The organism is Bacillus sp. TL12, assembly GCF_022625245.1.
Classification (GTDB): domain Bacteria; phylum Bacillota; class Bacilli; order Bacillales; family Bacillaceae_G; genus Bacillus_A.
Genome location: NZ_JAJJBY010000017.1, coordinates 1 through 103,209, shown reverse-complemented (window position 1 = coordinate 103,209; position 103,209 = coordinate 1). Strand labels below are relative to the sequence as shown.

Below are 103,209 nucleotides of genomic sequence, written 5' to 3'. Positions count from 1 at the left end.
CATTTTTGCGGAAGTAGTTCAGTGGTAGAATACAACCTTGCCAAGGTTGGGGTCGCGGGTTCGAATCCCGTCTTCCGCTTTTTTACTTCGGGGCCTTAGCTCAGCTGGGAGAGCGCCTGCCTTGCACGCAGGAGGTCAGCGGTTCGATCCCGCTAGGCTCCATTATAAATTAGAAAAAACCTTACATCAAAAGATGTAAGGTTTTTTGTTTATCCTGCTTAATAAGGACAAGTTTCCATTCATTTCGTTTACAATAGAAAGATAGAGTAAAATATAGGCTTCGAATTAAAGCGTGTTTGGATACGGGGAATGGGGGGATGAGTGTTGAAAATTGTTATTGCATCTGATTCATATAAAGAAAGCTTACGAGCGATAGAAGTATGTAAGGCTATTGAAAAGGGATTTACTAAAATTTTTCCTGAAGCTGAGTATGTAAAAGTCCCAATCGGAGACGGAGGAGAAGGTACTGTCCAGTCCCTTGTTGATGCTACGGGTGGAAAGATTATTTCACTTTATGTAACAGGCCCACTTGGAGGGCTTGTAGAGGGATTTTACGGCATTTCGAAGGATGAAAGAACGGCTTTTATTGAAATGGCAGCAGCATCTGGATTACATCATGTTCCAGTTAACAAGCGAAATCCTCTCATCACAACAACAAAAGGAACAGGAGAGCTTATATTAGATGCGCTGGATAAAGGCGTACAGCACATCATTTTAGGGCTTGGAGGAAGTGCTACGAACGATGGGGGTACTGGCATGCTTTCTGCCCTAGGTGTAAAGTTTTTAAAGAAAGATGGACAAGTAATAGAACCTGTCGGTGGAAATTTACATTCAATTGATTCTTTAGATTTAGTGAAATTGGATTCTCGTTTAGCACATGTAAAAATAGAAGCAGCGTGTGATGTAGATAATCCTTTAACAGGACAAAAAGGAGCATCTTTTGTATTTGCAAAGCAAAAGGGTGCTAGTGGAGAAATGATTGTACAGTTAGATGATAACTTAAAGCATTATGCTCATTTATTAAAACAGCAGTTACATATTGATGTAGAAAAGATTTCAGGTGCAGGAGCAGCGGGGGGATTAGGTGCAGCAGTTGTTGCTGTACTACAAGGGGAATTAAGAAAAGGAATTGAAATTGTATTGGATTATACAAATTTTGATGAACATATAAAAGAAGCCGATCTTGTCCTTACCGGTGAAGGAAGAATAGATGTACAAACAGCTTATGGAAAAGCTCCAGTTGGGGTTGCTAGGCGTGCGAAGCAATTTCATATACCTGTTATAGCTATTGGAGGTTCTGTACTATCTAACCACATTTTAGTGTATAAAGAAGGAATAGATGCTGTGTTTAGTGCCACATCAAGTCCAATGACACTAGAAGAAGCTTATATAGTAGCAAAGGAAAATATTGAAATAACCGCACGAAATATCGCATCTGTATGGAAACTAGCATCAGAAAAACGTCTCTAATATAGGAGGCGTTTTTTTATTTTCAATTATTTATGAATACATGTGCAATGAGGTTTCTGTAGAAAAGGTTCATTTTATACATGAAATTTCTTTAGGATATAGATTTCTACGTAGATATGGGTGAATAGAGTGTATATACATACAAAAAAATGTCGAGTTGAGTCAGACTATATAAAAGATTTAAAATATTTAGTGAAGGCATAAAAGGGGGAGACTATCTATGAAGAAAGAAATTTCAATCGTTGGAGTTCCAATGGACTTAGGACAAATGCGTCGCGGGGTTGATATGGGACCAAGTGCAATTCGTTATGCGGGAGTAATTGAAAGAATTCAAAATATTGGGTATGACGTAGAAGATATCGGAGACCTATGTATTGAAAGAGAACAGGAGATAGATGAAGATACAAAATTAAGAAACCTTACACAAGTTGCAAATGTTTGTGATGAACTAGCAAGTAAGGTTGATCATATTATAGAAAAAGGTCGTTTTCCACTGGTACTAGGTGGAGACCATAGTATTGCTATTGGGACACTTGCAGGAGTGGCAAAGCACTATAAAAATTTAGGAGTTATTTGGTACGACGCACATGGAGATTTAAATACGGAAGAGACATCGCCGTCTGGTAACATTCACGGCATGTCACTTGCAGCGAGCTTAGGATATGGACATCCTTCACTCGTTAATTTATATGAAGAGTATCCAAAGATTAAAAAGGAAAACGTTGTTATTATCGGTGCACGTGCATTGGATGAAGGTGAAAAAGATTTCATTCGTAATGAAGGAATTAAAGTATTTACAATGCATGAAATTGATCGTATGGGTATGACTGCTATTATGGAAGAAACAATTGCTTATTTATCTCATACAGATGGTGTTCATTTATCATTAGATTTAGATGGACTTGATCCACATGATGCGCCAGGAGTTGGCACACCTGTAACTGGTGGGCTATCGTATCGTGAAAGCCATTTAGCGATGGAAATGTTAGCAGAGGCTGATATTATTACATCTGCTGAGTTTGTTGAAGTAAATCCAATTCTAGATGAGAAAAATAGAACGGCAACAACGGCGGTAGCTTTAATGGGTTCTTTATTCGGTGAAAAACTAAAGTAAATGTAAGAAAAGCAGCTGAGATGCTGCTTTTTTTATTTTAAAATGAGAGTATAATAGTGAGTTATATTATACCGTTCTGCAAAAAAAGTTCGACATCTTACCAATTTCCACCAAGGCGGTAATGTCGTTTGTAATTGTCGTTTCTTTCATGTATGGTATAATTAACTAGTTGTTGTAAATACATACAGATAGAGCAGAATAATAATATTTCAATATATGGATAAAATTGCTCATAAGTAGGAGGAAGGGTTAGCATGCCTTTTGGAGATATGAACCTTTTGAAATATCTCAGTACGATATTAGACATCGCCGTTGTGTGGTTTGTTATATATAAGCTAATTCTTGTAATCCGAGGCACAAAAGCTGTTCAACTTTTGAAAGGGATTACAGTTATTATTATCGTTCGTATATTAAGTTATTTATTTGAGTTGCATACATTGCAGTGGCTCACAGACCAAGCTTTGACATGGGGATTTTTAGCCGTAATTATTATTTTCCAACCAGAGCTTAGACGAGCGCTTGAACAATTGGGAAGAGGAAGCTTGTTCTCCCGTGCAATTGGTCAGGAAGAAGAAGAATATGAAATCGTTGCGAATGCAGTGGCAAAGGCAACCGAATATATGGGTAAAAGACGTATTGGTGCGCTTATTACGTTATCTAGAGAAACTGGAATGGGAGATTATGTGGAAACTGGAATTCCTTTAAATGCGAATGTCTCATCAGAACTTCTTATTAATATCTTTATTCCAAATACGCCACTTCATGATGGAGCAGTTATTATGCAAGGAAATACGATTAAAGCAGCAGCTTGTTACTTGCCATTATCGGAAAGCCCGTTCATATCAAAAGAATTAGGAACGCGCCACCGGGCTGCGATGGGAGTTAGTGAAGTCACTGATAGCATTACAGTAGTTGTATCAGAAGAAACAGGCCAAATTTCTTTAACTAAAAATGGAGAATTACATCGTAATTTAAAAGTCGAACAGCTGAAAGAAATGCTTTTAGCAGAGTTTAGTGGAAATGTGAAAACAACTTCTTCATCTTTATGGAATTGGAATTGGAGGAGAAAGCGTCATGGATAAGTTAATGGAGAACCACTGGTTTTTAAAAGGAATTTCATTACTATTGGCGTTCATGCTTTACATGTCAACGAATTTGTCAGACAAAAATACAACAGGGAATAAGAATACATCACCGTTTCCAACAGGTGATATAACTGAAACAGTGTCTAACATTGTAGTAGCAGTAAACTACGATGAAGATAAATATATTGTAAACGGCATCCCCAAGTATGTAAAAGTGAAATTGGAAGGACCCAAAAACGTGATTACTGCAGCAAGATCACAACGCGAGTTTGGTGTATCTTTAGATTTACGTGGGTACTCTACTGGAACATATGATGTTCCTTTAAAATATACCGGGATGGAAAACAATTTAAAAGCAACCGTTCAACCAGAGAAAGTTAAAGTTACGATTCAAAATAAGGTGAAAAAATCATTTCCTGTGGAAGTGAAGTATTCAAATGAGAATCAAATGCCGGGTGGTAGTATGGGGGCTAATCCAACTATTAAACCAGGGACTGTTGAAGTTACCGGTACAGAAGAGGAACTAGCAAAAGTTGCGCTTGTCAGGGCGTATATTGATTTGAAGGGGATAACAAAAACAGTCACAAAGACAGCTGAAATTGTATTGTATGATGAGGACGGACGGAAGTTAGACTTACAAGCAACACCGTCTAAAGTAAATGTTACAATCCCAGTTTCAAATTCAACTGCGACAAATAATATTGAGAAAACAGTTCCATTAACTTATGTGAAAAAAGGAAATGTACCGGAAGGGCTAGCTGTTACAAATATCAGTATCGAGCCAAATGAGGTGACAATAGCGGGTCCCAAAGATGTTTTGGATAATATAAAGTCCTTGGAGGGCGTCGAAGTAGATCTTAGTAAAATTACGGAGTCTACAACATTCGATGCCTCTGTTTTATTACCGAAAGGTGTAACAAATGTAAGTCCCAGCCATGTCAAGGTTTCTGTCGAAGTGCAAAAGCAAAAAAGTACAAAGCATAAGACAATCGACGGCATTTCTATACAAAAAAATGGACTATCAGATGAATTCACTTTACAACTACTTTCTCCGCAAAATGGAAAGATAAGCGTTGATATTTCAGGGGAAGCAAGTATAGTAGATGAAATAACAGCAGCACAAATAACAGCGGCAATTAATCTACAAAATATATCTCCTGGTACGCATGATATTCCAATTCAGGTTAGTGGTCCTAATGGTATTTCAATAGAAGCAAAACAAAAAAATGCGAAGGTAACTCTTGTTAAGAAAGAAAAACCAGATCAAGAAGTACAAGGTAAGCCAGAGCAACCAGATTCACCAAAAGATAATGAGACTGAAACAGAAAAACCAAAAGAAGAGGATCAAAACAAAGAACCTGAAAAAGAGAATGAAGAAAAACAAGAGGAAACTCAAAAACAAAAAGAGCAAGAAAAAGGAGCGAATAGCAATGGGTAAATATTTCGGTACAGATGGTGTGCGCGGTGTCGCGAATGAGGAATTGACGCCTGAATTAGCGTTTAAAATTGGACGTTTTGGAGGATATGTATTAACAAAAGATACAGATCGTCCAAAAGTTATTATCGGTCGTGACACACGTGTGTCTGGTCATATGTTAGAAGGTGCGTTAGTAGCAGGTCTATTATCAACTGGAGCTGAAGTTATGCGCCTTGGCGTTATTTCAACTCCTGGAGTTGCTTATTTAACAAAAGCACTAGATGCACAAGCAGGTGTTATGATTTCAGCATCTCATAACCCAGTACAAGATAACGGAATTAAATTCTTCGGTTCAGATGGATTTAAACTAACTGATGAGCAAGAAGCAGAAATTGAGGCTTTATTAGATAAAGCAGTAGATGAATTACCACGTCCAACAGGAACAGAACTTGGACAAGTGAACGATTACTTTGAAGGTGGACAAAAATACTTACAATACATTAAACAAACTGTAGAAGAAGATTTCTCAGGCTTACATATTGCTTTAGATTGTGCACATGGGGCAACGTCTTCTTTAGCACCATATTTATTTGCAGATTTAGAAGCTGATATTTCTACAATGGGAACTTCACCAAACGGCATGAACATTAATGATGGTGTTGGTTCTACGCATCCAGAAGGCCTAGCAGAACTAGTAAAAGAAAAAGGTGCAGATATTGGACTTGCATTCGATGGCGATGGAGACCGTTTAATTGCAGTAGATGAAAAAGGAAACATCGTTGATGGCGATCAAATTATGTATATTTGTGCAAAGTACATGAAAGAAACTGGTCAGCTAAAACATAACACAGTTGTTTCAACAGTTATGAGTAACTTAGGTTTCTATAAAGCGCTTGAAGCAAACGGTATTACAAGTAATAAAACAGCAGTTGGTGATCGCTACGTAATGGAAGAAATGAAACGCGGTGGTTATAACCTTGGTGGTGAACAATCTGGTCATATTATCTTACTTGATTACATTACAACTGGAGATGGAATGTTAAGTGCACTTCAGCTTGTAAACATTATGAAAATGACGAAAAAACCATTGTCTGAGCTTGCAAGTGAAATGACAAAGTTCCCACAATTATTAGTGAACGTTCGTGTAACAGACAAAAAATTAGCATTAGAAAATGAAAAAATTAAAGAAATCATCCGTGTGGTAGAAGAAGAAATGAACGGAGATGGTCGTATCCTTGTTCGTCCTTCTGGAACAGAACCACTTATTCGTGTAATGGCAGAAGCACCAACACAAGAGATTTGTGACGGATATGTACATCGTATTGTAGAAGTTGTGAAAGCTGAAGTTGGCGCTGAATAATTCGTTGATTCTATACAAAAAAGGAGCACAAAGAGTGCTCCTTTTTCATATGTTTTATAGATAATGAAAAATTTTCATTGACGGTTTATGTTGTTTGTTATAAGATTGTCTTGTTCTTTTTCTCAAAGTAAATATGTAAATTATAAAAGCGCCAGAACTACAAGTTGTGTAGTTGACGAGGAGGAGTTTTATCGAGATTTCGGCGGATGACTCCCGGTTGTTCATCACAACCGAAGGCTTTTACTTAAATCACTAAGGTGACTTGGTGGACAAAGGTAAAAGTGTGATGAGAGAAAAGGAACGGATGAATACTAGCTGTATAAGAAGTATACGGACTTAAACCCAATCGAGAGGAAGGTGAAAGCCGTTACAGACTTACAGGGCTAGCAATATGTAATCCGTTTTTTATATATAAATAATGGGATCGGACTATGTCGTTACATGTTCGCAGAGCAATGTAAGCATTTGTAACGGCGACTAAACATGTGTGGAATCGTAGGATTTATTGGAGAGCAGGATGCAAAGGAAATTTTATTAAAAGGTTTAGAAAAGCTAGAGTACCGTGGATATGATTCAGCGGGTATTGCAGTACAAGCAGAGAACGGTGTTGTTGTATACAAAGAAAAAGGCCGTATTGCAAAACTTCGTGAAATCGTAGATGGGGACGTAACAGCAAGCGTGGGAATCGGTCACACACGCTGGGCTACACACGGTGTTCCAAGTACAGTAAACGCACATCCGCATCAAAGTACATCAAAGCGCTTTACGCTCGTTCATAATGGTGTAATTGAAAACTATGAACTAGTGAAAAAAGAATATCTTCAAGATGTAACGTTTGTAAGTGAAACAGATACAGAAGTTATCGTGCAGCTTATGGAACAGCAAGTAAGCACAGGATTAAGTGTAGAAGATGCATTCCGTCAAACGTTATCGATTTTACATGGTTCTTATGCGATAGGATTACTTGATGCTGAAAATCCAAACATGATTTATGTTGCTAAAAACAAAAGCCCGCTATTAGTAGGTGTTGGTGACAACTTTAATGTTGTTGCGAGCGACGCAATGGCGATGTTACAGGTTACAGATCAATTTATCGAGTTAATGGATAAAGAAATGGTAATCGTAACACAAGAAAGTATTACAATTAAAAACTTACAAGGTGAAACGATTGAGCGTGCACCGTTTACAGCGGAATTAGATGCAAGTGATATTGAAAAAGGAACATATCCTCATTTCATGCTAAAAGAAATTGATGAGCAACCACTTGTAATCCGTAATATCATTCAAAAATATCAAAATGAAAATGGCGAAATTGAATTAAATGAAGACATTCGTAATGCGATTTTAGATAGCGATCGTATTTATATTATTGCATGTGGAACAAGTTATCATGCAGGGCTTGTTGGAAAGCAATTCATTGAGAAATTTGCAAAAGTACCTGTAGAAGTACATGTAGCAAGTGAATTCTCTTACAATATGCCATTATTAACAGAAAGACCATTCTTCATTTACATTTCACAAAGTGGTGAAACTGCAGATAGCCGTGCAGTACTTGTACAAACAAATGAAATGGGTCATAAAGCATTAACAATTACAAACGTACCAGGTTCTACGCTTTCTCGTGAAGCAGATTATACATTACCTTTATATGCAGGACCAGAAATTGCAGTTGCTTCTACGAAAGCTTACACAGCTCAGCTTGCAGTGCTTTCAATTTTAGCAGCTGACATTGCAAAAGCTAAAGGTGAAGTTCTTGATTTCGACTTAACACACGAATTAGGTCTTGTAGCGAATGCAATGGAAGTGCTTTGTGATCAAAAGGAAGAAATGGATGCACTAGCAAAACAATTTTTAGCAACAACTCGCAACTGCTTCTTCATCGGACGTAGCGTAGACTTCTTCGTAGGATTAGAAGGGGCGTTAAAATTAAAAGAAATCTCTTACATCCAAGCAGAAGGATTTGCTGGTGGAGAATTAAAACACGGTACAATCGCGTTAATTGAACAAGGTACACCAGTTATCGCACTTGCTACACAAGAGCACGTAAACCTTGGAATTCGCGGTAACGTGAAAGAAGTAGTAGCACGCGGAGCAAACCCATGTATCATCTCAATGAAGGGCTTAGAAATGGAAGGTGACAGCTTCGTACTACCAGCTGTACACGAAGCATTAGCACCGCTTGTAGCAGTTATTCCATTACAACTTATCTCGTACTACGCAGCGCTTCACCGTGAGTGTGATGTTGATAAGCCTCGTAACTTAGCTAAGTCTGTTACGGTTGAGTAGGAAATTAAGCAATTTATAATCTTTGTGTTAAATGACAATAAAGTTGTTTAATTTACAATAAAGTCGTTTAAAAACAAATAAAGTTGTTTAAAATTTGAACGTTTAACATCCGTTCGCTTATAATTAAAATAAGCGAACGGATGTTTTTTATTTTTGGAGGGAAATGATGGTCAACACTAAACAGAGGGTAGCAAAGCGACGCAAGGCTTTAAATGAAATTCAAAATCTAATAGATAATGCATCTAACCTATTAATTATTCACTACTCATGTGAAAGTTTTTATGACATAAAAGATGGACGAACACCTAGAATTACATCTATTGCAGTTCGTTTTTTTAATACTGGACAAACTGAAACATTTTCTATTCATAAAGTTGCTGAAAAGAAAGGGTTTTTAACAGAGATAGAAAGTCATTATGACGAGTTAGAAAAAGTTATGCTAGGTGAATTTTATAGATTTGTAAAGGCACATCAGAGCTTTAATTGGGTTCATTGGAATATGCGTGACATTAACTATGGATTTCAAGCAATAGAGCATAGATTTAGTGTGTTGGGAGGAAAGCCAACTGTTATCCCTGATTCACAGAAATTTGATTTAGCCCGAAAATTAGTGGATATTTATGCTGATTATGCGGATCATCCAAGACTTGAAAAATTAATTGAATTAAATAAAATCACTAAAAAAGATTTTATGGGTGGAGCAGAAGAAGCAAAAGCTTTTGATGAGCAGAAATATGTTGAGCTACATCGTTCAACTCTTAGAAAAGTGGACGTTTTTCACTCAATACTTGAGAGAGTTATTGATAAAAGTCTTAAAACAAAAAGTAATTGGCGACATATTTATGGTTTAACTCCTCAAGGTGTATTTGAAACTATTAAAGATCATTGGTTATTTGCTTTAATTTCTATAATTATTGGTGCTGCATTATCAACTTGGTTCGGTAAACTCTTTTAGATACCTTAGTATAGAGGAGGAAAAAGAATGTCTAAACGCCAAACAGGTTGGACAGAAGCAAAGATAGCTCGTTATGCAAAAGAAGGGCGTGGGCAGGGAGAATTATCATCGTATAAGCCTTGGTTAATTATTCAAGATGTTCCATCAAGTGGCCGTGTCCATCGTGTAATGGGGTGGAAAACAGAGAGAGAACATCACTTTTTATCTGATATGGAATTTAATTATTTTTGTTTATGTGACTGGGCAGAGAATGTAATAGATATTCGAGAACAGTTTCCATTGGATAGAGAAATTACATTGAAAATTGCTGATAAGTTAAATGTTAAGCATCCTGTAGATAAGCAAATACCTATTGTTATGACAACTGATTTCTTTTTAACTGTTCGAGATGACAAAGGTACTTCATATAAAGCGCGGACAATAAAAGCCAGTAACGACCTAAACAACAACAGAATTATTGAAAAATTCGAAATAGAAATAGCGTATTGGGAAGAGCAAGGCATTGAATGGGGGATTGTAACAGAGCTAGAATACCCTAATGCTCTTCTCAGCAATTTAAAGTTCTTACATCAAAGCTATGAAGTTGATAATGATGAGCTAGCTTTGTTTTTGTCTGAGTGGGAGAATTTTGAGGGGAAATTATTATCTAATTTAAAATTATTCGATGCTAAATACAATTTTGAAGATGGAACTGGGATTTCATTATTTAAACATGCACTAGCAAAGCGATTACTTAAAATCGATATGAATAAACCAATTGTTGGATTCCAAGAAGATGTGAAAAACATAGAGATTTTAAAACAACGTGATGATACTGCGAGGTGGGCATAATGTATTTTTATGTAAATGAAATTCTCCAAGACCAAAGTGCAGAAAATAAATATCGTATTTTGTGGATTGATCCTGATAGTGTGATTTTATATGTAATAGAGTTAGAGAATCCAAAAGCTTTTCCAGAGAAAAAGCTTATTTCAGAATTAAAGGAAGCCATTATTGTCGGCGATTGGATAAAAGTAAAAGGTGATGCATTTATACAACATGTTTCAAAGGATTATGAAACGAAACATTATGAAGCAAGAGATACGGCTTGGGAAATAATAAAAACTGTTGTTGAAAATGAGCCAAATGTTTATGAAAAATTATTTCGTACAAAGTTAATACGTGAAGTGTGTGTGAACCATAATATCTCGTACCCAGCTATTCGTAAATATTTATATAAATATTGGTCTAGAGGTAAAACAATAGATGCTCTTTTACCGGATTATAAAAATTCTGGTGCTAGAGGGAAAGAACGTTCATCTAATGAGAAAAAGCGAGGTCGCCCTTCTAAATATGGGATTGAAGGCATTAATGTAGATGAAGAAACAAAGAAGATATTTAGAGTAGCATTAGAAAAGTATTATTTGACATCTAAACAAAACAAAATGACGGATGCGTATAAATATATGATTAAAGAGTTTTACGCTAAGGATATTTACTATGAAAATGGTGTGGAGAGAATTATTTTAGAAGATGAAGATATGATTCCTTCAATACGTCAATTTCGTTATTGGTATCAAAAAGAATATAACGCTCCTGAAGTATTGAAAGCTCGAAAAGGTGAAAAGCGATTTAATAAAGATCATCGAGCAGTGTTAAGTACATCGCTGTCAGAGGTATTTGGACCAGGTTCACGCTACCAAGTTGACGCAACAATTGCAGATGTTTATTTAGTTTCGGAAGTAAATCGTAATTGGATTATAGGGCGTCCTGTGGTGTATTTAGTAATGGATGTTTTTAGTAGAATGGCTGTAGGCATGTATGTTGGTTTAGAAGGTCCTTCATGGGCAGGAGCAATGATGGCTTTAACAAATGTAGTAGCTAATAAAAAAGCTTATTGTGCAGAGTATGAGATTGAAATAAATGAAGATGATTGGCCCTGTTGTCATCTACCAGAAATTTTGTTAGCAGATAAAGGTGAGCTTGAAGGATACAATGTTGAACGACTGGTAAAAGCGTTTAATTTACATGTTGAAAACGCGGCCTCCTACCGAGCAGATTGGAAAGGAATCGTTGAGAAGCAATTTGATTTAATCCAGAAGAAAGTAAAACCAATGTTACCAGGCTATATTGATGTGGATTTCCAAGAACGTGGTGCAAAGGATTATCGTCTGGACGCTAAATTGACATTGAGAGAGTTTACACAAATTCTGATTAAACAAATTCTACAGTACAATACAAAGCATTATTTAAAGTCTTATGTGAGAGATAAAGATTTAGTTGCAGACGATGTTCAGGCGATTCCTCTTAAATTATGGAATTGGGGTATTCAAAATCGTACAGGGAAACTCAGGGTATTTCCAGAAGAACTTGTGAAATTGCAACTGCTACCTAGAGGGATTGCTACAGTAAATCATAAGGGAATTCAGTTTAAAGGTATTTCATATAGCTGTGATAAAGCTTTAAAAGATGTTTGGTTCGAAAATGCTCGAATGAGAGGGTCGTGGAAAGTTGAGTTAGCATATGATCCTCGAAATATGAGTCATGTTTATGTAGTGGATGATTCTTTAGGTTATTTTGAAGAATGCTATATGCTAGATGTTTCGAAACGATATGAAGGATTAAGCTTGGATGAAATCACATACTGGCGACAAGACGAAAAACAATTGGAGAAGGAACAAAATCATCAGCAACTACAAGAAGATATTGATTATATAGCAGATGTGGAAGCTATTATAAAGCAAGCTGAAAAAGCGAAACAATCACAGCAAGATACATCGTTGAGTAAAGCTGAACAAGTGGGGGCAATACGAGCGAATCGTAAAGAGGAAAAAGAACGACAAAGAAAAATAGAATCGAAGCCAATCATTGAAAAAGAAACACAGACGACAGGGGTAATCCAGTTTCCTCAAACTGTTGCTGACACAGATTTCAAACGACCTAATGTACGAGAGTTTTTGAAGCGTAGAAAGGAAGATAAAGATGAATGAACCAGTAAACTTCCGCAATATTACGCAGGCTGTCTATGTTGAGCAAGAGGTAGTAGATTTTCGTGGCAATCCCTTAATTGAAGCTTTGCCACCAATTCTTTCACCAGAAGAAGCTTATGAAAAAATGAGCTATTATCCAGCTTTTGATGCAATTGAAGCATCATTACCGACACATGTACGCTATCATGCTATACCAAGAATTAATCGATTTTTTCAACCAGTTATGCAACACCTTGATTTAGAACAAAGATTTTCAAGATTATTACGTCATGGCTATGTTAGTCGGAATCCTAGACTACCAGATTATAATCGTGCTTTAAATGGTACTCAAGATATTCGCTCAACGGCTTCTAGTATGACATTGATGGGATTCTCAGGTATCGGTAAGACTACTGCCATAGAACGTATTTTATCACTTTATCCGCAAGTGATTTTACATGAATATCCTTTGAATTTAATGCAAGTTGTCTGGCTTAAGTTAAATTGTCCACATGACGGTTCACTAAAATCGCTATGTTTAGATTTCTTTTTAAAAATGGATCAGTTACTTGGTACCAATTATTATGAGAAGTTTGGAAGTCGTAGGAATTCAATTAGCTCGATGGTAACGAGAATGGGCCAAATAGCGAGGTTGCATTGTATAGGGGCAATTGTCATTGATGAAATTCAACATCTATTAGCGACGAGAGATAATAATTCAGAGAAGATGATGAACTTCTTTGTGACACTTGTAAATGAAGTTGGTGTACCTATTATGATGATTGGTACGATGCGTGCAAAAGCAGTCTTACAGCAGGATTTCTGCCAAGCTCGTCGTGGTAGTGGTCAAGGCGACATGGTTTGGCAACAGATGAAAAAGGATGATGATTGGAATTTACTCATCGAAAGTCTTTGGGAGTATCAATGGATTAAGTACCATACACCACTAACAGAAGAATTAAATCAAGCCCTATATGATGAAAGCCAAGGTATTGTTGATATAGCCGTTAAATTATTTGCATTAGCCCAAGGTAGAGCCATTGAAACAGGTGTTGAGCAATTTACACCAACAGCTATTAAGCAAGTTGCTAAAGATGATTTGAAGCTTGTTCAGCCAATGCTAAAAGCATTAAGAGATGGTAGGACATCAGAGTTAGAAAAATATGCAGATATTATGCCGATGGATATTGAAGAATATCTCGTATTACGACAGTCAAAAATTGATTTACGTGCAACGATTCAGAGGAAAAAGGAACTCCAGTCTCAAAAACGTCAAGAGAAAAGCATAACAAGTGTAGAAACAATCATGAATTCTTTAATTGCTTTAGGTATAGATGTGGAAGTTGCTCAAAAGGTAGCAACAAAAACTATTAAGGAAAATACGGACCTGTCACTACCCCAGTTAATGAAAATAGCGATTGAACATGCAGATACAGTGAATAGACCTAAAGCAAGATCTGTGAAGCAAGAAGATATCGTTTTATTAAGGATTGTTGAGACAGCTAAAAAGAATAAGCAGTCTAATTATGAAGCATTAAAGGAAGCTGGATACATCAAATCGCCAATAGATGAATTTGCAATCTAGGAGGCATTGCTATGATCGCTTATTTACCTTCTCTTTACTTAGATGAGTTGTTGTACAGTTGGTTTGCTCGTTACCATGAACATTATGGAAACAATAGTCCAAAACATACGATGAAAGAGTTATTTGGTAGTGCGAGTATATCAGCGGTAGTAGATTTACCTGCTAATATATCTGCTTTTTGTGAGAATATAAAACGATTTAACCCACCAAACTCAAAAGAATTAATTGAACAACACACGCTTTATAAGTATTACACTTTCTTTCAACTAGAAGAAGTTAAAATAAAAGCTTTAGATTATATAGGAAATGGCGGTAAACCGGGAGCTATTCATATGTTCCTTGGGATTGCCGCATCCACGATAAAAGATTGGCAGTATATCAGATTTTGTCCAAGTTGCGTTAAGCAGGATAGGGAGAATTATGGAGAAGCCTATTGGCATATGCTCCATCAATTGCCTAAAGTACATTATTGTCATATACACCAAGAACCACTTCAAGATTCAAAAGTTGAATTACGTAATCCACAGAAACACGTATTCATTTCAGCGGAAAAAACTGAATTAGATAAACCCTATTTACAAACTTTATATTCTCAAAAAACAGAGCAGCATTTACGAAAGCTTTCAGGGGAAAGTGTTAAGTTAATACAAATAAACGAACAATTTGATTTGATACACATTCAACAAGTTTATAAATATCTAATGCAGGTTAACGGATATGCCAATTACTTCGGTAATGTAAATCAGCAATATTTTACACAACAGTTTAAGTTACATTATGGTGAAGAATTTTTATCATTAGTGGATTGTAACTTTGATGTGAACTCAGATACTTCATGGGTACGTAGTATTGTAAGGAAGCATCGAAAAGCTTTTCATCCAGTACAACATTTGTTGCTATTGAATTTTTTAGGCGTGTCAATTATAGAAATAAATAATGTAGTCGGCAAAGAGTATAAGCCATTCGGTGAAGCACCCTACTATTGTTTAAACCCAGCTACAAGTCATTATAAAGAGCGTGTAATTACAGATTTGAGTATCACTAATTGTACAGATACGAGAAAACCAGTTGGGACATTTACTTGTAGCTGTGGTTTTATTTATTCACGTAGAGGGCCAGATCAATACCAAGATGATGCATTTAAAGTAGGAAGAATAAAAAACTTTGGTGAAGTATGGAAAGCTAAATTACAACAGCTAGTAGCACAAGGATTAAGCTATTATGCAATTGCTCAAGTTTTAGAGTGTGATTATATAACTATAAAGAAATATGCAGAAACGAAGGATAGCATAGTAGAACCTCTCGCTTACTCAAATCTTTTACAACTCAAAAAAGAAACAGAGTGGCTGAATATATTAAAAGAGCATCCTTATCTAAATATTACAGAAATCAGAAAGTTAGCTCCGGCTTTATATGCGTGGCATTACCGAAATAATCGCCAATGGTTAAAAGAGAATTCTTCTAAAACTCATAGTAGGCAGACTGTCAATAATAGAGTTGATTGGAACAAGCGTGACTTAGAAGTCTTAGCAAAAGTCAAAAAGGAAATCGGTGAGCTATATGCTATAGAAAAGCCCGTTTATGTTAATAAAAGTCAATTAGGAAAAGCGATTGGTCAACTTTCATTGTTAGAAAAGTTATTAGATAAGCTTCCAAGCACAAAGGCATATTTAGAAAAAAATCTAGAAACACGCGAGCGGTACCAAATTAGACGCATTAAATGGGCTTGCAAGGTTATTTGTGAAAATAATGATGAACATGTAATGGAATGGAAAGTTCGTCGTCTGGCCGGATTAAGCAATAATTTAAGTATGGATGTTGAGCAAGCTCTCCAAAATGAAATAAGGAAGTATCAGCAAGGAGGAATTTTATTTGAAGTTAAGACCATGGACATTTAAGTATAACGAAGTCATGCTAAAGTGGTTGGGTAATGCAACTTTAAAAAAGAATAAATGGCTTATTCGTGCAGGGGTTGAATACAACAATCAAATAGAAATTTTAGAATTTCCTATTGCAGCTCTTCCGTTATTAAAAATAGGAGCCAAATATAAAGATGGTCAATTTCTCGAACATCTAGTCGATGGAATCATTTATGATGTGACAATTCCTACACTGGATCAATACAAAGTAGTTACGGCTTTAGAAGCTTGTAAAAAAGTTGATTATTACTTATTCGCTAATAAAGAATTGATGAATCAGTCGGTCTTTGAATTTTCAGTGGAAGGTAAAACATATTATTTTCCACAAACTGAATTTATAAGAGCTGTTTTTGCAATTAATAAAATCATATCAAATGCTATGGTAAGACCTAACGGAATAGAGTTTCTAGTTACTAATGCAAGATTAAATGGACAGAGAGCATTTTTAGAATTAGCAGATGATATTCCAAATAACATTGTGAAAGATGATGATTTCATTCGATACTTTGGATGGTTATATTTTAGTAAAATCTTAAAGTCTTCTTTCGAGTCCATTTGCACACTTCTTAATCAGAAGTTAATGAACAATCAGCAATTGAAGTTAGAAGTTTCTTTACCAAGTGTTGTAGATACATTTGTACGATTTAGAGGAATTAATAAAGGTAATAACTATTTAATGTTGGAATGGCTAGGTTCAGATATGGAAGGCACTACTTTTACAGACATAGAAGTAAAGCATAAAGCTTTCAAGAAACTAGTAGGGGCACAAGGGAAAAGAAAATATCGTAAGTCTATTAAAGAAAATGATGGCGAAAAGGTATTAAACGAAGATTTGGAAAAGCGCTCTAAACAAGATGCTAATCAGCAAGTAGTTGATATGCCAAGTACACAATTACAATTTGAAAATATTCCTAACGTACATAAGGTTTATGGAGCAGAACAGCAAGTGAATCAAGGAGAAATTTATCTTTCTAATCAAGGACAGGGCGGGGGTATTCAACAGGAGCAAGTTGTAGGATTTGATGAATCTATATATGGGGGAACTATTCAACCTATTGATTTTAAAACGTTGGAAGTTACGAATGACATTAGAGGTCAAGATTTGGAGAAGTTTATAAAGATGATTCGAGTTTTTCAAAGTGAGTATAAGAAATACTCAGTAGCATTAAATTTTGTTTATTTGCCAGGAGGGAGAACATTTTCATTTCTTGCAAATGGTAATCGTAGATTAGCTGCTATAGGTAGGATTACAAATCAATATATGACGGTATCTAGTTATCTTATAGAAGTATCTACTATGGATGGTCGATCGTTATCTACACTTTTAATAAAAAATATTTCAGATAATATGATTGAAAACATAATCAAAGAACTGTTAAAAAAACTTGTATATAATTCAGGGTCTTGGAATAGCGACAGTCTAAAGTATTTTGACTACATTCGTGTTAAACATACCAAACAAAATGAAAAAGAATGGTCGAGAAGGATAGAAAAATATTTATAAAAGGGGATAATTTCTAAATGGGTAGAGAAAAGAAAGATAGTGAATTTTTTTGTTTATATTACATTAATTTTAATAAAGTATTTGAAATAGCAATGTTGTTAGATAATAAAGTAGTTACAGCAGAAGAAAAACAAAAAGATAATAAACATAGTGTTAAATTAGCAGCAAAGGTAAAAACAATGTTAGCAACAGTTTTTGATAGTAGTGCTGAAGCATCTTATGACTATTCTCGTGGATCGCAATTAAAAACTACTGTAGAAGTAAAGATGACAAATTCGGTAGTTTTAAAAGAACTAATTAGTCAAATTAGTGTTACTGATATAAACATCTCAAGTGCTAAATATGGACAACTAATCAAAATTGATGATGTGAATTTGAGTTTAGTTAATGAAGAAGAAACAAGACAAATCAAATTAGTTAAACAAGGGGTTTTAGATAAGTTTATCCATGAGGATATTTCAATTGGAGAATTGGTGAAGCCCATGCTAAGTGACTACTCGTACCAGCTAACTGGAGAAAAAGAAGATGAAAATTATTTAATTAAAATTCCGGCTAATTCTGAGAATGAATTTGAGAATAATTATACTATTGATGATTTATTACTAGGACAAGTTTCTTTAATAGGGATATATAAAGGTTTGAAGAATTCGGATGATTTGAAAAATACATTCGCTTATCTTTCAAACACTAATAACAATCAAGATGCTGAAATTACAGATAGTAATACAGGTGAAGAAGTGAATGTAGAAAAAAGTTATCACTACATTGATATATTAGCTATAACTCAAAAAATACATATGTAAAGCGTGGTTAAATTATGCCGTTATATGATGTTAGTTATTATAATCAAAGAAACTATATTCAATATATTGAAAAACGTAGAAAAGAAAATATAGAGGTTGTCACTTTTCCATTTTTAGAAATCTACCAAAATCAAATTGACGATTTGTTTGAAGAAGGAGAATTTGACTTAGATTTAACAAGTGCTGCAAAAATAATAGCAAATAACGACACAATAACATACTTTTTAGAAAAAATTATATGTATATTAGATAACGGAGGGTATGGCAATATAAATTTCATTATAGACGAAAAATATATTGATGTATTGTTAAGATCATCTCCTTATTTTTCAAAAGGAGAAGCAATAGAGGTGGAAGATAACGAGACTAATGAAAGTATGGAAAAGGAAATAGTTATAAAAAAAACGAATTGTTGATAAATCTAATTTCGAGGAATTACAACAGTATTTAAACGAGAATTTGATAGGGCATAAAAGTCTCAAGAAAAATTTAATAGAAGAACTAAAAGTATATGAGTTTTTCAATCAACAAATTAAAGATCAACCTATTTTTTCTCTCTTTTTATTAGGACCTTCCGGAACAGGAAAAACCGAAATCGGAAGAACGTTACATAGATACTTAGATAAAAAAACTCCCGTTGCAAAAATTAATTTAGCGAATTATAAAAGTGAAAGTTCACTTTCTAGTCTCATAGGAAGTCCGCCGGGATATATAGGTAGTAATGATGAAAGCGATCTAGTTCGTAAGATAAAGACAAGTAATACGGGACTATTAATAATAGATGAATTTGAAAAAGCAGATGGGGCAATTCATAATTTCTTTTTACAACTTTTAGAGGAAGGTAAGTTTGATGATGCAATGGGGAATATACATGATTTAGACGGGTATATTATTGTTTTTACCTCCAATTTTAGTAGAAATGATTTTTTAAAAGACGTACCTTCAGAACTTAGATCTAGATTTAATTTAGTTACTGAATGTACACCTTTGGATTTAAAACACAGAAAAGAATATTTGGAAAAAGTTATTAAGGAATATAACTTAAATATAGATAATGAATTATCAGATGAGGATATAGAGGAGATAATTCAAAAAATAAAATATGAAGATGAAAGCAACCTTAGAAATTTGAGGAAGGTAGCAAGAAAAGAATTTTATAATTATGTAAATAAAGATTAGATAGATAATCTTTGAATAACAAAAGGATGAAAAGATAGTGTGAGATTATAAATTCACACTATCTTTTATTATTTTATGTGGAATATATTAGTAAGCATGTATAATAAGTGTAATACGGGGATTTTAAAATATTAATGTGAAATTCATAGATAAAGTGGTGATAGGATGAGTAACTTTTCGTTTTTTAATGGTGAGTGGGAAGTATTAGCTAAGCTAGGTGAGAGTGCTGAGCGTAATGTTTATATTGATCCGAATACAACAATTAGTAAATTACGATTACTCAGTGAAACCATTGCGAAAGCTGTACTCGCTTCAGATAATATTAAAGAATTTTATGATACCAATCAAATAGACCGATTAAATACAATGCAACGTGAAGGACTAGCAGAACCGGAAATTTTGGATATCTTCCACCTGCTTCGTAAAAAAGGGAATAAAGCTTCTCACGATGGTAGTTATGGGACGGCAGACGAAGCGAAGCAACTTTTAGCACTTGCTTACCAACTTTCTATTTGGTTTATGGAAGTGTACGTAGATTGGGAATTTAGTGCACCGAAGTTTATCGAGCCTACTAAAGAAGCCGATTCTTCTGCATTACAAGAACAAATTAAACAACTACAAGCAGAGATTGATAAGAAAGAAAAAACTTTAGAGAAACAACTTGAAGTGATTTCGGAACGTGAAGTGGAAAAAGAAGTTCGCATTCAACGTAAAGAAAAGTCACGTAATCACTTACGTAAACATCAACTGACAGAAGCACAAACACGTACGTTAATCGATGATAAATTACGTGCTGCTGGTTGGGAAGTTGATACAAACACAATCAACTTTAAAAAGCATAAAACAATGCCTGGAAAAAATAGAAATAAGGCGATTGCTGAATGGAAAATCGGTAGCCAATATGCAGACTATGCATTATTTATTGGTGAACAATTAGTAGGTTTAGTTGAAGCGAAAGCAAAACACCGTGACATTCCTGCAGCCCTTGAAAGTCAGGCGAAAAATTATGCGCGTAATGTCGTACAAATAGAAGGCATTCAACTATTACCTCCAAGTGGTGAATATAAAGTACCGTTTATTTATGCTTCAAATGGTCGCCAGTTCCTCCGCCAATTAGAAGATCAATCTGGTATTTGGTTCTGGGACACACGCCATCAAACAAAGCGTGCTCATGCACTTGAAGGTTGGCATTCACCAGAAGATTTAAAACTTTTATTGGATGTGAATGATGAAGAAGCAGATAAGCGATTGAAAGAGGAAGATATTACGAAGTTCGGTTTACGTGATTACCAACAAAAAGCAGTTTTATCTGCCGAAGAAGCATTAATGGAAGGTGCACGTAAAATGCTTGTTGCAATGGCGACAGGTACAGGAAAAACTCGTACAGCGATTGCATTAATGTATCGTTTGATTAAAGCGAAAAAATGTCGTCGTATTCTTTTCTTAGTAGACCGTAACTCATTAGGACAACAAACAGAAGATGCATTGAAAGATTCTAAAATGGAAAATGGTTTACCATTCTCTTCTATTTATGACGTGAAAACGCTTGAAGATATAACACCTGATGTTGAAACGAAAGTTCAAATTGCAACAGTTCAAGGGATGGTTCGACGTTTATTCTATAGCGAAGGCGAAAAACTTCCTTCTGTTGGACAATATGACTTTATTATTGTCGATGAAGCACACCGTGGCTATACAAGTGATAAGGAAATGGCAGACGAAGAGCTATTGTTCCGAAATCAAAATGATTATGTTAGTCAATATCGTCGTGTCATTGATTATTTTGATGCATCAGTTCTTGGTCTAACAGCAACACCAGCGCTTCATACAACTGAAATTTTTGGTAATCCAATTTATAAGTATTCTTATACAGAAGCTGTTTTAGATGGTTATTTAGTCGATCACGAACCACCTTATTTATTTGAAACAGAATTAAAGGAAAACGGTATTACATTTAATCAAGGTGAAGAAGTAGAAGTGTATGACCCTGAGGAAGGCGAAATCATTTTAGAACAGTTAGAAGATGAATTGAAATTTGAAGTTGAACATTTCAATAAAAAAGTCATTACAGAAGGATTTAATCGTGCTGTTTTAACAAAATTAACAGACTACATTGATCCTGAAAGTGATGAAAAAACCTTGATTTTTGCTGCGACAAATCAACACGCTGATTTAGTTGTACGCTTATTAAAAGAGGCATTTGCGGAGCGTGGTGATGAAGTATCGGACGATGCGATTGTGAAAATCACAGGATCCATTTACCGCCCAAATGAAATGATTAAGCGTTTCAAAAATGAAAAGCTACCGAATATTGTTGTAACAGTAGACCTTTTAACGACAGGAATTGATGTACCGGCAATTACAAATATCGTCTTTTTACGTCGTATTAAATCACGTATTTTATACGATCAAATGTTAGGTCGTGCAACACGATTATGTTCTGACATCAACAAAGAGGTATTCCGTATTTTTGATGCAGTTGGTATTTATCATCAACTTCAAAAATATACAGATATGAAGCCCGTTGTTAAAAAACAAAATGTATCAATTGGTGATTTACAAGAAGCATATATACAATCTGAGACAAAAGATGAAGCACAGCATTTCTTAGACCAGCTTGTTGCAAAAGTTCAACGTAAAAAGCAAAAGCTAGATGAAGCTGCGAAGAAAGAATTTGAGCAATTATCAAAGGGTGTCTCAGTCGATAAATTTGCACATGATATTCAAGACTATACTCAAAAGCAAGTAGAAACACACAGTGTATTATTTGAGTATATAGAGAAGTATAGAACAGAGAAGGAACTTCAAGTGATTTCAAAGCATGAAGATCAAGTAACAGCTGTTAATCGTGGTTATGGGGAAGGGAATACGCGACCAGTCGATTATTTAGATGGTTTTGTTCAATATATTCGTGATAACTTGAATGAAATTCCTGCGCTTCAAATCGTTTGTCAGCGTCCAAAAGATTTAACGAAAGGTGACCTTCGTGAAATTATTGTGCTGTTAAGTACCGAGGGATATAAAGAGAACGATCTTCGTAATGCCTGGAAGCAGGCGAAGAATGAGGAAATTGCGGCGGATATTATTAGTTTTATTCGGCAAGCTGCACTCGGTGAAGCATTGGTCGATCAAGAAACGCGTGTGAAAAATGCGATGAAAAAAGTGTATGCGATGCATGATTGGACACCAAGACAGAAAAAATGGTTACAACGCATAGAAACACAACTGTTAAAGTTCCCAGTATTAGCACCAACACCAGAAGATGCTTTTTCAGAAGAACCTTTTAAAAGCCAAGGTGGCTATACAAGGCTCAAAAAAGAACTTGGTGAGGATGAAGTAAATCAACTTGTTTATGCTATCAATGAAGGGCTTTATGCAGGTTAATATTAAAGGGGCTCTACTAATGAGCTCCTTTTGATTTACTCTTAAAAAAGATATAATAAGAAGCAGTGTTTTATATTAGGAGGAACAAGATGAATAACAATGAAATCGTCTCAAAACTTTGGGGATTAGCAAATGTATTACGTGATGACGGTATTACATACCAACAATATGTAACGGAATTAACATATATTCTATTTTTAAAAATGATGAAGGAACAAGAAACAGAAAGTGTTATTCCAGAAGGTTATCGTTGGGATGACTTATTAGCAAAAGAAGGTATTGAGTTAAAAGAATTTTACCAAGCATTATTATTAAAGCTAGGATCTTCAGAAACAGAAAATGAACGTCTACGTGCGATTTATAGTGGTGCAGCTACAAGCATTGATGAACCAAAAAACTTGGAAAAGCTTATCAAGTCCATTGATGAATTAGATTGGTACAATGCGAAAGAAGAGGGTCTCGGTGATTTATATGAGGGACTTCTTGAGAAAAATGCAAGTGAGAAAAAATCAGGTGCAGGTCAATACTTTACACCACGCGTACTTATTGATGTAATGGTCGAATTAATTGATCCAAAACCGGGTGAAAAACTAAATGACCCAGCAGCAGGAACATTTGGCTTTATGATTGCAGCCGATCGTTATTTAAAAGAAAAAACAGATGATTATTTTGAATTAACACCAGAGCAAGCAGAATTCCAAAAGAAAGAAGCATTTGCTGGCATGGAGCTTGTAAAGGATACGCATCGATTAGCTCTTATGAATGCTTTGTTACATGATATTGAAGGTCCACTGGAACAAGGTGATACACTATCTGCTAATGGTAAGTGGATGAAAAACTTTGATGTTGTTTTAACGAACCCACCATTCGGTACGAAAAAAGGTGGCGAACGCGCAACACGTGATGACTTAACGTTTGAAACATTGAATAAGCAGTTAAATTTCTTACAAGTTATATATAATTCACTAGTGACTAATGGGCATGGGAGAGCAGCTGTAATACTACCTGAAAATGTATTAACCGATGTTGGTGTAGGAACGCAAATTCGTCGTGATTTAATGGATAAATGTGATTTACATACAATTTTAAGATTACCAGTAGGCATATTTTATGCCAAAACTGTTAAAACCAATGTATTATTTTTTAAACGTGGCACAACAGATAAAGGAAATACAAAAGAAGTTTGGGTATATGACCTTCGTACAAATATGCAGTCATTTGGTAAACGTACACCACTAACTCATAAGCACTTTGAAGATTTTATTAAAGCCTACAATGCTGAAAATCGTGAATCGATTGCAGATGAGCGTTGGAACAAGTTTACACGTGAAGACATTACAAGAAAAGATGACAGCTTGGATATCGGGTTAATTGCAGATGAATCGTTATTAGCCTACGATAACTTACCAGACCCAATCGAATTGGCTGAAGGAGCCATCTCAAAACTTTCACAAGCAATGAGCCTACTGCAAGAAGTAGTAGACAAGTTACAAGCAATTGAGGTGAAAGAAGATGGCGAGTAAGAAAGATAAAGTAAAGACGATAGGTGAACTATTGGAAGAAGCATTAGTACCAGAAGATGAACAGCCTTATGAAATTCCTGAGAATTGGGTCTGGACAAATATTAATAATATTATATGTACTATGGAAAATAGAAAACCAAAAGATATCAATGGCGGTATTTTCCATTATATAGATGTAGATGCCATAGATAACAAGAATCAAAAATTAGCTGAGTTTAAAGAATTAGAAATTAGCAATGCTCCAAGTCGTGCTCAAAGAAAAGTGAGAAAAAATGATGTTTTAATATCACTGGTAAGACCTTATTTAAAAAATATTGCTCTAATTGATTTTGAAGATGCAAAATTAGTTGCTTCTACAGCATTTTATGTTTGTAATACAAAAAATAAAGTTGATCCAAAATATCTATACTATTACCTAATGTCTCCGATAGCAACAAAATATTTAAACGAACATACTAAGGGAGATAATTCTCCCTCTGTAAGAAGCAGTGATTTTGAAAAGTTGCCAATTCCTTTGCCAAATAAATCAAAGCAAATTGAGATAGTTGATTTATTATGTAAGACTTTCTCAAAAATAGAAAAAGCTCAACAATTAATTGAAGAAGCAAAAGAAACATTTGAACTTCGTAAAGCAGCGATTCTTTATAATGCTTTTAGTGGCAATTTGACTAAAGAATTTAGAAAGAACCCAAAAAAGAAAACATATATTGAACTTGAAAGTAATAAAGTTAAAAAGTTTAAATCTCAATTAGACCCTAAGATAAAAGAAAATCTCTATGTATTACCGGAAGGTTGGAAATGGATAGAGCTAAATGATCTGATTGAAAATATGACTTATGGTAGTTCCTCAAAGACAAATGATGATGTTAGTGGAACACCAATTATTAGAATGGGGAATATACAAGAGGGCGAAATTACAAAAGTAGATTATAAATACTTACCTAATGACCATCCTGATGTATTAAAGTTTGATGTACAAACTAATGATATATTATTTAATCGTACAAACAGTTATGAACTTGTAGGTAAATCAGCAATAATAACTGAAGAATTTGATGGTAAGTATTCTTTTGCTTCTTATTTAATACGCTTACGTTTAGTTGAAAAAGATGTTTTAGCCCCTTATATTGTTCAATTTATCAATTCTCACATTGGTAGAGAAATGTTACTTTCAATGGTCACTCAACAAGTTGGTCAAGCGAACATTAATTCTCAAAAATTAGCATCAATAATGATACCATTGCCAACTATTGAAGAAATTAAGGAAATTAATAAGCAGCTTAAAGAATTAAAAGATAGAGAAAGAAATACTATAAAAATTTTAGAGTTAGATTCTTCAGTGAATAATTTAAAACAATCTATCCTTTCAAAAGCCTTCAAAGGTGAACTTGGTACAAATGATCCAAATGATCCAAATGATGAGCCAGCCATTGAACTTTTAAAATCGATTATTAAAGAAAAGTTGTAATTAAATCTATTCGATTAACAGCAATTAGATTTTTAAACAACTTTATTGTTCTTAAAATGTCTCACACTGAAAGGAGTAAACTAATTTTTAAATAACTTTAATAACCACCTGCCAAGTTAATGAGCAAGTGGTTATTGTATTTCTAAGAATAAAATTAAACAATTTTATTATCTCTACACACTTTGTATGGATTTAAAATAAAGTCGCGATGTTTATAAAAAAGTTGCGAAGCTTCGCCCCTTTGGATATGGTTATCTAAAGGGGTGTTTTTGTGTCGAAAAGAAAAAGAACATCTAAAATCGATAAGTGGATTAAAGAGGGGCGAGAAACTGGGAATTGCTAACTACGATGCTGTTATATCTGGAGCGGATAAACTAGTTGACAAAGGGATTGCAGATAAAGATAGAGTAGGGGTTATGGGATGGAGCAACGGGGGATATATATCAGCTTTCTGTTCTACATTTAGTAGTAGATTCAAAGCTATTTCAGTTGGAGGTGGAATTACTAATTGGAGTACCCATTATGTAAATACAGATATACCTTACTTTATTAGGATGTATTTAGGAAATAATCCATGGAATGATCCAGAGATATATACTAAAACATCACCAATGACATATATTGGATCAGCCCGTACTCCCACTTTAATCCAACATGGCGAAAAGGATGCAAGAGTTCCAACTCCAAATGCATATGAGCTATATCAAGGATTAAGGGATATGGAAGTTGATACAGAGTTAATTATATTTAAAGGGATGGCATATAGTTCTGACCAGCCAGGAATTAATGTGGCTATTATGAAGCAGAATTTGATGTGGTTTTCACACTATATTCTTGGAGAAAGTATGAAAGATTTTAGGGTTTTATAATGGATATCCTCACAGGATACATAAGGATGAAACAGTCTTCATAAGGAAGCTTTTTTTCTTATTTAGCCTGTGATTGTTGCTCTATGATTTCCATGTGAATTTCCACTGTATAATACTCTAGCAACTACATTGACTTACAATTGTATAGCAACGTTATGGTATTAAGCTCCCTTTACCTTTATAGGTGTACGGAAACGATTCGTGTAAAAGCTGCAATAGGATAAAAATGTGGATCAGATATGGAAATTTCCAAATCTAATGCTAAAAATTGCGTGGAATCAGCCTATGTTTACCGATCATGGCACATTTATTATTGGTTTTAGCATTGCCAAACATCATTTGGCAGTTGCACCTGAAAAGGTAGGGATTGATCATTTTTCTGATGAAATTGTGCAGGCTGGCTATGATCACACCAAGCAGTTGGTACGTATCAAATGGGATAGTCCGGTTGATTTCTCATTACTTGAGAAAATGATTGAGTTTAATATTTTGGATAAGGCAGACTGTTCAACTTTTTGGTGGAAATAAAAAATCGGATTATTAAGGATGAACTGAACCCCGAATAGGTCCACTTTTTTAGTGTCCACTATTCGGGGGTTGGTATTTCAGTAGGATTATTGGTGATAACTCAAAAATTTGCATATGGAATGTTAGAATTACAAACTCCAATCTATTTCATTTTTTCAGTTGGTTTGTATATTTTTGCTTTGTATCATTATTATAAAAGTCATGTTAAAAAACTTCAGGCACCAATAAAGGAATCAAAATCACTGAAAGGAAAGAGCGGTTTTAGGGTAGTGGCTTTTGTAGGATTAGGTCAACTCATTGCTAATATCAGTCTTGGTTTTGCAACACAACAGATGGTAGCAATTGTATTAATGTGTGTATACTCAATGCTTTCGTTTATTTTGTATCATTTCATTATGGAGCTTCATAGGTATTATTATTTACGGAAGCATATAGAAGGTGAGGGGAAAATACATACAACCTATTAAAGAGACTCTATTGCATGTTAAGTATATAATTGCATTCCTCTTATAGTCATTAAAGGCTAGGGAAAATAGAAGTTGTTGTAAGCAGGTGAAGTATACAATGCCACTTAATACATACTTTTAAATCCTCCAATTTTCACTTTAGATAGTGAACTATATTCAAAAATCAACTATCGGGGAGCTTTAGTTGAATAAAAATAATTAAACTTTATTCGAAACCTACATAATAATGTAGCTTTGAAATAAAGTCACGGTGTTGTCCTCCTTTAGATATGATTATCTAAAGGAGGATTTGTTATGTTCAAAAGAAAAAACAGTTGAAGGTGAATGAAAGGAGGTTATGATACAGGAACAGGCTATTGGTATATGAAGTGCATAGAATCAGAAACATTTTTAAGTTTTGTTAGGGTTATCTAAAGTTATTACTACATTTCCTTTTTTGTGCCCTTTCTCTACATATTTATGAGCTTCAGGAAGTTGTTCTAGTGGATAACGTCTATCGATGACGGATGTTATTTTCTCTGCCTCGATAAGCTCTTTGAGGAAAAGTAAATCTTCAGTACGTACTTTTGCTATCATTCCTTCGACTGACACGTATGTCCCGTTCGAAGTGAGTGCTTTCTTGCAATTAGATTTGGTGTTTTTCCCGACTGCATCAAAGATAATCTCATAGCGTTCTTCTCTTTCTGTAAAATCTTCTTTCGTGTAATCAATTACGTTATCAGCCCCTAAAGATTTTACTAACTCTAAATTTGTAGTACTACAGACCCCGGTAACTTCTGCCCCAAAGTATTTGGCAAGCTGTACCGCGGAAGTTCCTACGGCTCCAGAAGCTCCATAGATAAGAACTTTTTGCCCACTTTGGATAGTTGCTTTTCTAAGAAAATGTAATGCTGAAGTTCCACCAAAAAGAACAGCAGCGGCTTCCTCATAATTCATGTTTTCCGGTTTCATTGCTAACAATCCATCTTCAGGTATACATGTGTACTCAGCGTAAGCCCCAACACTCATTCCCGTTAATGCAAAAATTTGATCACCTTTCTTGAATTGTGTTACATTTTCACCTATCGTTTCAATTTCTCCTGCCAATTCTACCCCCAATATAGGTTTTCTCGGCTTTCTAAGACCTAGGATGATTCGCATAGGAATCCAGTACAAAATAGGACTATTGAAACCTCGAATTCTACAGTCTCCAGATGTTACTGTTGTCGCGTGAATTTTTACTAGGACTTCATTATCTTTGGGAATAGGTTTTTCGACCTCTTTGAGTTGAAGAACATCAGGTGGTCCGTATTTTGTGCATACAATTGCTTTCATAGCGAGCCTCCTTTAATCATTTTAATCCCATGATATTTTCTCTATTTTAAAAAAATGCTCTTTTCTATTGTTCTTTTATAGAGTTTATTTCACTTTAGTGGATATATGATGTGATAGATTTAGAACTTGCATGTTGACATAAAAATCATTCAGGAATATAATTTTTATTAATTTAAAAATTCAATAAATAAATTCACTTATCAAGAGAGACTGAGGGACAGGCCCTATGACGTCCGGCAACCTCCGAAATTCGGAACGGTGCCACTTCCTGCAGAATGGATTCATTCTGAGAGATAAGCCATCATATAATTTTTATGGACGAAGCCTCTTTCAGATGAAAGAGGCTTTTTTATGTTGTAAAGGAGGGGGAGTATAAAATTTAATAGTTTTTTGAATGGATATAACTGTTTCCAAGCATTTTTAATGCTATATTGCACGGAAAAATAATTAGAAGAGGTTGGATTATTATGGAATATACAAATGAAGATAGTCAAACAAAGCTGCAAAGAACGATGAAGAGTAGACATTTATTTATGCTTTCATTAGGGGGAGTAGTTGGGACAGGGCTCTTTCTAAGTTCGGGATACACGATTAATCAAGCAGGTCCAATCGGAACAATGATTGCATATTTAATTGGTGGTTTGATTATGTATTTGGTGATGTTATGCCTTGGAGAGTTAGCGGTTTCAATGCCAGTTACTGGAGCTTTTCATACATACGCAACGAAATATATAGGACCTGGGACTGGCTTTACGATTGCTTGGATGTATTGGCTTACTTGGACTGTTGCATTAGGTTCGGAATTTACGGCTTCAGGTCTACTTATGCAAAGGTGGTTTCCCGATACTTCGGTTTGGATGTGGAGTGCAATATTTGCTGCGACCATTTTCCTTTCCAATGCTTTTTCAGCAAAATTCTTTGCAGAATCAGAGTTTTGGTTTTCCAGTATTAAAGTAGCCACCATATTATTATTTATTATTTTAGGTGTGGGAGCTATGTTTGGTATTCTTTCTATGAAAGATGTATCTTCAGCACCTATGCTATCAAACTTTATTGGGGAAGATGGGCCTTTTCCAAATGGTTTTTTTCCAATTTTCATGACTATGCTTTCAGTAAGTTTTACTTTTTCAGGAACAGAATTGATTGGTATTGCGGCTGGAGAGAGTATAGACCCAGAGAAAAATGTACCGCGGGCAATCAAAAATACTGTTTGGAGACTCTTTATCTTTTTTATTGGTACAATCTTTGTTCTTTCAGGGTTAATTCCTTGGAGAGAAGCTGGAGTAATTGAAAGTCCGTTCGTTGTAGTCTTTGATAGGATTGGTGTACCGTATGCCGCAGATATTATGAATTTTGTTATTTTGACGGCATTACTTTCAGCTGCGAACTCAGGGTTGTATGCCTCATCTCGTATGCTATGGTCCCTTTCAAAAGAGAAGATGATCAATCCTTCTTTTGCAAAATTAACATCAAAAGGAATTCCTCTTCATGCTTTAATTTTTAGCATGATCGGTGGATGTTTATCTCTTCTTTCTAGTATAGTTGCACCTGATACTGTGTATATCGTTCTTGTATCTATTTCGGGTTTTGCGGTGGTCGTTGTTTGGATGGGAATTGCAGCTTCACAGTTTATGTTTCGGAGACGTTTCTTAGAACAAGGTAATTATGTAGAGGATTTGAAATATAGAACCCCTCTTTATCCAATCGTTCCTATTGCGGCTTTTCTATTATGTTTTGCATCTTGCATTGGTATAGCTTTTGATCCTAATCAAAGGATAGCTCTTTATTGTGGTATTCTATTTTTAGCTTTATGTTATTTTACATATTACTTAAAAAGTAATAGAAATCGCCCGCGGGCAATAAAAAAATTGAATGATGCAAGATAATGGACTCTTTTTGGTTAAAGCTCTTTGGATTTTAAAATCATTATGAAAAGGCGTGTGATTCCTATGAATAATTATCGTAACGTAAATCCGATAGAAAATATTTTAAGAGAATTTCCATTGATGATACTAGATGGTGCAATGGCTACGGAGCTTGAGCGTCATGGCTATGATTTGAATGATAATCTTTGGTCCGCGAAAGTTCTTATAGAAAATCCAGAGAGTATAAAACAAATACATATGGATTACTTTAGAGCAGGTGCGGATTGTGCGATTACTGCCAGTTATCAAACGACTGCCGAGGGTTTTATCAAAAGGGGATTGAGTGAGGCAGAAGCATTCCAGCTTATCAAAAAATCTGTTCAGATAGCTACAGAAGCTAGAGATGAATTTTGGTCAGACAGTAGCAATCATTTTAACCGCCCAAAACCTTTGGTTGCAGCATCAATTGGGCCATATGGTGCCTTTCTAGCTGACGGCTCGGAGTATCGAGGGGATTATAATGTAACGGAAGATGAATTAATGGATTTTCATAGAGAGCGTATGGAAATCCTTATTCATGCCGGGGCAGATGTCCTTGCTTGTGAAACGATACCGTGTTTAATAGAAGCTAAGGCAATTGCTAGATTATTAGAAGGGTTTTCGGGAACTTATGCGTGGATTAGTTTCAGTGCAAAGGATGAACTGCATATTTGTAGTGGAGAATTAATTACAGATTGTGCAAAATGGTTGGATAAGAGTGAACAAGTAGCAGCAGTGGGAATAAACTGCACACAACCTCGATATATTCCTTCTCTTATAAAAGAAATACGTCACCAAACTAACAAACCAATTGTTGTGTATCCCAATTTAGGTGAAGAGTATGATCCGAAAACTAAGACCTGGCATGGAGCACCAGTTCAAGAGGACTATGGGACTAGTGCTCAAATTTGGTATGAATGTGGAGCGCAATTAATTGGTGGATGTTGCAGGACGAAACCTGAAGATATAAAAAGAATTGTAGGTTGGGCACGAGAAAAATTATAAAACATGTGGATGAAAAAGAAGATCGTAAAACCTGTCCTTAAAAAGAGTGGATTTTACGATCTTTATTTTTAATATTTTAGGTTAATGCATCTGTGTAATCCCCTGCATAATCCCACCTATACTCATTAAAGCAGTTGTAATGATAAATAACACAATCACAAGTACCATAACTTTCTTCTTATGTAATTCCGTTAAAATATATAACCCAATACCTAAAACGATATAGTACCAAATGGCGAATACATCTATCCTTTGCGCCATAGCATGTAAGATGAGGTTATCGGTTAATAAGGGTGCTAAACTCGTATAGGAAATTTGATAATTTCCTAGTAAAATAGCGATGGTTCCATTCAATAACATCCCAAGTTTCATAATGAATACGGAATAGAGCGTAACGCAAAGTAATTCTTTATAAGTCGTGTCGACTCCAAAAAAGATCATGATGTTTTTATAGAAGATAGGGGCGAAAAACACGGATATAATGCCGCTAACTGCAGTAAAGCCGAAAGTGGTTAAGAAAGTAATATGAGTAGGGATTTGAAAAGCAGAATTACTATTCATTTGTTTTATTGCGGGATTATTTAGTGTGACATATGAGAAAAGAGCACTTGTAATAATTGTTAAAAGTAGGATTATGAATAACGGTACTATAATTGGCTTGTGAGTACGCATTCTTTGGAATTGTAGTGCGGGTGATGTAATCATGCTGAATAAAGATGGTTTTTTCATTAAACCATTTTTAAAAGCTGTATTTGTTTCCATATGTATGCTGTCTCCCTTTATGAATTTATTTCCAATTTTATCATAAAGATATTTTATATTCCCATTTTTACCTCATTACCCCTTATTTGGTATACTAAAAGGAAAGACACAATAAAAGGAGACATTGCCTTTGATTAAATTTATAGTTTTAGCCATTCTCACATTGTTTTTGATTCCATGGACAAGGAGCGGTAAGCCACTTCGTACAGTGGATAAAGAAGGATCTGAGAAAGTTGTAAAGAAAAAGGCGGCAACGACTTTAGTTATTCCGATTCTACTTTGGATTGGTATTGCAATCTATGAATATCTTTGGTTAATTGATGACCGCGTGGATTCGATTCTTACGCATTATTCTGTTGTAATTGCAGTATTAATTGGAGTAGTCCTGGTTTCTCAGGAGAGAAAAGGGAGATTAGAAGTTAAGTTGAAAGCGGCAGTAATGTTTGCTTTACTTGTATCTTACGGCTATTTTGGTTACTTGCATGATATAGTAATCTCGCAAAATAAATATGATTCAGTTGTAAAAGTAGAAAAAGATATTTCAGAGCCATTTACTGAAAATGACCAACCGTTTACTGTTCCTCCGAAAACCGCAGAAAATAAGATGAAAAAGGTATTTGGGGATATTCCAAAAGTCGCGTATTTTGAATTAGGGGAACTTACACCACAAATGGTGAATGGAGAAGCGTTATATGTAGCTCCAATCGAGGTTTCTGGATTCTTTAAGGCGCGTAAGGCAGAAGCAATTCCAGGTTATGTGACGATGTCAGGTACAAACCCTGATGCGGAGGCAAAATTACATCTTGGTTATAAAATGAAATACGTACCAAGTATGTTTTTCGGTAATAAATTGGAACGTGTTGTTCGAAAAGCAGAAGCAAGCCTTATCTTTAAAGGAAAACCGAAGTTTGAAGTAGATGATAAAGGCAAACCATACTATACAATGACATATGGTGAATTTATTTCAGGTCGATCTGGATTTGAAGTACAAGGTGTTGTAGTTGTAGACGCGCAAACAGGTGATGTAAAAAGATATGATAAAGGGCAAGCACCTAAGTTTATTGATGGTGTCTTAAATCATGAAACAGCAGCAATGCTAAATACGTATTTCGGTAAGTTCATACATGGTTTTTGGAACACGAAGTTTTCTCAAAGTGATGTAAAGATTCCAACTGAATGGGGAACGAAGGAAGGGGTTACACCAATATTCGGGAAGGATAGAAAACTGTATTACTTTACAGATTTCACTTCTCCAAAAGAGGGTGTCGATTCCGCTTTAGGTTACTCCTTAGTGGATGCACGTACAGGAAAGCTTTATTACTATAATGGAAAAGAAATAAAAGGAATTATGGATGGTTCAGCTGCTACAGAAGTGGTGGATAATTCCTTCAAGAGGGAGAAATGGCATGGAACAATGCCTGTAATTTATAATGTATATGGTAAACCGTCTTGGATTGTACCTGTTATTGATGACGGAGGGTTAGTACGTGCTCATACCGTGATCTATGCTTCAAACGCAAAAGTATCTGCGACAGGTTCAACGCAAAAAGAAGCGCTTGAAAAATATAAAAGTGTGCTAACAGGAAGTGGTGATTCATTCCGTCCAACTTCTAGTGGAAAAGAAGCACAAAAAGAAGGTGTTGTACAACGTGTTTATAAAGAGAAATCTGGAGAAAATACAATTGTCTTTGTACTACTAGAAAATGAGCAAAAAGTATTTATGATTTCTGCAAAAGATTTCCCATATGCTATGTTTACAGAAGTTGGAGATCCAATTCAAATCACATATTTAGACACAGGAGAAACGATGTCTTCTGTATCTAAATTTACAAATGGCAACTTGAAAAAGTAAAGCGATAGAGATTCTATCGCTTTTCTCTTTTCGTTGCATAGGAAAGTACGATATACTTGACGTATATTTAATGTTGTAACTATAATTGTTACGATTTGAAGTTTATATTAGAAAGGGTGAATGATGGAAGTGAATGAAGTTAATCACGATGTATATAAACCTGTAAAAGCAAACAGGTTATGGATGATTCTTGTATTAGGGACACTTACAGCAATTGGACCATTGTCCATTGATATGTATTTACCGTCTTTACCAAAGCTAACGGATGATTTACAAACGAATGCTTCTCTCGCTCAGCTTACTTTAACAGCTTGTTTACTAGGGCTTTCGGTTGGACAATTATTTGTTGGGTCAATTAGTGATATTTATGGACGGCGCAAACCGCTTATTATTGCTCTTATTATTTATGTTGCATCTTCTTTACTTTGTGCTGTTGCACCATCTATTTGGAGTTTAGTGTTATTACGTTTCTTACAAGGAGCTTCAGGTTCAGCTGGGATTGTTATATCTCGTGCGATGGTACGTGATATGTACTCAGGCTCTGAGATGACGAAGTTTTTCTCACTACTTATGCTAGTAAATGGAGCAGCACCGATTTTGGCTCCAATTATTGGAGGACAGTTATTGCAGTTTACATCATGGCGTGGAGTCTTTATCGTTCTTGGAGCGATAAGTGTATTTATGTTAATATCCGCTACTTTTGTATTAAGGGAGACATTACCTCTTGAAGAGAGGGAGACAGGCGGTTTAACAGGAACATTATCAACATATGGAAAGTTATTAAAAGACCGTTTATTTATGGGATATGCTTTGTCCCAAGGTTTAGTGTCAGCGGCGATGTTTGCTTATATTTCGGGATCACCGTTTGTGTTGCAAAATATATACGGAGCAACACCACAAGCATTTAGTTTATTCTTTGCCATTAATGGTATTGGTATTATTATTGCCAGCCAAATTACCGGGCGTTTAGCAGGGAAGTTGAGTGAGAAAACATTGTTTGTAGCAGGTATTGGTATTGCTGCATTTGGTGGTATTTCCTTACTTCTTACGATTGTATTAGAAATCGGACTAATTGGTGTTTTATGCTCATTATTTCTTGTTGTGTCAAGTGTTGGGGTGGTATCGACAACAGGTTTTTCACTCGCGATGAGAAACCAAAAACAAGCTGCTGGTACAGCTTCTGCTTTACTTGGATTGTTACAGTTTATTTCTGGAGCACTTGTTGCACCTTTAGTGGGGATTGGAGGTAGTAATACTGCACTTCCTATGGGTATTGTAATTGCTCTTTGTGAAGTGGGCGCAGTTTTATGTTATATCTTTATGGCAAATCGTAGTGAAAAGCAGCTAGTACTTCAAGAAAAGCAAAATATAAATGCATAAAGAATGCTGAAAAAGAGCTGATTCAAAATTTGTTTTGGATCAGCTTTTTATGTGTGCTTACATTTATATAAGATGTAAGGAAGGAGTTATGGAGATCCCGGTCGTATAAAGTGACGATACTGTGACAAAAATGGTGGTGTGTGTATAAAAATAGGATCATAAGTGCAAAGTTTGAATGGTTCTCGTTATAATAGCAAGAGGAGACAAGTAGTAAACGTAGATAAAAGGAGAGTAACAAATGAAGAAAGTATGGGGTATTGCCTTGCTTGGAAGTATGCTTCTTCTAGCAGGATGTAATGGAAACAAGGATGTAAAAGAATCAAAAGAAAAAGTAGAGCAGTCAACTGCTCAGTCAGAAGAGATGAAAGCATATCGTGATGTGCATAAGAAGTACGATGAAAAAATGAACAAAGAACTAAATGAATCCCTGAAGTTATGGGAAGAAGCAAAAGAAAAAGGTGGGAAAGCTTTAGTTCATCCGAAGTTTAAAGAAGATGTACAAAAAGTAACAGCAAGTATGCTAGAAGATATTGATCATGTTCGTAAAGAAATTCGTGTTCCGGAATCAAAAGAAGAAGAACATAAGCTATATATTGGCTTCTTAGATGAAACAGAACAAGCAATAAAAAAATTAGAGAAATTAGCAAAAGAAGAAGATTCATCATTAATTCGTGATATAGAGGTTCATTTCTCGACAGCTTCAACATACTATAAACGTTTTCTGAAAGAATTTCAAAAATAACCTTGCGATGCGCAAGGTTATTTTTAGAATGTTGGGAAACCAGAACTGGAAGACTCTTGTTTTTTGGCGTTTTTTATCGATTGGTCGATATCCCTTGTCGAATCTCCGGTATATTTATATATTGTGAGAAACGGTCGATATATTTGAAAAACCGCTGATAAAATTTCATTGACCATTTTACAACAAAAGATTCTCGGGATTTCACTATGTTTCTTCTTTTATTTTTTCTTTTTCCCATCCCCGTCTTCATCTTCAGCTACTAAAACATTCTGCTCCTCGTGAAATTCTGAAATTGTTTGACCGGTAATATTATCGAATGGGGTATAGAAAGAGGTTATATTTTTCTTCTTAATAAACAATTTATAGAAGCCAATTATTACTAAGATAACAATTGTTAACGGTAATCCTATAACGGCCATAAGTAAAGGATTCATGGTAAATCTCCTTTCTACAAATTCCAATTATATTCTTGTTTGCAAAAGTAATCTGTATGTGGTCTAGAATATTCTATTGATTCTAAACGTAGTTTACAATATATTGTTAAAAAGTAAAAAATAAAGAAGTAGGCAAATCGCCTACTTCTTTATTTTATTTCCTTCTTATACTCTTTCTTCGTTCCATCTGAGAAAACAACTTCTAATTCGAACTTCTGATAGTCTTTATCAAGTTGGAATACATCGACAACTTGATCGATTACTTCTTGATCTGGAGTATCTTTATCGAATTTTAATTTTTGAAGAAGAGGGCCTAGTTTTGTTGCAGCTTCATCACCTGTTAATTTTGCATCTGTTTTATGATCTTCAATTTTAGCTTCCATTTGTTTTTCGTTTGCTTTATTTTTGTAGTCTGCGTCATAATCTTTTTTCGTATCTTGATAGTCAGTATCTAAACTGAATTCATTAAAATTAAGCTTTAAATCTTGCGTTGCTTCCTGCTTTGTTTCTTCAGTTGTTTTCTTGTTCTCAGATGCTGCGTTGTCCTGAGTATTTGCGTTACACGCTGTCATTACGGGTACAAGCATAAGAGTTAAAAGAATTGAAAGTAGAATTCTCATTATATATTCCTCCTTATTGTATCTTTCCTTCTATATAAGTTTTTCCCATTTTTATGTAATTATGTATGTATTTGAGATAAATTATTTCCCGTGACGTATGTGGCGAATGGTTATTTTACGATAGTATTTGATGGTGGGAATTTAAATAAGAATATTATTTCTCTATTATTTATAATTGTCATCAAACAAATTGTAGCTTTGATTGTTGGGGGGTATCATGTGTATCAAAAGGAAAGAGATATGTGGAAAAAGAAGCCGAAAAAAGGGCATCCTCTTGAAGGATGCCCTTTTTTCTTGAAATTGAAGCTTTCGTTAAAATGAAATGTTACAAGAGTAGTTTACTTCTCAACTTTTGCCCATTTGAAGTTAAGTGGCCCCGCAAAATCAACTTCAACTATGCCTTTGACATAAGAACGCTCTAAGTATGTTGTTCCATTTTGATAAAGAGGAGAGATAACGGCATCTTTAAATAAGATTTTTTCTGCTTGTTTTAAAGCTTCCCAACGAGCTTTTTCATCACCTGCTAAGTCAGTTTTTACTTTTTGGATTAGATCATCAAATTCTTTGTTAGAATAGTGATCTAAGTTGTATGAGTTATCAGTTGTAAATAACTCTAAGAATGTAATTGGATCGGCAAAATCCGGGCTCCATCCGTCAATAGCAATCTCATAATTTCCTTGTAGTAATAATGTGACTTGTTGTTTACGTGGTTGAGGCTTAACATTTACTGTTAATCCTTCTAAATTTTTCTCTAGTTGTTCTTTTAAATATTCACCTGTTTTTCTAGGTAGATCGCCATCACTTGTTAATAATTCAATTGAAATTTTATCAGATCCTAATTCTTGTTTTGCTTGTTTCCAAAACTGTTGCGCTTCTTTTGTGTTTTCTTTTGTTAAATTACCATTCTCTTCGCGGAAGTCTTTTCCATTTGGCCCTTTGGCGAAATTTTTTGGCACTAGAGAATAGGAGGGTAGAGAGCCATCATTTAAAAGCACATTTACAAATGCTTTCTTATCTATCGATTTATCGATTGCTTGACGAACATTTATATTTTGTAACGTTTTATTTTTCTGGTTCATACGTACAAATTGTACCCCAACATCTGGTCGTTCTTTAAAGTTACTATCTTTGCGATATTTATCAACAAGATCAGATGTTAAAGTAAGTCGATCAATTTGTTTTGATTCATATAAATTAACAGCTGTTGAATGATCCTTGACGACATTAAAATTAATTTCTTCAAGTTTCACATTATCCTTATCCCAATAGTTGGTATTCTTCTTGAACTTAAAGCTTTGTTCATGTTTCCAATCACTTAATGTAAAGGCACCATTATAAAGAATCGTGTTATCTTCTAAAGCATATTTATCACCTTGTGATTTGAAGAATGCTTCATTAATTGGTAAGAATGTTGGAAATGCCGTTAAACTAATAAAGTAGGGAACAGGGCGCTCTAATTCAACTTCAAAGGTGTGGTCATCGATTGCTTTTACACCGAGCTGGTCAGCCAGAAGTTCTTTATTATTAATCTTTTTCGCATTTTTTATATCAAAGAATAGAAATGCGTATTCAGAAGCAGTCGCTGGATCAACGGCACGTTGCCAAGCAAAGACAAAATCTTTTGGTGTCACAGGAGTACCGTTTGACCATTTTGAATCTCGTAAATGGAACGTATATTTTGTTTTATCAGGATTAACCTCATGAGACTTTGCTACACCAGGAATAGGCTTGTTTCCTTCACCTAGGTTATATAAACCTTCAAATACGTTTCTCATTACTTGGCCAGAGTCAGTATCTGTGGCGCGAGCAGTATCCATTGTACGGATTTCTGTACCAGTGGCCAAGTTCAATACTTGTTTATCAGGGGCTTTATCCTTTGCTTTTGCTCCACTTGCTTCGTCTTTATAGCTACCGCAACCTGTTAATAAAAGACTTGCTCCTAAAACAGATGCGACAGCAGGTACAAATTTCTTTTTCATGTCAAATTCCTCCCTAAATTGTTTGGTTATTAGTTGATGAACAATTTGTGAGGGAAAGAAAAACTCCCTCTTTTCACATAGAGAAAGAGGGAGTTTTGTTTACAAGGCATGCACCATGTATATAAACGAAGTCCCTCATTCTATCTTTCAAGCATAATGCTTGCAGGAAGTGGCACAGTATTCAAAGTGAACCTGCTGCCGAGGTTTCAAAGGGCCAGTCCCTCCACCTCTCTTGATACAATGAGTAAACATAATGATTTGTATTAATTTTTTGTTTCTTTGATTATTCAAAATCTTACATCCGGACAAATGAACTGTCAATAAAATGGAATATAGTTTGAATTTTCAGTTTTTTGTAAGTGCAATATAAAAATAAGAGTCACTGTGCAATTACACAGTGACTTTTCTCTTAAAAATCAAAATTATCAGGGTCTGGGCCAACACGGTGATTTTCATTTAATGACTGAATTGCTTTCATATCTTCAGCGCTCAATTCAAAATCAAAGATGCTTGCATTTTCGACAATGCGATGCTCTTTAACTGATTTAGGAATGGTAACCACACCATTTTGCAGATCCCAGCGTAAAATGATTTGTGCTGTTGATTTGTTATATTTTGTAGCAATTTCTTGCAATACTGGATGGTCGAGTAATTGACCTTGCATTAATGGTGACCAAGCTTCTAGTTGAATAGTATGCTCTTTACAGAAAGAGTGAAGTTCTTCTTGCGTTAAGCGTGGGTGATATTCAACTTGATTAATCATCGGTTTCATTTCAGCGATTTCTAGAACATCTTGTAAGTGATGGATTTGGAAATTGCTAACGCCGATAGCACGAACACGGCCTTCTTTATAAAGTTTCTCTAATGCTTTCCATGTTTCTGTGTATTTTCCTTTTACAGGCCAGTGTACTAAGTATAGATCTAAGTATTCTAAACCTAATTTTTGTAATGTTGTTTCGAAGGCTTGTAATGTTGATTCATAGCCTTGATCATTGTTCCATACTTTTGATGTGATAAATAATTCTTCACGAGGAATTCCGCATTCGCGAATTGCTTGGCCAACGCCTTCTTCATTTTTATATACTGCAGCTGTATCGATACTGCGGTATCCATTTTTAATAGCAACTTTTACAGAATCGATTACCTGTGTACCATCTTCAACTTTAAAAACGCCTAAACCAAACCAAGGCATTTTTACACCATTATGTAATGTTGTGCAATCTTGTAAGCTTGTTACTGTCATATTAATTCCCCCTAGCTTTTTTATTTGTTGCTTCAATTGCTTGGTGAATCATCTTTGAAAAATTATATTCAAATAAAACTTTTAAACCTTCTGCAGTTGAGCCACCTGGTGTAGTCACTTGTTCACGAAGCATAGCTGGATCTTGTTCTTGTTCTAGCATAGCGGCAGAACCAGTAATCATTTGAATGACAAGGTGTTTTGCGGTTGCTTCATCGATTCCATAGCTTTTCGTTGCTTCAATTAATCCTTCAGCAAAGTGGTAAAGGAATGCTGGGGCACTTCCAGTTACAGCGGTAAGCTGATGTACCTCTTCTTCTGTGCATAGCTGTGCTGTACCAATCCCTTTTAAAAGTAGTTGCAGTGTTTCTTGATGTTCTTTATTTACGAAATGTCCCATTGTATATAGAGAAATAGACTTCCCAATTGTTGCAGCTGTATTTGGCATGATCCAGGCAACTGGTGTACCTTGAGGAAGTCTTTTTTCTAAATAAGATGGACCAATCCCGGCAGCAACGGTTACAACAAATTGATGAGTTAGAAGAGGTGATAATTCTGCTAATAATTGCTCATGTGCAGCAGGTGGCATTGCTAAAACAATGGTATCTACAGTTTGGATGTATTGTTTCCAATCACTCGTAGTTGAGATGTTATATTTTTTTTCTAATTGCTTAAGCTTTTCTATGTTACTTCGATTGGATACAATAATCTCTTCGATATGTTCATTACTTGTTTTGAGCAGTCCGGCGAAGATTGCTTCCGCCATACGACCAGCACCAATAAATAAAATTCTATTTTTCTTTGACATATCCTTTATTCCTTTCTGATTAGAATATGGTATAAAAAACGATAACATCTTTAAGAGATTTTTGTAAAAAGAAAAGTCTTATAAATAGAGTTCCATAATTAATAATAGGAAACCCCCGAAGCATACAGTGTGCCTCGAGGGTTTCCTATTATTGATTATTCATAGTTTGTGTAATTATGCTTTTGTCATACCAAGTAAAACAGCACCGCCGATAATTAGAACACTACCAAGTGCAATAAATACCATTTGACGCTTTGTTTTCTTTTCGCCTAAGAAGACAATTGCTCCAAATGTAGAGATAACGATACCAGTTTGAGATAGTGGGAAACTTGTTGCTACTCCAACTCTTGGTAAAGAAAGAAGTAAGAATAAGTTACCTGTTCCCCAAAGTAGGCCAGATAAAGCATTACGAATTGCATATTTGTTAAATGGTTTATGTTTAGATGTCAATACAACTGCTCCAACAAACATACCGACTGCTTGCGGTAAAATAGCAGACCAACCATCGATATTGTACCAACGAATAATAATTACATATACAAGGTAGCCGAATGTAGAAACAATTAAAGTTAAAAGTCCTTTTTTCAATTGTCCTGGTGGCTGTGCATTTTCTTTATCATCTAATGAAGTGAAGACAACACCGACTACAATTAAAAGGATTGCAATCGTTCCCAGAATGATTGTAGTAGTAGTAGTCCACTCACGGAAAGCGATAACACCAAAGATAGAAGTTGCAACAAGTTGCATACCAGTAGAAATCGTTACAGTTGTTGAAACACCTAGTTTTTCAACTGTTTTTAATTGGTTTACTTGTCCTAAAGCCCAGAATAAACCTGAAATAAATCCAACAATTAAGATTGTCATTGTTAAAGCAGGTTGAGTAAATACATACATAATTGTTGCGAAGAATAGAGCACCGATTGTCATACCTACCGTTTGGCTATATGCACCACCGCCCATTTTTACGCTTACTAATAAGATATTTCCCCATGCAATTGCAGGAAGAAGCGCTAATAAAATGTCCATTACAAGACTCCCTTCATTTTTCTATATTAATATAATTTAATTGCGTTCTAACGATCGGTAATTCCCCACTGAGAAAGTAGAAGATTACCGATCATTAAAACAGGATGAAGAATTTATGATATAAATGCGTTTTCATTTCTTCATTTTTTCAAACACCTCCATATAATAACAGGAAAGTACCCGATTTAGAAAGTAAATTCAAATAGAATGTATATTTTTATAAATATTAAAATTCTGTTATTTCATTATAATAAAAAAGACCTCAATTTTTGAGGTCTTTTTTATAAAGGGGGTTGGGGAAATAAAGTTACTTAGCTCTTTTTAACAAATGGGAAGAGGGGGGATAACCTAATTCCCATCGGCTTTACTTTATGACTTAATTATATGTAATACGGGAAGTGGTAACTATCGAATTAGCTTACAGTAGGATTACAGTTTTGTAAGGTTGGGATAAAGCGAAACTCTAATCAATGAAGGATTACTATACTCAAATAGCGAGATGAAGTATTTCATTCTACAAAACAATTTATTTTTCGGGAAATAAAAAGGCAGCCTTTGTCGAAAGCTGCCTTAAGAAGTAGTAATTTTTTTGTTAATGAGTTGGATGCATAGTAAGAAAATGAGTGACATACCAACAGTTATGATAACGAGTGTCCAAGCAAGCTGCATATTACTTGCGTCAATTGCCATGTAAATGGCTGTAGGAATTGTTTGTGTCTTTCCTGGAATGTTACCAGCAAACATAAGTGTTGCTCCAAACTCACCAAGTGCGCGTACAAAGCTTAAAATCATTCCGCTAAGTAATGCAGGAAATGCAAGTGGTAGTGTGACGTGTAAAAAAACTTGATATTCACTTGCTCCAAGGTCGCGGGCACCATCTTCAATTTGCTTATTTGCAATAGAAAAACCTGTCTTTGCCGATTGATACATCAGTGGGAATGAAACGACTGTTGAAGCGATGACAGCTGCCCATGATGTAAACATAATAGAGTGTTGAAATAATGATTCAATCCACTTTCCAACAGGGCTGTTATTCCCAAAAATAATAATGAGAAAGAACCCAATAACAGTTGGTGGAAGTACCATCGGTAACAGAAAAATAGTTTCTAATAACACTTTATAACGCCATGAGGAGCGAGCTAATACTCGTCCAATAACTGTGCCAAAAATCATAACAATAACGGTGGCGAGTGCAGCTACTCGTAAGGAAAGAAAAACAGGCGACCAAAGTGTATCAAATGTCATAGTAGTTACGATAGGATTGTAAATCCATATTTTTTAAAGATAGATTGTGCATCTTTTGACTGTAAATATTCATAAAATGAAGTCGCCTCTTTCTTATGCTTTGATTCTTTTATAACGCCTACGGGATAATGAATCGGTTCATGAGAATTAGCAGGTGCTGTACTTGCAATTTTTACTTTGTCTGAAATAAGAGCATCTGTTTTGTATACAATGCCAGCGTCTACATTACCTGTTTCTACATATGTTAACACTTGGCGGACGTCTTTTGTTAATACGATTTTGTTTTGAAGGTCGTTCCATAGGTTTTCATGTGTAAGAGAAGCTTTTGCATATTTTCCAGCTGGGACAGATTCAGGTGTACCAATTGCTAGTTTCTTCACTTTTTCTTCCTTCAATTCTTGAAATGTTTTAATGGAGCTTTCTTTTGGAACGACTAAAACGAGTTCATTTCCAAGAAGATTTTTCCCCTCTTTTTCATTAATAAATCCTTTTTTGACAAGCGTTTGAAATTTATCTTCTGCTGCAGAGAAGAATAGGTCAGCAGGAGCACCTTGTTCAATTTGCTGCTGAAGTGCACCAGATCCGCCAAAATTAAAGGAAAGCTTTATGTTTGGTTCCTTTTGTTTATATTTTTTTTCGATTTCTTTGAAAGCGTCTTGTAAACTGGCAGCTGCAGATATTGTAAGTTCAACTTCCTTTTGGTCTTTTGCTTTAAGTGTTTCCTTCTTTGTTTCATTACTACATGCCACACTGAAAATGAGAAGGAAAGAGAGCATCAGTACTCCAATGTACCGTAATGTGAATTTGTTCATGTGTATAATCCCCTTTCTTTTACCCTATTTAATTATAACTAATTATATTTAATTATAAATAGTTATAATTAAATATAATGTGAAATAAATCACTTTTTGAAAAAATAGGAGAAACTTTCTTTCTTTGTTACAATGAAATGAGAAAGTGAGGAATCGTCTATGGATCATCATTCCTACACAACGGAAGAGGTAGCAAATCGACTAAAAGTCTCAAAGTTAACAGTGTACGATTTAATTAAAAAGGGTGAACTACCTTCTTATAGAGTTGGTAGACAAATGCGCATTGATGCAGTTGATTTAGAACAATATATTAAGCAAATGAAAACGGGGAAAGTGCAGACTACTTCTATGAAACTAGAGGCGAAGCATAGGGAATCTTCCTGTGTAATTAGTGGACAAGAGCTAACATTAGATATGCTAGCGAAGCATCTTGAAAGGCTTTTACCAGGTTCTAGTATGCTCCGCGCTTATCAGGGGAGTTTAATGAGTTTAATTAAAATGTCTCAAGGAGAAGGAAGTATCGTTAGTTTACATTTGTTTGATGGCGATACAAGAGAATATAACATTCCATATGTAAAACGAATTTTAGTTGGACAACCATGTATTGTAATGAACTTATTAACTAGAAATGTTGGGTTTTATGTACAAAAAGGAAATCCTAAAGGGATACAAACATGGACTGATTTAGCTAAGCCATCGATTCAATTTATCAATCGTGAAAAAGGATCAGGAATTCGTGTATTAGTCGATGAGCAGGTGAGAATTCAAAATATAGCTAAAGAAGATATTCGAGGCTATGATTTGGAAGAATCTAATCATCTTGGTGTTGCCTCTCAGATTGCTAACGAGAAAGTTGATGTTGGCGTAGGAGCAGAAAAAGTAGCACAAATTGTGAATGTAGATTTTATTCCACTTATGAAAGAGCAATATGATTTGGTCATTTTAAAAAATAAAGAAAACGAACAACTCATTGAAGCAGTAAAAGAAATACTGCAATCGACAGAATTTCAAAATGAACTACGAGCAATTGGTGGATACGATATAAGTAAAACAGGTCAAATTATATATGAAACAAATTGAAAAAGCTACTTGTCTTATAGACGAGCAGCTTTTTCTCTATATAAAGGGGATAGGGGAAACAATTTTATAAGACAAGACCTTGTGCAAGTGCATAAATAAAACCTGTAAGAAGAGCCGCACCGCTAGCAAGTCCAATAAAGTCTAATTTGTTAAAAGTAATGTTATTCATCGTTATCTCTCCTTATTTGTTTAATGTTGTAGCAACTGCTTTTGCATCGATTAGGGCAGATAGCACCATGCCCATTGTATTTACGAATTTGTTTGTTTTTATTTTGTTCATCATGCGTATCCGCTCCTTTTCGAATGGTTATTGTTGCCCTTGTTTCTGTCTTAATTATATGAAATGTGGGCGGAGGTAACTATCGAATTAGCTTACGGGAGGATTACAGTTTTGTAAGAAAAAGAGACATTCGTGTAAGAATGTCTCTTAAAGCATATTGATATGATGGTGCTCTTCAATTGTCTTTAAAAAGCTCCGCATTGAGTTGGTCAGATAGGTATCTTTACGACGTATAAAGACAGTTGAAATGCTCCCATATTTTTCAGGAATCGGATGGCAGTGAACTTTTCCTGTAGTAGAAAGATGCCTAACAGCGGATTGTGGTACGAGTGTAATTCCAAGACCGAGTGCAACGCTATTTAAAATCGTTTCTAGTATGTTGAATTCCATAATTCTTTTTGGAAGCAAGCCTTCATCTTTGAGCCAGCGTTCTAGTTTGGAGCGATATCCGCATCCTTGATTAAAGACAAGAAGTGGCGTTGTAATAAATTCCTCTATATGAAAAGCTTTATTTTTTGTGACAAGGACAAGTTGTTCTGTACAAACATCGTATTGTTCTAATAGTGGGTGTTTAATGGGTCCTGATATGAAAGCACCATCTAATTGATGATCAATTACTTTTCTCATAAGTTTCTCTGTTAAACCAGCTTGCAGCGATAAATCGACGTTTGGGTACTTCTTGTAGTAAGAAGATAGGATGGTAGGTAATGTGCTTACTGTTTCGACTGTACCGATTTTTAAAATACCAGATGGTACACTGCTATCTAAAAAGACTTGTTTTAGTTCATCGACATCTTGCAAAATTTTATGAACGTAAGTAAGCATTTTTCTCCCTTCTGCAGTTAATGTCATACCTCGTTTATGCCGGTAAAAGAGCGGTGTTTTCAATTCGTTTTCTAATTGTTTAATACGAGCTGTCACGTTAGACTGCACATAATTTAATTCCTTTGCGGCATTGCTAACACTTCCATGATCGGCAACGCTTTGGAAAATTTGTAAATCTCGTAGTTCCACAGAGCATTCCCCCTTGTTGTCAAATATCATTATAAGTGATAGATAACATCATTTTGAATCATTTTACGTGATATATTTTTTCTTTTACAATTCTCATTGTGCAATGCATCGAGAATTACATAGAAGCGGGGGATTACGGTGAGAAAAGGTCAAATGATAATAGGTGCACTGGCATGTTTAATTGCAAGCATGTCATGGGGAGCAATGTTTCCAGTTGCAGATCATGCGCTAGAATATATAGATCCATTTTATTTTTCGTTCATTCGTTATGGAGCGGTAGCAATTGTATTAATTGCATTATTGTTAATGAAAGAAGGAAAGAAGGCATTTCGTTTAGAAGGAAAAGGAAAGTTACTCGTTTTCTTTGGAACAATGGCGTTTACTGTATATAATGTACTCGTTTTTTTAGGACAAATGTTGATGGGGAAACCTGGCGTTATGGTAGCGTCTATTATGGAGGCGCTTATGCCGATGATTTCAATTGGTATTCTATGGGGATATAAGCAGATAAAGCCGAAGAAGTACATGATGACAAGCATGGTAATTGCTTTTATTGGAGCTGTTTTCGTTATTACAAAAGGTGATATGAGTTTCTTCCTTACATTGAAAGATAATCTATTTTCGTTAGTATTTATTTTTATTGGTGTTGTGGGCTGGGTAATCTACACGATGGGTGGCCAATCATTTAGTGGCTGGTCGACACTTCGCTATTCTACATTGACATGTGTATTTGGTACCGCTGTAACAGGTGTTATAACGATGATCATTACACTGTTAGGGTATGTGCCAGTACCGAGCACGGAAACGATTTCTATCGTCAAGTACGATTTATTATTTATGATGACATTACCAGGTATTGTAGCGCTACTTGCTTGGAACTACGGTGTGAAAATTTTATCATCTATTAATGGGATTTTATTTATTAACTTTGTGCCCATTACTACATTGATCATTATGATGATGCAAGGGTATAAAATAACAACTTTTGATATAGTAGGAACATTACTTGTTATTACAGCTCTTATTCGAAATAACGTATGTCAGCGTAAAGAAGAAAGCAAGAATAAGAACATTTTACAAGAGGAGCCGTTGCACCGGGCTGTCTAATAGATAATACAGTTGGAGGATTTTTTATATGTTAGAGAGTCTATTGTTTTTCTTTGCGATTGGAATTGCCTGTGAGCTGGCAGCGATTAATAGAAATGGTCGTAAGAAGATAAAACAACAAGCAGAAATGATACAGCTTTTGAAAGAATTACATGAAAGAAAAGCATCATAAGAAAGACGACCGGGCATAGACGGTCGTCTTCTTTATTACTATCTATATAAAGGGGAAAGGGGACACAAAGTTAAATGAGCGTAGCAGCATAAATGAAAGCTGTAAGAAGAGTTGCGCCGCTAGCAAGTCCAATAAAATCTAATTTGTTAAAAGTAATATTATTCATTGTTACCTCTCCTTACTTGTTTAATGAAGTAGCAACTGATTTCGCATCGATAAGAGCAGATAACACCATGCTCATTGTATTTATGAATTTGTTTTTTTTCATTTTGTTCATCATGTATATCCGCTCCTTTTCGAATGGTTGTTTGTTACTTTCTGACTTAATTGTACGAAATGTAGAGAGAAGTCACTATCGAATTAGCTTACAGAAAGATTACACTTTTGTAAGAATTAAATTTTGAAAATTAATACTTAATTTTATTACCAACTACTAAAGGTTAGTGTTATAATTGTTTTAAAGATAGGATTAAACTTTGGATTTTTAGAAAGGGACGAAACGAATGTATAAACTAATTACATTTTTGTTGAAATATATATTTAAAACGCTTGGGAAAGTAGAGGTTCAAGGAAGAGAAAAATTACCTGAAGGTGGACCATATGTTGTTGCGTGCACACACACAAGCTTTATGGATGTATTAATGTTGGCGGCGGGGATGTATCCAACAGAAATTCATTATATGGCGAAAAAAGAATTGTTTGAAGGTAAGTTTACAAATTGGTTTTTTAAGAATGTGAATGCTTTTCCGGTAGACCGTGCGAATCCAGGGCCAAGTACGCTAAAAATTCCATCCCGTTTATTAAAACAAGGTAAAGTAGTAGGGATTTTTCCAAGTGGAACGAGATCGACAGAAGATGTTTCTTTAAAAGCAGGAGCTGTTACAATTGCAATGCGCTCTAATGTTCCTTTAGTACCGGCAGCTTATGTTGGGCCATCAAGTGTAAAAGAATTAATAAAAGGAAAAAGAGCACAATTGATTTTCGGTGATCCGATTCAAGTAGGATTAGGAGAAACATTAGATAGAAAAACAGCGATGAAAATGATGACGGATCAATTGAACGAAACATTTGAAGAACTAACAGAAACATTAAAAAAATAGCAAATAGGAAAAGACGACCGGGCATAGACGGTCGTCTTCTTTATTACTATCTATATAAAGGGGAAAGGGGACACAAAATTATAGAAGCGTAGCAGCATAAATGAAAGCTGTAAGAAGAGCTGAGCCGCTAGCAAGTCCAATAAAATCTAATTTGTTAAAAGTAATGTTGTTCATTATTATCTCTCCTTACTTGTTTAATGAAGTAGCAACTGATTTCGCATCGATAAGAGCAGATAACACCATGCTCATTGTATTTATGAATTTGTTTTTTTTCATTTTGTTCATCATGCGTATCCGCTCCTTTTCGAATGATTGCTTGTTACTTTCTGACTTAATTGTACGAAATGTAGAGAGAAGTCACTATCGAATTAGCTTACAGAAGGATTACACTTTTGTAAGAAAACGATACGGAGCTGTAATGTTAGGTATATTTGACACAGACTCATGGAATTCATTAAGTTAAAGGGAGAGGTGAACATATGGCTAATATTAAAGATATTGCAAAGCTAGCTGGTGTTTCCGTTACGACTGTTTCACGAGTGTTGAATGACCATCCGTACGTAAGTGAGAAAAAACGGCAAGCAGTTCTAGAAGTAGTGGAGAAATTGAATTACTCACAAAATGCAAATGCGGTTCATTTATCAAAAGGAAAAACGAATATTGTTGGTGTGATTTTGCCTTATATTGACCATCCGCATTTCGATAGGATTGTTGGAGGAGTTATGGAAGGGGCATTAGCTTATAATTACCGAGTTCTTCTTTGTCAAACAAATTATAACAAGCGAGAAGAAAGAGAAAGTTTACATATGTTGAAAACAAAACAACTAGACGGTATTATAATTTGTTCACGTGCGAATGATTGGGATGTAATTAAGCACTATGCTTCTTATGGAACGATTATTGCTTGTGAAGAGACTGACGTTTTTGGCATATCCAGCGTATATATAAATCATTTTGGGGCTTTTCAATTAGGGATGAATTATTTGATCAAGAAAGGCTACAAAAAAATTGGATATTGCACAGGGAGGAAGCAAGGAGCTAGTAGTAAAAAGCGATTTGAGGCCTATAAGCAAGCCTTACAACTGATAGATGAAGAAATTATCGAAAAGCGAATCTTTACGGAATGCTTTACATTAGAAGATGGTGTGAGGGTCGCACATAAGTTAAAAGAGATGGAGGATTCTCCTGAAGCGTTGTTAGTAGCTGGAGATGAAGTTGCTATTGGAATTATGACAGAAGCTGGAGATGAAGTTGCTATTGGAATTATGACAGAAGCTAAAAGGTTAGGCATAAATGTTCCGCAGGATTTGGCGATTATTGGTTTTGATAATCAACCCATTTCCCAAGTGTTACAAATCACCACAATTGATCAACATGTGAAAGAGATTGGTAAAAGTGCCTTTGAACTATTTTATAAACAAATAAGCAATGATGATCGGAAACAAGAAAAAGTGGAAATTCCCTATAAGTTGGTAGAACGCTCTACGGTATAGTTGAAATCCGTTATGTGTAATGACACATAACGGATTATTTTTTTGAAAAATGTTTTGACTGGAAACGCGTTTCATACTTTATAACTGATTTACACCGGTTATGTAGTAATCCATGGATTCTTTTCAAGTGTTACGACAATGAATTGAATTTGGGGGAATATTCATGAAAAAACTATTATTGAATGTAAAAGAGTATTTAGAATGTGATGAACAAATTTTATCTTTTGTGGTAGGAATATTTGAGAAAGATAACTTCACCTTTTCATATCAACAAGGTATATTTGTTGCTACTAATAAGCGAATTCTTTTTTATGGGAAATGCCTGTATTATCCTATAACATATGAAGAATATTCATATTGTTGCATAGATGACATAGAAATGTTTCCGCAGTTAGTGTTTATCTATAATAGTGAAGTTTTAATGGCTAAGTATATTCAGGCGGGGAACGTGAAGAAGTTTGTTGATGCTGTTAGAGCGAACTTGAATAACTAAACAGGCGTTTATGTAAACATAATTATATAGATGTTATAAGAAAAAAGAGTGTGGTAAAAACTATTTCTATGCCTCTGTAAGATAGTGGTACAATGTCAAATGGAGGAGGTTACGACTTATGTTTAATCAACGAATGAAAGAAATTGCATTAATTACAATTGGTTCATTATTATTTGCGATTGGCATTAACTATTTTGCGATTCCAAACCGTTTATCGGAAGGGGGAATCATCGGTTTAACGGTCGTCACCTATTATTTATTTGGGTGGTCACCAGGGATTATGAACTTTGTATTCAATGCGTTTCTATTAGCTATTGGTTATAAATTTTTTGATAAAAAAACGATGGTTTACACAATTCTCGGTATTATAGAAACTTCCTTGTTTTTATATGCAACAGAACACATTGGACACCAGGTAAATAGCGATACGTTATTAGCAGCTTTATTTGCTGGGGTGTTTGTTGGTATAGGATTAGGCTGTATGTTTCGCGCAGGAGGTACGTCTGGAGGATCAGCAATTTTAGCGCAATTAGCAAATCAATATTTAGGGTGGAGCGTTGGAAAAGGTGTTCTTATTATTGATATTGTTGTAATTGTGGGGTCGGTATTTATCATTGGACAAGAAAAAGCAATGTATACGCTCGTTGCAGTATTTGTTGGAGCAAAAGTAATCGACTTCATTGTGGAAGGAATTAATACGAAAACAGCAGTTACAATTATATCAAGTCAACCAGATTTAATTCGTGAAACGATTACGAAACATATGACACGCGGTGTGACTGTCTTAGAAGGACGCGGTGGCTATACTGGGAAAAATAAAGAAGTACTATATGTCGTAATTAATAAACAAGAGCTTGTAAAATTAAAACAAGTAATCAGTAACGTGGATGAAGATGCGTTTGTTGTTATTCATGACGTACGAGATGTACTTGGCGGTGGTTTTAAAGCAAGCTAAAAAGATGAACGAGGGATTCGTTCATCTTTTTTATTTTATAATTTGGGGAAGAATCTTCATTAATTTTTCTTTTATTCGTTTTGCAAAGGATGGGCTTTTACCCGAAGTGGATATGCTTATAACATATTCATCACTGCGAATAACTGCGGGGGTATGAAAGGATGATTTTTTTCCATCACTTACAACATTTACCCATTGGAAATCGTGTGCAGCTTGTTTGACCATCATATTTACATCATGATGATTTGTTGCCGCATAGATGAGGTGTGCACCTTTAATATCTTCTTCTGAAAATGTTTTTTGTTTCCAAGTAATGTAGGAAAGAGACTTCATTTCTTCACAAATATTTGGACTCACTACAGTAATAGAAGCTCCTGTACGCTTTAATCCAGCTGCCTTTCGGTATGCAATTTTCCCACCACCTATAATTACAACCGTTTTGCCCTCAAGATTACACATAATAGGATAGAAGTTATGCATGTACATGTTCCTCCATTCGCTCTAATAAAGCGGACTTCATATAGGAATCAAATTGAAGACAGTTACAAGTTGTAGCGTTCGCGTATTTTTTTGCATACCGATTTATTTTTTGAAGTAATAACCCGGTGAAGAGCAGATAAGGTATGACATATACATGCTTTGCATGTGCTGACTTTTCATTGAGTTCATCAGGAAAAGAAGGTGTTCCCTTTGTTAAGAAGGAGCAGGAAACTGGCAAGGAAACCCTTTGCTCGACAGCTGCTCCAATTTGTTTTAATTCATGTATAGGTTGAGAATCACTGCTACCACGACCGACAAGTAAGATTTCACTATTTTCTATTGGCATAGCTTCACGTATTCGTTTTACGACAAGTTCAATCATAAGCGGATGCGTACTAAAAGGTGGTACAACTGAAAATGTAATGTGTGGATAGAGCTTTTTTATTTTTTCAATTTCAAAAGGGACATCACGTTTATAATGGGCTGCTGCAAATAATAAAACAGGGACAATTAAAACCTCGGTCGCACCGTCTTGGATGGCTTCTACAATTGCGTTTTGTACAGTCGGTGTGGTTAGTTCAAGAAATCCAATTTTTTGGATGCTTTCGCTTCGTTCTTTTATAACGACCTAACAAAGTGAATGAACTGTTCGTTGCCTTCTTGTAATCGGCTACCATGTCCAATATAAACAATGCCTTTCATCTTGCCACCACTTCTTTCTCATCGATGATAGCTTGTAGCTGTCGATCGATAGTATGGAATCCGACCTTATTTGCATATTGCAGAGTGAGTTCATCGGCATATGAGAATGGCAAATGAAGAATATCTATGAAACCAAGGCGTTTTACCTCAGATATAAACGTATCAATGGCAGCGCGACCTTCAAATACGATACTATCCCATGTGAATTCCGTTAGCGTACGTGTATGAATTTCATCAAAACGATGATCAATTTGATATTCATGCGTCATAATATGAGAACCCGCACCTATTTTTTCTTGAATGATGGCAATGCGGTTAATATTTCGCCCTAAGTAAATCGTTGTTTCGTTAGAAAATCTTGCTGATTCACTTAATAATCCATAGTCCATCAATGCTTTTTGGATAGTGCTATTCATATGTTGTAGTGTTGCTTGTAAGAAGCGAATATCTTTTTGATGCTGCGCACAGGATTGTAATAAGATTGCTACACTTTCGGGTGAACAGAAAACAAGGCGCTCGGCTTTAAATATTTCACAAAGTTGATCGGATGTTAATAGATGTTCTTGCTTTTTGAAAGTGGGTATTTGATATATTTCTGCCCCAGCTGCTTGTAACTCCTGTGCTAGTATACTTGTTTTGTTTGTTGCAGAAGCAAATAAAACTTTTTTTCCGTGTAGTGATTTTCTTTCTTGCCAGGCAATTTGTTTACGTAAAGATACAACCTCGCCAACAATTGTCATCGAAGGATTTGAAATATGTTCTTTCTTTACGGAATCGATGATTGTAGAGAGTGTACCTGTAACAACTCTTTGTTTTCCGGTTGTACCCCATTCAATGACTGCTACGGGAGTATCTTTTTTTCTTCCTGTTTGCAGTAAGTTTTCACAAATTACAGGTAGGTTTTTAACACCCATGTAAAAGGCAATTGTATCACTGTTTAAGAGGGCGCTGTAATTGACTTGGTCGCTAATTGCGCCTTTTGTATGACCAGTTAACAACGTTACACTATTACTATAGTCGCGATGGGTAAGAGGGATGCCGGCATACGCACTAGCGGCAATACTAGATGTAATACCTGGAACAATTTCATATAGAATATTTTCAGCTGCTAAAGCTGCTGCTTCTTCGCCAACGCGGCCAAAAATAGAAGGATCTCCGCCTTTTAACCGAACGACTGTCTTACCTTCTTTGGCAGATTGAATTAAATGCGTGTTAATCATTTCTTGTCGCATAATATGATTTGTTGGCATTTTCCCGCAGTAAACGAGTTCGCATGTTGGTTTTGTATAGCGAAGTAAATTTTGATTCAATAAGCGGTCATATAAAACAACATCTGTTTTTTTTAGGCAATCTATTGCTTTTTTTGTAATAAGTCCTTCATCACCAGGCCCTGCACCAACTAAATATACGTATCCGTTCATCTCTACACCTCATCTATTTTTACTTGAGAGGAAACCCCAAAGAGGGATTTCCTGTACAAGTTACATGTATATATAAATATCCCCGTCAATAACTTCTACTTCATATGTTTGAATACAACCATCATCAGGTTTTTGAACTTCACCCGTTATTAAGGAAATTTTCCAGTCATGTAACGGACAGAAGACAAATTCTCCAGAAACAATTCCTTCTGCTAAAGGCCCATTTTTATGAGGACACCGATTTTCTACAGCGCGAATGTCACCATTTGAAAGGCGGAATAAGGCGATGGACAAGTCCTTTATTCGCACTTCCTTACCGATTTGCACGGGAAGATCTTCGGCACGCATTATTTTTATTTTCTCTTTCGTTTGTAACATGTAGATCGCTCCTTACTTTACAGTTTCTACTTCATACATGGCTTTTAGTGACTGAGTTTCTAGTGCTTGTCCCCAAGCTTCTTCATATGTGTTACGAGCTTTTTGGAAACGTTCATTTAGCATAGCGACCATTTGCTTATCTTGCAGTATTTCTTTTATGTGATCTAAGCCTATTCGTTCTACCCAAGGAGCAGTTCGTTCGCCATAAATACCAGTTTCACGATAATGTTGTACATAAGCTGTAGCAATACGAAGTACATCTTCTTCCGTAGGGACAATCATGACAAAATCAGCTTCACGTACTTCTGTACCACCGTTACCACCAATATAAAGTTGGAATCCATTTTCAACACAAACGACGCCGAAGTCTTTTGTTAATGCTTCCGCGCAGTTACGTGGACAACCGGTTACACCCATTTTCATTTTATGAGGTGTATCTACCATTTCTAGTGATTGTTCAAGTAACATACCAAGCCCTAATGAATCTTTTGTACCAAAGCGGCAGAAGCGAGAGCCGACGCATGATTTTACATTGCGAAGGGATTTCGAATAAGCATAACCTGAAGTCATATCAAGGTCAGCCCAAACTTTTGGTAAATCTTCTTTCTTAACACCATATAAGCCGATTCGACTTGCACCTGTTATTTTTACGAGCGGTACATCGTATTTTTTTGCAACTTCGGCAATCTTCATTAAATCATCTGCAGTAGTAACGCCACCGTACATACGAGGAATAACAGAAAATGTACCATCATGCTGAATATTACCGTTCATTCTTTCATTCACGAAGCGGGATGATTTATCATCTGCATATTCTTCTGGGCGTGCCATACGTAAATAGTAGTTTAATGCAGGACGGCATTTTGAACAGCCATCTTCATGTGCGAAATCAAGGACATTTCGTACTTCTTTTGGTGATTTTAAACCTTTCTCATGAATTGCTGTGACAACTTCGTCGCGCGATAAAGTTGTACATGCGCACATACCAACAGATTGCGCAGATGCATCGAAGCTATCCCCGAGTGTATGAGATAAAATTTGTTCAACAAGTGGACGACATTTACCGCATGATCCAGCAGCTTTTGTGCATCCTTTTACTTCTTCGAAAGTTGTTAAATCTTGCTCTAAAATGGCATGAACAATTGCGCCTTTTGTCACACCGTTACACCCACAAACAGTGTCATCAGCACTCATGCTTGCAACATCAAGTCCGCTTTCTTCACCCGCTTTGTGAAGTAGAGAGGCTGGTGTGTATTCTTGTATATCTTCTTCTTTTTTCAACATGCTAAAGAGACGTGTACCGTCAGCAGTGTCACCATATAAAACAATACCAATGACTTTATTATCACGAATGAATACTTTTTTATAGGAACGTGTACACTCATTAAAAATTGAAATCGCTTTTGTTTTATCATCTTCATGAATTTGTCCGGCAGAGAATAAATCGCATCCTGCAACTTTAAGCTGTGTACCAACAATACTACCTGTATACCCATCTGTTTGTGAGTTCGTTATATGTTTTGCCAGTATGGCACCTTGTTCGTATAAAGGAGCGACAAGACCATAGGCAATACCGTCATGCTCGGCACATTCGCCAACTGCATAGATGGATTCATCATCTGTTTGCATATAGTCATTTGTAACGATACCGCGATTTACAAGTAAACTAGCATCTTTAGCTAATTGTGTATTTGGACGTATCCCAACAGCCATTACAATTAAATCGCATTCTGCAACACTGCCATCTTCAAATTGAATTCCTTCAACGTGATCCGTACCAATAATTTTTACAGTTTTCTTTTCCATAAGAAATTTCATACCCTGTGCCTCTAAATCTTGGCGCAGTAGTGAAGCAGCTTTTGCATCAAGTTGTTGTTCCATTAAGTGTGGCATTAAATGAACTACATGTACGTCCATGCCGAGATCAATAAGTCCTCGTGCAGCTTCTAAACCAAGTAATCCACCGCCTATTACAACGGCTTTTTTATATCGCTTAGCAGCATCTATCATAAATTGTGTATCTTCAATTGTACGAAAGCCAGTTACACCTGGAAGTTCTGAACCTGCAACAGGTAAGATAAAAGCACTAGAACCTGTTGCAATAATAAGCTTATCGTACATGACAATACGGTTCTTTTCTGTAACAATGACTTGTTCCTCACGATCAATATTCATTACTTTTTCATTTGTATACAGGGTAATGTTATTTTCTTCGTACCAATTGTATTCGTTCATAATAATATCTTGGATGTTTGTTTTTCCTTGTAAGACGTGAGATAACATAATGCGGTTGTAGTTTGGATGAGGTTCATCACCAAAAATAGTAATATTATAAAGCTCTGGATCTTGCTTTAAAATTTCTTCGATACAGCGTATACCAGCCATACCATTCCCGATCATGACTAAACGTTTTTTCATATTCATTTCCCCTCTTAAATGTGAAATGTTTAACAAACTTTTATATTTTTATTATAGAACCTTTAGAAAATAGAGAGTGTGATGTTTATCACAGTTTTGGAGGGTTCACAAATTGTTAAAAATAATATAAAATTCCACTTGGATTCTTACAAAAATGTAAGGGAAATGTAATAGGAATCAATAGTAGAATGAAATGATTCTCTTTAAAATAAGTTTATAGAAAACTACACAAAATTGTGTGGAGGAGGAAGCTACCTTGAGGCGGGGAAAAATAAAAAAGAGAGTAATAGCTACTGTAATTACGGCGATAGTAGCAATTATACTACTATTACCAACAAAGCTTGGACCAGTAATTGATAAATATAATCCATTTTATAAAACGAAAGAATATTATACGATTGTAAATGGTATTGGTCAGCACGTTGGAAATGATTGGTATGAATATGAATTTGTCGCTTACGATGAAAAAGGAAGAAAACAAACGATAAAGAAAACTGTAAAACATATGTTAAAGAGAGATGAACCTTTGAAGATTTTCGCAAAAGGACGTTATGGTGAATCATTTGTAGAGATAGATGCTCAAAGTATTCCTGTGCAGGCGAGAAGTAAGCTTTTGTCGATGAGGTAAAGTTATTGTAAAGCACTGTTACATTGAGTATGTTACAGTGTTTTTTATTATATATAAAGTGAAACTTTAATCAGTGGGGGTTTTCCTCATCCCCCACTGATTATTAGTTGAACCAATCGGGCCGTTAGTGCGGGATAAATTTAAAAAATAGAAATTTACAATTATAGTTAATTTGTTAAAAGTGATATTGTTCATGACAATACTGTAAGGTACGTGTAAGGTAGTTCGATAGTTCGCATTTACGAATTCTATTACAATACAATTAGAAAGTTTGAACATACAACTTTCTGTCTGAAATGATGATGAATGTTTGAAAACCAACTAATGATTGAATAGGTCTTTTCTCTTTATGAGAGGAGGCCATTTTTTTAAACCTTACAACATTGTAAGATTTATGTAAGTTAATTCGATGGCTTGTTTGTCATATTTTTTGCATAATAAAAAAAAGATAAGAAATTAGGGAGATACTGAGAAGGAGGAAGAAAGGGATGCGAAAAGAAGAAGTAGTTAAGTTTCCGATAAAAGATTTCTGTAGCTACTTTACTGTTGCTGCCATATGTATTGGACTTTTTGATATAATTACAAATTTAATTGTTAAATAATATAGATAAATACAAATTGAAAAACTGACATAAAACCATTCTTTATAGGTAGAAGAGAGCGTCCGGCGCTGGATAGAAGCGGTCAGTGCCTTTTTTGCCCCCATGCCACGTGAGAACAAAAGGAGAAAGCGAGTGGAAATCTTCTTTTGTTTTTATGGACGCGACTTAGGTGCTTGGAAATGAATATATATAGATGTTGAAAACAAGAAGGAGATCCCTTCTTGTTTTTATTGTCCTTAATTTGGAGCAGTGTATTAAAATATATAAATAAGGATTGGGGAAACGACATAAAACCATTCTCTTTAAATGGTAGAGAGGATCCGCCGGTGGATAGAAGCGGTCAGTGTCTTTTTTAGCCCCATGCCATGTGAAAACAGAAGGAGGAAATGAGTGGAAGTCTCTTTTTATTTTTCATAGCCGTAATTTATATGTTGGAAAATCAAATTGGATTTATATAGATAAGAGAGGTGATAGAAATGAAGTGGATTGATAGTCATATCCATTTGGATCAATATAAGCATAAAGAGCAAATGAAACTAATTGATGATGTGAAAAGGAGTACTGAGATTGCGGGATTGATTGCGGTGTCCATGAACTATCGTTCTTGTCAACAAACACTGTCTTTAGCGGAGCAACATACATTCGTATATCCGGCACTAGGATTTCATCCAGAGCAGGAAATTAACAAAAAAGAATGCGGAAAAATTTATAAGTTAATTGAAGAAAATGTAGAACGGCTTGTTGCGATAGGTGAGGTGGGCTTACCGTATTATTTACGTCAAGAAAAAAAAGATATTGTAATAGGGCCTTATATAGAAATATTGGAGAAATTTATGGCTTTAGCGAAAAGATATGGCTTACCAATTGTGCTACATGCAGTTTATGAAGATGCTGACATTGTATGTGATTTACTTGAGCAGTATAAGATTTCACGTGCACATTTTCATTGGTTTAAGGGACGTAAAGAAACGATGGAACGAATGATTCAAAACGGATACTACATTTCAATTACACCGGATGTTTTACAGAAGGAGAAAATTAGAAAAATCGTATCGTTCTATCCACTAGAATATATGATGGTAGAAACTGATGGACCTTGGGAATTTCAAGAAAATATGATGACGCATCCAAACATGATTCAAGAGGTATTGAAAGAAATAAGTTTGATCAAAAATATTTCTATAGATAAGACCACAGAACAAATTTATGAAAATACGGCCTGCTTCTATGGGAAAAGATAGAGGGAAGGATGAGGATAAATCTCTATCTTTTCTTTCTATGGTATATGGATATTGTTTCTATTATTTTCTATAATTTGTATTATATAGAAAATTTAATAAAAGGAAATGGGGAAAAAGAGTGGGGAGAGCATATAAAAAAATGGCTGTTACTATTATGACGGCAGCCATGTCAGTTTCTGTATTGGGATGTGAAACAGAGAAGAAAACTTCGACTACAAGTATGGGGCAAGAAACAAAAGAGGAACAAATTGATTCAGTAGTAAAAGAACAAATGCAAGACAATGAACAAAGAGGAAATGCAGTCGGAAATATATCTAATAAAGGGAAAATGGCGGAGAATAATGGTTGGATTTATTATGCGATAAGTGGTGATCAAAACATAACAGGTATTTACCGCACGAAAGATAAGTTTCAAACATCAGAGCCTGTCATTAAAGGGGTAAATGCTTCGTATATAAATATAAAAGAGGGAGTTTTATATTTTATCCACTGGGATAAGGACAAAAATACGAATAAAGATGTAGCGCCTTCTTTAATGAAATATGATATCTCTACAAAAAAATTAGATACAATGAGAATGGATGCAGCTTATGTTTATGTAAAAAATCAATCATTATTCTATGAGAAAAAATATTCTGAGCGCAGCGGATTTAGTATTACAGGTATTGCGAGATTAGATTTAAAGACAGGAAAAGAAGAGGAAGCGCAGATTAAAACAGCTGGATGGGCTGAAACGATAGATGATAGCATTGTAAACTGGAATAGGTTTCATGGGACTCAAGTGAATAAAGGTGATAAAACTTGGGCGAAGGAAGGATTTGTGGAAATATCCAGTGGTACATACAATAAGGACAAACTGTATGCAATTATAGAGGATGAAACAGAGAATAAAGGTATCTATGAGCTAGATATTGAGAAAAATAAAGAAACATTGCAAGTCGAAGATGCTTTGCAAATGAATATAAAAGGGGACTCTTTTTATTATTTGAAAAAAGATGGTGTTTATAAAAGAAAGATCAATGGTGGAAATGAGAAGCGAATTTATGAGGGAGCGGTTGAGCCATCTAAAACCTATTTATACTTTATAGCCGGTGATATGTATTTGTATAGGGATAGTGGTCTGATTCTAAATCTTGATACAAAACAATCCAATGAAAAGAAAGAGAAAAAGCCATCTGATGATGTATTACTACAAAAGGTAGTTAACGCTCAACAAGAGATTATTAAAATTTCAGTTTCAGCATCACCAGAGAATACGAAACCGATAGACCGCTTTTCATACGGGGAATTAACACCTCCTGAGTATAATACGAAGACAGCATTAGAGACATCATTAGCTACTTATTTCTCAACAGATTTTATTACGAAGTATATGAAAAGTGAATATGTGAAAGAAATAGGCGGAAAAATGCATTATGTTGTTGGAGATTTAGGATCGGGAGCAGGCACTAAATATACAAAAATTATTTCTGCTAAGCTAAAAGAAGGAAAAATCTTGGCAACGGCAGATACATATAATGATTATGAAGATACGAAAAAAGAAGTAGAAATAGAGTTTATCTATGAAAATAAGCAATGGGTAGTAGATAAAATGCCTCGTTTTGATTTTTTATCCCCCATAAAAGTCTGATTGGTGAGGGCTGATTAAAGTTTCACTTTATGATTCAAGTCGCTTTGCCCGTCGTACTAATAAAAGAAATACAATCATGATGATGCCAAGTATGAGGAAAAACCCATACTTTTTCAGAGGTTCAATCGTGTCACTTAAGGAAAAAGGTTTATCAATATGGATACCATCTTTATTAGAGGTAATATGAATATCTTTCATCTTTACTTCATTCGATTCTCTTTGTAAATCAATCCATTCTATATTTGGAATCGTTTCTAGCTCATTTAATAAATCTTTGAAAGGTTTGACACCTAAGTACGGATGATAAAAAGCACCAATGATACCATCTGATAGTTTTGTGACCGATAGGGCATGTTCTTTCATCTTAGAAGCTGCATGGGGCTGATTAGGTTCTATGAATCCGACAGTTTCAGGGAGTAGATTCATTCCGTGTAAAAAGGATGGCTTACTTGGAAAGGCTGGTGCGTGCATGGCCTTCCATGTTGCATCACCTAACTGTAATTGCCCTACATAAGTTGAAAAGTAACTTGATAATATCTCATATCCTTTTTGTGAAATTGCATAGTGTGGTGCTTCAAAAGCAAGTGGATATAATTTAGCTAATACGAGTTCCTCAATTCCTTTTTCAATATGCTCTTTTATATACGATTCCTCGAATTTTTTACCATTTTCTATATATTGCGTATAAGCAGTATCGGACTTAAAATCCTGTCTCTTTTTTGGTTGTTCATGTTTAGGATAACGGATAGGTTGATTGGTTTTTACATCCCAAAATTCAAATCCTTCTCCTGTTTCACTATCATAAAATTGATGGGTATAGCCATGCATAACAACAGAACCGCCGTTACTCTGCATAAAACGTAATACATCTATTATCTCAGGCTTATCTTGCAAGTGTATTGTCTTTCCGGTACTTGGATCCGTATATATTGGGATGACAGCAATCATATACGGTATATTTTTTTCTTTTAATAATTCAGCGATTTCTTGTAATTGCTTCGTATCAGCTGCTGGGTGTACATCTTCTAAGCGTAAATAAGTACGATGTTTACTAGTTTCTGGCTGTTGGCCAAAGTAAGAAAAGAGCATTTCGCCAACATAATGAGATGTCCAATCAAAAAGCTGGGATGTTGCTACGTAGTATGATTGATTTTGTTTAACGATAAAGGGATATGTACCGTTTGAACCAATTGCATATGCAATTGGAGGTTCTCCCGTTGTATCAAACTGTTGAATTAAACGCTCTTCGTGCAAGCTGCTTTTGAGATGACGTGTAGGGTATTGCAAGCTCCGGATCTGTACTTCCTCTTCCTTAAGTGTAATAAAGGAAAAACGATTTGGTAATTGTTCTATATTTTTCCCGAGAAATAATAAGGGGCCTGAAAAACTTTCTAGAAATTGTTTTGTTTCATCAGACAAGGGTTCTTTTTTCTCTCCTATATAAATGACATATGTATAAGAGGATTGTGCGATGTGTTCCATTGATTGATCTACATTTTTCAGTGCCACATTATCTGTAAAGTGTCCGAGTAGCGTATTTAAAATTTGAATGTTATTTGTAACTTGTCCGTCTTCTGTGCTATATAAAATTAGTACTTTTGGCTCTTTTGTTATTTGAGCAGAAGTATGGATAGGAACGAGTAGTAAAATGGTGAGAAAGAGTAATAACTTCCTTTTCATGTAGTCAGTCTCCTATTCTTTATGTAGAATTCAATTTACAATTATATATAAAGGAAAAGATGGAATCCATTCGAAATAGATATTGGTAAAAAATACATGTATTTAAACTGGAGAAATGATCTTACATTTTCCCTCCAGTTTTACCATTTATTTTTCACAAAATCAGCCTTAAGCATGATGTTAAGATAAATGCTTGTTTGATATGATTAGAGGGTAATAAGTTGATAGATTGCAGGTAATTGTAAGGAAGGGCTGAAAGGGGACAAATTTCAGCAGAGAAAGAGGTAGAGGTAGTGAAAAAATTCTTTGTAGGATTTTTAGTTGTTCTTGGGATGTATTTGTATTTCCAAGGAGAGTCTGAAGGAATGGAAAGATCGAAGAATCAAGTAAGTTATGTTGATTCAGAGGAAGCTAAACAAATGAAACAAATTATTATTGAAGAAGCAAAAAAAGTAAATCTTCCAGAATGGATACCTCTTACAATTGCCGAGCATGAAAGTCGTTTGAATCCACGAAGTATTGGGGACAATGGTACTTCTTTTGGATTGTTTCAGTTACATCGAGGTGGGGGGCTTGCTCCCGATCACTTAACGGACGAGCAGTTGAAAGATCCGCGGACAAATGCTCAAATTGCTATGCCTTACTTAATGAAGGGATATAAAAGAGGTGTAGAAAAAGGGCTGACAGACTTTGCATTACTGAAATATATAGCCAATACATCCGGATGGCCAGGTAATTTAGGGCCTGAGTGGACTGATAAAAATATGAAGTATAACGTTGGGCTAGAGGACGTGTACTATCGAAATAAAGGAATAGTGAAAGAGTAGAGGCCTAGGCACCTACTCTATTTTTCTATTAGAAAGAGCTCTTTTGTATAAAATATTGTGCGAGTTGCTGCTTCACATCTTCTAACTTTGTAGAAACCTGAGGGACTTTATATCCGACATATAAAGGTGAAACAACAAAACGTGGAACGACTTTACAAATGATTTTTTCATTCAGGTGATAGAAGAATAAGTTATAGCTACTGCATCCTTTATGAAAGTCCGTGAGTATGTAACGCACAGTTTGCTGAATATAATGTGCCATTATATCGATGAATTTTATGTTTTCAATAACGATGTTAAACTCGGTAAAACCAATAATTGGTCGTGTAGAAATATTAAGTTCGATTTGTTCATTCTTTTTTACAATGACGCCTTGAAAATTTTCAGGTGCTACGTTTTCTAAGTAGTCTACATATTTCATTCCGATAATTTGCATATGCGCATGATGCAAACTTCCACCTGAAAAGGGACCGTGATTTTTATATAAAATAACGGAAGTAAATTCATCGCTACTTTCTAAAGCAATCCAATGTTTAATTGAGAAGCGAATTAACTTTCGCATATGTTCTTCTGTATAGGTTGCGATATGGTCATCGCAATTATCTGTTTCAATAAGAACGGTTTGAAATGTATCTTTCAGTGTAGGAAATTTATTTTTCAGCCAAATAATAGAACCGTCTGTTTCTAAAATATCAGTGAGGTTTTCCGTATCACAAAAAGGACAAGCTGTATTTTTATTACGGATGCTCTCGGGTTTTTGTTTGCTAATATCATTTAAAAAATAAAGTTGTTGTGTATCCATTCGTATATGCCCCTTTGAAAATATATGTAAAATTCCCGTTTACTATATTCGTGAAAGGGGAAGGGAAATCCTGTATCGTGAGAAGAGGAGAAGGAACAACAAAAAACAAAAGACAAGATATCCTAATTGTATGAGGGTATCTTGTCTTTTATTTTTTCTGTAATAATGTATATGGATAATATAAAGTGTTTTCGTTTTGTTTCTTTTTTCTATTTTTTAGTGTGTACAAAGCAACGATTGTGCTTGCGATTGTAATCATAGCTTTCTTCATATTCCTTTACCCCTTTTACTTTTCATTTAATTTTTGGCTAACTGCTTTTGCATCAATTAAAGCATGGAGAATCATTTTTACCATGTTCATCATTTTCCTTCCTCCTTTTATAGTTGGTTAAGTTCTTTTACAACTGCTTGTCCATTGACTAGTACCTCAAAGATTGCTTTTACGATTTCTTTCATCATGATTTTTTTCTCCTTTTAGTTGTCACTTGTTTACATCTTTATTGTATAAGGAGGCACGGTTTCGTACTATCGCTTTCCATTACGTGAACATAACAGTTTTGTAAGATTGGATGTAATTTGTTGAAATGTTTAGTCTATCTTCATTATTTTCAGAAAAATGACTATTCAAACATGAAATGGGGCAGTATAATAAAAGGGTAAGTATTAATTTCTGTACGAAAGGAGTGAATGAGATGAAACGTTCTTTAGCTGCGCGCGCAAAATTTTTAGATTTTATTTATTTTTGTCGTGCGATTTTTCATGATGTGGTTGCGAACGGGATACGTATGCCCTTTTTTAGCAATTGCATAGTAGCTATTGAACGATAGAAATCTCTTCACCCATTTTATAAACGTGTGAAAAGGGAGGCTATTTGGCTTCCTTTTTCTATGCAAAAAGCCATGGGGAAAGTTTCTTTCCCCATGGCTTTTTTACGTTGAAAGGAGTACGGAAAATGACAATTTGTAGTGTAAACAATGTAAAGAAATCTTTTGGTGGAAACATCATATTTGAAAATATATCGCTCGAAATTAAGACTGGTGAACGCATTGGATTAGTTGGGCGAAATGGTAGCGGAAAGACGACGATTTTTCAATTGTTAACAGGGACTGAGAATGTAGATGCGGGTGCTATTCATATGAAGAAAGGAACCCGTATTGGTCACGTAGCACAAATTCCGAAGTTTGCTGATGAAATGACTGTATATGATGTGTTAAGCGCTGCTTTTGTAAAAGAGAAAGAATTGGAAACAGAAATGCGTAGTTTAGAGAAACGTATGGCGGAGGAACAAGATTCAATTGGCTTAGAGAGGTTGATGGGAAAATACGGTGCGGTGCAAGAGGAATTTGCATTTTTAGGTGGTTATGAAATAGAAGCAAATATCATGAAGGTAGCAAATGGTTTACAAGTGAAGGAGCTATTTCCACGAATTTTTACACAGTTAAGTGGTGGAGAACAAACAAAGGTGAGTCTGGCCTATATGTTATTACAGAAACCAGATTTATTGCTGTTAGATGAACCAACGAATCATTTAGATTTATTTGCAGTGGAGTGGCTTGAACAATTTTTAAAAGAGTATATAGGAACAGTTGTTGTCATTTCGCATGATCGTTATTTTCTTGATGAAGTTGTTACGAAAATTTTTGATTTAGAAGACGGAGAACTTCATGTCTATCATACGAATTACTCGCAGTTTGTGAAAGAGAAGGAAGAAAGACTGCTGCAAGAGTTTCAATCTTATCAAGAACAGCAAAAGAAAATAAAGAAAATGAAGGAAGCAATTAAGCGTTTAAGAGAATGGGCGAATCAAGCGAATCCTCCGAATGAAGGATTGCATAAGAGAGCAAGAAATATGGAACGTGCATTAGAAAGAATGGAAAAGTTAAAAAAGCCGATTTTAGAAAGAAAACAGATGGGGCTCCAATTTGAAGGACAAGAGAGAAGTGGGAAAGATGTTGTTGTAATGAAGGAAGTTAGCAAAGGTTTTGCTAATCGTACTTTATTCCAAAAAGCTAATTTACACGTTCGTTTTCAAGAGCGTGCCGCTATTGTTGGGCGGAACGGTACAGGAAAAACAACATTATTAAAATTGTTATTAGAGGAAATAAAACCGGATGCTGGTGAAATTCGAATTGGTAGTGCTGTGAAAGTTGGATATTTATCGCAGCATACTTATGGAAACGTAAAGGCTAATGTATTGGAAACTTTTCGTGAGTGTGTACCTGTAACAGAGGGAGAGGCAAGACATATATTAGCACGCTTCTTATTTTACGGACCTGCTGTTTTTAAGAAGGTGAATCAACTTAGCGGAGGAGAACGGATGAGGCTAAGATTATCACAGCTAATGTACCAAGATGTAAACTTTCTCGTGCTAGATGAGCCAACGAATCACCTAGATATTGAATCAAGAGAGGTGCTTGAGGAAGCGCTTGAACAATATAACGGAACGATTCTCGCTGTTTCACATGACCGCTACTTTTTAAATAAATTATTCGAGAAAACGTATTGGATTGATGAACATACATTATTTGAATTTGCGGGGAACTATGTTTGGGCACGTCAAAAGTGGGAGGAAAGAATAGAGAAAGAAGAAGTGAAACAACAAAGGACTCCAAAAATTAAAGGAATGAATGTAAGAGTAAAAGAGAAAGAATTTAGTGGTATAGACGAACTTGAAGATAAGCTTATGCATATAGAAGAAGAGATATATGGACTGGAGTGTACAATGGAAGAAACAGGTGAGGTTGAAGTATTGGAGCGGTTATATAAAGAAAAAGCAGAGAAAGAACGATTACGGGCAGAATTATATAATCGATTAGATAGTATGATGGAATAGATGGAAGAAAGGCAAGCCGTTCCTCTCATGTATGTGAGTAGGGTGGCTTGTTTTTCTCATGTCCATTCAATCGAGGTGGAAATGGTATAATTTTCTTGTTGTTATATTGTGAGAACAGTTTATAAAAAAGTTGATGTGATTGAAAATAATATTTCAAAATGTGAGGAGAATTGTATGTTAGGGTATGCGCGTATCATTACGATTGTTATTATTTGCATTGTATATATGATTTATGTTTCACGTGAAACAGTAGATTTGAAAATCTTTGTTGGTTTTTCATTATTTGTTTACATTGTAAATCACATTTTACTTATGCAACCACATCAAGGAAAGCGGCGTGATATATATATATTACTTTCAAATGGAGTAATTACAGCTCTGTTAGGGTTTTTATTTCCAGAAACATCTTTATATTTAATTATATTTGGAATTGATGCAGTAGGATTATTTATAAATGTACAGCGGAAAATAGTTGTATATTTTTTTGTGAGTTTTTTCTTTGTATGTTGGTTTGCTATTTTACTATATACATATTGGGATGTTGGAGAGATAAGGGGTTGGGAAAATGCTATTAATTTTATGTTCATTGTCTTCAGTGCTTTAGCGGGAAACTTAATTAAAAAACTTACAGTAGCTCGCCAAACTGTTGATGATCAATATGAAAAATTGGCATTATCACATACAGCTCTAAAAGAAGCGCATGAACAGTTGCAGCTTTATGCAAAAGAAGTAGAGGAATTAACTACAGTTCGAGAGAGGAACGATATTGCCCGAGAAATTCATGATACAGTCGGTCACAATATGACGGCATTGCTTGTTCAGTTACAGCTAGCGGAGGCTTTATGGAAGCAAAGGTCAGATATTACGGAAGAAGTGTTACATACATGTCATGAATTAGCTAGGAAGTCCCTTCAAGAGGTAAGAGCTTCAGTCCGTGCATTGAAGGAAGAAAAAAATGTAGGAAATATAATAGAAAGTATGAAAGAAATGATCCAAGACTTTTCAAAAGTAACAAAAGTACAAGTAACTTTTCATTTACAAGGTGACCCAATTATCATTCCGTTGTCATTGCAACCTACATTGTTGCGTACTATGCAAGAGTCATTAACGAATGCGAAACGCCATGGGAAAGCTAGTTTATGTGAAGTAAAGTTATCTTGTCTAGATGAAAAAGTGATATTATCGATCTCTGATAATGGCATCGGTGTAAATGAAGTAAGTCCTGGTTTTGGATTAATGAATATGAAAGAGCGCGTAGAGGAACATGGTGGAATGATTCGATTTGAGAGTGAAAATGAAAAGGGCTTTCGATTAAAGGTTGAATTCCCACTTAAGGAAAAAATGTGGGTAATAGGGGGAACGATATGATTCGTATTATGATCGTTGATGATCAGTCACTGATTCGAGATGGTTTAGCAATGTTATTAAATCTACGCCCAGAACTTGAAGTGGTGGGAACAGCGAATGATGGAGCCGAAGTAGTACAAAGGGCAGAACAATTACAACCTGAAATTATTTTAATGGATATTCGTATGCCTGGCATCAATGGAGTTGAAGGAACTCGTCTCATAAGGGAAAGGTTTCCTAATATGAAAGTTCTTATGCTGACGACATTTAATGATAGCGAACTTATTTTTGAAGCTTTGGAACAAGGAGCAAGTGGTTATTTATTAAAAGATATGGAGACAGATGTAATTGTTCAGGCAATATTAACAGTCCATGGAGGCGGAGCTGTTCTTCCGCAAGATATAACTGCTCAAATTGTGAAGGAATTAAAAAGAACAAAAGTAATGGATATATCAGAGCAGAATCAGCCAAAGAAAATGGAACAATTAACAGAGCGTGAGGTAGATGTATTAAGGGAGCTTGGATTTGGATTAAACAATAAAGAAATTGCAGAAAAGTTGTTTATTACAGAGGGAACTGTAAAAAATCATGTGTCTAATGTAATTAGTAAGCTTGAGCTGAGAGATCGGACACAAGCAGCTATATACGCGGTGAGATATGGTATTACAACATACACATGACTTTTAGCATAGAGAAGAACGAAAAAGTAGCAAATGATGCTGCTTTTTTTATTTTATATTTCTATCTTAAGGGTGATGGAAGAAAGAGGATATTTTTTTACAATGAGATTGAAGATGAATGCAAAGGGGCTGAATCGACATGTTAGTCGTAGATCATATTACAAAATCGTTTGGGAAGAAAGAAGTTGTAAAGAATGTATCCTTTGAAGTGAAGAAGGGAGAAACATTTGGCTTGCTTGGTCCAAATGGCGCAGGAAAGTCGACGACGATATCAATGATTTGTGGGCTGATTCCATATGATGGTGGTGATATTAAAGTTGGAGGGAAATCTGTAAAAGAATATCCGTTAGATGCAAAAAGGAAAATCGGAATCGTTCCTCAAGATATTGCTTTATATCCTACACTTTCAGTGAAAGAAAATTTAATCTTTTGGGGGAAAATGTATGGGTTAAGCGGGGCTGTTGCAAAGAAACGAGCCGATGAAGTATTAGCATATGTAGGGCTACAAGATCGTGCAAAAGATAAAATTGAAACATTTTCAGGGGGCATGAAACGCCGAATTAATATTGGTGCAGCATTAATACATGAACCAGAGCTATTAATTATGGATGAGCCGACAGTTGGGATTGACCCGCAATCGCGAAATCATATTTTAGAAACGGTAAAGGGATTAAATGAAAAAGGTATGACCGTCATTTATACAAGTCATTACATGGAAGAAGTGGAGTATTTATGTGAACGGATTGCGATTGTAGACCACGGAAAAGTAATTGCATTAGGAACGAAAAGGGAATTATGCAACCGTCTAGCAGATGGCTTTATGGTGAAGGTGCAATTGAATTGCTTTACCCAGGAGCTATTGAAGAATGTAAAGACAATCCCCACTGTAGAACGGGTTGTCGTCGATGAGAAAACAAATACTCTTGATATTGGACTGGAGAACGGGGAAGCTGTTGGTACTGTTGTTTCGGTAGTTGTAGAAAATCAGGCACAAATTTTAAAGCTTGAAGTACAAGAACCAAATTTAGAAGCTCTTTTTTTACAGTTAACAGGACGTTCACTTCGTGATTGAGGAGGTTAGAAGCTTATGAAAAGTTTTATTATTGCATGGAAAGATTTAAAAATTCGTTTCATAGATCGGCGTGGATTTATGATGATGTTACTTATGCCACTTCTATTAACAGCTATTTTAGGATCAGCACTAAGTAACATATTTGATAACGGAGGGTTACCGAAAACGGTAATTGGTTACTATCAAGAAGGTGCAGATGATTTTGCTGATGTATTTCAAAAGGATGTATTACATTCAAAAGAAATAGAAGACGATGTGAAAGTAGAAATTGTAACCTCGCAAAAAGAGTTAGAGAATCTGCTAAAGAAACAGAAGGTTGATGTAGGGATCATAATTCCAAGCGGTTGGAGCGAACATATAAAGGATGGAAGATTAAAAGAACCAAAATTGATTACTGATCCATCAAAAGATATACAAACAAAAATTGCTGAATCACTCATTCGTTCTTTTACAGATCGTGCACAAACAATTGCTGTTTCTACTAAGACTGTCGTAACAGATGTAGCAAAATTACAGCCCGGGAGTATGGAACAGGTTGCAAAAGAGATAAGTACGAATTTGCAAACAGTGGCGACGTCCAATACCGATGGAGTTGAAGAAGGAACAATCGGTAAAAAAACATTGACTGCGATACAATATTATGCTGCTGCGATGTTAGTCATGTTTTTATTATTTAACATAACAGTAGGAGCAAAATCGATTATAACAGAGCAACGAACAGAAACATTAGCGAGACTATTAAGCACACCGACAAGCTCTTTTGCTATTTTATTAGGTAAATTTTTTGGCACATTACTATTTGCTTGTATACAATTTGGGGTATTTGTAGTTGCTACCCATTACGCATTTCATGTGAATTGGGGTGAAGATGTTTCACAAATTGCGGTAGTAGGAATTGCGTATGCGATTTGTGTTTCTGGTTTATCTATGCTTATCGCGGCATTGATTCATGAAGAAAAAACAGCGGATTTAATGGGTGGCATTGGAATTCAGTTGTTAGCTATATTAGGAGGATCAATGTTACCAATCTATGTATTTCCGGATACTCTTCAAACGATTGCTGGCATTGCTCCGAATAAATGGGCACTTACAAGCTTCTTAAACATTATGTCAGGTACATCTTGGTATGCGTTACTTCCAGTTATCTTAAGTTTATCTATTGCAGGTGTTGTTTCTGTTATTATCGGAACATTTCGTTTGCAAGCGAGATAGGAGGAGAATCAATGAAGAAAGTTTGGGCGCTTTGCTGGCTCGAATTAAAACAAATTTTAATTAAGCCACAGAGCTATATATTAATGTTTGGAATGCCGATTATTTTTACACTTATTTTTGGTGGGCTTTTAGGTGGAAGTGGAAACGAGAAAGTAAATATTAGTTTAGTTGACCAAGATGGGTCTATATTATCTAACTCCTACTATAAAGAAATAGAGAAAAGTGATTTAGTTTCTATAGAAAAGGTAACATATGAAGAAGCAAAACAGAAAATCGAAAATAAAAAGTCCTCGGGTATTGTGATAATCCCAAAAGAATTTCAAAAGAGTATGGCAGACGGGAAGGTAGAGAAGGTTAAATTCCAATCAAGCGCTGATTTTACAGGAGGAGCATCTGTAGAACAAGTGTTACAAAGCGCAATGAAAAAGATGAAAATAGAAGTAGCAGCAGCAAGGGATGCGGAGAAAAGAGGAGGAACGTCTTGGGAGAAGCTGTATGAAACGATCGATACAAAGGCAGAACCAGTTTCGCTTCAAAAGGAATCAATTGTCTCTGGGGAGGTAAAGTTGAATAACGTATCAGGGCGATCTGCAGGATTTTCTATTCTGTTTGTAATGATTGTGATGCTAAGTGCAACGGGCACGATTTTAAAATCAAGACAGCTTGGCGTTTGGTATCGGTTATTAGGGGCTCCCGTTTCAAAGGCTCAAATACTTGGAGGATATATACTTTCCTTCTTTTTAATTGGGTGGATTCAGTTTGGGATTTTAATGTTGTTAACGAATGTTTTGTTCGGTGTTCAGTGGGGAAGTTTATTAGGAATTATCATACTTGTTTCAGCGTTGTTGTTAGCGGTAATTGGTTTAGCATTATTATTAGCAAGTATTGTGAAAATAACTGAGCAACAATCAGCTTTAGGTAATATCGTTGTGATTTCAACGTGCATGATTAGTGGGCTGTATTGGCCGATTGAAATAGAACCGGAATGGATGCAACAGGTAGCAAATTTTGTTCCACAAACTTGGGCAATGCGTGGATTTACAGAATTAATTGCAAGGGGAGGCACATTGGTAGATATAGCAGGGTATGTTGGTGTACTCATTTTATTTGCTGGTGTATTTTTTGTAATTGGTTTAAAAAGAATCCGTTATGATTGAAAAAAAGAAAGCAGAGTCTACAGCTTCGCCCGCTGAACCCTGCTTTCTTTTTGTGTATCGTCTTCCCCTATAGAAATGGTGATCGCAATTCCGAGCATAAAGAAAAATGCTAAAAAGAGGACGAACTTCGGGAAGAACGGGAATAGTAGCAATGCCCCAACTATCATGAGTGTCAATGCAACATAGTGCAAGACATATTGGAATAGTTTGTCCATATTTTCGCCCCCTTTTTGGTAGTTTGTTAGTAGTCTATGCTCGTCTGTTGCATAATAGAATAATTTTTACATCGTTTCTTTCGGATCAGGTAGAACTATTGACATGGAAAAGAGAAAGGAATATAAGAAACCGTACTTTAAAGATAAGCGTGTCCGCCAAGTATTCATTTACGGATTAGAGCGTCAAAAAGTGATTGATACATACTTCCAAGGATATGCTTCACTCGTTAATGTACCGATTACTCTTGTTTCTTGGGCGTATACAGAAGGAGGTATTAATAAGTATGAGTATAACTTTAATAAGGCGAAAAAATTACTTGATGAGGCTGGGTGGAAAGAAGGCGCGGATGGAATCCGTGAAAAAGATGGTCAAAAATTGAAAGTAAGTTACTTTGCTTCATCAGCAAGTAAAATCAATGATGTCATGATCCCGATTATGAAAGAAGGTTATAAAAAGCTTGGTGTAGACTTTAACCCTGAATATATGGACTTTAATACGATGATTTCAAAAGTAATTAAGGGAGATTACGACTTAGCGATGGTATCTACGCCAATGATTGATGATCCGAGTGGAACAATTGAAGAATTCGTTTCAACAAGTAAGCGAAATTATGATGGGTATCATAATCCGAAAGTAGATGAATTGGCAACAGAGGCGTTGCAAACATTAGACATTGAAAAAAGAAAAGAGATTTATAAGAAACTATATCAAGAACTTAGTGAAGATCCACCAGTTATATTCTTAAATAATAGTAAAGTTGTATCTGCACATAATGCGAGAATACAAGGATTACAGGAAGATAATTATAACGGAATATTATTAAGTTTACCTAAATTAAAGATCCAGCAATAGTTTTATAAAAATTCTTGAAATATTTATATAGAAAGAATTGACAAAATATAGTGAATGATATAAGCTAATAACAACAAAGCCTATCGGAAAAGTCGGAATAAGATTATTACCTCTCATAAAACATCTGTTTTTTTTGATTTTAAAACCGACTTTTCCGATGGAATATAAAACGTGTTGCTCGGAAGGCATACATTAGGCAAGCAGTTCATAAAGTGTAATTATTAAAAAAGTTAGGGTGGGGACAATGAAGAAAAAGTCAAAAAAATGGGCTGGTGTATTTTCGGTCTTACTGAGTAGTTCGCTTGTATTATCCGCTTGTGGGGGACAGGAGGATAAGGCTTCAACAGAGCCGGCTAAACAGCTAAACAGCAGGATGTAAAAGATTTAAAAATAGAGAAGGTTACAGCGACAGATAAGTCAAAAAACCCTGAAAAAGCGAAACAACGAAAAGATACCCTTATTGTCGGGATTTCAAAACCTGGTGGCGTGTTCTTACCATATTTCCAAGAAAATGGATGGGATGGTAACGTAACGTCCGTTATATTTGCGTCTCTTGTATCAACAGATAAGCAAGGGAAGCCAGTTCCAGAGCTTGCTGAGAAATGGGATGTATCTTCTGACCAATTGAAGTACACGTTCCACTTACGAAAAGATTTGAAATTTAGTGATGGCTCACCACTAACAGCAGATGATGTAGCATTTACATTAACATTGCTACACGATAAGACTTATGAGGGTGGCTCAGATATTTCACAATATGCAATTAAGGGTGGAAAAGATTATAAAGAGGGAAAAGCAACATCTATTGAAGGAATTAAGGTTGTTGACCCACAAACAATTGAAATTACAACAGAGAAGGTAAATTCTCAGGCTCTAACTGCTTTAGGCGGACCAGTATTATCTAAAGCTTATTATGGTAAAGATTATAAGCAAAATACAAGTTTAGATTATTTAAAAGACCTATATGGCAAGCCGATTGCGGCAGGTCCTTATAAATTTGAGAAGTATGTTCCGGGCCAAGAAGTACGATTTGTAGCAAATGAGCACTACTATGCTGGTAAGCCGAAAGTGAAAAACTTTATTTATAAAATTACATCACCAGACACAAGCTTCCAGTTATTCCAAACAGGAGAAACAGACTATGATGGATTTGCTGCTAATAATGATAATATTGAACAATTAAAAAGCTTAGGCTTTGCTAATTTCAATATTGAAACAGTAAGTTCATATTCATTTGTTTACATGAATAATAAAAAGCCATATTTAAAAGATAAAAAAGTACGCCAAGCACTTATTTATGGATTAGATCGTAAAAAATATGTAGATACAAACTTCCAAGGAAACGCTTCTGTTGCCAACATACCGATTTCACCGACTTCATGGGCGTATGATGATAAGGGTATCAATCAATACGAATACAATTTAGAGAAAGCGAAAAAATTGTTAGACGAAGCTGGTTGGAAAGTAGGATCTGACGGTATTCGTGAAAAAGATGGTCAGAAATTAAAGTTAAGCTATTATGCAGCAAGTGGTAGAAAGCAAGAAGAGGTATTTATTCCAATTGCAAAAGAAAACTATAAAGCATTAGGTGTAGAGTTCAATGCGGAAATTATGGACTTTAATACTCTTGTATCAAAGCTTGGGAAATTTGATTATGATTTAGCTGCTGTTGCAACGCCAATTCTTTCTGATCCAAATGACGCAATAGCTGAATTTACATCTACACATCCAGATAACTCTGCTGGTTATAATAATCCGAAAGTGGATGAATTAATTCAAAAAGGTATTGAGACAGTTGATATTGAAAAAAGAAAACCGATTTATAAAGAACTGTATAAAGAGTTAAGCGATGATCCACCTGTAATTTTATTAAATTATCGTAAAGGTATTTCAGCACACAATGCACGTGTAAAAGGAATTGACCCAGAAAAATACGATAGCATTAGTTCAAACCTACCTGTTTTATCTATTGAACAATAAGGATAAGTAAGGAAAAATAGAAGACATTTTTTCATACAGCTATAAGAGTGTGCTGTCTTGAAAAAATGTTCTTCTATTTTTAAGTCACTATGATTGGGGAGACAAAAAGGTGAAAACATATATCATTCGTAGGTTTCTACAAATGATTCCTACATTGTTTGGTACATCTATTATTATCTTTTTCTTATTCGCACTTTTGCCGGGAGATTATGTTGATTCAAATCCAAAATTAACGCCAGAAAGAGCGCAAGAGTTAAGAGAACTGTATGGATTAAATAAGCCTATTATTGAAAGATACTTTCATTGGTTAGGTAATGCGTTACATGGAGATTTTGGCTTCTCACTGCAATATCAGGAGCCTGTAACAGCACTGCTTAATAAATTTATTTGGAATACTTTTATTGTTGCAGTGGCGGCTTTATTTTTCACTTGGATTATTGCACTTATTGTTGGCGTTATTTCAGCAACAAAGCAACACTCATGGTTTGATACGTTAGTAACAATTGGTGTCTTTGCTGCGATGTCATTTCCATCATTCTTTATCGGGCTATTTTTCATTAAAGTATTTGCTGTCGATCTGAACATATTACCTATCGGTGGCATGATTGATATAGGAAGTAATTCGACAGGTCTTACGTACATACTAGAAGTGCTAAGGCACATGATTTTACCGGTATTTATTTTAACACTTCTTGGTGTTGGATCATTAACTCGTTATTTTAGAACAAGCATGCTTGAGGTTGTAAGACAAGATTATATTCGAACAGCTCGTGCTAAAGGGTTGAAGGAAAGAGTCGTCATTTATAAACATGCTTTAAAAAATGCAATTTTACCAGCGATTACATTACTGGCATTTGAACTTCCAGGATTGTTCTCTGGTGCCATTATTATTGAACAAATTTTTAACTGGCCTGGAATTGGAAGTATCCAATTAGAAGCGTTAAGTTTTCGAGATTATACGGTGTTAATGGCATTCACAATGTTTCTCTCTTGCCTAACAGTTATCGCAAACTTTTTAGCAGACATCGTGTATGCGATGGTCGATCCGCGTATTCGATTAAAGTAAGGGAGGGAGAAAGATGGAGACTGTTGTAACAGTAGAGAAGAAAAAGAAGAAAAAAGGAAATGTAACTTCGCCATGGCGGCAAGCATTTGCGAGAATCAAGAAAAATAAATTAGCATTGTTTGGTCTTTATACATTAATTTTTATGTTTTTCTTTTGCTTTATTGGACCATTTTTTTCACCATATGCTTCTGGAACAATTCAAGTAACACAAATTAATAAACCACCGAGTTTTTCTCATTGGCTTGGTACAGATCAACTTGGAAGAGATATTTTAACACGATTAATGCAAGCGGGACGAATTTCATTAACAATTGGCTTAGCTTCGATGATATTATCTGTCATACTCGGTGCATTATTAGGAGCTATCTCTGGCTTTTATCGCGGTATTGTAGACCATATTATTATGCGTATTGCAGACGTGTTAATGTCTATTCCAGGATTACCATTACTTATTATTATGGGTGCTATTTTATCAGAATGGAAACTTCCATCTGAATATCGACTGTATGTTGTTATGATCATGTTAAGTTTGATTGGATGGCCGGGACTTGCACGTCTGGTACGAGGACAGATCTTGTCGCTTCGAGAACAATCATTTATGCAAGCTGCTGATGTACTAGGATTAAGGGATTATCGAAAAATTTTGTACCACTTAATTCCGAATGTATTTCCTTTGCTAATTGTTGTAGCGACGTTAGGTGTGGCAGGAGCTATTTTAAGCGAATCCGCATTAAGTTATTTAGGACTTGGAGTTGTTCCACCTACACCATCATGGGGGAATATGATTAGCGCAGCGAACTCATTAATCGATTTCCAAAAGCGTCCATGGTTATGGATTCCGCCTGGTTTTGCGATTTTTATAACAGTTGTATCAATTAACTTACTTGGTGATGCACTTCGTGATGCATTGGATCCAAAGATGAAGCGGTAGGTGAGGAAGCATGAGTAAAGCAGTAGTAGAGCTAAAGGATTTACAAACACATTTTCAAACTGAAGAAGGTACTGTAAAGGCCGTTAATCATGTTAGTTTTTCAGTTCGAGAAGGTGAAACAGTTTGTGTAGTAGGAGAATCAGGTTGTGGGAAAAGTGTAACAGCTTTATCTATTATGGGACTTATTGCTGAATCTGGCGGCATTGTTGGCGGTGATATCCTTTATGAAGGGCAAAGTCTTTTGGACATGAAAGAGAAAGAACTTCGTAGTTTAAGAGGAAATGACATTGCGATGATTTTCCAAGAGCCGATGACATCTCTTAACCCGGTTTTTACTGTGGGAGAGCAAATTGTTGAGACGTTAAGGGAGCATGAGTTACTTAGTAAAAATGAAGCATATAAAAGGGCAATCGAATTAATTCGCAAAGTCGGTATAGCGCGTGCAGATGAGATTGTTCATTCTTATCCACATGAACTGAGTGGTGGAATGTTACAGCGAATTATGATTGCAGTTGCGCTTAGTTGTAATCCAAAGTTGTTAATTGCTGATGAACCAACAACAGCTCTTGATGTTACGATTCAAGCGCAAATATTAGATTTATTGAGACAGATAAAGGAAGAATTTAAAACATCTATTTTATTAATTACACATGATTTAGGTGTTGTAGCGGAAATGGCAGATTATGTTGTTGTGATGTATGGCGGAAAAGTCATTGAAGAAGCACCTGTACTAGAGCTATTCCAAAATCCGAAACACCCATATACAAAAGGGCTATTAAAGTCAAAACCGGTAATGGGAAAACGAACAGATAAACTATATTCAATTCCAGGGCAAGTTCCAAACTTAGTTGGCTTAGGTGAATTTTGCTACTTTAGTGGCCGCTGTGAACATTGCATGGCCATATGCAAAAATGAAGCGCCAGACCTTAAAGGGCATGAAGGTAATCATAACGTAGCTTGCTGGTTATATGAGGAGCGTGCTGAGCAATGAGTGAACCGTTATTAGAAGTAAAGAATTTAAAAACGTATTTTCCGATTAAAGGCGGCGTATTTAGTAGAACAATTGGGCATGTAAAGGCGGTAGATGGAGTTAGTTTTACAATTAATAAAGGGGAAGTATTTGGCTTAGTTGGTGAATCTGGAAGTGGAAAAACGACAATTGGTAAAACAATTCTTCGTCTCGTTCAAAAAACAGAAGGTGAAGTGAAATTTAAAGGGCAAGATGTTCACACGCTATCGAAAGAAGAACTGCAAAAATATCGTCCTAATATGCAACTTGTATTCCAAGATCCGTTTAGTTCATTAAATCCACGGATGTGCATTGGAGAAGCGCTCGGTGAACCGATGTTGGCGCATGGACTAGCGACAAAAGAAAATGTTCGTGAAAAGGTCTTAGAAGTACTAGAATTGTGTGGATTAGCACCATATCACATTGATCGTTATCCACATGAATTTTCTGGGGGACAACGTCAACGAATCGTTATTGCAAGGGCAATGGTATTAAACCCAGAATTTATTGTTGCTGATGAACCTGTTGCGGCGTTAGATGTATCGATTCAAGCACAAATCATTAATTTATTCAGTGAGTTACGAGAGAAAAAAGGTTTATCTTACTTATTTATTTCGCATGATTTAAGTGTTGTAGAACACTTATGTACGAAAATAGGAATTATGTATTTAGGGACAATCGTGGAAACTGCTCCCCGTGATGAGTTGTTTGCAAATCCGCTTCATCCGTATACAAAGGCGTTGTTATCTGCGGTACCAATCCCTGATCCAACCGTTAAGCGAGAACGAATTATTTTGCAGGGGGATATTCCAAGCCCAGCGAATCCACCCTCAGGCTGCCGCTTTCATACACGTTGCCCGTTTGCAACAGATATTTGTAAGCAGACTATACCGGAATTTCGTGATGTTGGGGAAGGACATCTTGTTGCTTGTCATCATGTGTAAAAGAAAATGGCTCACTATAAGGAAACTTTATGAAATATTGTAGATGAGGCATGGCGCGCAAAATGGTAAATGAAATTTTATCGGCGATTTTTCGAATATATCGACCGTTTCTCACCATATATCGGCGCAAATTGAAATATATCAGCGATTCGACAAAGGATATCGACCATTCGGCAAATAGCGACACAAAAATAAGAGAAAAGGACTCTTTCCGATTATGAAAGAGTCCTTATTTTATTTACTTGATGATGGTTGCAATACATACTGCTCAATTGCATGTGCAACACCATGCTCGTCATTTGTTAATGTAATAACATCACATAATTTCTTTACATCTTCCTCAGCATTTCCCATTGCAACAGATAAACCAGCGACTTCAAGCATTGGTACATCGTTAAAGTTGTCCCCGATTGCGATTGTATCTTGAATTGGAATGTTGAAATAAGATGCCATTTCTTGCAATCCATTTCCTTTATGGCCATGCTTGTCCATGATTTCTAAATTTGTTGGAGCGGATGCTGTGACCATAATTTCCGTATCTTCTTGTAAAACATGCAGTAGTTGTGAACGATGCTCTGCATTAAACGTTAAAATGAAGAATTTCGAGATTTCTAATTCAGGATTATTTACAGCATCCTCAATTTTTTGGAAATCGGTAATTAAGTTTGATTTCTTTTGTTTTTCTGTGATTCGTTCAAGTTCTTCTAGTGAAACATCTAGTGTATGCTTGTTTTCCTCAAATGCATGCATAACTTTTTCTTGCCATGTAGAAGGAGCATAAACTCCTTTATTTGTGTACAACTTATATGGAAACCCTTCAGATTCTAGCAATTTTGCAAGTTTGTATACTTTATCATTTTGTAAACAACGTGCGTTAATTACTTTTCCGTCAACATAAACAATTGCCCCATTGCTTGCTCCAACTGGAAGTGATAATTGATACTCTTCCAATAGCTTTAAAGCATCTTCTTTTGCACGACCAGAACAAATCATTACAATATGACCAGCTGCTTGAGCAGTGCGGATAGCTTGTAAGTTCTCTTTGGAGATTTCGAGATTAGATGATAGTAATGTACCATCCATATCTAGTGCGATTAATTTCAAAATGACCACCTCTTTGGTTTTATTATACATAGTTATCTTTAGGAAACATATAAACTTATCTTGGACTTTATGGAAATGTTAGTGTATAGAAGAATTATATTTTTGAAATAAAAAGTAGTAGAAGAGCTATTTATGACTCTTTTTACTACTTTTTTATTGTGTAACTGTAATATTACATTAATGTTACAAACGTGTACGTGTTTAAAAATGCTATATAAAGGGGTTTATGAATACCTTTGAATAATTTCGTAAAAAAAATGTAATAAATTTTACGTATTTATATTGCAGTGTAGAAAAACTTATGTTACATTAATGTTACAAACGTTACACGAAATAATTTAATGTAACGTTAAGATAAAAACTATGAATTAATCATTTCTTCGGAATTATATATAAATATCTATTAATAAGGAGAGAGTAAATATGAAAATCGAACAAGTATTACAAGTAACAAAAATGGATTTCTTAGGATCAGCGGGTGGAGCGGCAGTATTAACAGCATTAATCGTACTTCTTTCTAACGTTTTAGTATAATAGAAACTTTGTACAAGCAGTAGAACGAATCGTATTACATAAAAAGAAAGTTATGAATTGAAGGGAGAATGGGAAATATGGAAAACAAAGAAGTATTACAACTAACAAAAATGGATTTATTAGGATCAGCAGGAGTAGCAACAGTACTAACAGCATTAATCGTATTTCTTTCAAGTGCATTAGTATAATAGAAGTTTTGTACAAGTAATGAAGTTGTGTAAGGAGTTTTAAAATAAAGTTGAAAGGAGAATGAGGAGTATGGAACAAGTATTACAAGTAACAAAAATGGATTTATTAGGGGCAGCAGGTGGAACAGCAGTATTAACAGCATTAATCGTATTTCTTTCTAACGTTTTAGTATAATAGAAGTTTTGTACAAGTAATGAAGTTGTATAAGGAGTTTTAAAATAAAGTTGAAAGGAGAATGAGGAGTATGGAACAAGTATTACAAGTAACAAAAATGGATTTATTAGGGGCAGCAGGTGGAGCGGCAGTATTAACAGCATTTATTGTATTCCTTGCAAATGTATTAGTATGATGAGTATAGATAAGAGGAATTTCTCATATGTTATTCGTACCATTATTCAAAAAAAATAAAGACTCTAACATATTATAGATAGTTAATATGTTAGAGTCTTTTTTGTATTCTACTAGCTTTTTCATTTGTTCTATACCCACATCATTCAATCATATCCTTATATGTAGGAATTCCCTATTACTGTAAAGAGAAAAAAGTCGAATTTTATATGAGAGAAAAAAAGAGGAATTTGACAGAAAAGATAGAAAATTTTAAGAGTCAGAAATTTGTTAGCTTGCTAACTAATTTTTTAGTGATATCTGGAAGCGTTTTCGATTTCTTTAAAGTATGTAATATTTAATTTATTTACAGGGGGATGAGGAATTTATGAAACAAAAATCTATGGATACGTTAGCTGCACAAATGGAGGATTTCTTTCCGGTACGTGATGTCGATCATTTAGAATTTTATGTAGGAAATGCAAAGCAATCAAGTTATTACCTTGCGAGAGCGTTTGGGTTTAAAATTGTTGCCTATTCTGGATTGGAAACAGGAAATCGCGAAAAGGTATCGTATGTTCTTGTGCAAAAAAACATGCGTTTTGTTGTGTCTGGAACTTTAAATAGTGAGAGCCGTATTGCGGAATTTGTAAAAACTCATGGTGATGGAGTAAAAGACGTAGCTTTACTTGTTGACGATGTTGAAAAGGCCTATTCGGAGGCTGTAAAACGAGGTGCTGTTGCGATTGCTCCGCCGGAAGAATTAACGGATGAGCATGGAACATTAAAAAAGGCTGTTATCGGTACGTATGGCGATACAATCCATACTCTTGTGGAGCGTAAAAATTATAAAGGTAAATTTATGCCTGGTTATGAAGAAGTTGAATTCAATATTCCAAGTGAAGAATCAGGATTAATCGCTGTGGATCACGTTGTTGGTAACGTTGAAAAAATGGAAGAATGGGTTAGCTATTATGAAAACGTTATGGGCTTTAAACAAATGATTCATTTTGATGATGATGATATTAGTACGGAATATTCCGCTTTAATGTCAAAAGTTATGACAAATGGAAGTCGTATTAAGTTCCCAATTAATGAACCGGCAGATGGAAAGCGTAAATCACAAATCCAAGAATACTTAGAGTTTTATAATGGTGCAGGTGTACAGCATTTAGCATTATTGACAAATGATATTGTGAAAACAGTTAAAGCGCTTCGTGCCAATGGAGTTGAATTTTTAGATACACCAGACACATATTATGATGAGTTAACAGCGCGCGTTGGTGAAATCGATGAAGAAGTTGATAAGTTAAAAGAACTGAAGATTCTTGTGGATCGTGATGAAGAAGGTTACTTGCTACAAATCTTCACGAAGCCAATCGTGGATCGTCCAACATTATTTATTGAAATTATTCAGCGTAAAGGTTCTCGTGGATTCGGAGAAGGAAACTTTAAGGCTTTATTCGAATCCATTGAAAGAGAACAAGAGCGCCGCGGAAATCTATAAAATTGTTATCGGTCAGTGGGGAGATCTCCCCACTGATTAAAGTTGCACTTTATATAAACGATGAGGAGGAATAGTGATGAAATTTATTACATTTCGTCTTCCTTCAGGAGAAATGCGTGCAGGTTGGCTGGAAGGTGACAAAGTCATCGATATGAATCTAGCGAGTAATGGAACTCTTCCTTCATCTATGCTCGCTTTTTTAGAGAAAGCGGATGAATATATAGAAATCGTACGTGGTATTCGAAAACCAACAAGTGGCGTGTACGCTTTGGAAGATGTGCAGCTTTGTGCAGCCATTCCCAATCCAGGTAGTATTCGTGATTTTTATGCATTTGAGCAACATGTCAAAACGGCTCGTGGGCGACGTGGTTTAGATGTTGTTCCTGAGTGGTATGATATTCCGGTTTTTTATTTTACAAATCACCGTGCTGTTATTGGACCAGACGTTACGGTTTCTTGCCCGAAACAATCTCAAAAGCTTGACTATGAATTAGAAATTGCTTGTGTCATTGGGAAAGAGGGAAGAAATATTTCGCGTGAACGAGCCGAAGAATATATTTTCGGTTACTGTATTATGAATGATTGGAGTGCAAGGGATTTGCAAGCTGAGGAAATGAAAGTGGGGCTTGGTCCTGCAAAAGGAAAAGACTTTGCGACTTCATTAGGAGCATATCTTGTTACGAAAGAGGAGTTAGAAGCTTATCGCATAGGTGAACAGTATAACTTAGAAATGACCACTCACGTCAACGGAGAACTTTTGTCTAAAGGGAATTTTCAGGATATTTACTATACGTTTGCAGAAATGATAGAACGTGCCTCAGCGGATGTTACGTTATATCCAGGAGATGTAATTGGTTCAGGAACGGTTGGTACTGGCTGTATTTTAGAACTTGGTACAGAAAAGTGGTTACAAGATGGTGACGTTGTAGAACTTACAATCACTGGGCTTGGCACATTGCGTAATACAGTGAAAAAAGAAATGAAAGCGGGTGATGGGCATGTATTATCGTCACATGGGGGAGCTTCCTCATAAACGACATGTGCAATTTCGTAAAGAAGATGGATCACTTTATCGTGAACAGGTGATGGGAACGAAAGGTTTCTCTGGTACACAATCTATTTTGTATCATCATTATATGCCAACTGAAGTAGGACACGCCGCGCTAGCGCATTCCTGTCAGTTGCAGTATGAAGAAGATGTAGCGCTTGCTCATCGTCATTTTCGCACGAAAGAGAATAGAAAAACTGGTGATGCAGTAAGTGGAAGGAACTTTATATTAGGGAATGAGGATTTATTAATAGGTGTTGTGAATCCGACAGAAAAAATGGATTATTTCTATCGCAATGGTGATGGAGATGAAATGTTATTTGTTCATTATGGAACTGGGAAAATTGAGACAATGTTTGGAACGATTCATTATCGTAAAGGTGATTATGTAACGATTCCAATCGGAACAATTTATCGTGTTATTCCAGATGAGGGAGAGTCTAAGTTTCTTGTTGTAGAAGCGAATAGCCAAATTACAACACCGCGTCGTTATCGTAATGAGTATGGTCAATTGTTAGAACATAGTCCTTTCTGTGAAAGGGATATCAGGGGACCAGAGAAGTTAGAGACATATGATGAAAAAGGCGAATTTGTGGTCATGACAAAGTCGAGAGGATATATGCATAAACATATTATGCAGCATCACCCATTAGATGTTGTCGGATGGGATGGCTACTTATATCCTTGGGTCTTTAATGTGGAGGATTTTGAACCAATTACAGGTCGTATTCATCAGCCACCGCCAGTCCATCAAACTTTTGAAGGGCATAACTTTGTTATTTGTTCTTTTGTGCCGCGTTTATATGATTATCATCCAGACGCAATTCCAGCGCCATATTATCATAGTAACGTAAATAGTGATGAGGTTCTTTATTATGTGGAAGGGAACTTCATGAGTAGAAAAGGTGTAGAAGAAGGCTCAATTACGCTTCACCCGAGTGGTATCCCGCATGGGCCGCATCCTGGAAAAACAGAAGCAAGCTTAGGAAAAAAAGAAACAATTGAATTAGCAGTGATGATCGATACATTCCGTCCGCTTCGCATTGTGAAACAAGCGCATGAAGCGGAAGATGAGAAATATATGTATAGTTGGATTGAAGAAGGTTCATATACTACGAAATAAAAGAAAGAGGCATGCTCATTTTATGAGTATGCCTCTTTTTAGTTGGAATCGACAATGTATAGAATATCAAAAATAATTATAAAAAGATATAGTAATGTAACTATATACATTATTTGTATATTACTTACCTTTTTATGTCGAATGATAAATTTATTTAATGTGGTGAACAAATGTGATAATGAGGGGGGCTATGCATTGATTATATTACATTCTTTTTGTTGTTTAGGTATTTTTCTGTTTATTTCGACAAAAGTATTGACTAAAAAACATGTTATGAGTAAAATAAAAACACGAATTAAAAATTTTCTGAAAATTAAAAAACTAGAGGTGCATGCTATGAAACAAATTTTCCAAAAAAAGCCGATTGCGAAACTAATGCAAGAAAGTAAACAGAAAACATTAGCAAGAACATTGGGAGCACTGGATTTAACAATGCTTGGGATTGGAGCTATTGTTGGAACAGGGATTTTTGTTCTTACTGGTGTTGTGGCAGCGAAACATTCTGGACCAGCTATCATTTTATCATTTGCTATAGCTGCATTAGCATGTGCCTTTGCTGCATTTTGCTACGCAGAATTTGCATCTTCTGTCCCGGTTTCGGGAAGCGTTTACACGTATACGTACGCGACGATGGGAGAGGTGTTTGCATTTTTAATTGGATGGGATTTAATGTTGGAATATCTATTAGCGACATCTGCGGTAGCCAATGGATGGTCTGCTTATTTCCAATCCTTATTAAAAGGCTTTGGAATTCATATTCCGACCATTTTATCTTCTGCACCTGGAACAGGAAAGGGTGGCCTTATTGATTTACCAGCTGTCATTATCATTTTAATTATGACTGCTCTTTTATCTAGAGGTGTACGTGAAAGTGCCCGCGTAAACAATATTATGGTTTTTATTAAGATAGCAGTTGTATTACTCTTTATCTTTGCTGGCTTTAATTATGTAAAGCCGGAAAACTGGACACCGTTCATGCCGTTTGGTCTTGATGGTGTAATGGCTGGGGCTGCAACAGTATTCTTTGCATTCATTGGATTTGATGCTGTATCAACGGCAGCTGAGGAGGTAAAACGTCCGCAACGTGATTTACCAATTGGCATTATAGCATCATTACTTATTTGTACAATTCTTTATATCATTGTTTCACTTATTTTGACAGGGATTGTACCTTATGGTCAGCTGAATATTTCTGATCCGGTAGCTTTCGCACTTCAGTTTATTGGACAAGATGGTTTAGCGGGTGTTATCTCGGTAGGAGCAATTACAGGGATTACAACTGTAATGTTAGTTATGATGTATGGGCAGGTTCGTGTTTCATATGCAATGAGTCGTGATGGGTTATTACCGAAGCGTCTTGCAAAAGTTCATCCGAAATTTAAAACACCATTTTTAAATACATGGACAACAGGGATTATTGCAGCACTTATTTCGGGGCTTATCGATTTAAATGTATTAGCACACCTTGTAAACATGGGAACATTATCTGCTTTTGCACTTGTGGCGGTTGCAGTTATCGTAATGAGAAAAACACATCCAGATCTACCACGTGCTTTTAAAGCGCCACTTGTACCAGTTTTACCTGCGTTAACAGTTATCTTTTGTTTATATTTAATGCTTCAATTATCAGCAACTGCATGGATGAGCTTTGGTATCTGGATGGTGATTGGTGTAGCCGTTTACTTCCTATATAGTCGAAAGCATAGTGTTTTAAATAATAAAAAAGATGAAGAAGATGTAGCGAATTTATAGAGAAAAGATCCGTTCTAAATAGAATAGAACGGATCTTTTGTTTTGAAAATTTACATTTTTCTAAAATTAATATAAGATAAGGAGTGGCCAATTAAAGGAGTGTTGTAAATGAAACAGACATGGCGTGAGTTACAAGCGATGGATCGCAACGTATGGATCCGTTTTATCGGGGAAACATTGAATGGAATTGCAATGATGATGTTAATGCCATTTTTTGCATTGTATTTAAAAGATAAGGTAGATTCTTTATTACAAGTGGGGATTATTATGGCGCTTTCTCCAATTGCGGCAAGTTTTGGTTCTTTGATAGGAGGCAGAATTGCTGATATATATGGTAGAAAGCCGATTATGATCGTTTCAATGGCGAGTAATGCAGTGTTGATGCTCGGCTTTTTATTTATAGAAGGATTTATTCCTTATGCTATTTTGTCTATTCTTTTAGGATTAAGTAATTCGTTATTTCATCCAGCGGCATCAGCGATGGTAGCGGATGTGACAGCGCCTGAGAAAAGGACGGAGGCGTACGGTTTATTACGAATGGGGCATAATATTGGAGCAGCCATCGGGCCAATTATGGGTGCTTCGGTAGTTGTGCTTTCAAAAAATCTGGTGTTTATTATTGCTTCATCCACAATGCTACTTTATGCGCTTCTTGTGTTAATACTTATTCAAGAAACGATGCCGAAAACTGTATTGAAAGAACGGAAGGATAAAGAAAAGGAATCAGAAGCTGTCTGGAAAATTGTCCTGCGAGATAAGGTGTTAATGATTTATTTGTTGGCAGGTATTATTATTTCTATGGGTTTTTCCCAAACAGAAGGTATGCTTCCTCTTCATTTTGATAATGAAATGAAAGAGATGTTTGGTAAAAATAATCCTTATCCATATTTAATGGCTTTAAATGGCTTACTAGTTGTCTTATTTCAATTTCAAATTTCAAAATGGGCAACAGATAAACCTGTTGGAAGAACGATGTTATATGGGGCGTGGTTATTTGGAGTTGGGTTGTTTTTCATCGGTTGGCTTCCAAAGTGGTTTGGTGAACTTGGGACAAACGCTACGGTTATTTTAATAACATTATTAGTCGTTTATGCGGTATATACGCTAGGTGAAATGATTATGTCGCCTGTACAAATGACATTTGTGGCCAATTTAGCACCAGAACATTTACGCGGGACATATATGGGTGCAGCAAGTTTACAGTGGATTACAGGAAATGCATTTGGACCGCTTCTTGGCGGATTTTTACTTGATCGATTGTTAGGGCATTTATTGTTTACGATATTAGGAGTAGGCTGTGTAGTAGCGGGTCTTGTATATATTTCTTTAGATCGTCTTGTAGAACAGAGACAAAAAGGAACGGTAGCGAAACAATCTTCTTAATCAATAAGTGACATACACCAAAAGAAGCGTTTCTTCATATATTTTAGGTACATAACTAGAATATGGGATGGGATTTATTGTAAGAAAGTGCAAGGAGATTAGAATTATTGCTTAAAAGATATAATGAAGGAAACGGGCCTATCACTCATGGAAGTTTCATTTTATTTCAAATAGGAACTACCTATTTTTATAAAAAGTGCTAAAATAGAAAAATGAAAACAATTGGTTAGGGTGATTTCATTGACGAAAATTAAATTAGGTTTATTATATGGTGGAAAATCAGCAGAGCATCAAGTTTCATTACAAACAGCTCTTGCTGCTATTAAAGCATTAAATCAAGATAAATTCGAGATTCATCCAATTTATATTACAGAGCAAGGCCAGTGGATGCGTGGTGAACGTATTGAAGGTGAAGTAACAAGTGTGCAAGCATTACAAATGAACGGAGAGGAAAATGCAATTTCTCCATTATCATTAGGCACAGAAATCATTCCTGTTTCTTCTGAGAAGGAAGATACAATTGATGTTATTTTCCCATTGTTACACGGGCCAAACGGTGAAGACGGAACGGTACAGGGATTATTAGAATTAATGAATATCCCATACGTTGGTAACGGTGTATTAGCATCAGCAGCGGGTATGGATAAAGTTGTTATGAAAAATATTTTCGCGGAAGCCGGATTAAAGCAAGCAAAGTACGCATCTTTCATTCGCAGTGTATGGGAGAAAAATGCACAAGCAGCTTATGAAAAGGTAGAAGAAAAGCTAGGCTATCCATGCTTTGTAAAACCAGCAAACCTTGGATCGAGTGTTGGTATTAATAAATGTAATGATCGTGAAGAATTAGAGAAAGCATTTGAAGAAGCATTCCAATTTGATCGCAAAATTATCGTAGAAGAAAATATTGTTGGTCGTGAAGTGGAAGTTGGCGTTTTAGGGAACGATGAGCCGAAATGTTCTGTTGTAGGTGAAATTGTACCTAAGAAAGAATTCTATGATTATAAATCAAAATACATTGATGGTGATACAGCGTTAATTATTCCAGCTGAAATGACAGAAGAAGAGTCAGCTACGATTCAAAGAGATGCAATTCGTGCATTCCAGTCTTTAGATGGTGCGGGCTTAACAAGAGCTGATTTCTTCTTAACGAAAGATGGAGAAGTATATATTAATGAAGTAAATACAATGCCAGGATTTACACCATTTAGTATGTTCCCATTATTATGGCAACATACTGACTTGCCGTATCCAGAATTAATTGAAGAATTGATTCGTTTGGCAATTGAGCGTCACGAAGAAAAGCAAAAAATTAAATATACAATCTAACAAAAAAAGGAGGAAGCACTATTCAAAAGAATAGTGCTTCCTCTATGTAAGGAGTGTTTTTATGATAAAGCGAACGTTAAAACAAGTAGAGAAAATGACGAATGGAACGGGTTTAGTAGAGGAATATGCTGAAATTACCGTACAAGGTGTATCAATCGATACACGAAAAATTGAAAAAGGTAATTTATATGTTCCGATTCAAGGGGATCGTTTTGATGGTCATTCTTTTGTAGAAAAAGCAATTGAAAATGGTGCTGTAGCTACGCTTTGGAAAAAGGATGTACAAAATCCTCCTACGAATATACCGGTGATCTTTGTAGAAGACACACTTGAAGCGTTACAAACCTTAGCGAAAAGCTATCGTGATCAGTTAGATGTGAAAGTTATAGGTGTAACAGGAAGTAACGGTAAAACGTCTACGAAGGATATTGTGACAAGTCTCCTTGCAATCAAATTCAAGGTTCAAAAAACAGAGGGTAACTTCAATAACCATATCGGTTTGCCGCTTACTATTTTAAATCTAGAAGAAAATACAGAAATGGCTGTATTAGAGATGGGAATGTCTAGCCGTGGTGAAATTGAATTTTTATCTAAGTTAGCTCGTCCGAATGCTGCAATCATTACAAATATCGGAGAAGCGCATTTAATGGATTTAGGATCTCGCGATGCGATTGCTGAAGCGAAACTCGAAATTGTTACAGGATTACAGGATGGTGGAGTATTTGTATACAATGGTGATGAGCCGCTTTTAACAAATCGTGTTCCGAACATGGATCTAGCTGCTGAGACGATTACATTTGGTGATGCAATGGCGAATGATTATTATCCAACTTCTGTAACATTGCAGGCAACAGGAACGTACTTTAAGATGAATCAGGATGAGAATGCTGTATTTTATCTACCGGTTCTTGGGAAACATAATGTGTATAATACCCTTGCATCAATGGCGATTGCGAAATACTTCGGTATAACATGGGAAGAAATGAAACAAGGTTTAGTAACACTTCAAATGACGGGTATGCGTATGGAAATTGTAAAAACAGATAGTGGATTAACGATTATTAATGACGCATATAATGCAAGTCCAACAGCAATGGAAGCAGCGTTCCATTTAATGAATGGTTTAGATGGATTTTCGAAAAAAGTTGTTGTTCTTGGTGATATGTTAGAACTTGGTGATCAAGAAGTACAATTTCATTATGAAGTGGGAAAATTAATTGATCCAGCTCGAATTTCCTATGTATTTACGTACGGTAAATTAGGAGCGCAAATTGCTGAAGGGGCAAAAATTAACTTTTCTAATGAGCGTGTAAAAGCATATGACAATAAAGAAGAGCTTGTGAAAGATTTACAAGCAGTTGTTGATGTGAAAGATGTTGTATTAGTAAAAGCATCTCGCGGAATGAAGTTAGAAGAAGTTATTACGATGTTGAAATAATTGGTGGATATAAATAGGGATGACAGATGAAAAAATAGTAGAAACTTCTAATAAGCGCTTACAGTAAATAATTGAAAAATAAAAGTAAAGAAAAAGCCCTTTATTATGAAATAAGGTAACAGTTGGGTTTGCTTTTTACACATACAAAACTTATAATTGATAAAGTGTAATAACGTTTAGAAGTATTTTCGCGAAGAATATACGCCCGTTTATATACGTGAGCATTCAGGAAAAGGGCTTTTCCGCAATTTCGGAAAACGCCTTTTTTTAAATGATAAGTATAGGATAGAAAAGGAGAAGTAACATTGACAACATTTCGAGAATTAGGATTAAGTGAGTCTTTACTGCAATCTGTTGAAAGTATGGGCTTTGAAGAGGCTACACCGATTCAAGCTGAAACAATTCCACATGCATTGCAAGGTAAGGACATTATTGGACAGGCACAAACAGGTACAGGGAAAACAGCAGCATTCGGATTACCACTATTAGATAAAGTGGATACACATAAAGAATCGGTTCAAGGTATTGTTATCGCGCCAACGCGTGAATTAGCAATTCAAGTTGGAGAAGAGCTATACAAAATTGGTAAACATAAACGTGTGCGTATTTTACCAATCTATGGTGGTCAAGATATTAACCGCCAAATTCGTGCTCTAAAAAAACACCCACACATTATTGTTGGTACGCCGGGTCGTATTTTAGATCATATTAACCGTAAAACACTTCGTCTACAAAACGTAGAGACGGTTGTTCTTGACGAAGCAGATGAAATGTTAAACATGGGCTTCATTGAAGATATTGAAGCAATTTTAACAGATGTGCCAGAAACGCATCAAACATTATTATTCTCAGCAACAATGCCAGATCCAATCCGTCGTATTGCTGAGCGTTTCATGACTGAACCACAACACATTAAAGTAAAAGCAAAAGAAGTAACGATGCCAAACATTCAGCAGTTCTATTTAGAAGTGCAAGAAAAGAAAAAGTTTGACGTATTAACACGCTTATTAGATATTCAATCTCCAGAGCTTGCAATCGTATTCGGTCGCACAAAGCGTCGTGTTGATGAATTATCAGAAGCATTAAACTTACGTGGTTATGCAGCAGAAGGTATTCATGGTGATTTAACACAAGCGAAACGTATGTCTGTATTACGTAAATTTAAAGAAGGTTCTATCGAAGTTCTTGTTGCAACAGACGTTGCAGCGCGTGGTCTTGATATTTCAGGTGTAACTCACGTATACAACTTTGATATTCCACAAGATCCAGAATCATATGTTCACCGTATTGGTCGTACTGGCCGTGCTGGTAAAAAAGGTATTGCAATGCTATTTGTAACACCACGTGAATCAGGACAATTAAAAAATATCGAGCGTACAACAAAACGTAAAATGGACCGCATGAATGCACCGACACTTGACGAAGCATTAGAAGGTCAACAACGTTTAATCGCAGAAAAACTTCAAAGTACAATTGAAAATGATAACTTATCATACTATAAGCGTATTGCAGAAGAAATGTTAGAAGAGAATGACTCTGTAACAGTAGTAGCTGCTGCTTTAAAAATGATGACAAAAGAGCCAGATACAACTCCAATCGCTTTAACATCAGAACCACCAGTTGTTTCAAGAGGTGGCGGTTCTAAAAAACGCGGTGGTAACGGAAGTGGATATCGTGATGGTAACCGTAGTCGTGATGGACGTGGCGGAGATGGTCGTAATCGTGATCGTAACCGTGATGGTCGTAATCGTGACGGTAACCGTGATGGTAACCGCAACCGTGGTCGTAAAGGTGAAGGTCAAGGTCGCCCAGGATCTTCAAATGGACGCGGCGAAAGAAAACATCATAGCCGTAAGCCACAAGCTTAATAAAAGTGAGGATGTCCAAAAAAGGATATCCTCTTTTTTATTTATGTAATTGTACATACTACATAGTAGGTTGTATAGAAAAGAGGGGCTTTATGCTTGTAAGACTTGGTTATGTAGCGATGAGTGTACATTTGAAAAATGCATCTCCGTCTCAAACGATGACGTACGCACAGTTTCAGCGTATGAAGGATCGAGAAGCGGCGATTCATAAACTTGAGAGGATTGCTAATTCTAATTTAGAAAATTGTTTGAGGTTATTAAAACATAATAAGGGACATGATATATCTTTTTTTCGGCTTAGTTCAAAATTAATTCCTTTAGCAAACCATGAAGAATTGCTGGATTGGAACTATATTCGTCCCTTAAAGGAGAATTTAAAAAAATTAGGGGAATTTGCGTATCAGATGAAGACGAGGCTTGATTTTCATCCGGATCATTTTGTGGTATTAAATTCGCCGCAAGAACATATTTTTAAACAGTCAATAAAGACGCTTCAAATGCATCGGAAGTTACTGAAAGGAATGGGGATAAAGCAGAGGCATCGCTGCGTGTTACATGTTGGTGGTGGATATGATGATAAAGAACTCGCGTTAGAACGTTTTATTGAAAATTGGTCAAATGTTCCTGTGAGTATTCAAGAAATGATTATGTTAGAAAATGATGATACGACTTTTTCCTTAAAAGAAACGTTATATCTAGGTGAAAAGTTGGCGGTTCCCGTCGTGTTTGACTTGCATCATCATATGATGAATAACGATGAAGAAGATTGGTATGAACATTGGGGTCGTGTAGTGGAGACGTGGGAAACTTCTTTATTGCCAATCAAAATGCATATTTCTAGTCCGCGGGAAGGAAATGATCCTAGAGCTCATGCAGATTTTATTGATGTAGATGCATTTTTATCTTTTTTACAGAAAATCAAAGGTAGTGTTCCACAAATTGATTGTATGATTGAAGCCAAAAAGAAGGATGAAGCTTTATTTCAATTAATACAAGGTCTTGGTACAAAATCAGAGGTGGAAATAATCGATGGTGGGAGCTTTTATGTAAAATAAGCTCTACACCATCGTTTTTTTTGTTAAAAATGGAGTGCAAATCCCCCCGATTAGTAGTCCTGTTAAATGGCTAATAGGGTTAGCGGAAGGATTAAAGAAGGTGAAAAGAAGTAATAGAAATATAATTGAAGAAAAGAAAATTAACTCTTTTGGTTGAAAAGAACGATAGCGACTATATAAAAGAAAAAGTTGTGCACCAAGTAAACCAAAAATCCCACCTGATGCACCGGCATGAATATATCCGATAGGCATGATCATATAAGAAAAAATATTGCCGCTAATGCCGGCGGTGAAAAATAAGATAGGAAAGCGAATGCTACCTAGCTGTTTTTCGATAGATTGACCGAGCAGAAATAGGCAAATGCTATTGGAAAGAAAGTGTTGAAAGTCTACATGTATAAATAGAGAAGTTATAAGTCGCCACCATTCCCCGACAGAAATATATTCATTGTAAGCAGCTAAATCAGAAAAGAAAAAATCCCCTAATATCATCATGATGAGTTGCAAGCAAAGTAAAGAGAGGACGACGGGTTGTAAGGTGGTCCGCATATGTGATATTGGCATTTTATATTTTCACTCCTTTTGCATCGGAAAGATTCTCTGTTATTCTTACAATATGAATGAAGGAAGACAAATAGAAGAAGGGGACTTTTGAAATGATTATAGGGATTGGAATTGATATTATCGAACTGGATCGAATTGAAAAAATGCTAGATGGAAAGCTTAAATTTATGGATCGCATTTTAACTCCGGAGGAACGTAGTGTTGCTTCTGAATTAAAAGGGAAGCGTCTTGTAGAATTTGTAGCGGGAAGGTTCGCAGCGAAAGAAGCGTATTCGAAAGCTGTTGGAACTGGTATCGGAAAAGAAGTGAGCTTTTTAGATATTGAAATAAAAAATGATGATAGAGGCAAGCCGATTCTCACTGCAAATACGGAACATATCATTCATTTATCAATTAGTCATAGTAGAGAATTTGCAGTGGCCCAGGTTGTTTTAGAAAGCTCGTCACGCTAGTCTGCATATTTTATATCTTTGTCTCATATATTTGAGTTAGCGATAAGGAAGGAATATCTTCCATTCATTTATAGGGGCAAAGGGGCTGAAAGGATGAAAAGGCGGCTATTTTTAGTGATTGTCGGTTTATTGACCGTTTTCTTGTTAGCGGGTTGTATGGAAAAGAAACAAGAAGATGTCGTGCGAGATTTAGAAGCGAAGGTTAAGGGCATGAAGAGTTATCAAGCTGAAGCGAAATTATCTATTAAAACGGGGAATGAACCACAAGAGTATAACGTGGAAGTTTGGCATAAAGAACCTTCTTATTATCGTGTGAATTTAAAAAATACAAAGAAAGATCAGAGTCAAATCATTTTAAGAAATAATGAAGGTGTGTTTGTATTAACACCAGCTCTTAATAAAAGTTTTCGATTTCAAAGTGACTGGCCACAAAATAGCAGTCAGGCTTACTTATATGAATCACTTGTAAGAGACATTTTAAAGGATAAGAAAAATCTTTCATTTGAGAAGACAGATAAATACTACGTGTTTAAGACAAAAACGAATTACCACCATCAAAATATGCTACCGAAGCAAGAAATTAAATTCAATAAAAGTGATTTAGCGCCTGTTTCAGTAAAATTGATGGATAATGATCAAAATGTTCTTGTGAAAGTAGATTTTTCAAAAGTAAAGTTTGACACAAAATTTGATAAGGGTGCATTTGATACGAAGCAAAATATGTCTAGGGCGCAAGTAGATGTACAAACAACAGTAAAAGAAGACAAACCATTTGCTGTTCTATATCCACGTGATACTCCGCAAGGAATGGTTTTAAATGAAGAGAAGGAGTTAAAGACAGATAGTGGCAAACGTGCAATACTCACATACACTGGAAATAAGAAATCCTTTACATTAATACAAGAAAAGGCGAAGGTCGCTGAAGCTTCAGCGTCAATAAGTGTAAGTGGAGAGTTAGTCGATCTTGGTTTTACAATTGGTGCTCTAGCAAAAGACTCGTTAACATGGTCGCATAACGGAGTGGAATATATGCTCGTGTCTAAAGGTTTAAAACCGGATGAATTATTAATGATAGCACGTTCTGTTGCGGCAAAACAGGTGAAATAAACTTCTTAGACGTGGTGATGTATATGCATCACGTTTTTTCTTGTTTTGAAGAACGGATTTCCTAAAAAGACGAATATAAAAGAATAAGCTTCGCATATCGTATATAAGGAAGTGTTTTTTGTGGAAGAATCATCATTTTACCGTGATACGTGGGTAGAAGTGAATTTGGATGCTATTTATAACAATGTAACGCATATTAAAGAAATTATCTCGGAAAGTGTTGAGATTTTTGCTGTAGTAAAAGGGAATGCATATGGACATGACTATGTGCCGGTGGCTAAAACTGTATTAGAGGCTGGAGCAACACGGTTAGCAGTTGCTTTTTTGGATGAAGCATTAGTGCTTCGCCGAGCAGGTATTACCGCGCCGATTTTAGTGTTAGGACCATCGTCACCGCGTGTTGTGAATGTAGCTGCTGAAAATGATGTGGCATTAACTGTTTTTCAAAGAGAGTGGGTTGAGAAAGCGCTAGAAATTTGGGATAGTTCGGTACCGTTACGTTTTCATATTAATTTCGATAGCGGTATGGGGAGAATTGGAATTCGGGAGCGCAAAGAATTAAAAGGTTTTTTGCGTAGCTTAGAAGATGCTCCGTTTTTCGAATTGGAAGGCGTGTATACGCACTTTTCAACAGCAGACGAAGTGGAAACCTCTTATTTTGATAAGCAATATAATACTTTTTTGGAGCAGTTAAGTTGGCTTGAGGAATTTGGAGTGAATCCAGAGTTTATTCATGCAGCTAATAGTGCGGCTACTATGAGGTTCCGTGGCATTACATTCAATGCTGTTAGACTGGGAATTGTAATGTATGGATTAACACCTTCTGTGGAAATACGTCCTTTTTTACCGATTAAATTAGAACCTGCTCTTTCACTTCATACGACGGTTGCTCATATTAAAAAAGTTATTAAAGGTGATGGGATTAGTTATGGTATCACTTATCGAACGAAGACAGAAGAGTGGATAGCAACGGTACCGATTGGATATGCAGATGGTTGGCTTAGAAGATTGCAAGGGTTTAAAGTACTTGTGAATGGGAAAAGAGTTCCTATTGTAGGCCGAATTACAATGGATCAATTTATGATCCATCTTCCTTGCGAGGTTCCTATTGGAACAAAGGTAACGCTTATCGGAAGGCAGGGTGACCAATGTATTAGTGCGACCGAGGTTGCAGAGTATTCAGGAACCATTAACTATGAAATTATTACAACAATAAGCTTCCGAGTTCCTCGTATATTTATTCGAGATGGTAAAATTGTCGAAGTCATAAATTATTTGAATGATATATAAGTAAGTGACTTTACGACAGCTAGTACCTGCTAGTTATCAATAGGGATGGAAGTTCCCGCGTATGGGGATTTCACTTTATTTCTTGTTAGAAAGAGATAAAAAGTAAAAGAGAGTGAATGTTTTATTTGTGAATTGGAAAACATAAACAAGGAATAAGGAAGTCTTTGCAACAGGCCCCATACAATGGTATTATTACAATAGGTGTCATATATATATTTGGGTGTGTAGTTGACGGTGGAGGTGTATTTTTGTGTCCGAATCAAGTGTAACTACTGAAATCGTGGTTCGGTTGCCGAAGCAAGTGGTAACGGAATTGGACGGAATTGGAAAACAAGAGAATAAGAATCGCCATGAACTAATTTGCCAGGCAACACAACTGTTATTGCGTCAACATAAGACGAAGAAACGCTACCAACATGAATCTATGCGACGTGGGTATATTGAAATGGGAAAAATTAATCTTGGTATTGCATCTGAAGCTTTCTTAGCAGAGTATGAAGCAGCTCATACAGTAGAACGCTTAGTTAGCGGGGGGTAATATTTTGATTGTAAAACGCGGCGACGTGTATTTTGCAGACCTTTCCCCAGTTGTTGGTTCTGAGCAAGGAGGCGTTCGTCCGGTTCTTGTCATTCAAAATGACATCGGAAATCGTTTTAGTCCGACTGTGATTGTAGCGGCTATTACTGCACAGATTCAGAAAGCAAAATTGCCCACACATGTGGAAATTGATGCGAAAAAGTATGGGTTTGAGAGGGATTCAGTTATCTTGCTCGAGCAGATTCGAACAATCGATAAGCAACGTTTAACAGACAAAATCACTCATTTAGATGAGATGATGATGAGTCGTGTAGATGAAGCTTTGCAAATCAGTTTAGGACTAATAGATTTTTAAATCGGCAGTTTAAGTTGCTCTCTTTAGGGGCAACTTTTTTTATTAGAGGAGGTTTCGGTTGTATATGGAAATGGTAGATAATCGACAAGCGTTAATGAAAATGTTAGTGAAAGAATTAGGCTTTACAGAAAAGCAAGTTCGTCATGTTATTCAATTAACAGAAGAAGGTAACACAGTTCCATTTATTGCTCGTTACCGAAAAGAGTGGACAGGTTCTTTAGATGAAGTACAAATTCGTGCAATCTTAGAAAGATGGCAATATATGATGCAACTCGAAGATCGGAAAGAAGAAGTTCTTCGTCTGATTCATGAAAAGGGAAAATTAACAGAAGACCTGCGTCGCCATATTGTATCTGCAACAAAGCTACAAGAAGTAGAAGATTTGTATCGTCCTTATAAAGAAAAAAGAAGAACAAAAGCGACAATTGCAAAGGATAAGGGACTTGAACCTTTAGCAGAGTGGTTACTTCTGTTTACAAAAGAAGACCCGGAAGAAAAGGCGAAGGAGTTTATTAATGCTGAGAAAGAAGTGCAGTCCGCTCAAGAAGCATTGCAATTTTCGCAAGATATTATTGCAGAAATTGTATCAGATGATGCGGCGTACCGCAGCTGGATTCGAAATATCACCTTTAGAAAAGGAATGGTTGCGTCCTCTGTAAAAGATGAAGAAAAAGATGAAAAAAATATATATGAAATGTATTACGGCTATGAAGAGCCTTTACAAAAGGTTGTGCCACATCGCGTATTAGCTATGAACCGTGGTGAAAAAGAAGAGGTTTTAAAAATTTCTGTTGCACCACCAACAGAAGAGATTATTCGATTTTTACATAAAAAAGTGATTCTTGATGAATCTTCTAAAAGTGCATTATATGTACAGCTAGCAATTGAAGATGGATATAAGCGATTAATTCAACCATCAATTGAAAGGGAGATTCGTAAAGAATTAACTGAAACTGCAGAGGAGCAAGCGATTCACATTTTCTCTGAGAATTTACGTAATTTATTATTGCAGCCACCAATGAAGGGGAAAGTAGTATTAGCGGTAGATCCTGCGTATCGAACAGGGTGTAAGGTAGCGGTAGTAGATGATACAGGAAAAGTTCTGCATATTGATGTTATTTATCCACATCCACCTGTTCGGAAATATGAAGATGCAAAAACAAAAGTTATTTCTATTATAGACAAATATCAAGTTCAGATGATTGCGATTGGAAATGGTACAGCTTCTAGAGAAACAGAAGAGTTTATAGTAGATGTTTTACAATTTGTACAGCAAGACGTATTTTATATTATTGTTAATGAAGCCGGTGCTAGTGTATATTCCGCTTCTGATTTGGCTCGTGAAGAGTTTCCAGATTTTCAAGTTGAGGAAAGAAGTGCTGTTTCGATTGGACGGCGTCTGCAAGATCCGCTTGCTGAACTTGTGAAAATTGATCCGAAATCAGTTGGGGTAGGACAATATCAACATGATGTATCACAAAAGAAATTGAATGATTCTTTAACATTTGTCGTGGAAACAGCTGTTAACCAAGTAGGAGTGAATGTGAATACAGCTTCTGTGGCACTATTGCAATACGTTTCAGGATTATCAAAAACAGTTGCGAAAAATATTGTAAACAAACGTGAAGAAGACGGGAAATTTACAAAGCGCACAGAGTTAAAGAAAATACCACGTTTAGGTGCCAAAACGTATGAGCAATGTATTGGTTTCTTACGTATACTAGAAGGTAAAAATCCACTTGATAGAACAAGTATTCATCCAGAGCAGTATAAAAATGTTGAATTACTATTAAAAAGCCTAGGGTTATCGCTTGATGATGTAGGACAACCACATTTACAAAAGTGTTTAGAGGAAGTGGAACTTTCTAAATTATCTCAAGACACGAATATTGGTGAGCCAACATTAATCGATATTATAGATGCTTTAATTAGTCCAGAACGAGATATGCGTGATGAATTACCAAAACCACTTTTGAAAAAGGGAATTCTCAAATTAGAAGATTTAAAGCGTGGCATGGAGTTGGAAGGAACGGTTCGAAATGTTGTTGACTTTGGCGCATTTGTTGATATTGGTGTGAAGCAAGATGGTTTAGTGCATATTTCTAAACTGAGCAAACAGTTTGTGAAGCATCCGTTAGATGTAGTATCTGTCGGACAGATTGTAAAGGTATGGGTGGATGATGTTGATATGAAAAAAGGGCGCGTTGCCTTATCGATGTTACCTATTGAATAATAATGAGGAGAGGGCAGGTATAGCGCTGCTCTTTTTTCATGAACGGATGTTATTGGGGATTTAATCGGTGGGGGAGGATTCAGCCCCCGCCGATTAAACATTCACTTTATCAGGAATTTTGATGTATTTTGCTATAATAAAACCAGCATTCATTTAGTAACTTAATTTGATACCGGTTTTTTTCGAAATATGCGCGTTGCATTTGTTTTCGGAGCCATGTAGGCATAAGCATCCCTCCTTGTTTAATCCGGCTCTAACAAATAGCCCCCTATGGACTGAGATAAAGATTTGAAGTGAGTGAAAAGCTCCGTCTTGGGAACTGTTTATAAGAGTTTGGTTAGTGGAGTTCTATGAATAAATGAAGGAGAAGGTGTTTCATAGAAGCTACACTTTTTGAATGAGGATGGGTATATGTACTATTTAATATATGTATAAGAAAGAAGAAAAGTGTAAGTTTATTTTTAGTTTTTGGGGGGAATAAAATGAATGAAAAAGAAGTTCAAAGACTTGTAGAAGAAATATCGTTACAATATTTCGGGAGGGATTTTTCACATAAAGCAATGTTTAATAAACGATTACGCACAACTGGTGGAAGGTATTTGTTGCGAAGCCATAATATAGAATTAAACTATCATTATTATGAAGTGTATGGAAAAGAAGAATTAATTGGCGTTATTAAGCATGAGTTGTGTCATTATCATTTGCATATTATGGGGAAGGGGTATCAACATCGTGATGGAGATTTTCGTCAGTTATTGAAGGAAGTTGGAGCCCCTAGATTTTGCAAGAGAATACCGGGAGTGAAAAAAGAGTCAAAAACATATGTGTATGAATGTATAGAATGTGCTCTTCAATATGTAAGAAGACGTCAAATGAATACAAAAAGATATGTTTGCGGAAAGTGTAAAGGGAGATTAAAAGAGATAAAAAAACACCTTGACAGTTAAAAAGCAATCCAGTATATTATAAACATGTCACGTTTGTACAAGATATTGTATAAATGACTTGACTAATAATATGTATTTATATAAGATGTAAATTGTCTTTTTTATTCCGCAGTAGCTCAGTGGTAGAGCTATCGGCTGTTAACCGATCGGTCGTAGGTTCGAGTCCTACCTGCGGAGCCATACAGAGAAGTACCCAAGTGGCTCAAGGGGCTCCCCTGCTAAGGGAGTAGATCGCTAACGCGGTGCGAGGGTTCGAATCCCTTCTTCTCTGCCATTCATA

91 protein-coding genes, 4 tRNA genes, 7 pseudogenes and 2 riboswitches are annotated in these 103,209 nt (G+C 35.7%); of the genes and pseudogenes, 75 read left to right on the top strand and 27 right to left on the bottom strand.

Annotation, left to right across the window (positions count from 1 at the left end; translation table 11 throughout):
- Nucleotides 1-7 precede the first annotated feature (7 nt).
- The 24 genes and pseudogenes from LOK41_RS16835 to LOK41_RS16720 all read left to right on the top strand — a co-directional run.
- Nucleotides 8-79, top strand: a tRNA-Gly gene (locus LOK41_RS16835).
- Between the two features lie 10 nt (nucleotides 80-89).
- A tRNA-Ala gene (locus LOK41_RS16830) sits at nucleotides 90-162 on the top strand.
- 162 nt (nucleotides 163-324) lie between these two features.
- Complete coding sequence (locus LOK41_RS16825) at nucleotides 325-1,470, top strand: glycerate kinase (protein WP_241817512.1); 1,146 nt, start codon at nucleotides 325-327, stop codon at nucleotides 1,468-1,470.
- Between the two features lie 220 nt (nucleotides 1,471-1,690).
- The gene (gene rocF, locus LOK41_RS16820; RefSeq protein ID WP_241817511.1) at nucleotides 1,691-2,584 is read left to right on the top strand and encodes an arginase; all 894 of its coding nucleotides are present in this window, start codon (nucleotides 1,691-1,693) and stop codon (nucleotides 2,582-2,584) included.
- 254 nt (nucleotides 2,585-2,838) lie between these two features.
- Nucleotides 2,839-3,666 carry a diadenylate cyclase CdaA gene (gene cdaA / locus LOK41_RS16815; RefSeq protein ID WP_174102578.1) on the top strand — a complete coding sequence of 276 codons (828 nt, stop codon included), beginning with the start codon at nucleotides 2,839-2,841 and terminating at the stop codon, nucleotides 3,664-3,666.
- Complete coding sequence (locus tag LOK41_RS16810; protein WP_241817510.1) at nucleotides 3,659-5,107, top strand: CdaR family protein; 1,449 nt, start codon at nucleotides 3,659-3,661, stop codon at nucleotides 5,105-5,107. Before cdaA ends, LOK41_RS16810 begins: the two co-directional genes overlap by 8 nt.
- The gene (gene glmM / locus LOK41_RS16805; RefSeq protein ID WP_241817509.1) at nucleotides 5,100-6,446 is read left to right on the top strand and encodes a phosphoglucosamine mutase; all 1,347 of its coding nucleotides are present in this window, start codon (nucleotides 5,100-5,102) and stop codon (nucleotides 6,444-6,446) included. Before LOK41_RS16810 ends, glmM begins: the two co-directional genes overlap by 8 nt.
- Before the next feature lie 286 nt (nucleotides 6,447-6,732).
- A pseudogene (locus LOK41_RS16800) lies at nucleotides 6,733-6,917 on the top strand (hypothetical protein).
- 12 nt (nucleotides 6,918-6,929) lie between these two features.
- Nucleotides 6,930-8,732, top strand: coding sequence for a glutamine--fructose-6-phosphate transaminase (isomerizing) (gene glmS, locus LOK41_RS16795; protein ID WP_241817508.1), 1,803 nt, complete (start codon nucleotides 6,930-6,932; stop codon nucleotides 8,730-8,732).
- A 166-nt stretch (nucleotides 8,733-8,898) separates the two neighbouring features.
- On the top strand, nucleotides 8,899-9,687 hold the full coding sequence (locus tag LOK41_RS16790; protein WP_241817507.1) for a hypothetical protein: 789 nt from the start codon (nucleotides 8,899-8,901) through the stop codon (nucleotides 9,685-9,687).
- A 27-nt stretch (nucleotides 9,688-9,714) separates the two neighbouring features.
- Nucleotides 9,715-10,518: a TnsA endonuclease N-terminal domain-containing protein gene (locus tag LOK41_RS16785; RefSeq protein ID WP_241817506.1), complete on the top strand. Its 804-nt coding sequence runs from the start codon at nucleotides 9,715-9,717 to the stop codon at nucleotides 10,516-10,518.
- Nucleotides 10,518-12,656, top strand: a complete 2,139-nt coding sequence (locus LOK41_RS16780) for a Mu transposase C-terminal domain-containing protein (protein ID WP_241817505.1) — start codon at nucleotides 10,518-10,520, stop codon at nucleotides 12,654-12,656. The genes LOK41_RS16785 and LOK41_RS16780 overlap by 1 nt, the downstream gene beginning before the upstream one ends.
- On the top strand, nucleotides 12,649-14,220 hold the full coding sequence (locus LOK41_RS16775) for an ATP-binding protein (protein WP_241817504.1): 1,572 nt from the start codon (nucleotides 12,649-12,651) through the stop codon (nucleotides 14,218-14,220). The genes LOK41_RS16780 and LOK41_RS16775 overlap by 8 nt, the downstream gene beginning before the upstream one ends.
- 11 nt (nucleotides 14,221-14,231) lie before the next feature.
- Nucleotides 14,232-16,118: a TnsD family Tn7-like transposition protein gene (locus LOK41_RS16770; RefSeq protein WP_241817503.1), complete on the top strand. Its 1,887-nt coding sequence runs from the start codon at nucleotides 14,232-14,234 to the stop codon at nucleotides 16,116-16,118.
- Nucleotides 16,093-17,643 (top strand): Tn7-like element transposition protein TnsE, encoded by a 1,551-nt coding sequence (locus LOK41_RS16765; protein WP_241817502.1) that lies wholly within the window; start codon nucleotides 16,093-16,095, stop codon nucleotides 17,641-17,643. The genes LOK41_RS16770 and LOK41_RS16765 overlap by 26 nt, the downstream gene beginning before the upstream one ends.
- Nucleotides 17,644-17,660: 17 nt before the next feature.
- Nucleotides 17,661-18,446, top strand: a complete 786-nt coding sequence (locus LOK41_RS16760; protein ID WP_241817501.1) for a hypothetical protein — start codon at nucleotides 17,661-17,663, stop codon at nucleotides 18,444-18,446.
- Nucleotides 18,447-18,460: 14 nt separating this feature from the next.
- On the top strand, nucleotides 18,461-18,862 hold the full coding sequence (locus LOK41_RS16755) for a hypothetical protein (RefSeq protein WP_241817500.1): 402 nt from the start codon (nucleotides 18,461-18,463) through the stop codon (nucleotides 18,860-18,862).
- A gap of 43 nt (nucleotides 18,863-18,905) precedes the next feature.
- Nucleotides 18,906-19,625: an AAA family ATPase gene (locus tag LOK41_RS16750; RefSeq protein WP_241817499.1), complete on the top strand. Its 720-nt coding sequence runs from the start codon at nucleotides 18,906-18,908 to the stop codon at nucleotides 19,623-19,625.
- Between the two features lie 165 nt (nucleotides 19,626-19,790).
- Nucleotides 19,791-23,009 carry a type I restriction-modification system endonuclease gene (gene hsdR / locus LOK41_RS16745; RefSeq protein WP_241817498.1) on the top strand — a complete coding sequence of 1,073 codons (3,219 nt, stop codon included), beginning with the start codon at nucleotides 19,791-19,793 and terminating at the stop codon, nucleotides 23,007-23,009.
- Between the two features lie 89 nt (nucleotides 23,010-23,098).
- Nucleotides 23,099-24,532, top strand: coding sequence for a class I SAM-dependent DNA methyltransferase (locus tag LOK41_RS16740; RefSeq protein WP_241817497.1), 1,434 nt, complete (start codon nucleotides 23,099-23,101; stop codon nucleotides 24,530-24,532).
- Nucleotides 24,522-26,000: a restriction endonuclease subunit S gene (locus LOK41_RS16735; RefSeq protein ID WP_241817496.1), complete on the top strand. Its 1,479-nt coding sequence runs from the start codon at nucleotides 24,522-24,524 to the stop codon at nucleotides 25,998-26,000. The genes LOK41_RS16740 and LOK41_RS16735 overlap by 11 nt, the downstream gene beginning before the upstream one ends.
- Before the next feature lie 326 nt (nucleotides 26,001-26,326).
- Nucleotides 26,327-26,869, top strand: a pseudogene (locus tag LOK41_RS16730) (alpha/beta hydrolase family protein); the annotation flags it as partial.
- 243 nt (nucleotides 26,870-27,112) lie between these two features.
- Nucleotides 27,113-27,397: pseudogene (locus LOK41_RS16725) on the top strand (iron chaperone); the annotation flags it as partial.
- Nucleotides 27,398-27,462: 65 nt separating this feature from the next.
- Nucleotides 27,463-27,864 (top strand): annotated as a pseudogene (locus LOK41_RS16720) (hypothetical protein); the annotation flags it as partial.
- Nucleotides 27,865-28,254: 390 nt separating this feature from the next.
- Here LOK41_RS16720 and LOK41_RS16715 read toward each other — a convergent pair.
- The gene (locus LOK41_RS16715) at nucleotides 28,255-29,178 is read right to left on the bottom strand and encodes an NAD(P)-dependent alcohol dehydrogenase (protein ID WP_241817495.1); all 924 of its coding nucleotides are present in this window, start codon (nucleotides 29,176-29,178) and stop codon (nucleotides 28,255-28,257) included.
- Nucleotides 29,179-29,372: 194 nt separating this feature from the next.
- Nucleotides 29,373-29,478, top strand: a riboswitch (SAM riboswitch).
- A 167-nt stretch (nucleotides 29,479-29,645) separates the two neighbouring features.
- Between LOK41_RS16715 and LOK41_RS16710 the strand changes: the two genes are divergently transcribed.
- Both LOK41_RS16710 and mmuM read left to right on the top strand, forming a co-directional pair.
- Nucleotides 29,646-31,064, top strand: coding sequence for an amino acid permease (locus tag LOK41_RS16710; protein ID WP_241817494.1), 1,419 nt, complete (start codon nucleotides 29,646-29,648; stop codon nucleotides 31,062-31,064).
- 63 nt (nucleotides 31,065-31,127) lie between these two features.
- Entirely contained in the window at nucleotides 31,128-32,087 is a 960-nt protein-coding gene (gene mmuM, locus LOK41_RS16705; RefSeq protein ID WP_174102584.1) for a homocysteine S-methyltransferase, read from the top strand.
- Between the two features lie 81 nt (nucleotides 32,088-32,168).
- Here mmuM and yknW read toward each other — a convergent pair whose 3' ends face one another.
- Complete coding sequence (gene yknW / locus LOK41_RS16700) at nucleotides 32,169-32,849, bottom strand: YknW family membrane protein (protein ID WP_241817493.1); 681 nt, start codon at nucleotides 32,847-32,849, stop codon at nucleotides 32,169-32,171.
- Nucleotides 32,850-32,982: 133 nt separating this feature from the next.
- Between yknW and LOK41_RS16695 the strand changes: the two genes are divergently transcribed.
- The 3 genes from LOK41_RS16695 to LOK41_RS16685 all read left to right on the top strand — a co-directional run bounded on the left by LOK41_RS16695 (nucleotide 32,983) and on the right by LOK41_RS16685 (nucleotide 36,823).
- Nucleotides 32,983-34,701, top strand: a complete 1,719-nt coding sequence (locus tag LOK41_RS16695) for a DUF3981 domain-containing protein (protein WP_241817514.1) — start codon at nucleotides 32,983-32,985, stop codon at nucleotides 34,699-34,701.
- Between the two features lie 120 nt (nucleotides 34,702-34,821).
- Nucleotides 34,822-36,081 (top strand): multidrug effflux MFS transporter, encoded by a 1,260-nt coding sequence (locus LOK41_RS16690; RefSeq protein WP_241817492.1) that lies wholly within the window; start codon nucleotides 34,822-34,824, stop codon nucleotides 36,079-36,081.
- 238 nt (nucleotides 36,082-36,319) lie between these two features.
- Nucleotides 36,320-36,823, top strand: coding sequence for a hypothetical protein (locus tag LOK41_RS16685; protein ID WP_241817491.1), 504 nt, complete (start codon nucleotides 36,320-36,322; stop codon nucleotides 36,821-36,823).
- A gap of 218 nt (nucleotides 36,824-37,041) precedes the next feature.
- On the opposite strand, the gene LOK41_RS16680 is transcribed toward LOK41_RS16685, so the two are convergent.
- The 8 genes from LOK41_RS16680 to modA form a co-directional block, all read right to left on the bottom strand.
- Nucleotides 37,042-37,257, bottom strand: coding sequence for a DUF3951 domain-containing protein (locus LOK41_RS16680; RefSeq protein ID WP_241817490.1), 216 nt, complete (start codon nucleotides 37,255-37,257; stop codon nucleotides 37,042-37,044).
- Between the two features lie 149 nt (nucleotides 37,258-37,406).
- Nucleotides 37,407-37,877, bottom strand: a complete 471-nt coding sequence (locus LOK41_RS16675) for a YusW family protein (protein WP_174102589.1) — start codon at nucleotides 37,875-37,877, stop codon at nucleotides 37,407-37,409.
- Between the two features lie 338 nt (nucleotides 37,878-38,215).
- Nucleotides 38,216-39,856, bottom strand: a complete 1,641-nt coding sequence (locus LOK41_RS16670; RefSeq protein ID WP_241817489.1) for a peptide ABC transporter substrate-binding protein — start codon at nucleotides 39,854-39,856, stop codon at nucleotides 38,216-38,218.
- A 137-nt stretch (nucleotides 39,857-39,993) separates the two neighbouring features.
- Nucleotides 39,994-40,098: riboswitch (SAM riboswitch) on the bottom strand.
- Between the two features lie 167 nt (nucleotides 40,099-40,265).
- Nucleotides 40,266-41,099: an aldo/keto reductase gene (locus LOK41_RS16665; RefSeq protein ID WP_241817488.1), complete on the bottom strand. Its 834-nt coding sequence runs from the start codon at nucleotides 41,097-41,099 to the stop codon at nucleotides 40,266-40,268.
- A gap of 1 nt (nucleotide 41,100) precedes the next feature.
- Nucleotides 41,101-41,904, bottom strand: a complete 804-nt coding sequence (gene proC, locus LOK41_RS16660) for a pyrroline-5-carboxylate reductase (RefSeq protein WP_241817487.1) — start codon at nucleotides 41,902-41,904, stop codon at nucleotides 41,101-41,103.
- Between the two features lie 174 nt (nucleotides 41,905-42,078).
- On the bottom strand, nucleotides 42,079-42,930 hold the full coding sequence (locus LOK41_RS16655) for a GRP family sugar transporter (RefSeq protein ID WP_241817486.1): 852 nt from the start codon (nucleotides 42,928-42,930) through the stop codon (nucleotides 42,079-42,081).
- Between the two features lie 570 nt (nucleotides 42,931-43,500).
- Nucleotides 43,501-44,175, bottom strand: a complete 675-nt coding sequence (modB, locus tag LOK41_RS16650) for a molybdate ABC transporter permease subunit (protein ID WP_241817485.1) — start codon at nucleotides 44,173-44,175, stop codon at nucleotides 43,501-43,503.
- Nucleotides 44,176-44,180: 5 nt separating this feature from the next.
- Entirely contained in the window at nucleotides 44,181-44,987 is an 807-nt protein-coding gene (modA, locus tag LOK41_RS16645) for a molybdate ABC transporter substrate-binding protein (protein WP_241817484.1), read from the bottom strand.
- Nucleotides 44,988-45,146: 159 nt separating this feature from the next.
- On the opposite strand from modA, the gene LOK41_RS16640 reads away from it, so the two are divergent.
- A complete protein-coding gene (locus LOK41_RS16640) occupies nucleotides 45,147-46,067 on the top strand; it encodes a substrate-binding domain-containing protein (RefSeq protein ID WP_241817483.1) in 921 nt (306 codons plus the stop codon).
- Between the two features lie 64 nt (nucleotides 46,068-46,131).
- Here the strand turns inward: LOK41_RS16640 and LOK41_RS16635 are convergent, their stop codons facing one another.
- The gene (locus LOK41_RS16635; protein ID WP_241817482.1) at nucleotides 46,132-46,236 is read right to left on the bottom strand and encodes a DUF3948 family protein; all 105 of its coding nucleotides are present in this window, start codon (nucleotides 46,234-46,236) and stop codon (nucleotides 46,132-46,134) included.
- A 258-nt stretch (nucleotides 46,237-46,494) separates the two neighbouring features.
- Nucleotides 46,495-47,361, bottom strand: coding sequence for a LysR family transcriptional regulator (locus tag LOK41_RS16630; protein ID WP_241817481.1), 867 nt, complete (start codon nucleotides 47,359-47,361; stop codon nucleotides 46,495-46,497).
- A 138-nt stretch (nucleotides 47,362-47,499) separates the two neighbouring features.
- On the opposite strand from LOK41_RS16630, the gene LOK41_RS16625 reads away from it, so the two are divergent.
- On the top strand, nucleotides 47,500-48,468 hold the full coding sequence (locus LOK41_RS16625; protein ID WP_241817480.1) for a DMT family transporter: 969 nt from the start codon (nucleotides 47,500-47,502) through the stop codon (nucleotides 48,466-48,468).
- A 28-nt stretch (nucleotides 48,469-48,496) separates the two neighbouring features.
- The gene (locus tag LOK41_RS16620) at nucleotides 48,497-48,640 is read left to right on the top strand and encodes a YrzO family protein (RefSeq protein WP_241817479.1); all 144 of its coding nucleotides are present in this window, start codon (nucleotides 48,497-48,499) and stop codon (nucleotides 48,638-48,640) included.
- 70 nt (nucleotides 48,641-48,710) lie between these two features.
- Here the strand turns inward: LOK41_RS16620 and LOK41_RS16615 are convergent, their stop codons facing one another.
- Nucleotides 48,711-48,806, bottom strand: a complete 96-nt coding sequence (locus tag LOK41_RS16615) for a DUF3948 family protein (protein ID WP_174102601.1) — start codon at nucleotides 48,804-48,806, stop codon at nucleotides 48,711-48,713.
- 337 nt (nucleotides 48,807-49,143) lie between these two features.
- Here LOK41_RS16615 and LOK41_RS16610 point away from each other — a divergent pair, with 337 nt between their 5' ends.
- Nucleotides 49,144-49,740: a lysophospholipid acyltransferase family protein gene (locus LOK41_RS16610; protein WP_241817478.1), complete on the top strand. Its 597-nt coding sequence runs from the start codon at nucleotides 49,144-49,146 to the stop codon at nucleotides 49,738-49,740.
- Nucleotides 49,741-49,818: 78 nt separating this feature from the next.
- Here the strand turns inward: LOK41_RS16610 and LOK41_RS16605 are convergent, their stop codons facing one another.
- Entirely contained in the window at nucleotides 49,819-49,914 is a 96-nt protein-coding gene (locus LOK41_RS16605) for a DUF3948 family protein (protein ID WP_018767156.1), read from the bottom strand.
- A 305-nt stretch (nucleotides 49,915-50,219) separates the two neighbouring features.
- Between LOK41_RS16605 and LOK41_RS16600 the strand changes: the two genes are divergently transcribed.
- The 3 genes from LOK41_RS16600 to LOK41_RS16590 all read left to right on the top strand — a co-directional run bounded on the left by LOK41_RS16600 (nucleotide 50,220) and on the right by LOK41_RS16590 (nucleotide 52,681).
- The gene (locus tag LOK41_RS16600) at nucleotides 50,220-51,233 is read left to right on the top strand and encodes a LacI family DNA-binding transcriptional regulator (RefSeq protein WP_241817477.1); all 1,014 of its coding nucleotides are present in this window, start codon (nucleotides 50,220-50,222) and stop codon (nucleotides 51,231-51,233) included.
- Between the two features lie 163 nt (nucleotides 51,234-51,396).
- A complete protein-coding gene (locus LOK41_RS16595; protein WP_241817476.1) occupies nucleotides 51,397-51,726 on the top strand; it encodes a PH domain-containing protein in 330 nt (109 codons plus the stop codon).
- Nucleotides 51,727-51,844: 118 nt separating this feature from the next.
- Nucleotides 51,845-52,681 (top strand): YitT family protein, encoded by an 837-nt coding sequence (locus LOK41_RS16590; RefSeq protein ID WP_241817475.1) that lies wholly within the window; start codon nucleotides 51,845-51,847, stop codon nucleotides 52,679-52,681.
- Nucleotides 52,682-52,711: 30 nt separating this feature from the next.
- Here LOK41_RS16590 and LOK41_RS16585 read toward each other — a convergent pair whose 3' ends face one another.
- The 5 genes and pseudogenes from LOK41_RS16585 to nirB form a co-directional block, all read right to left on the bottom strand.
- Nucleotides 52,712-53,161: a precorrin-2 dehydrogenase gene (locus LOK41_RS16585; protein WP_241817474.1), complete on the bottom strand. Its 450-nt coding sequence runs from the start codon at nucleotides 53,159-53,161 to the stop codon at nucleotides 52,712-52,714.
- A pseudogene (locus tag LOK41_RS16580) lies at nucleotides 53,154-53,863 on the bottom strand (sirohydrochlorin chelatase). Before LOK41_RS16580 ends, LOK41_RS16585 begins: the two are co-directional and overlap by 8 nt.
- Entirely contained in the window at nucleotides 53,860-55,284 is a 1,425-nt protein-coding gene (locus tag LOK41_RS16575; RefSeq protein ID WP_241817473.1) for a uroporphyrin-III C-methyltransferase, read from the bottom strand. The pseudogene LOK41_RS16580 and the gene LOK41_RS16575 overlap by 4 nt, the downstream one beginning before the upstream one ends.
- A gap of 60 nt (nucleotides 55,285-55,344) precedes the next feature.
- The gene (gene nirD / locus LOK41_RS16570) at nucleotides 55,345-55,662 is read right to left on the bottom strand and encodes a nitrite reductase small subunit NirD (RefSeq protein ID WP_174102610.1); all 318 of its coding nucleotides are present in this window, start codon (nucleotides 55,660-55,662) and stop codon (nucleotides 55,345-55,347) included.
- A 12-nt stretch (nucleotides 55,663-55,674) separates the two neighbouring features.
- Nucleotides 55,675-58,080, bottom strand: coding sequence for a nitrite reductase large subunit NirB (nirB, locus tag LOK41_RS16565; protein WP_241817472.1), 2,406 nt, complete (start codon nucleotides 58,078-58,080; stop codon nucleotides 55,675-55,677).
- 271 nt (nucleotides 58,081-58,351) lie between these two features.
- On the opposite strand from nirB, the gene LOK41_RS16560 reads away from it, so the two are divergent.
- Nucleotides 58,352-58,708, top strand: a complete 357-nt coding sequence (locus tag LOK41_RS16560) for a YxeA family protein (protein ID WP_241817513.1) — start codon at nucleotides 58,352-58,354, stop codon at nucleotides 58,706-58,708.
- Nucleotides 58,709-59,243: 535 nt separating this feature from the next.
- Here LOK41_RS16560 and LOK41_RS16555 read toward each other — a convergent pair.
- Nucleotides 59,244-59,414, bottom strand: coding sequence for a hypothetical protein (locus LOK41_RS16555; RefSeq protein ID WP_241817515.1), 171 nt, complete (start codon nucleotides 59,412-59,414; stop codon nucleotides 59,244-59,246).
- Nucleotides 59,415-59,786: 372 nt separating this feature from the next.
- On the opposite strand from LOK41_RS16555, the gene LOK41_RS16550 reads away from it, so the two are divergent.
- Entirely contained in the window at nucleotides 59,787-60,551 is a 765-nt protein-coding gene (locus LOK41_RS16550; protein WP_241817471.1) for a TatD family hydrolase, read from the top strand.
- A 118-nt stretch (nucleotides 60,552-60,669) separates the two neighbouring features.
- Nucleotides 60,670-62,181: a DL-endopeptidase inhibitor IseA family protein gene (locus LOK41_RS16545; RefSeq protein WP_241817470.1), complete on the top strand. Its 1,512-nt coding sequence runs from the start codon at nucleotides 60,670-60,672 to the stop codon at nucleotides 62,179-62,181.
- Between the two features lie 27 nt (nucleotides 62,182-62,208).
- Here the strand turns inward: LOK41_RS16545 and LOK41_RS16540 are convergent, their stop codons facing one another.
- The gene (locus LOK41_RS16540; protein ID WP_241817469.1) at nucleotides 62,209-63,861 is read right to left on the bottom strand and encodes a DUF2334 domain-containing protein; all 1,653 of its coding nucleotides are present in this window, start codon (nucleotides 63,859-63,861) and stop codon (nucleotides 62,209-62,211) included.
- Nucleotides 63,862-64,154: 293 nt separating this feature from the next.
- Between LOK41_RS16540 and LOK41_RS16535 the strand changes: the two genes are divergently transcribed.
- Nucleotides 64,155-64,688 carry a transglycosylase SLT domain-containing protein gene (locus LOK41_RS16535; RefSeq protein ID WP_174102615.1) on the top strand — a complete coding sequence of 178 codons (534 nt, stop codon included), beginning with the start codon at nucleotides 64,155-64,157 and terminating at the stop codon, nucleotides 64,686-64,688.
- Nucleotides 64,689-64,716: 28 nt separating this feature from the next.
- Here LOK41_RS16535 and LOK41_RS16530 read toward each other — a convergent pair whose 3' ends face one another.
- Together LOK41_RS16530 and LOK41_RS16525 are read right to left on the bottom strand one after the other, a co-directional pair.
- A complete protein-coding gene (locus tag LOK41_RS16530; protein WP_241817468.1) occupies nucleotides 64,717-65,490 on the bottom strand; it encodes a DUF4931 domain-containing protein in 774 nt (257 codons plus the stop codon).
- A gap of 148 nt (nucleotides 65,491-65,638) precedes the next feature.
- Nucleotides 65,639-65,761 carry a hypothetical protein gene (locus tag LOK41_RS16525; protein ID WP_000710037.1) on the bottom strand — a complete coding sequence of 41 codons (123 nt, stop codon included), beginning with the start codon at nucleotides 65,759-65,761 and terminating at the stop codon, nucleotides 65,639-65,641.
- A gap of 421 nt (nucleotides 65,762-66,182) precedes the next feature.
- Here LOK41_RS16525 and LOK41_RS16520 point away from each other — a divergent pair, with 421 nt between their 5' ends.
- From LOK41_RS16520 to LOK41_RS16490, 7 genes are all read left to right on the top strand, one after another.
- Nucleotides 66,183-66,317 (top strand): RAxF-45 family protein, encoded by a 135-nt coding sequence (locus tag LOK41_RS16520; RefSeq protein WP_309232263.1) that lies wholly within the window; start codon nucleotides 66,183-66,185, stop codon nucleotides 66,315-66,317.
- Between the two features lie 125 nt (nucleotides 66,318-66,442).
- Nucleotides 66,443-68,323, top strand: coding sequence for a ribosomal protection-like ABC-F family protein (gene abc-f / locus LOK41_RS16515; RefSeq protein ID WP_241817466.1), 1,881 nt, complete (start codon nucleotides 66,443-66,445; stop codon nucleotides 68,321-68,323).
- 174 nt (nucleotides 68,324-68,497) lie between these two features.
- The gene (locus LOK41_RS16510; RefSeq protein WP_241817465.1) at nucleotides 68,498-69,691 is read left to right on the top strand and encodes a sensor histidine kinase; all 1,194 of its coding nucleotides are present in this window, start codon (nucleotides 68,498-68,500) and stop codon (nucleotides 69,689-69,691) included.
- Nucleotides 69,688-70,350: a response regulator gene (locus LOK41_RS16505; protein WP_241817464.1), complete on the top strand. Its 663-nt coding sequence runs from the start codon at nucleotides 69,688-69,690 to the stop codon at nucleotides 70,348-70,350. Before LOK41_RS16510 ends, LOK41_RS16505 begins: the two co-directional genes overlap by 4 nt.
- A 139-nt stretch (nucleotides 70,351-70,489) precedes the next feature.
- Nucleotides 70,490-71,422 (top strand): ABC transporter ATP-binding protein, encoded by a 933-nt coding sequence (locus LOK41_RS16500; protein ID WP_241817463.1) that lies wholly within the window; start codon nucleotides 70,490-70,492, stop codon nucleotides 71,420-71,422.
- A 15-nt stretch (nucleotides 71,423-71,437) separates the two neighbouring features.
- Nucleotides 71,438-72,634: an ABC transporter permease gene (locus LOK41_RS16495; RefSeq protein ID WP_241817462.1), complete on the top strand. Its 1,197-nt coding sequence runs from the start codon at nucleotides 71,438-71,440 to the stop codon at nucleotides 72,632-72,634.
- Nucleotides 72,635-72,645: 11 nt separating this feature from the next.
- Nucleotides 72,646-73,791, top strand: a complete 1,146-nt coding sequence (locus LOK41_RS16490; RefSeq protein WP_241817461.1) for an ABC transporter permease — start codon at nucleotides 72,646-72,648, stop codon at nucleotides 73,789-73,791.
- Between the two features lie 17 nt (nucleotides 73,792-73,808).
- On the opposite strand, the gene LOK41_RS16485 is transcribed toward LOK41_RS16490, so the two are convergent.
- On the bottom strand, nucleotides 73,809-74,006 hold the full coding sequence (locus LOK41_RS16485) for a hypothetical protein (RefSeq protein ID WP_174102624.1): 198 nt from the start codon (nucleotides 74,004-74,006) through the stop codon (nucleotides 73,809-73,811).
- A 112-nt stretch (nucleotides 74,007-74,118) separates the two neighbouring features.
- Here LOK41_RS16485 and LOK41_RS16480 point away from each other — a divergent pair.
- The 6 genes and pseudogenes from LOK41_RS16480 to LOK41_RS16455 form a co-directional block, all read left to right on the top strand.
- Nucleotides 74,119-74,859 (top strand): annotated as a pseudogene (locus tag LOK41_RS16480) (ABC transporter substrate-binding protein); the annotation flags it as partial.
- A gap of 244 nt (nucleotides 74,860-75,103) precedes the next feature.
- Nucleotides 75,104-76,839: pseudogene (locus LOK41_RS16475) on the top strand (ABC transporter substrate-binding protein).
- A 109-nt stretch (nucleotides 76,840-76,948) separates the two neighbouring features.
- Nucleotides 76,949-77,905 (top strand): ABC transporter permease, encoded by a 957-nt coding sequence (locus LOK41_RS16470; RefSeq protein ID WP_241817460.1) that lies wholly within the window; start codon nucleotides 76,949-76,951, stop codon nucleotides 77,903-77,905.
- A 13-nt stretch (nucleotides 77,906-77,918) separates the two neighbouring features.
- A complete protein-coding gene (opp4C, locus tag LOK41_RS16465) occupies nucleotides 77,919-78,836 on the top strand; it encodes an oligopeptide ABC transporter permease (protein WP_241817459.1) in 918 nt (305 codons plus the stop codon).
- Nucleotides 78,837-78,846: 10 nt separating this feature from the next.
- Nucleotides 78,847-79,827: an ABC transporter ATP-binding protein gene (locus LOK41_RS16460; RefSeq protein WP_241817458.1), complete on the top strand. Its 981-nt coding sequence runs from the start codon at nucleotides 78,847-78,849 to the stop codon at nucleotides 79,825-79,827.
- Nucleotides 79,824-80,789 carry an ABC transporter ATP-binding protein gene (locus LOK41_RS16455; RefSeq protein ID WP_241817457.1) on the top strand — a complete coding sequence of 322 codons (966 nt, stop codon included), beginning with the start codon at nucleotides 79,824-79,826 and terminating at the stop codon, nucleotides 80,787-80,789. The genes LOK41_RS16460 and LOK41_RS16455 overlap by 4 nt, the downstream gene beginning before the upstream one ends.
- Nucleotides 80,790-81,023: 234 nt before the next feature.
- Here LOK41_RS16455 and LOK41_RS16450 read toward each other — a convergent pair whose 3' ends face one another.
- On the bottom strand, nucleotides 81,024-81,893 hold the full coding sequence (locus LOK41_RS16450; RefSeq protein ID WP_347269317.1) for a Cof-type HAD-IIB family hydrolase: 870 nt from the start codon (nucleotides 81,891-81,893) through the stop codon (nucleotides 81,024-81,026).
- Between the two features lie 423 nt (nucleotides 81,894-82,316).
- On the opposite strand from LOK41_RS16450, the gene LOK41_RS16445 reads away from it, so the two are divergent.
- The 13 genes from LOK41_RS16445 to uvsE all read left to right on the top strand — a co-directional run bounded on the left by LOK41_RS16445 (nucleotide 82,317) and on the right by uvsE (nucleotide 95,443).
- Nucleotides 82,317-82,427, top strand: a complete 111-nt coding sequence (locus LOK41_RS16445; RefSeq protein ID WP_018782013.1) for a DUF3948 family protein — start codon at nucleotides 82,317-82,319, stop codon at nucleotides 82,425-82,427.
- 77 nt (nucleotides 82,428-82,504) lie between these two features.
- Nucleotides 82,505-82,615, top strand: a complete 111-nt coding sequence (locus LOK41_RS16440) for a DUF3948 family protein (RefSeq protein WP_174103506.1) — start codon at nucleotides 82,505-82,507, stop codon at nucleotides 82,613-82,615.
- A gap of 61 nt (nucleotides 82,616-82,676) precedes the next feature.
- Nucleotides 82,677-82,790 (top strand): DUF3948 family protein, encoded by a 114-nt coding sequence (locus LOK41_RS16435; RefSeq protein ID WP_174103507.1) that lies wholly within the window; start codon nucleotides 82,677-82,679, stop codon nucleotides 82,788-82,790.
- 61 nt (nucleotides 82,791-82,851) lie between these two features.
- Complete coding sequence (locus LOK41_RS16430) at nucleotides 82,852-82,965, top strand: DUF3948 family protein (protein WP_174103509.1); 114 nt, start codon at nucleotides 82,852-82,854, stop codon at nucleotides 82,963-82,965.
- Nucleotides 82,966-83,331: 366 nt separating this feature from the next.
- Nucleotides 83,332-84,450 carry a 4-hydroxyphenylpyruvate dioxygenase gene (hppD, locus tag LOK41_RS16425; protein ID WP_017154241.1) on the top strand — a complete coding sequence of 373 codons (1,119 nt, stop codon included), beginning with the start codon at nucleotides 83,332-83,334 and terminating at the stop codon, nucleotides 84,448-84,450.
- Nucleotides 84,451-84,526: 76 nt separating this feature from the next.
- Complete coding sequence (locus LOK41_RS16420; RefSeq protein ID WP_241817455.1) at nucleotides 84,527-85,483, top strand: fumarylacetoacetate hydrolase family protein; 957 nt, start codon at nucleotides 84,527-84,529, stop codon at nucleotides 85,481-85,483.
- Nucleotides 85,449-86,621, top strand: coding sequence for a homogentisate 1,2-dioxygenase (locus LOK41_RS16415; protein WP_241817454.1), 1,173 nt, complete (start codon nucleotides 85,449-85,451; stop codon nucleotides 86,619-86,621). Before LOK41_RS16420 ends, LOK41_RS16415 begins: the two co-directional genes overlap by 35 nt.
- Before the next feature lie 336 nt (nucleotides 86,622-86,957).
- Nucleotides 86,958-88,373, top strand: a complete 1,416-nt coding sequence (gene bcaP / locus LOK41_RS16410; RefSeq protein ID WP_174103513.1) for a branched-chain amino acid transporter BcaP — start codon at nucleotides 86,958-86,960, stop codon at nucleotides 88,371-88,373.
- A 108-nt stretch (nucleotides 88,374-88,481) separates the two neighbouring features.
- Nucleotides 88,482-89,756, top strand: a complete 1,275-nt coding sequence (locus LOK41_RS16405) for an MDR family MFS transporter (protein ID WP_241817453.1) — start codon at nucleotides 88,482-88,484, stop codon at nucleotides 89,754-89,756.
- Between the two features lie 240 nt (nucleotides 89,757-89,996).
- Nucleotides 89,997-91,082 (top strand): D-alanine--D-alanine ligase, encoded by a 1,086-nt coding sequence (locus LOK41_RS16400; RefSeq protein ID WP_241817452.1) that lies wholly within the window; start codon nucleotides 89,997-89,999, stop codon nucleotides 91,080-91,082.
- Nucleotides 91,083-91,143: 61 nt separating this feature from the next.
- Entirely contained in the window at nucleotides 91,144-92,520 is a 1,377-nt protein-coding gene (locus LOK41_RS16395; protein ID WP_241817451.1) for a UDP-N-acetylmuramoyl-tripeptide--D-alanyl-D-alanine ligase, read from the top strand.
- A gap of 305 nt (nucleotides 92,521-92,825) precedes the next feature.
- Entirely contained in the window at nucleotides 92,826-94,388 is a 1,563-nt protein-coding gene (gene cshA, locus LOK41_RS16390; RefSeq protein ID WP_241817450.1) for a degradosome RNA helicase CshA, read from the top strand.
- A 92-nt stretch (nucleotides 94,389-94,480) separates the two neighbouring features.
- The gene (gene uvsE, locus LOK41_RS16385) at nucleotides 94,481-95,443 is read left to right on the top strand and encodes a UV DNA damage repair endonuclease UvsE (protein WP_241817449.1); all 963 of its coding nucleotides are present in this window, start codon (nucleotides 94,481-94,483) and stop codon (nucleotides 95,441-95,443) included.
- 3 nt (nucleotides 95,444-95,446) lie between these two features.
- On the opposite strand, the gene LOK41_RS16380 is transcribed toward uvsE, so the two are convergent.
- Complete coding sequence (locus LOK41_RS16380) at nucleotides 95,447-96,007, bottom strand: rhomboid family intramembrane serine protease (RefSeq protein WP_241817448.1); 561 nt, start codon at nucleotides 96,005-96,007, stop codon at nucleotides 95,447-95,449.
- A 92-nt stretch (nucleotides 96,008-96,099) separates the two neighbouring features.
- On the opposite strand from LOK41_RS16380, the gene acpS reads away from it, so the two are divergent.
- The 6 genes from acpS to LOK41_RS16350 all read left to right on the top strand — a co-directional run bounded on the left by acpS (nucleotide 96,100) and on the right by LOK41_RS16350 (nucleotide 101,982).
- Nucleotides 96,100-96,459, top strand: a complete 360-nt coding sequence (acpS, locus tag LOK41_RS16375; protein ID WP_174103520.1) for a holo-ACP synthase — start codon at nucleotides 96,100-96,102, stop codon at nucleotides 96,457-96,459.
- Nucleotides 96,460-96,615: 156 nt separating this feature from the next.
- Nucleotides 96,616-97,566, top strand: a complete 951-nt coding sequence (locus LOK41_RS16370; RefSeq protein WP_174103525.1) for a LolA family protein — start codon at nucleotides 96,616-96,618, stop codon at nucleotides 97,564-97,566.
- 120 nt (nucleotides 97,567-97,686) lie between these two features.
- A complete protein-coding gene (gene alr / locus LOK41_RS16365; protein ID WP_174103521.1) occupies nucleotides 97,687-98,856 on the top strand; it encodes an alanine racemase in 1,170 nt (389 codons plus the stop codon).
- Between the two features lie 250 nt (nucleotides 98,857-99,106).
- Nucleotides 99,107-99,394, top strand: coding sequence for an antitoxin EndoAI (locus LOK41_RS16360; protein ID WP_000004571.1), 288 nt, complete (start codon nucleotides 99,107-99,109; stop codon nucleotides 99,392-99,394).
- Between the two features lie 4 nt (nucleotides 99,395-99,398).
- Nucleotides 99,399-99,749, top strand: a complete 351-nt coding sequence (ndoA, locus tag LOK41_RS16355; RefSeq protein ID WP_003194532.1) for a type II toxin-antitoxin system endoribonuclease NdoA — start codon at nucleotides 99,399-99,401, stop codon at nucleotides 99,747-99,749.
- Between the two features lie 64 nt (nucleotides 99,750-99,813).
- A complete protein-coding gene (locus LOK41_RS16350; RefSeq protein WP_241817447.1) occupies nucleotides 99,814-101,982 on the top strand; it encodes a Tex family protein in 2,169 nt (722 codons plus the stop codon).
- A 109-nt stretch (nucleotides 101,983-102,091) separates the two neighbouring features.
- Here LOK41_RS16350 and cmpA read toward each other — a convergent pair whose 3' ends face one another.
- A complete protein-coding gene (gene cmpA / locus LOK41_RS16345; RefSeq protein WP_174103523.1) occupies nucleotides 102,092-102,208 on the bottom strand; it encodes a cortex morphogenetic protein CmpA in 117 nt (38 codons plus the stop codon).
- A 256-nt stretch (nucleotides 102,209-102,464) separates the two neighbouring features.
- Between cmpA and LOK41_RS16340 the strand changes: the two genes are divergently transcribed.
- The 3 genes from LOK41_RS16340 to LOK41_RS16330 all read left to right on the top strand — a co-directional run bounded on the left by LOK41_RS16340 (nucleotide 102,465) and on the right by LOK41_RS16330 (nucleotide 103,203).
- Entirely contained in the window at nucleotides 102,465-102,929 is a 465-nt protein-coding gene (locus LOK41_RS16340) for a SprT family protein (RefSeq protein ID WP_241817446.1), read from the top strand.
- Between the two features lie 105 nt (nucleotides 102,930-103,034).
- A tRNA-Asn gene (locus tag LOK41_RS16335) sits at nucleotides 103,035-103,109 on the top strand.
- Nucleotides 103,110-103,112: 3 nt separating this feature from the next.
- Nucleotides 103,113-103,203: transfer RNA gene (locus LOK41_RS16330), tRNA-Ser, on the top strand.
- The last annotated feature ends 6 nt before the right edge of the window (nucleotides 103,204-103,209 follow it).

Bases quoted from the DNA above. Each gene is read 5' to 3' on its own strand.
- rocF (WP_241817511.1), top strand. From the start codon at position 1,691: ATGAAGAAAGAAATTTCAATCGTTGGAGTTCCAATGGACTTAGGACAA.
- cdaA (WP_174102578.1), top strand. From the start codon at position 2,839: ATGCCTTTTGGAGATATGAACCTTTTGAAATATCTCAGTACGATATTA.
- LOK41_RS16810 (WP_241817510.1), top strand. From the start codon at position 3,659: ATGGATAAGTTAATGGAGAACCACTGGTTTTTAAAAGGAATTTCATTA.
- glmM (WP_241817509.1), top strand. From the start codon at position 5,100: ATGGGTAAATATTTCGGTACAGATGGTGTGCGCGGTGTCGCGAATGAG.
- glmS (WP_241817508.1), top strand. From the start codon at position 6,930: ATGTGTGGAATCGTAGGATTTATTGGAGAGCAGGATGCAAAGGAAATT.
- LOK41_RS16790 (WP_241817507.1), top strand. From the start codon at position 8,899: ATGGTCAACACTAAACAGAGGGTAGCAAAGCGACGCAAGGCTTTAAAT.
- LOK41_RS16785 (WP_241817506.1), top strand. From the start codon at position 9,715: ATGTCTAAACGCCAAACAGGTTGGACAGAAGCAAAGATAGCTCGTTAT.
- LOK41_RS16780 (WP_241817505.1), top strand. From the start codon at position 10,518: ATGTATTTTTATGTAAATGAAATTCTCCAAGACCAAAGTGCAGAAAAT.
- LOK41_RS16775 (WP_241817504.1), top strand. From the start codon at position 12,649: ATGAATGAACCAGTAAACTTCCGCAATATTACGCAGGCTGTCTATGTT.
- LOK41_RS16770 (WP_241817503.1), top strand. From the start codon at position 14,232: ATGATCGCTTATTTACCTTCTCTTTACTTAGATGAGTTGTTGTACAGT.
- LOK41_RS16760 (WP_241817501.1), top strand. From the start codon at position 17,661: ATGGGTAGAGAAAAGAAAGATAGTGAATTTTTTTGTTTATATTACATT.
- LOK41_RS16755 (WP_241817500.1), top strand. From the start codon at position 18,461: ATGCCGTTATATGATGTTAGTTATTATAATCAAAGAAACTATATTCAA.
- hsdR (WP_241817498.1), top strand. From the start codon at position 19,791: ATGAGTAACTTTTCGTTTTTTAATGGTGAGTGGGAAGTATTAGCTAAG.
- LOK41_RS16740 (WP_241817497.1), top strand. From the start codon at position 23,099: ATGAATAACAATGAAATCGTCTCAAAACTTTGGGGATTAGCAAATGTA.
- LOK41_RS16735 (WP_241817496.1), top strand. From the start codon at position 24,522: ATGGCGAGTAAGAAAGATAAAGTAAAGACGATAGGTGAACTATTGGAA.
- LOK41_RS16715 (WP_241817495.1), bottom strand. From the start codon at position 29,178: ATGAAAGCAATTGTATGCACAAAATACGGACCACCTGATGTTCTTCAA.
- LOK41_RS16710 (WP_241817494.1), top strand. From the start codon at position 29,646: ATGGAATATACAAATGAAGATAGTCAAACAAAGCTGCAAAGAACGATG.
- mmuM (WP_174102584.1), top strand. From the start codon at position 31,128: ATGAATAATTATCGTAACGTAAATCCGATAGAAAATATTTTAAGAGAA.
- yknW (WP_241817493.1), bottom strand. From the start codon at position 32,849: ATGGAAACAAATACAGCTTTTAAAAATGGTTTAATGAAAAAACCATCT.
- LOK41_RS16690 (WP_241817492.1), top strand. From the start codon at position 34,822: ATGATGGAAGTGAATGAAGTTAATCACGATGTATATAAACCTGTAAAA.
- LOK41_RS16685 (WP_241817491.1), top strand. From the start codon at position 36,320: ATGAAGAAAGTATGGGGTATTGCCTTGCTTGGAAGTATGCTTCTTCTA.
- LOK41_RS16680 (WP_241817490.1), bottom strand. From the start codon at position 37,257: ATGAATCCTTTACTTATGGCCGTTATAGGATTACCGTTAACAATTGTT.
- LOK41_RS16675 (WP_174102589.1), bottom strand. From the start codon at position 37,877: ATGAGAATTCTACTTTCAATTCTTTTAACTCTTATGCTTGTACCCGTA.
- LOK41_RS16670 (WP_241817489.1), bottom strand. From the start codon at position 39,856: ATGAAAAAGAAATTTGTACCTGCTGTCGCATCTGTTTTAGGAGCAAGT.
- LOK41_RS16665 (WP_241817488.1), bottom strand. From the start codon at position 41,099: ATGACAGTAACAAGCTTACAAGATTGCACAACATTACATAATGGTGTA.
- proC (WP_241817487.1), bottom strand. From the start codon at position 41,904: ATGTCAAAGAAAAATAGAATTTTATTTATTGGTGCTGGTCGTATGGCG.
- LOK41_RS16655 (WP_241817486.1), bottom strand. From the start codon at position 42,930: ATGGACATTTTATTAGCGCTTCTTCCTGCAATTGCATGGGGAAATATC.
- modB (WP_241817485.1), bottom strand. From the start codon at position 44,175: ATGACATTTGATACACTTTGGTCGCCTGTTTTTCTTTCCTTACGAGTA.
- modA (WP_241817484.1), bottom strand. From the start codon at position 44,987: ATGAACAAATTCACATTACGGTACATTGGAGTACTGATGCTCTCTTTC.
- LOK41_RS16640 (WP_241817483.1), top strand. From the start codon at position 45,147: ATGGATCATCATTCCTACACAACGGAAGAGGTAGCAAATCGACTAAAA.
- LOK41_RS16635 (WP_241817482.1), bottom strand. From the start codon at position 46,236: ATGAATAACATTACTTTTAACAAATTAGACTTTATTGGACTTGCTAGC.
- LOK41_RS16620 (WP_241817479.1), top strand. From the start codon at position 48,497: ATGTTAGAGAGTCTATTGTTTTTCTTTGCGATTGGAATTGCCTGTGAG.
- LOK41_RS16615 (WP_174102601.1), bottom strand. From the start codon at position 48,806: ATGAATAATATTACTTTTAACAAATTAGATTTTATTGGACTTGCTAGC.
- LOK41_RS16610 (WP_241817478.1), top strand. From the start codon at position 49,144: ATGTATAAACTAATTACATTTTTGTTGAAATATATATTTAAAACGCTT.
- LOK41_RS16605 (WP_018767156.1), bottom strand. From the start codon at position 49,914: ATGAACAACATTACTTTTAACAAATTAGATTTTATTGGACTTGCTAGC.
- LOK41_RS16600 (WP_241817477.1), top strand. From the start codon at position 50,220: ATGGCTAATATTAAAGATATTGCAAAGCTAGCTGGTGTTTCCGTTACG.
- LOK41_RS16595 (WP_241817476.1), top strand. From the start codon at position 51,397: ATGAAAAAACTATTATTGAATGTAAAAGAGTATTTAGAATGTGATGAA.
- LOK41_RS16590 (WP_241817475.1), top strand. From the start codon at position 51,845: ATGTTTAATCAACGAATGAAAGAAATTGCATTAATTACAATTGGTTCA.
- LOK41_RS16585 (WP_241817474.1), bottom strand. From the start codon at position 53,161: ATGCATAACTTCTATCCTATTATGTGTAATCTTGAGGGCAAAACGGTT.
- LOK41_RS16575 (WP_241817473.1), bottom strand. From the start codon at position 55,284: ATGAACGGATACGTATATTTAGTTGGTGCAGGGCCTGGTGATGAAGGA.
- nirD (WP_174102610.1), bottom strand. From the start codon at position 55,662: ATGTTACAAACGAAAGAGAAAATAAAAATAATGCGTGCCGAAGATCTT.
- nirB (WP_241817472.1), bottom strand. From the start codon at position 58,080: ATGAAAAAACGTTTAGTCATGATCGGGAATGGTATGGCTGGTATACGC.
- LOK41_RS16555 (WP_241817515.1), bottom strand. From the start codon at position 59,414: ATGGGGGCAAAAAAGGCACTGACCGCTTCTATCCAGCGCCGGACGCTC.
- LOK41_RS16550 (WP_241817471.1), top strand. From the start codon at position 59,787: ATGAAGTGGATTGATAGTCATATCCATTTGGATCAATATAAGCATAAA.
- LOK41_RS16540 (WP_241817469.1), bottom strand. From the start codon at position 63,861: ATGAAAAGGAAGTTATTACTCTTTCTCACCATTTTACTACTCGTTCCT.
- LOK41_RS16530 (WP_241817468.1), bottom strand. From the start codon at position 65,490: ATGGATACACAACAACTTTATTTTTTAAATGATATTAGCAAACAAAAA.
- LOK41_RS16525 (WP_000710037.1), bottom strand. From the start codon at position 65,761: ATGAAGAAAGCTATGATTACAATCGCAAGCACAATCGTTGCTTTGTAC.
- LOK41_RS16520 (WP_309232263.1), top strand. From the start codon at position 66,183: ATGAAACGTTCTTTAGCTGCGCGCGCAAAATTTTTAGATTTTATTTAT.
- abc-f (WP_241817466.1), top strand. From the start codon at position 66,443: ATGACAATTTGTAGTGTAAACAATGTAAAGAAATCTTTTGGTGGAAAC.
- LOK41_RS16510 (WP_241817465.1), top strand. From the start codon at position 68,498: ATGTTAGGGTATGCGCGTATCATTACGATTGTTATTATTTGCATTGTA.
- LOK41_RS16505 (WP_241817464.1), top strand. From the start codon at position 69,688: ATGATTCGTATTATGATCGTTGATGATCAGTCACTGATTCGAGATGGT.
- LOK41_RS16500 (WP_241817463.1), top strand. From the start codon at position 70,490: ATGTTAGTCGTAGATCATATTACAAAATCGTTTGGGAAGAAAGAAGTT.
- LOK41_RS16495 (WP_241817462.1), top strand. From the start codon at position 71,438: ATGAAAAGTTTTATTATTGCATGGAAAGATTTAAAAATTCGTTTCATA.
- LOK41_RS16490 (WP_241817461.1), top strand. From the start codon at position 72,646: ATGAAGAAAGTTTGGGCGCTTTGCTGGCTCGAATTAAAACAAATTTTA.
- LOK41_RS16485 (WP_174102624.1), bottom strand. From the start codon at position 74,006: ATGGACAAACTATTCCAATATGTCTTGCACTATGTTGCATTGACACTC.
- opp4C (WP_241817459.1), top strand. From the start codon at position 77,919: ATGGAGACTGTTGTAACAGTAGAGAAGAAAAAGAAGAAAAAAGGAAAT.
- LOK41_RS16460 (WP_241817458.1), top strand. From the start codon at position 78,847: ATGAGTAAAGCAGTAGTAGAGCTAAAGGATTTACAAACACATTTTCAA.
- LOK41_RS16455 (WP_241817457.1), top strand. From the start codon at position 79,824: ATGAGTGAACCGTTATTAGAAGTAAAGAATTTAAAAACGTATTTTCCG.
- LOK41_RS16445 (WP_018782013.1), top strand. From the start codon at position 82,317: ATGAAAATCGAACAAGTATTACAAGTAACAAAAATGGATTTCTTAGGA.
- LOK41_RS16440 (WP_174103506.1), top strand. From the start codon at position 82,505: ATGGAAAACAAAGAAGTATTACAACTAACAAAAATGGATTTATTAGGA.
- LOK41_RS16435 (WP_174103507.1), top strand. From the start codon at position 82,677: ATGAGGAGTATGGAACAAGTATTACAAGTAACAAAAATGGATTTATTA.
- LOK41_RS16430 (WP_174103509.1), top strand. From the start codon at position 82,852: ATGAGGAGTATGGAACAAGTATTACAAGTAACAAAAATGGATTTATTA.
- hppD (WP_017154241.1), top strand. From the start codon at position 83,332: ATGAAACAAAAATCTATGGATACGTTAGCTGCACAAATGGAGGATTTC.
- LOK41_RS16420 (WP_241817455.1), top strand. From the start codon at position 84,527: ATGAAATTTATTACATTTCGTCTTCCTTCAGGAGAAATGCGTGCAGGT.
- LOK41_RS16415 (WP_241817454.1), top strand. From the start codon at position 85,449: ATGTATTATCGTCACATGGGGGAGCTTCCTCATAAACGACATGTGCAA.
- bcaP (WP_174103513.1), top strand. From the start codon at position 86,958: ATGAAACAAATTTTCCAAAAAAAGCCGATTGCGAAACTAATGCAAGAA.
- LOK41_RS16405 (WP_241817453.1), top strand. From the start codon at position 88,482: ATGAAACAGACATGGCGTGAGTTACAAGCGATGGATCGCAACGTATGG.
- LOK41_RS16395 (WP_241817451.1), top strand. From the start codon at position 91,144: ATGATAAAGCGAACGTTAAAACAAGTAGAGAAAATGACGAATGGAACG.
- uvsE (WP_241817449.1), top strand. From the start codon at position 94,481: ATGCTTGTAAGACTTGGTTATGTAGCGATGAGTGTACATTTGAAAAAT.
- LOK41_RS16380 (WP_241817448.1), bottom strand. From the start codon at position 96,007: ATGCCAATATCACATATGCGGACCACCTTACAACCCGTCGTCCTCTCT.
- acpS (WP_174103520.1), top strand. From the start codon at position 96,100: ATGATTATAGGGATTGGAATTGATATTATCGAACTGGATCGAATTGAA.
- LOK41_RS16370 (WP_174103525.1), top strand. From the start codon at position 96,616: ATGGAAAAGAAACAAGAAGATGTCGTGCGAGATTTAGAAGCGAAGGTT.
- LOK41_RS16350 (WP_241817447.1), top strand. From the start codon at position 99,814: ATGGAAATGGTAGATAATCGACAAGCGTTAATGAAAATGTTAGTGAAA.
- cmpA (WP_174103523.1), bottom strand. From the start codon at position 102,208: ATGCCTACATGGCTCCGAAAACAAATGCAACGCGCATATTTCGAAAAA.
- LOK41_RS16340 (WP_241817446.1), top strand. From the start codon at position 102,465: ATGAATGAAAAAGAAGTTCAAAGACTTGTAGAAGAAATATCGTTACAA.